The sequence below is a fragment of the Pectinatus sottacetonis genome (assembly GCF_015732155.1).
In the GTDB taxonomy this organism is placed as follows: Bacteria; Bacillota; Negativicutes; order Selenomonadales; family Selenomonadaceae; genus Pectinatus; species Pectinatus sottacetonis.
This window is the reverse complement of record NZ_WIQK01000001.1, coordinates 801,545-916,887: the sequence shown is the minus strand read 5'-3', so window position 1 is coordinate 916,887 and position 115,343 is coordinate 801,545. Positions and strand designations below refer to the sequence as shown.

At 34.8% G+C, this 115,343-nt stretch carries 101 protein-coding genes, 3 tRNA genes, 2 pseudogenes, 3 CRISPR repeat arrays and 3 riboswitches (2 of these 112 running past the window's edge); of the genes and pseudogenes, 81 read left to right on the top strand and 25 right to left on the bottom strand.

Annotation, left to right across the window (positions count from 1 at the left end; genetic code table 11):
• A CRISPR array of direct repeats spans nt 1-694; the repeat unit is 30 nt; unit sequence GTTTTGAATCTAGCAGCATGTAATGTAAAT (it extends 1,254 nt beyond the left edge of the window).
• 1,686 nt (nt 695-2,380) lie between these two features.
• The 10 genes from cas6 (I6760_RS04255) (at nt 2,381) to metF (ending at nt 15,648) form a co-directional block, all read left to right on the top strand.
• Nucleotides 2,381-3,103: a CRISPR-associated endoribonuclease Cas6 gene (gene cas6, locus I6760_RS04255; protein WP_196593241.1), complete on the top strand. Its 723-nt coding sequence runs from the start codon at nt 2,381-2,383 to the stop codon at nt 3,101-3,103.
• Between the two features lie 16 nt (nt 3,104-3,119).
• Entirely contained in the window at nt 3,120-4,823 is a 1,704-nt protein-coding gene (locus tag I6760_RS12685) for a Cas8a1 family CRISPR/Cas system-associated protein (protein ID WP_196593240.1), read from the top strand.
• Between the two features lie 20 nt (nt 4,824-4,843).
• Nucleotides 4,844-5,734: a type I-B CRISPR-associated protein Cas7/Cst2/DevR gene (gene cas7i, locus I6760_RS04245; protein ID WP_196593239.1), complete on the top strand. Its 891-nt coding sequence runs from the start codon at nt 4,844-4,846 to the stop codon at nt 5,732-5,734.
• Nucleotides 5,727-6,449, top strand: coding sequence for a type I-B CRISPR-associated protein Cas5b (gene cas5b, locus I6760_RS04240; protein ID WP_196593238.1), 723 nt, complete (start codon nt 5,727-5,729; stop codon nt 6,447-6,449). The genes cas7i and cas5b overlap by 8 nt, the downstream gene beginning before the upstream one ends.
• 70 nt (nt 6,450-6,519) lie before the next feature.
• Entirely contained in the window at nt 6,520-8,799 is a 2,280-nt protein-coding gene (cas3, locus tag I6760_RS04235; RefSeq protein ID WP_196593237.1) for a CRISPR-associated helicase Cas3', read from the top strand.
• Nucleotides 8,796-9,296, top strand: coding sequence for a CRISPR-associated protein Cas4 (cas4, locus tag I6760_RS04230; RefSeq protein ID WP_196593236.1), 501 nt, complete (start codon nt 8,796-8,798; stop codon nt 9,294-9,296). The genes cas3 and cas4 overlap by 4 nt, the downstream gene beginning before the upstream one ends.
• Before the next feature lie 14 nt (nt 9,297-9,310).
• Complete coding sequence (cas1b, locus tag I6760_RS04225; RefSeq protein WP_196593235.1) at nt 9,311-10,303, top strand: type I-B CRISPR-associated endonuclease Cas1b; 993 nt, start codon at nt 9,311-9,313, stop codon at nt 10,301-10,303.
• Between the two features lie 4 nt (nt 10,304-10,307).
• Nucleotides 10,308-10,586, top strand: a complete 279-nt coding sequence (gene cas2 / locus I6760_RS04220) for a CRISPR-associated endonuclease Cas2 (protein ID WP_196593234.1) — start codon at nt 10,308-10,310, stop codon at nt 10,584-10,586.
• A gap of 358 nt (nt 10,587-10,944) precedes the next feature.
• Nucleotides 10,945-11,837: a CRISPR direct-repeat array (repeat unit 30 nt; unit sequence GTTTTGAATCTAGCAGCATGTAATGTAAAT).
• Between the two features lie 686 nt (nt 11,838-12,523).
• Complete coding sequence (gene metE / locus I6760_RS04215; protein WP_231036086.1) at nt 12,524-14,794, top strand: 5-methyltetrahydropteroyltriglutamate--homocysteine S-methyltransferase; 2,271 nt, start codon at nt 12,524-12,526, stop codon at nt 14,792-14,794.
• Nucleotides 14,794-15,648, top strand: a complete 855-nt coding sequence (gene metF, locus I6760_RS04210; protein ID WP_196593233.1) for a methylenetetrahydrofolate reductase [NAD(P)H] — start codon at nt 14,794-14,796, stop codon at nt 15,646-15,648. Before metE ends, metF begins: the two co-directional genes overlap by 1 nt.
• A 174-nt stretch (nt 15,649-15,822) precedes the next feature.
• Here metF and ribH read toward each other — a convergent pair whose 3' ends face one another.
• From ribH to ribD, 4 genes are all read right to left on the bottom strand, one after another.
• Nucleotides 15,823-16,287, bottom strand: a complete 465-nt coding sequence (ribH, locus tag I6760_RS04205; protein ID WP_196593232.1) for a 6,7-dimethyl-8-ribityllumazine synthase — start codon at nt 16,285-16,287, stop codon at nt 15,823-15,825.
• Nucleotides 16,288-16,392: 105 nt separating this feature from the next.
• Nucleotides 16,393-17,607: a bifunctional 3,4-dihydroxy-2-butanone-4-phosphate synthase/GTP cyclohydrolase II gene (locus I6760_RS04200; RefSeq protein WP_196593231.1), complete on the bottom strand. Its 1,215-nt coding sequence runs from the start codon at nt 17,605-17,607 to the stop codon at nt 16,393-16,395.
• A 114-nt stretch (nt 17,608-17,721) separates the two neighbouring features.
• Nucleotides 17,722-18,372, bottom strand: coding sequence for a riboflavin synthase (locus I6760_RS04195; protein ID WP_196593230.1), 651 nt, complete (start codon nt 18,370-18,372; stop codon nt 17,722-17,724).
• An 18-nt stretch (nt 18,373-18,390) separates the two neighbouring features.
• A complete protein-coding gene (gene ribD / locus I6760_RS04190; protein ID WP_196593229.1) occupies nt 18,391-19,488 on the bottom strand; it encodes a bifunctional diaminohydroxyphosphoribosylaminopyrimidine deaminase/5-amino-6-(5-phosphoribosylamino)uracil reductase RibD in 1,098 nt (365 codons plus the stop codon).
• A 144-nt stretch (nt 19,489-19,632) separates the two neighbouring features.
• Nucleotides 19,633-19,747: riboswitch (FMN riboswitch) on the bottom strand.
• A gap of 270 nt (nt 19,748-20,017) precedes the next feature.
• On the opposite strand from ribD, the gene I6760_RS04185 reads away from it, so the two are divergent.
• The 16 genes from I6760_RS04185 to I6760_RS04110 all read left to right on the top strand — a co-directional run bounded on the left by I6760_RS04185 (nt 20,018) and on the right by I6760_RS04110 (nt 35,822).
• Nucleotides 20,018-21,787: a BglG family transcription antiterminator gene (locus I6760_RS04185; RefSeq protein WP_196593228.1), complete on the top strand. Its 1,770-nt coding sequence runs from the start codon at nt 20,018-20,020 to the stop codon at nt 21,785-21,787.
• A 15-nt stretch (nt 21,788-21,802) separates the two neighbouring features.
• Nucleotides 21,803-22,264 (top strand): PTS sugar transporter subunit IIA, encoded by a 462-nt coding sequence (locus I6760_RS04180; protein ID WP_196593227.1) that lies wholly within the window; start codon nt 21,803-21,805, stop codon nt 22,262-22,264.
• 19 nt (nt 22,265-22,283) lie between these two features.
• On the top strand, nt 22,284-23,153 hold the full coding sequence (locus tag I6760_RS04175) for a ketose-bisphosphate aldolase (protein WP_196593226.1): 870 nt from the start codon (nt 22,284-22,286) through the stop codon (nt 23,151-23,153).
• Nucleotides 23,154-23,232: 79 nt separating this feature from the next.
• Nucleotides 23,233-23,544 carry a PTS fructose transporter subunit IIB gene (locus I6760_RS04170; protein WP_196593225.1) on the top strand — a complete coding sequence of 104 codons (312 nt, stop codon included), beginning with the start codon at nt 23,233-23,235 and terminating at the stop codon, nt 23,542-23,544.
• A 13-nt stretch (nt 23,545-23,557) separates the two neighbouring features.
• The gene (locus I6760_RS04165; RefSeq protein ID WP_196593224.1) at nt 23,558-24,640 is read left to right on the top strand and encodes a PTS fructose transporter subunit IIC; all 1,083 of its coding nucleotides are present in this window, start codon (nt 23,558-23,560) and stop codon (nt 24,638-24,640) included.
• 18 nt (nt 24,641-24,658) lie between these two features.
• Nucleotides 24,659-25,507, top strand: coding sequence for a class II fructose-bisphosphate aldolase (locus tag I6760_RS04160; protein ID WP_196593223.1), 849 nt, complete (start codon nt 24,659-24,661; stop codon nt 25,505-25,507).
• A 382-nt stretch (nt 25,508-25,889) separates the two neighbouring features.
• Nucleotides 25,890-26,609 carry a transaldolase gene (locus tag I6760_RS04155; protein WP_196593222.1) on the top strand — a complete coding sequence of 240 codons (720 nt, stop codon included), beginning with the start codon at nt 25,890-25,892 and terminating at the stop codon, nt 26,607-26,609.
• Nucleotides 26,610-26,638: 29 nt separating this feature from the next.
• Nucleotides 26,639-27,103, top strand: a complete 465-nt coding sequence (locus I6760_RS04150; protein ID WP_196593221.1) for a PTS sugar transporter subunit IIA — start codon at nt 26,639-26,641, stop codon at nt 27,101-27,103.
• The gene (locus I6760_RS04145; RefSeq protein WP_196593220.1) at nt 27,100-27,384 is read left to right on the top strand and encodes a PTS sugar transporter subunit IIB; all 285 of its coding nucleotides are present in this window, start codon (nt 27,100-27,102) and stop codon (nt 27,382-27,384) included. The genes I6760_RS04150 and I6760_RS04145 overlap by 4 nt, the downstream gene beginning before the upstream one ends.
• A gap of 10 nt (nt 27,385-27,394) precedes the next feature.
• Nucleotides 27,395-28,762 (top strand): PTS ascorbate transporter subunit IIC, encoded by a 1,368-nt coding sequence (locus I6760_RS04140; RefSeq protein ID WP_196593219.1) that lies wholly within the window; start codon nt 27,395-27,397, stop codon nt 28,760-28,762.
• 148 nt (nt 28,763-28,910) lie between these two features.
• The gene (locus I6760_RS04135; protein ID WP_196593218.1) at nt 28,911-30,947 is read left to right on the top strand and encodes a BglG family transcription antiterminator; all 2,037 of its coding nucleotides are present in this window, start codon (nt 28,911-28,913) and stop codon (nt 30,945-30,947) included.
• 211 nt (nt 30,948-31,158) lie between these two features.
• Nucleotides 31,159-31,815: a helix-turn-helix transcriptional regulator gene (locus tag I6760_RS04130; RefSeq protein ID WP_196593217.1), complete on the top strand. Its 657-nt coding sequence runs from the start codon at nt 31,159-31,161 to the stop codon at nt 31,813-31,815.
• 228 nt (nt 31,816-32,043) lie between these two features.
• Nucleotides 32,044-33,399: a C4-dicarboxylate transporter DcuC gene (dcuC, locus tag I6760_RS04125; RefSeq protein WP_196593216.1), complete on the top strand. Its 1,356-nt coding sequence runs from the start codon at nt 32,044-32,046 to the stop codon at nt 33,397-33,399.
• Between the two features lie 33 nt (nt 33,400-33,432).
• Entirely contained in the window at nt 33,433-34,623 is a 1,191-nt protein-coding gene (locus I6760_RS04120; protein ID WP_196593215.1) for a MalY/PatB family protein, read from the top strand.
• Nucleotides 34,616-34,999 (top strand): RidA family protein, encoded by a 384-nt coding sequence (locus I6760_RS04115; protein ID WP_196593214.1) that lies wholly within the window; start codon nt 34,616-34,618, stop codon nt 34,997-34,999. Before I6760_RS04120 ends, I6760_RS04115 begins: the two co-directional genes overlap by 8 nt.
• A 217-nt stretch (nt 35,000-35,216) precedes the next feature.
• Nucleotides 35,217-35,822, top strand: a complete 606-nt coding sequence (locus I6760_RS04110) for a DUF1847 domain-containing protein (protein ID WP_196593213.1) — start codon at nt 35,217-35,219, stop codon at nt 35,820-35,822.
• A 342-nt stretch (nt 35,823-36,164) separates the two neighbouring features.
• Here the strand turns inward: I6760_RS04110 and I6760_RS04105 are convergent, their stop codons facing one another.
• Nucleotides 36,165-36,389 (bottom strand): (2Fe-2S)-binding protein, encoded by a 225-nt coding sequence (locus tag I6760_RS04105; RefSeq protein WP_196593212.1) that lies wholly within the window; start codon nt 36,387-36,389, stop codon nt 36,165-36,167.
• 147 nt (nt 36,390-36,536) lie between these two features.
• Here I6760_RS04105 and I6760_RS13040 point away from each other — a divergent pair, with 147 nt between their 5' ends.
• The 18 genes from I6760_RS13040 (at nt 36,537) to I6760_RS04020 (ending at nt 61,203) form a co-directional block, all read left to right on the top strand.
• Entirely contained in the window at nt 36,537-36,656 is a 120-nt protein-coding gene (locus I6760_RS13040; RefSeq protein WP_407947288.1) for a putative holin-like toxin, read from the top strand.
• A gap of 342 nt (nt 36,657-36,998) precedes the next feature.
• Nucleotides 36,999-37,613: a GTP pyrophosphokinase gene (locus I6760_RS04100; protein WP_196594759.1), complete on the top strand. Its 615-nt coding sequence runs from the start codon at nt 36,999-37,001 to the stop codon at nt 37,611-37,613.
• A 16-nt stretch (nt 37,614-37,629) separates the two neighbouring features.
• The gene (locus I6760_RS04095) at nt 37,630-38,298 is read left to right on the top strand and encodes a response regulator transcription factor (RefSeq protein ID WP_196593211.1); all 669 of its coding nucleotides are present in this window, start codon (nt 37,630-37,632) and stop codon (nt 38,296-38,298) included.
• Nucleotides 38,299-38,348: 50 nt separating this feature from the next.
• The gene (locus tag I6760_RS04090) at nt 38,349-39,620 is read left to right on the top strand and encodes a sensor histidine kinase (protein WP_196593210.1); all 1,272 of its coding nucleotides are present in this window, start codon (nt 38,349-38,351) and stop codon (nt 39,618-39,620) included.
• Nucleotides 39,621-39,778: 158 nt separating this feature from the next.
• Nucleotides 39,779-40,711: a GGDEF domain-containing protein gene (locus tag I6760_RS04085; RefSeq protein WP_196593209.1), complete on the top strand. Its 933-nt coding sequence runs from the start codon at nt 39,779-39,781 to the stop codon at nt 40,709-40,711.
• A 908-nt stretch (nt 40,712-41,619) separates the two neighbouring features.
• Entirely contained in the window at nt 41,620-44,256 is a 2,637-nt protein-coding gene (cas10, locus tag I6760_RS04080) for a type III-A CRISPR-associated protein Cas10/Csm1 (protein WP_196593208.1), read from the top strand.
• A complete protein-coding gene (gene csm2, locus I6760_RS04075) occupies nt 44,234-44,653 on the top strand; it encodes a type III-A CRISPR-associated protein Csm2 (RefSeq protein WP_196593207.1) in 420 nt (139 codons plus the stop codon). The genes cas10 and csm2 overlap by 23 nt, the downstream gene beginning before the upstream one ends.
• Entirely contained in the window at nt 44,653-45,354 is a 702-nt protein-coding gene (gene csm3, locus I6760_RS04070; protein WP_196593206.1) for a type III-A CRISPR-associated RAMP protein Csm3, read from the top strand. Before csm2 ends, csm3 begins: the two co-directional genes overlap by 1 nt.
• Nucleotide 45,355: 1 nt before the next feature.
• Entirely contained in the window at nt 45,356-46,354 is a 999-nt protein-coding gene (gene csm4, locus I6760_RS04065) for a type III-A CRISPR-associated RAMP protein Csm4 (protein ID WP_196593205.1), read from the top strand.
• On the top strand, nt 46,351-47,580 hold the full coding sequence (gene csm5, locus I6760_RS04060) for a type III-A CRISPR-associated RAMP protein Csm5 (RefSeq protein ID WP_196593204.1): 1,230 nt from the start codon (nt 46,351-46,353) through the stop codon (nt 47,578-47,580). The genes csm4 and csm5 overlap by 4 nt, the downstream gene beginning before the upstream one ends.
• A gap of 17 nt (nt 47,581-47,597) precedes the next feature.
• A complete protein-coding gene (gene cas6 / locus I6760_RS04055; protein WP_196593203.1) occupies nt 47,598-48,392 on the top strand; it encodes a CRISPR system precrRNA processing endoribonuclease RAMP protein Cas6 in 795 nt (264 codons plus the stop codon).
• Nucleotides 48,393-48,408: 16 nt separating this feature from the next.
• On the top strand, nt 48,409-49,731 hold the full coding sequence (csm6, locus tag I6760_RS04050) for a type III-A CRISPR-associated CARF protein Csm6 (protein WP_196593202.1): 1,323 nt from the start codon (nt 48,409-48,411) through the stop codon (nt 49,729-49,731).
• A gap of 24 nt (nt 49,732-49,755) precedes the next feature.
• Nucleotides 49,756-50,751 (top strand): CRISPR-associated endonuclease Cas1, encoded by a 996-nt coding sequence (gene cas1 / locus I6760_RS04045; RefSeq protein ID WP_196593201.1) that lies wholly within the window; start codon nt 49,756-49,758, stop codon nt 50,749-50,751.
• Between the two features lie 49 nt (nt 50,752-50,800).
• A complete protein-coding gene (cas2, locus tag I6760_RS04040) occupies nt 50,801-51,121 on the top strand; it encodes a CRISPR-associated endonuclease Cas2 (RefSeq protein WP_196593200.1) in 321 nt (106 codons plus the stop codon).
• 204 nt (nt 51,122-51,325) lie between these two features.
• Nucleotides 51,326-54,373: direct repeats of the CRISPR family, unit length 35 nt; unit sequence ATTAAAAAACATAAGCCCCGTAAGGGGACGAAAAC.
• 1,028 nt (nt 54,374-55,401) lie between these two features.
• A riboswitch (cobalamin riboswitch) is annotated at nt 55,402-55,578 on the top strand.
• Between the two features lie 441 nt (nt 55,579-56,019).
• Nucleotides 56,020-56,187 (top strand): hypothetical protein, encoded by a 168-nt coding sequence (locus I6760_RS04035; protein WP_196593199.1) that lies wholly within the window; start codon nt 56,020-56,022, stop codon nt 56,185-56,187.
• A 77-nt stretch (nt 56,188-56,264) separates the two neighbouring features.
• On the top strand, nt 56,265-58,913 hold the full coding sequence (locus I6760_RS04030) for a TonB-dependent receptor (RefSeq protein ID WP_196593198.1): 2,649 nt from the start codon (nt 56,265-56,267) through the stop codon (nt 58,911-58,913).
• A 364-nt stretch (nt 58,914-59,277) separates the two neighbouring features.
• Complete coding sequence (locus tag I6760_RS04025; RefSeq protein WP_196593197.1) at nt 59,278-60,267, top strand: hypothetical protein; 990 nt, start codon at nt 59,278-59,280, stop codon at nt 60,265-60,267.
• A gap of 663 nt (nt 60,268-60,930) precedes the next feature.
• Nucleotides 60,931-61,203 carry a hypothetical protein gene (locus I6760_RS04020; RefSeq protein WP_196593196.1) on the top strand — a complete coding sequence of 91 codons (273 nt, stop codon included), beginning with the start codon at nt 60,931-60,933 and terminating at the stop codon, nt 61,201-61,203.
• Nucleotides 61,204-61,235: 32 nt separating this feature from the next.
• Here I6760_RS04020 and I6760_RS13035 read toward each other — a convergent pair whose 3' ends face one another.
• The gene (locus I6760_RS13035; RefSeq protein WP_196593195.1) at nt 61,236-61,532 is read right to left on the bottom strand and encodes an AzlD domain-containing protein; all 297 of its coding nucleotides are present in this window, start codon (nt 61,530-61,532) and stop codon (nt 61,236-61,238) included.
• Nucleotides 61,529-62,188 carry an AzlC family ABC transporter permease gene (locus tag I6760_RS04010; protein WP_330997981.1) on the bottom strand — a complete coding sequence of 220 codons (660 nt, stop codon included), beginning with the start codon at nt 62,186-62,188 and terminating at the stop codon, nt 61,529-61,531. Before I6760_RS04010 ends, I6760_RS13035 begins: the two co-directional genes overlap by 4 nt.
• A 362-nt stretch (nt 62,189-62,550) precedes the next feature.
• On the opposite strand from I6760_RS04010, the gene tnpA reads away from it, so the two are divergent.
• The 6 genes from tnpA to I6760_RS03980 all read left to right on the top strand — a co-directional run bounded on the left by tnpA (nt 62,551) and on the right by I6760_RS03980 (nt 66,392).
• The gene (gene tnpA / locus I6760_RS04005; protein ID WP_407947294.1) at nt 62,551-62,868 is read left to right on the top strand and encodes an IS66 family insertion sequence element accessory protein TnpA; all 318 of its coding nucleotides are present in this window, start codon (nt 62,551-62,553) and stop codon (nt 62,866-62,868) included.
• Nucleotides 62,858-63,028 carry an IS66 family insertion sequence element accessory protein TnpB gene (gene tnpB, locus I6760_RS04000; protein ID WP_196593193.1) on the top strand — a complete coding sequence of 57 codons (171 nt, stop codon included), beginning with the start codon at nt 62,858-62,860 and terminating at the stop codon, nt 63,026-63,028. The genes tnpA and tnpB overlap by 11 nt, the downstream gene beginning before the upstream one ends.
• On the top strand, nt 62,982-63,239 hold the full coding sequence (locus tag I6760_RS03995; protein WP_231036084.1) for a hypothetical protein: 258 nt from the start codon (nt 62,982-62,984) through the stop codon (nt 63,237-63,239). The genes tnpB and I6760_RS03995 overlap by 47 nt, the downstream gene beginning before the upstream one ends.
• Nucleotides 63,240-63,624: 385 nt before the next feature.
• The gene (gene ltrA / locus I6760_RS03990; RefSeq protein ID WP_231036083.1) at nt 63,625-65,007 is read left to right on the top strand and encodes a group II intron reverse transcriptase/maturase; all 1,383 of its coding nucleotides are present in this window, start codon (nt 63,625-63,627) and stop codon (nt 65,005-65,007) included.
• A 406-nt stretch (nt 65,008-65,413) separates the two neighbouring features.
• Nucleotides 65,414-65,725 (top strand): hypothetical protein, encoded by a 312-nt coding sequence (locus tag I6760_RS03985; protein ID WP_196593192.1) that lies wholly within the window; start codon nt 65,414-65,416, stop codon nt 65,723-65,725.
• Complete coding sequence (locus I6760_RS03980; protein WP_196593191.1) at nt 65,712-66,392, top strand: nucleotidyl transferase AbiEii/AbiGii toxin family protein; 681 nt, start codon at nt 65,712-65,714, stop codon at nt 66,390-66,392. Before I6760_RS03985 ends, I6760_RS03980 begins: the two co-directional genes overlap by 14 nt.
• Nucleotides 66,393-66,515: 123 nt before the next feature.
• Here the strand turns inward: I6760_RS03980 and I6760_RS03975 are convergent, their stop codons facing one another.
• From I6760_RS03975 to I6760_RS03960, 4 genes and pseudogenes are all read right to left on the bottom strand, one after another.
• Nucleotides 66,516-66,668, bottom strand: coding sequence for a transposase domain-containing protein (locus I6760_RS03975; protein WP_330997980.1), 153 nt, complete (start codon nt 66,666-66,668; stop codon nt 66,516-66,518).
• A gap of 33 nt (nt 66,669-66,701) precedes the next feature.
• Nucleotides 66,702-67,436, bottom strand: a pseudogene (gene tnpC / locus I6760_RS03970) (IS66 family transposase); the annotation flags it as partial.
• Nucleotides 67,437-67,497: 61 nt separating this feature from the next.
• Nucleotides 67,498-68,601 carry an ISAs1 family transposase gene (locus tag I6760_RS03965; protein ID WP_196592972.1) on the bottom strand — a complete coding sequence of 368 codons (1,104 nt, stop codon included), beginning with the start codon at nt 68,599-68,601 and terminating at the stop codon, nt 67,498-67,500.
• Nucleotides 68,602-68,654: 53 nt separating this feature from the next.
• Nucleotides 68,655-68,957 (bottom strand): IS66 family transposase zinc-finger binding domain-containing protein, encoded by a 303-nt coding sequence (locus tag I6760_RS03960; RefSeq protein WP_196594755.1) that lies wholly within the window; start codon nt 68,955-68,957, stop codon nt 68,655-68,657.
• Here I6760_RS03960 and I6760_RS12680 point away from each other — a divergent pair.
• On the top strand, nt 68,956-69,162 hold the full coding sequence (locus tag I6760_RS12680; RefSeq protein WP_231036081.1) for a hypothetical protein: 207 nt from the start codon (nt 68,956-68,958) through the stop codon (nt 69,160-69,162). The genes I6760_RS03960 and I6760_RS12680 overlap by 2 nt on opposite strands.
• Here I6760_RS12680 and I6760_RS13030 read toward each other — a convergent pair.
• Nucleotides 69,084-69,245 (bottom strand): annotated as a pseudogene (locus I6760_RS13030) (transposase domain-containing protein); the annotation flags it as partial. The gene I6760_RS12680 and the pseudogene I6760_RS13030 overlap by 79 nt on opposite strands.
• Nucleotides 69,235-70,047, bottom strand: coding sequence for a hypothetical protein (locus I6760_RS03950; RefSeq protein ID WP_196593189.1), 813 nt, complete (start codon nt 70,045-70,047; stop codon nt 69,235-69,237). The gene I6760_RS03950 and the pseudogene I6760_RS13030, both read right to left, overlap by 11 nt.
• Before the next feature lie 814 nt (nt 70,048-70,861).
• Between I6760_RS03950 and I6760_RS03940 the strand changes: the two genes are divergently transcribed.
• The 5 genes from I6760_RS03940 (at nt 70,862) to I6760_RS03920 (ending at nt 76,032) form a co-directional block, all read left to right on the top strand.
• Entirely contained in the window at nt 70,862-71,305 is a 444-nt protein-coding gene (locus I6760_RS03940; protein WP_196593187.1) for a transposase family protein, read from the top strand.
• Nucleotides 71,298-72,107: a transposase gene (locus I6760_RS03935; protein ID WP_330997979.1), complete on the top strand. Its 810-nt coding sequence runs from the start codon at nt 71,298-71,300 to the stop codon at nt 72,105-72,107. The genes I6760_RS03940 and I6760_RS03935 overlap by 8 nt, the downstream gene beginning before the upstream one ends.
• Entirely contained in the window at nt 72,108-72,638 is a 531-nt protein-coding gene (locus I6760_RS03930; RefSeq protein ID WP_330997978.1) for a transposase, read from the top strand.
• Nucleotides 72,616-72,894 (top strand): hypothetical protein, encoded by a 279-nt coding sequence (locus I6760_RS03925; RefSeq protein ID WP_196593184.1) that lies wholly within the window; start codon nt 72,616-72,618, stop codon nt 72,892-72,894. Before I6760_RS03930 ends, I6760_RS03925 begins: the two co-directional genes overlap by 23 nt.
• 72 nt (nt 72,895-72,966) lie before the next feature.
• A complete protein-coding gene (locus I6760_RS03920; protein WP_196593183.1) occupies nt 72,967-76,032 on the top strand; it encodes a metallophosphoesterase in 3,066 nt (1,021 codons plus the stop codon).
• 116 nt (nt 76,033-76,148) lie between these two features.
• On the opposite strand, the gene I6760_RS03915 is transcribed toward I6760_RS03920, so the two are convergent.
• Both I6760_RS03915 and I6760_RS03910 read right to left on the bottom strand, forming a co-directional pair.
• Nucleotides 76,149-76,224: transfer RNA gene (locus tag I6760_RS03915), tRNA-Thr, on the bottom strand.
• Nucleotides 76,225-76,308: 84 nt separating this feature from the next.
• The gene (locus I6760_RS03910) at nt 76,309-76,737 is read right to left on the bottom strand and encodes an OmpH family outer membrane protein (protein ID WP_196593182.1); all 429 of its coding nucleotides are present in this window, start codon (nt 76,735-76,737) and stop codon (nt 76,309-76,311) included.
• 196 nt (nt 76,738-76,933) lie between these two features.
• On the opposite strand from I6760_RS03910, the gene I6760_RS03905 reads away from it, so the two are divergent.
• The 3 genes from I6760_RS03905 to metA all read left to right on the top strand — a co-directional run bounded on the left by I6760_RS03905 (nt 76,934) and on the right by metA (nt 79,675).
• A complete protein-coding gene (locus tag I6760_RS03905) occupies nt 76,934-77,596 on the top strand; it encodes an HAD family hydrolase (RefSeq protein WP_196593181.1) in 663 nt (220 codons plus the stop codon).
• A gap of 148 nt (nt 77,597-77,744) precedes the next feature.
• Nucleotides 77,745-78,641 (top strand): radical SAM protein, encoded by an 897-nt coding sequence (locus I6760_RS03900; RefSeq protein ID WP_196593180.1) that lies wholly within the window; start codon nt 77,745-77,747, stop codon nt 78,639-78,641.
• Between the two features lie 56 nt (nt 78,642-78,697).
• Entirely contained in the window at nt 78,698-79,675 is a 978-nt protein-coding gene (gene metA / locus I6760_RS03895) for a homoserine O-acetyltransferase MetA (RefSeq protein ID WP_196593179.1), read from the top strand.
• A gap of 27 nt (nt 79,676-79,702) precedes the next feature.
• On the opposite strand, the gene polA is transcribed toward metA, so the two are convergent.
• Nucleotides 79,703-82,336: a DNA polymerase I gene (gene polA, locus I6760_RS03890; RefSeq protein ID WP_231036079.1), complete on the bottom strand. Its 2,634-nt coding sequence runs from the start codon at nt 82,334-82,336 to the stop codon at nt 79,703-79,705.
• A 72-nt stretch (nt 82,337-82,408) separates the two neighbouring features.
• Entirely contained in the window at nt 82,409-83,410 is a 1,002-nt protein-coding gene (locus I6760_RS03885) for a L,D-transpeptidase (RefSeq protein WP_196593178.1), read from the bottom strand.
• A 283-nt stretch (nt 83,411-83,693) separates the two neighbouring features.
• Here I6760_RS03885 and I6760_RS03880 point away from each other — a divergent pair, with 283 nt between their 5' ends.
• Complete coding sequence (locus I6760_RS03880; RefSeq protein ID WP_196593177.1) at nt 83,694-84,749, top strand: nicotinate phosphoribosyltransferase; 1,056 nt, start codon at nt 83,694-83,696, stop codon at nt 84,747-84,749.
• Between the two features lie 173 nt (nt 84,750-84,922).
• A riboswitch (ZMP/ZTP riboswitch) is annotated at nt 84,923-85,006 on the top strand.
• A gap of 80 nt (nt 85,007-85,086) precedes the next feature.
• Nucleotides 85,087-86,304 (top strand): L-lactate MFS transporter, encoded by a 1,218-nt coding sequence (locus tag I6760_RS03875; RefSeq protein WP_196593176.1) that lies wholly within the window; start codon nt 85,087-85,089, stop codon nt 86,302-86,304.
• 132 nt (nt 86,305-86,436) lie between these two features.
• On the opposite strand, the gene I6760_RS03870 is transcribed toward I6760_RS03875, so the two are convergent.
• The 6 genes from I6760_RS03870 to I6760_RS03845 form a co-directional block, all read right to left on the bottom strand.
• Complete coding sequence (locus I6760_RS03870) at nt 86,437-87,786, bottom strand: amino acid permease (RefSeq protein ID WP_196593175.1); 1,350 nt, start codon at nt 87,784-87,786, stop codon at nt 86,437-86,439.
• Between the two features lie 233 nt (nt 87,787-88,019).
• Nucleotides 88,020-88,937, bottom strand: a complete 918-nt coding sequence (gene murB, locus I6760_RS03865; protein WP_196593174.1) for a UDP-N-acetylmuramate dehydrogenase — start codon at nt 88,935-88,937, stop codon at nt 88,020-88,022.
• Between the two features lie 25 nt (nt 88,938-88,962).
• Complete coding sequence (trmL, locus tag I6760_RS03860) at nt 88,963-89,448, bottom strand: tRNA (uridine(34)/cytosine(34)/5-carboxymethylaminomethyluridine(34)-2'-O)-methyltransferase TrmL (protein WP_196593173.1); 486 nt, start codon at nt 89,446-89,448, stop codon at nt 88,963-88,965.
• 14 nt (nt 89,449-89,462) lie between these two features.
• Nucleotides 89,463-91,532 carry a polyribonucleotide nucleotidyltransferase gene (locus tag I6760_RS03855; protein ID WP_196593172.1) on the bottom strand — a complete coding sequence of 690 codons (2,070 nt, stop codon included), beginning with the start codon at nt 91,530-91,532 and terminating at the stop codon, nt 89,463-89,465.
• A 253-nt stretch (nt 91,533-91,785) separates the two neighbouring features.
• The gene (rpsO, locus tag I6760_RS03850) at nt 91,786-92,064 is read right to left on the bottom strand and encodes a 30S ribosomal protein S15 (protein ID WP_196593171.1); all 279 of its coding nucleotides are present in this window, start codon (nt 92,062-92,064) and stop codon (nt 91,786-91,788) included.
• A gap of 129 nt (nt 92,065-92,193) precedes the next feature.
• Entirely contained in the window at nt 92,194-92,898 is a 705-nt protein-coding gene (locus I6760_RS03845) for a tetratricopeptide repeat protein (RefSeq protein WP_196593170.1), read from the bottom strand.
• A gap of 220 nt (nt 92,899-93,118) precedes the next feature.
• On the opposite strand from I6760_RS03845, the gene I6760_RS03840 reads away from it, so the two are divergent.
• From I6760_RS03840 to I6760_RS03795, 10 genes are all read left to right on the top strand, one after another.
• Entirely contained in the window at nt 93,119-94,249 is a 1,131-nt protein-coding gene (locus I6760_RS03840; RefSeq protein WP_196593169.1) for a hypothetical protein, read from the top strand.
• A 226-nt stretch (nt 94,250-94,475) separates the two neighbouring features.
• Nucleotides 94,476-95,375 (top strand): PRC-barrel domain-containing protein, encoded by a 900-nt coding sequence (locus tag I6760_RS03835; protein ID WP_196593168.1) that lies wholly within the window; start codon nt 94,476-94,478, stop codon nt 95,373-95,375.
• A 114-nt stretch (nt 95,376-95,489) separates the two neighbouring features.
• A complete protein-coding gene (locus I6760_RS03830) occupies nt 95,490-96,719 on the top strand; it encodes a VanW family protein (RefSeq protein WP_196593167.1) in 1,230 nt (409 codons plus the stop codon).
• A gap of 53 nt (nt 96,720-96,772) precedes the next feature.
• A complete protein-coding gene (locus I6760_RS03825; RefSeq protein ID WP_196593166.1) occupies nt 96,773-97,963 on the top strand; it encodes an MFS transporter in 1,191 nt (396 codons plus the stop codon).
• 175 nt (nt 97,964-98,138) lie between these two features.
• On the top strand, nt 98,139-100,058 hold the full coding sequence (gene gyrB, locus I6760_RS03820) for a DNA topoisomerase (ATP-hydrolyzing) subunit B (protein WP_231036338.1): 1,920 nt from the start codon (nt 98,139-98,141) through the stop codon (nt 100,056-100,058).
• A gap of 206 nt (nt 100,059-100,264) precedes the next feature.
• Nucleotides 100,265-100,897: a precorrin-8X methylmutase gene (locus I6760_RS03815; RefSeq protein ID WP_196593164.1), complete on the top strand. Its 633-nt coding sequence runs from the start codon at nt 100,265-100,267 to the stop codon at nt 100,895-100,897.
• A 4-nt stretch (nt 100,898-100,901) separates the two neighbouring features.
• The gene (locus I6760_RS03810; protein ID WP_196593163.1) at nt 100,902-102,293 is read left to right on the top strand and encodes a cobyrinate a,c-diamide synthase; all 1,392 of its coding nucleotides are present in this window, start codon (nt 100,902-100,904) and stop codon (nt 102,291-102,293) included.
• Between the two features lie 174 nt (nt 102,294-102,467).
• Nucleotides 102,468-103,997 (top strand): cobyric acid synthase, encoded by a 1,530-nt coding sequence (locus I6760_RS03805; RefSeq protein ID WP_196593162.1) that lies wholly within the window; start codon nt 102,468-102,470, stop codon nt 103,995-103,997.
• A gap of 16 nt (nt 103,998-104,013) precedes the next feature.
• Complete coding sequence (locus I6760_RS03800) at nt 104,014-104,778, top strand: HesA/MoeB/ThiF family protein (RefSeq protein WP_231036077.1); 765 nt, start codon at nt 104,014-104,016, stop codon at nt 104,776-104,778.
• A 7-nt stretch (nt 104,779-104,785) separates the two neighbouring features.
• Complete coding sequence (locus tag I6760_RS03795) at nt 104,786-105,367, top strand: hydrolase (RefSeq protein WP_196593161.1); 582 nt, start codon at nt 104,786-104,788, stop codon at nt 105,365-105,367.
• A gap of 18 nt (nt 105,368-105,385) precedes the next feature.
• Here I6760_RS03795 and I6760_RS03790 read toward each other — a convergent pair whose 3' ends face one another.
• A complete protein-coding gene (locus tag I6760_RS03790; protein WP_196593160.1) occupies nt 105,386-106,027 on the bottom strand; it encodes a hypothetical protein in 642 nt (213 codons plus the stop codon).
• A gap of 130 nt (nt 106,028-106,157) precedes the next feature.
• Here I6760_RS03790 and I6760_RS03785 point away from each other — a divergent pair.
• From I6760_RS03785 to I6760_RS03775, 3 genes are all read left to right on the top strand, one after another.
• Nucleotides 106,158-106,233, top strand: a tRNA-Gln gene (locus tag I6760_RS03785).
• 206 nt (nt 106,234-106,439) lie between these two features.
• Complete coding sequence (locus I6760_RS03780; protein WP_196593159.1) at nt 106,440-107,519, top strand: purple acid phosphatase family protein; 1,080 nt, start codon at nt 106,440-106,442, stop codon at nt 107,517-107,519.
• 80 nt (nt 107,520-107,599) lie between these two features.
• A tRNA-Lys gene (locus tag I6760_RS03775) sits at nt 107,600-107,675 on the top strand.
• An 88-nt stretch (nt 107,676-107,763) separates the two neighbouring features.
• Here I6760_RS03775 and I6760_RS03770 read toward each other — a convergent pair.
• Entirely contained in the window at nt 107,764-108,729 is a 966-nt protein-coding gene (locus tag I6760_RS03770; protein WP_196593158.1) for a type I phosphomannose isomerase catalytic subunit, read from the bottom strand.
• Between the two features lie 441 nt (nt 108,730-109,170).
• Between I6760_RS03770 and I6760_RS03765 the strand changes: the two genes are divergently transcribed.
• From I6760_RS03765 to I6760_RS03735, 7 genes are all read left to right on the top strand, one after another.
• Complete coding sequence (locus tag I6760_RS03765) at nt 109,171-110,352, top strand: ABC transporter substrate-binding protein (protein WP_196593157.1); 1,182 nt, start codon at nt 109,171-109,173, stop codon at nt 110,350-110,352.
• Between the two features lie 296 nt (nt 110,353-110,648).
• Nucleotides 110,649-111,536, top strand: a complete 888-nt coding sequence (locus I6760_RS03760; RefSeq protein WP_196593156.1) for a branched-chain amino acid ABC transporter permease — start codon at nt 110,649-110,651, stop codon at nt 111,534-111,536.
• Nucleotides 111,537-111,545: 9 nt separating this feature from the next.
• The gene (locus tag I6760_RS03755) at nt 111,546-112,487 is read left to right on the top strand and encodes a branched-chain amino acid ABC transporter permease (RefSeq protein WP_196593155.1); all 942 of its coding nucleotides are present in this window, start codon (nt 111,546-111,548) and stop codon (nt 112,485-112,487) included.
• A gap of 1 nt (nt 112,488) precedes the next feature.
• The gene (locus I6760_RS03750) at nt 112,489-113,256 is read left to right on the top strand and encodes an ABC transporter ATP-binding protein (protein ID WP_196593154.1); all 768 of its coding nucleotides are present in this window, start codon (nt 112,489-112,491) and stop codon (nt 113,254-113,256) included.
• An 11-nt stretch (nt 113,257-113,267) separates the two neighbouring features.
• Nucleotides 113,268-113,972 carry an ABC transporter ATP-binding protein gene (locus I6760_RS03745; protein WP_196594752.1) on the top strand — a complete coding sequence of 235 codons (705 nt, stop codon included), beginning with the start codon at nt 113,268-113,270 and terminating at the stop codon, nt 113,970-113,972.
• Nucleotides 113,973-114,003: 31 nt separating this feature from the next.
• The gene (locus I6760_RS03740; RefSeq protein ID WP_196593153.1) at nt 114,004-114,660 is read left to right on the top strand and encodes a CBS domain-containing protein; all 657 of its coding nucleotides are present in this window, start codon (nt 114,004-114,006) and stop codon (nt 114,658-114,660) included.
• A 365-nt stretch (nt 114,661-115,025) separates the two neighbouring features.
• Nucleotides 115,026-115,343, top strand: partial view of a cation diffusion facilitator family transporter gene (locus I6760_RS03735; protein ID WP_231036076.1) — the 5' end (the start) only. Its footprint extends 603 nt past the window's final position; only the first 318 of its 921 coding nucleotides appear in the window; it begins with the start codon at nt 115,026-115,028; its stop codon lies beyond the right edge, outside the window.

Genomic DNA, 115,343 nt, shown 5'->3' with positions numbered 1-115,343 from the left:
GGTTTTGAATCTAGCAGCATGTAATGTAAATTAATGTAATCGGCCATATTTTCACGTATCTCGGTAAGTTTTGAATCTAGCAGCATGTAATGTAAATTAATCAGTTGGTTAGCTACTACATTATATATGTTAAAGTTTTGAATCTAGCAGCATGTAATGTAAATTATGTAAAATATAGAAAAGTCTAAATCTAGGAGGAAGTTTTGAATCTAGCAGCATGTAATGTAAATTTTTCTAAATGGAATGAAGCTTCAACCAAATATTCAAGGTTTTGAATCTAGCAGCATGTAATGTAAATAGAGCGTATACCCGATATCCTTCAGGATCAGTTTCGTTTTGAATCTAGCAGCATGTAATGTAAATCCGAATAAGTTTTTCCTTTAAATTCAATTTTCATTCGTTTTGAATCTAGCAGCATGTAATGTAAATCTTTTTATTAGCTTATCAAATTCCTGATTAACCTCGTTTTGAATCTAGCAGCATGTAATGTAAATTTTATCATGGATATTAATTTTTCTATTTAGAAAACCAGTTTTGAATCTAGCAGCATGTAATGTAAATTAAATCCAGAAAAGAAAAATTATCGTCAATGGGCGAGTTTTGAATCTAGCAGCATGTAATGTAAATCCGGATGTTCGGAACGATATTTACTTTTAGCATCAGTGTTTTGAATCTAGCAGCATGTAATGTAAATGGGCCAAAGGAGGTATCAGCTTGCTGATTATTTACTTTTATCTGCGGATTGCCTTTTTCAAGCTTAGCAGCAAGCTTCTCATTCATGCGTTCAACGAAAGATTTATCCTGTTTTTCAATCTCGTCCGGCTGTACAGAATATCTGGTCGGCTGTGCTGATTTTTCCTTGACAAGATCATCTTCTGTCTTTATACTGAAATCAGATAAAGCATTTCTGAGTGCATGATCCCACAGGGGTAGTCTCCCCTGATGGCCTGTACCATGAAATGCTTTTTCTTTGTTTACATAGACTAACTTGCCATCGTCAATCTGTCTGACAAACCATTGTGTGTCTGGCGTTTTGAATCTAGCAGCATGTAATGTAAATGCTTTACCAAGTAGCATTACGTGCCGGCACTACAGCGTTTTGAATCTAGCAGCATGTAATGTAAATCTAATATTCAAATAATAATAAAAACTGTTATAAATTCATAATTATTAAGATAAAATAGGTGTGGTTTTCTGTCCGCCCTTAGAAGGGCGGGGGACCATGCGCAGCATGGTGGTGGGTTGTATAGATAGAACAAACGAAAATCAGTACCTTGTTATATTACGATATTGACAATACTAAAATATTCATGGTTTGGCTATGATGGTGCTATAACAATAGATAATATATAACCTGTGATGTATTAAAAAATAAGGTTGATCTGTTATTTTTCTTAGTGAGAATTAGTAACTATTTCATATATTTATAATTTATATTTCATTGCTTTATCTAAATAAACGATAATAGCTGAAAACCTCGTTGTAAAAATGTGTTCAGTAGCCTGTATTGTACTTATCCTAAAGTTAGAGGGTTGGAATGCAACCCACCACCGCTGAAGCGGTTCCCCGCCCTTTTAAGGGCGGACAAAAGGACCATAGAAAACAAGAATACTGAGAACAATTATATTTTCTGTCGATCGGTAATAATGCAAAAACATGGTGGGTACGACAGAAGGTTAAAGACATGATAATAAAGAATATAATAAAAGTATAGAATAATTTTTTAATAATTTCTTTACAAAATCAGGGGATTGACGAAATAGAGCTTATAAGTATTGAGTATATAAGAAAAATTTTTATTTTGTTTTGAATCTAGCAGCATGTAATGAGGTGCTAACAAAATATCATATTTGTTTTTATTATCTTAATGGTTATAAAATTATAACAGTTCTCTAAAATAAGTATAACTAACTATTAAGTATTTTTTAATTATACCGTTGTTGTGCGATAAATAATATAATTCATTTACAAACTTATAAATAGATTGTATAATAAATATATATATTAATTTTGTAGAATATAATGTAAAAATGATATTATACTTATTAAATATAATAACATATTAAGAATAGTGCAGTATGTAAAGCAGGTTATTCCTGTATAATATTTTACCAATGATATTATAATTATATAATTGATATTAACAAAAACATCAAAGGCGTTATAATTATCTATAAAAGGAGCTGAATAATGTGATAAATTATAATGTTTTTATATTTTTATTCATTATACTGTTAATAATTATTAAAAAATAACTGCTATGGTATCCAGACCATAGCAGTTATGAAAAAGGGCAGCAGCATTTGCTGCTGCTAACTATCTAATATTATTGTATCAATTAAATGTTAAGAAAACAAATTAATATTAAGGAGGTGAAAATATGCGAATACAATTAAAATTTTGTTTAAAAAAGCCACAGCTACCTATAGATTACAGGGCTGCCTGTGTTTCTTTTATGAAAAGTGCATTAGGAAATTATGATAAAAGATTTTTTGATTTATATTATGATAATGGAGCACAAATAAAAAGTTATGCTTTTTCTGTAAGAATACCACGACCTAAATTTGAAACAGATAAGATAATTTTAGCAGGAGATAAGATTGAGCTTAACTGGTCAGCGGCCGATGAACGTGATGCCATAATTTTCTATAATGCTTTTTTAGAACGTAAGAAGAAAATTTTTGAATTAAAAGATGATAATGCTATGACTTTAGAAAAAATAGTTATTTTACCGGAACATAAAATAACTCAACCGCAGCTAATTATAAAAATGCTGTCACCATTTATAGTACGCATCCATAATAAAGAAAATAATACTAATCGTTATGTAAAATATGATGATGATGATTTTATGGAGCAGGCTAGGAAAACAATAACGGCACAGATTGAAATGATGGGATTAAATACATCTTTATTAACTGGTTTTACAATTAAACCAGTACAGGCCAGAAAATGTGTAGTGAAAACTTTTAAACATACTTGTGACGGAACTATTGGAATTCTGCAAATGCAAGGGCAGCCTGAACTATTAAATATACTTTATAGAGCAGGCATGGGAGCGAATCGTTCCATTGGTTTTGGCTTGTTTGAAAAAATTTATTAAGAAAGGGGGGACTTTAGTGGATGAATATATAAGTTTCTATAGTAGTGATTTTTTATACAACGCCGGAATTGTTGGTTTTATTAATTTATTGGAAAATGTTCAGGCGGTTGAAAATGATGATTATATAGTCAAAGGCAATGAATTTAAAGTAAAAAAAGAATTTTTTCTAAATACAGATTTAGCACAAGCTTATATTGATACATGCATAGAAAAATTTGGTGGTTCTAGTGCTTATACAAGGCTATTGGGAAAAAATACCGAAAAAATAAAAATGCTTACTGATAAATATGCTGAAGCTGAAGATAAAAGTATAAAAAAGAAGTTGGATGAGGAATATAAGAAGTTACTTGATGTTGCTGGTTTAACAAGAAGCAGTTATATAACAGCTTGTGACATATTAAAAAATAAACATATTGATTTAGATTTAAAAGCAGAATGCAAAAATATTAAAGCAATTAAAGATTATAATGAAAAATATCAATCTTTATTAAAACTGCAAAAAAAATTGCAAGATAATAATTGCCGTGAAACTTTTCTAATGAAAGATATTATGTATTCACGCATAAATTCTATTTGGTCGGGTAAATCTTTCCTGAACACCAAAAATGCTAAAAAAGATATTAAGAAAATTTATTACAGTGACTTTATTGAACCAGTAATAAAATATTTGCAAAAACCGCCTAAAGAAAGGAAAAGCAGCAGGTACTGTATTGTTTGCGATGCAGTGATGTCTAAACCAATTGATATATCTTTTCTTAATGATTCAGCTGATGATATGAGTAGAAAGAAATCAGCTTTTTGGAATTGTAAACCTGATGCGCAGCTATGCCCATTATGTGCCTTTATTTACAGCATGGCACCTTTAGGATTTGTGCCAATGCAGCGGGATATGCTTTTTGTAAATGATAATGTTAATATTAGAAAAATGCAGAAGATCAATAATGGTATTAAAGCTGAGAATGAAATTCCTGAAGATGAAAATGATAGAAATCTTTGGTATCAGATATGGAATAAGATTATTCAGAACATAATAAAAAATAAATTAAAAGCGCTTAGAAACATTCAAGTAGTAGTACGGAAGAAAGATACAGGAAAATATAATTTTAATATTATTGCAAAAGATATATTGGATTTATTAGAAAGATCATTTAAATATATTGGCTATATTGGAAATAAATTTATAAAAACACCATCAGGAATAAATGTTAATATACAAGAAGAAGTTTTAAAAAATATTTTTCGGCGAACTGATTTATATGCCATGATGAATAAAATATTAAACTATTCTATGAAAGAAAACATACAGGTGAATTTTCTAGATAATGTTTTACAAATACAGCAAATGATAGTGGGAGGGAAAAAAATGGAGCAAGATTGTGTTACACAAGACGATATAGTTAATATAAAAGCAGCAGGTAAACAATTACGCAGTTTCGCAATTGTTGACAAAAATGGAATGAACGCTGATGAAGATGGTAAATTAAGGGGATATGCTTATAAACTATTGGGTGCATTACGCGTAAATGATCAAGCCAAATTTTGGCAAATATTAACTCGTATGTACTTAGGTTATAGTAAAGCAATACCAGAAACTAATGTTTTTTTGAAAGCATTTAAAAATGAAGATAATTTTAAACAATTAGGCTATGCTTATATTTTAGGATTAAAAGATAATCATAAAGTAGAAAAAAATATTAAACAAAAAACTAGTGTTGAATAATGAAAGGTGGATTTACTATAATGAAAAAAAATGGTTTAACGGCAAGTTTTATAATAGAAACAGAAAGTGCTAATTATTCCGAAGGAATGGGGAATATAGCAGTATTAAAAAAAATGAGTAGAGCTGATAGAAAAGAATATACATATATTTCTCGTCAGGCACTGCGCTATAATTTGATGAAAAATGCGGCTTGGGATAATACTCCTGTATTGGCATCAGGCAGTGGTAGTAAAAAAGTAGTTCAGTTTGCACCGGAGGCCACAATTAAAGATTATCCGGAAATTGATTTATTTGGTTATTTGAAAACGATTGCTAAAACAGATACAGAGAAAGGCGGTTCAAATAAACGGGCGGCAGTAGTTCGTTTAAGTAATGCCATTGCCATGGAAGCTTATAATGACGATTTTGACTATATGACTAATATGGGATTAGCTGATCGTATTACAACAGAAAAGAATGTAAATTCAATTGCCCAAAGTGAAATTCATAAATCTTTTTATACTTATACGATAACAATAGATCTTGATAAAGTGGGTATTGATGGTGATATTGAAATAGATAATAAAGAAAAAGCCAATAGAGTAAAGACTTTTATTGATGGTGCGCAGTTTTTATATCGTGATATTAAAGGCCGCCGGGAAAATATGAACCCGATATTTGCCATTGGCGGCGTATATACCCGAAAAAATCCTTATTTTGAAAATCGTTTAAAATTCGATTTTAAAAATCATTTAGCGGTGGATTGTCTGACAGAATTAATGCAGGATGATGATGTGAAAGAAAACACCACGGTAGGCTGTTTAAGTGGTATATTAGTTAATGACAAAGAAATCAAAGAAAAACTCACAGTAAATACTATTAGTGAATTTTTTGCTAAATTGAAAACAGAAGTAGATGCTTATTATGAATAAAGCTATTCGTATAAAATGCAGTCAGCAGTTGGCAAATTATCGCAAGCCTACCAGTTTTCAAATAAAAGAGAGTTATCCCTTGCCACCATATTCAACGGTAATTGGTATGATTCATACTGCCTGTGGTTTTACTGAATATCATCCCATGGATATAAGTATTCAAGGAAAGTATCATAGTGCTGTCAGTGATATGTATACTAAATATGCTTTTGGGATAGCCTATGAAGAGGCCCGTCATCAGGATTGGGTAAAAAATGGTGACAAAAGAGCTGGGATAAATATCGGTATAGGTTATATCGAGCTTTTAACTGACATAGAATTAGTTATTCATATAAAGCCAGAGAATGAAGCTGATATATCAACAATACAGCAGGGCCTCTTATTTCCGCAAAATTATTTATCGTTGGGTCGCCATGAAGATTTACTGCGGATTGATCAAGTCAAAACAGTAGAATTAAAAAAATGGGATGATGATTTACTTTTAGAAAAATATGAGGCATATATTCCTATTAAGTATTTAAATGATATAGATTTAGAAGAAACGGGGACAATTTATAAACTGAATAAAATTTTTTATATTAATAAACAGGGGTTAAGACGATGGGATAAAAAAATATTAGTTTCTCATGCTGCTGTGGCAAAAGATTTAGACTTTGATGAAAATAAAGAAATAGTTTATATTGATGAAAATAAGTTACCGGTATTTTGGGCATAAAAAAGGGCATTAGTATATAGAAAGTGTTATATACTAATGCTTTTATCATATATAGGTATAGGAGAAAAATATGAAATATTGGGCAAAATCTGAACCAAAAATAACAATAGCCAGGCATACTAATGATTTACAAAAGATATGGAATGCATTTATAGTAACTTATGCAGCAATATTTACTGACAATGAGCAACAGTTGATTTCTAAAGCAGTTGAGTATCATGATTTGGGGAAACTAAATCTATTATTTCAAGAAAAAATTAATACTAATAAAAATACTATTGATGGAGAAATACCACATGGTTTTTTAAGCTGTGTTTATTTGTTTAGCAATGATATAAAAAAGAAAATGCAAAAAGATGAAGCGATAAAAAATGATATACGAATATTATTAACAGTAATATATAATCATCATACAAGAAAGGATAACTGCGATTCCATAATATTAAAAGAATATATAAAACAATATCTACCTGAAAAATATACTGACGAAATTACAAATAAGAGCTATACATTAACGGATAATCGAGGGAAATTTTTAAAATATATTATACCAGCATTACGTAATAAAACAGATGATGGATATGTTGAAAAAGATGTTTTATTAAAATATATAGTAATAAAAGGAATGCTTAATCGTGTTGATTATGCAGCCAGTGCGGGTATGACAGAATTAGAAATCATTCCACCCAAAACAAATTTTTTAACTAATAAAATAGTAGCGCAGCTGAAAGAAAAAAAATGGCAGTTACGACCAGTGCAAAAATATATGCAGCAACATAAAAATGACAATTTGGTAGTTATTGCATCAACCGGCTGTGGAAAAACAGAAGCAGCATTATTATGGCTTGACGGGCATAAAGCATTTTATACGTTGCCACTAAAAGTATCTATTAATGCCATACATGACCGTATTTGTAATAACTATGGGTATGATAAAAATAAAATAACTTTATTGCATTCGGGCTTAGTTTCTTATTATTTAGACCAAGAGGATAATAAAGAAAAAATAAAAGTGATAGAGGAAACATTAGAACGACAGAAAAAAGCTAGATTATTATCATATCCTTTAACAATTTGTACAGTAGATCAATTGTTTTACTTTGTCTTTAAAGCAGCAGGTACGGAGATGATTCCGGCAACACTTAAATATTCTCGTATAATAATTGACGAAATACAGATGTATTCACCGGATATTTTAGCGTATATATTATATGGATTAAAAGTAATCACAAAACTTGGCGGTAAGTTTGCCATAATAACAGCTACGTTTCCCCCCATTTTGCGGGAAGTTATGTGTGAGCAAAAAATAGGCTTCGTATCACCAGAGGAAAAATATTTTGTTAAAGAATGTGCTGAACGTCATAAAATAAAGTGCATTGAAGGCGAATTTGATTATGAAAAAATTTTTGCCACGGGACAAAAACAGAAAGTGTTAGTGCTTTGCAATACAGTAAAAAAAGCACAAGATATATATTGTAAATTAAGGGAATGCAATAAAGATGGTGAAGAAAAGACAATAATAAGATTATTACATAGCCGTTTTGTGCGCAAGGATAGAGCAATATTAGAAAAAGCAATAAAAGATGATTCGCTGTTAAATAGGCCAATTATTTGGATAAGTACTCAGATTGTTGAAGCCAGCCTTGATATAAGTTACGATATTTTGTTTACGGAAATGTGTCCAGCAGATAGTTTGCTGCAGCGAATGGGACGTTGCTGTAGAAAAGAAAACTATACTGATAAATATCCAGATGGGCAGATTAATGTATATATTTATAATACAGGTAATGGTATAGGAAAAAAATCAGTGTATAAATTTGATGAAATAAATAATAATTCATGGCAGTTATTACAGCAGTATGATGGAAAAATATTTACCGAAAAAGAAAAATTTAATTATATTGATGCTGTTTATGCAGTAGATTCATTGAAAAACAGCCAATATTATTTACAAGTAAAAAAGAATTTAAAAACATTGGAAGATCTTTTATATAATTCTATAAATCAGGAAATGGCCAGGAAATTATTCAGAAATATTCAAAGTATAACAATTTTACCGGATAGCTTACTAACAGATAATATCGAACTGCGAAATGCAATTGCTGAATTTAAAGAAAATAAAAAAATGTCATTACCAGAAAGAATACTTTTAGAAGAAAAAATACGGCAGTATACTGTTGATATTCCAGCTAGTACACTTTTCAATAAAGGCCATTATATAGATAAAACATTGTATAGTAAAAAATTAAATATACACAGAGCATGGTGTAAATATGATTTTTCTGAACACAATAAAGCTGGAATAGGAATTCAAATTGAAAAAACCGAAGATGAAAATAATATTATATGAGGTTTTATTATGAAAAAAGTAACTGGTGTAATGATTCTTATTATTTTTTATGTAAACGTAAGTTATGGCTTTTTGCTCATGATATAAATATGGAACAGGAAAGTGAAGCTGTTTTTATTGGTAAACTTATTGATGAATCAACCTATAAAAGAGAAAACAAACATATTTTAATTGATGATATAATATGTATCGATTATATTAATAATGGTATTGTGTGTGAAATTAAAAAGAGTAAAAAACAAAAGCAAATGGCAATAAGTCAGATTAAATATTATTTATATGTTTTACAGCAGCATGGTTTGATGCATGTGAAAGGACGATTGGCTATACCAAAAGAACATATTAGTGAAGATGTGGAGTTAAGCGAGCAGGATATTGGTCAAATAGAAGAAAATTTGCAGGCAATAAATGAAATATTAAATTTATTAGTTCCACCATCAATAGATAAAAAAGCAGCATGTAAGTCGTGCGCATATTATGAATTTTGTTATATATGAAGTGGGGGAAAACAATGGAACAATCATATTATGTTTTTAGTAGTGGTAGTTTAAAGCGAAAGGATAATACACTGCAACTTTGTTTAGATAGTGGGCAAAACAAAGATATTCCTATAGAGCGTGTACGCGATATTTATATTTTTTCAGAGATGACCTTCAATACTAAATTAATAAATTTTTTATCGCAAAATGGTGTAATAGTACATTTTTTTAATTATTATGATTTTTATGCAGGTAGTTTTTATCCAAGAGAAAAACTAGTATCAGGAGCTTTACTAGTTAAGCAGGTAGAACATTATGTTGAACTGAACAAAAGATTGGTGTTGGCAAAAGAATTTGTGACAGGTGCATATGAGAATATATATCGTAATCTACGATATTATAATGGACGTGGTAAAGATGTTTCGGAAGTAATGGATGAAATAAAAACACTATATTCGCATATAAAGTATTGCAAAGATGTTTATGAGCTAATGGGTGTAGAAGGAAATATACATAAATGTTATTATACTGCATGGCAGACGATAATTGATGTGGATATCAATTTTGATAAGCGAGAGAAACGACCACCTAAAAATATGATAAATACATTAATATCATTTATAAACTCAATAATCTATACTAAAGTTTTAACTGAAATATATAAAACACAAATAAATCCAACCATTAGTTATTTACATGAGCCTTCAACTAAAAGGTTTTCTTTATCCTTGGATGTAGCAGAAATTTTTAAACCGCTTATAGCAGATAGACTAATATTTTCATTGCTTAATAAAAAAATAATAACAGAAAAAGATTTTGATCAGGAAGTAGACTATATACGTATGAAGGATAGTATTGCGAAAAAAATTCTGGTAGCAGTTGATGAATATTTGAAGAAGACGATAAAACATAAGACTTTGAATCGTGATGTATCATATCAGCATCTAATACGATTAGAAATTTATAAATTAATAAAACATTTAACAGGAATTCAAGAATATAAGGCATTTAGAATATGGTGGTGATACAATGTATATTGTTTTGGTTTACGACATAAAAACCGATGAAGGTGGAGCAAAAATATTACGCAATGTATTTAAAATTTGTAAAAAATATCTGACACATATACAAAATTCAGTATTTGAAGGAGAATTATCAGAAGGACAAATCTTAGAATTAAAAATAGAAATAAAAAAATATTTACGCGAAGGTGTGGATTCATGCATAATATTTAAGGGCCGTAATAATATATGGATGAAAAAAGAATTTGTGTTAGATGAAGATGATAAAACAAGTGTCTTTTTATAGAGGCATATAATTATTTTCTCGTTGTGCCAGTTAAAATTACTGTTTTTCCATAATATTTAATGAAATATATTTTTAGTTGGTTAAATTTATGCTATCTAACGGTTATAATTTTATAACTGTTAGATAAGATAGGTATGGCATTTTGTAGAAGAGAAAATAAAAATGCTAAGAATAGGTATATTTTCTGTCGATCGGTAATAATGCAAAAACATGGTGGGTACGACAGAAGGTTAAAGACATGATAATAAAGAATATAATAAAAGTATAAAATAATTTTTTAATAATTTCTTTGCAAAATCAGGGGATCGACAAAATGGAGCTTATAAGTATTGAGTATATAAGAAAAATTTTTGTTCCTGTTTTGAATCTAGCAGCATGTAATGTAAATTCGTAATTGATGGCTTTTGCTATCGAACTCTATACTTGTTTTGAATCTAGCAGCATGTAATGTAAATTAAGTCTCCACCGGTAAGTGTTATTTTTTGTGTCCAGTTTTGAATCTAGCAGCATGTAATGTAAATGCATAGGGCAAACACCTTCCTTGCTTTTGTTCATCGGGTTTTGAATCTAGCAGCATGTAATGTAAATAAATCCGTGTCAACTTTTATGGCCTTTTCAACTAAGTTTTGAATCTAGCAGCATGTAATGTAAATAAGTTATTTGTAAATCATCTGACTGCCCAGAAAGATGTTTTGAATCTAGCAGCATGTAATGTAAATATAAAAGTAAAAATGCTGGATGGAGGAAAGTTTAGTGTTTTGAATCTAGCAGCATGTAATGTAAATTCTAATCATCTCCGGTTGCATATTCACTATTTTACAGTTTTGAATCTAGCAGCATGTAATGTAAATCAGTCAAGGCCTAATGTTTTTATAAAAGTCCGACACGTTTTGAATCTAGCAGCATGTAATGTAAATTCTACTCTTCTTCCAGAGTAGACCAAATTTAATATCTCGTTTTGAATCTAGCAGCATGTAATGTAAATCAGTATTATACAGAAGATAAAATTTATCGTATCGAAGTTTTGAATCTAGCAGCATGTAATGTAAATAATGACTCCGGTCGGTATTATTGTATTAACACCTTTGCGTTTTGAATCTAGCAGCATGTAATGTAAATCAACAGCAGGTAAAGATTGATATGTTCATGAACGGTGTTTTGAATCTAGCAGCATGTAATGTAAATTGAATACCGCTACCTTGATGCGGTTGACGTTAATTGGTTTTGAATCTAGCAGCATGTAATGCAGATCTAATATTCAAATAATAATAAAAACTGTTATAATTTCATAATTGTTAAGATAAAATAGGTGTGGTTTTCTGTCCGCCCTTAGAAGGGCGGGGGACCATGCGCAGCATGGTGGTGGGTTGCATAGATAGAACAGACGAAAATCAGTACCTTGTTATATTACGATATTGACAATACTAAAATATTCATGGTTTTGCTATGATGGTGCTATAACAATAGATAATATATAACCTGTGATGTATTAAGAAATAAGGTTGATCTATTATTTTTCTTAGTGAGAATTAGTAACTATTTCATATATTTATAATTTATATTTCGTTGCTTTATCTAAATAAACGATAATAGCTGAAAACCTCGTTGTAAAAATGTGTTCAGTAGCCTGTATTGTACTTATCCTAAAGTTAGAGGGCGGAATGCAATCCACCATCGCTGAAGCGGGTCCCCGCCCTTCTAAGGGCTGACAAAAGGACCATAGAAAATAAGAATACTGAGAACAATTATATTTTCAGTCGATCGGTAATAAGGCAAAAACATAGTGGGAAGTTTTGCATCCAAATATATAATTATAAAATAAAAGTTACTTTTTATCTTATACATAGTTAAAAACTATACTTGACTATATGTAAAAACAATTATCTATAACTAACTATTTTTGTTATACTTTTCATAATAAAAGAAAAGAGGAGATTATGATGAAGACGTCAATTATTGGTTTTCCCCGAATTGGTGCACATAGAGAATTAAAATTTGCGGTTGAGAAATATTTGAAAAAACAGTTATCACTTAATGAACTAGTAGAAGAAGGAAAGCAAATACGCAAGAAAAATTGGCTTTTACAGAAAGACAATGATATTGATATAATTCCATCAAATGATTTTTCTTTTTATGATGGAATGCTCGATACAGCGGTCATGCTTAATGTTGTGCCAAAAAGATATAAGATGCTGGGACTCAATGATATAGATGAATATTTTGCAATGGCTCGTGGTTATCAAAACGATGCTGGTGATGTTAAAGCGTTGATGATGAAAAAATGGTTTAATACCAATTATCATTATATGGTGCCGGAATTTAACGATGATACGGAAATAAAACTGGCAGCAGAAAAACCGCTTAATGAATTTCGGGAAGCGCAAGCATTGGGAATAAAAACAAAACCAGTTATTGTAGGTCCTTTTACCTTTTTAAAGTTGGCCAACTTTACCGGACAGAAAAAAATGATTGATTTCGCTGACAGTATAAAAAAAGCGTATATCGATTTATTAGATAAATTCAGTCAACTCGGGCCAGAATGGGTACAGCTTGATGAACCTGTGCTGGTTACTGATCTTACAGTGGAAGAGATTAGTTTATTTGTTGATATATATAGGGATGTTCTAAAAGAAAAACATGGTATAAAAATATTATGTCAGACATATTTTGGTGATATTCGGGATTGCTATGAAACGATAAAGAAGCTTTCTTTTGACGGAGTGGGAATAGATTTTGTAGAAGGTAAAAACAGCCTGTCACTTATTGAAAAAAATGGTTTTGATGCGGATAAAGTACTTTTTGCCGGTATAATAAATGGGAAAAATATTTGGCGTAATCATTATAAGAAAACCATTGGATACATTGATGAATTAAAAAAATATGCAGCTAATATAGTGCTTAATACATCGTGTTCTTTACTCCATGTTCCGGTTACATTGGAAAATGAACATAATATAGACGCATATAAAAAATATTTTTCTTTTGCGGTAGAAAAGCTGCATGAATTGAAGGAACTAAAAATAATATTGCGGGATACAGTGTTTGCAGATACTGAAGAATATAAAAATAATGTAGAACTGTTTAAAACACAAAGATATATTCCCAATAAAGAAGTACAAAGTAAAATAGCCGATTTAAGTGATACTGATTTTGAACGATTACCTGTACGCAGTGAAAGAGAAAAAATCCAAAAAAGAGAATTTAATCTGCCTGTACTGCCGACGACAACAATAGGATCTTTTCCTCAGACTAAAGAAGTCCGTGATAACCGATTCGCTTTTAGAAAAAAGCAAATTAATAAGGAAGCATATATAAAACAAAACAAGAAATTTATTGCTGACTGTATTCAGTTGCAGGAAGAAATAGGACTTGATGTGCTAGTTCACGGCGAATTTGAACGCAATGATATGGTAGAGTACTTTGGAGAAAATCTGGAAGGATATATTTTCACGGAAAATGCATGGGTACAGTCATATGGAACGCGTTGTGTAAAGCCACCGGTCATCTGGGGTGATATATCACGCCGTCAGCCAATTACCGTAGATTATATAACTTATGCTCAGAGCTGTACTAAAAAACTGGTAAAAGGAATGCTGACAGGCCCAATAACCATACTTAACTGGTCATTCCCACGTGAAGATATTTCTTTACAGGAAAGTGCATTCCAGATAGGGCTGGCTATTCGTGACGAAGTACTTGATCTTGAAGCAAATGGCATTAAGATTATTCAGATTGATGAAGCAGCACTGCGGGAAAAGCTGCCCTTACGCAAAGCTGACTGGCATAGTGAATACCTTGATTGGGCTATTCGGGCTTTCAAGCTTGTTCATAGCGGCGTAAGTGCAGAAACACAGATACATACACATATGTGTTATAGTGAATTCAATGATATTATTAAGGATATAGATAATATGGATGCAGATGTTATTACCTTTGAAGCTTCCCGTTCGGATTTTACCGTTGTAGATGCCTTGAATGCTGCAAATTTTGCGACAGAAGTTGGTCCGGGTGTTTATGATATCCATTCACCGCGTGTTCCCAGTGTAGAAGAAATTGAAAATGAAATTATAGGTATGTTGAAAAAAATTCCTATAGATAAGCTTTGGATAAATCCCGACTGCGGATTGAAAACAAGAGGAGTAACTGAAACTAAAGCTAGTTTAAAAAATCTTGTATGTGCGGTAAAAAATGTCAGGGGAAGAATATAATGCATACAAATGAAGTTTTTAAAAATAAGACAGTGTTGTCTTTTGAGGTCTTCCCGCCTAAGGATAGTTTGACAGTAGATGCCATAGATAAAATCATAGTACAATTAAATGAACTTTGTCCTGATTTTATAAGTGTTACCTGCGGTGCAAATGGAAATGGTGGGAAAAATACTGTCCAGATAGCATCATTGATTAAAAATAAATATAAAAGAGAAAGTGTTGCCCATTTACCAGGCATAAATATTACTAAGGATGAAGTAAAGCAGATATTATATGAACTTCAGGCTAACAATATAGAAAATATACTTGCATTGCGTGGTGATCGCGGTGAACAGGCTGCTTATAAAACAGATTTTAAATATGCTAGTGATTTGGTCGCTTTTGTTAAAGAAAATAGTGATTTTAACATAATCGGAGCGTGTTATCCTGAGGGACATATTGAAGCCAAAAGTAAATCCGCTGATATAAAAAATCTTAAATATAAGGTTGATGCAGGAATAAACCAACTTATATCGCAGCTTTTCTTTGACAATAATTATTTTTATTCTTTTATAGAACGAGCAGAAAGCATGAACATTAATGTGCCGATCGAAGCCGGTATTATGCCGGTGACAAGTAAAAAGCAGATCGAGAGGATGGTTACCCTTTGTGGTGCTACGCTACCAAGAAAATTTCAAAGAGTAATAGCAAGATATGAGTCAGATCCTGTTGCCCTGCGTGATGCGGGTATTGCCTATGCTGTTGACCAGATAGTTGATTTATTGGCACATGGAGTAGATGGAATCCACATATATACAATGAATAATCCTTATATTGCAGCGACAATCAGTAATTCCATACGCAGTTTATTATGACTGCCATCAGCAAAAAGAGGCCGCCGCATAATTGCCATTAACCTCATAAAGTACAGTTCATTACCGCTTTGCGGTTCTGATTCTTTTGCGAACGGATTAAAATGAATCAGTGCATGTTTATGGATGAGAATGGCTATGTGCGACAGCCTCTGAATTTTATAAAATTGTCTGATCTTATAACTTTTTGAGCAAATCAGCCATTTCGATGGCACTCATGGCAGCATCAGAACCCTTATTGCCTGCTTTTGTGCCGGCGCGTTCAACGGCTTGCTCAATATTTTCAGTCGTAACTACACCAAATATAGTTGGTACACCAGTGGAAAGGCCGACGGCAGCAACACCTTTGGATACTTCATTGCATACATAATCATAATGGGTTGTTGATCCGCGGATAACGGCTCCCAGGCAGATAACGGCATCATAGTTATTGCTAAGGGCCATTTTTTTTGCAACAATAGGAATTTCAAATGCGCCGGGAACCCACGCCACGGTGATATCGTCCTGGTTTACGTCATGTCTGTTTAAAGTATCTAATGCTCCTGATAATAATTTGTTGGTAATAAATTCATTGAAACGAGCTACTATAATACCAAATTTTAAACCTTTGGCTGTTAAATGACCTTCGATGATTTTTGCCATAATGATAATCCTCCAGATATAATTAAATTTTTGTGAAAAGCAATGTAAATAATTTTATTTTAAATGTGATATAGACGGCTGTTTTTATAATTATTTATTTGCTGATTATTCCGTAGTAATATTTTCCAATAAATGTCCCATTTTTTCTTTTTTTGTTTCAAGATATTTTGCATCAAAATTATTGGCGGGTATTTCTAGAGGTACTCTTTCTACTATTTTCAAGCCATAGCCTTCTAAACCGGCTCTTTTTTCTGGGTTGTTTGTCATTAAGCGGATACTGGTAAGGCCAAGATCAGCAAGTATTTGGGCACCAATGCCATAGTCCCGCATATCAGGAGCAAAACCCAATAAAACATTAGCCTCTACAGTATCTTTGCCTTCATCCTGCAGTGCATAGGCACGAATCTTATTACCAAGACCAATACCGCGTCCCTCCTGGCGCATATATAATACAACGCCCTGGCCTTCTTTTTCTATATATCGCAGTGCTTTTGCCAGTTGGTCGCCGCAATCGCAGCGCAGTGAGCCTAAAACATCTCCAGTTAAACATTCGGAGTGGACACGCACTAATACATTCTTTTTACCGCGTACATCGCCTTTTATTATAGCAATATGGCATTTGTTTTCTAATTCACTTTGATAAGCAGCTATTTTAAATATACCGTATTTGCTGGGGAAATCAGCCTCAGCAATTTTTTTGACAAAACATTCAGTGCGTTTGCGATATTTTATTAAATCAGCAACTGTTATAAAAGTTAAATCATTTTTTTTGGCAAATTCATATAATTCTGGAGTACGGGCCATATGTCCATCTTTACTCATAATTTCACAGCAAAGTCCGGCTGGCTTTAATCCGGCTAACCGCGCCAGGTCGACAGTGGCTTCCGTATGTCCAGTACGGTGCATAACACCGCCTGCAACTGCACGTAATGGAAAAATATGGCCGGGACGGCGCAGGTCAGAAGGTTTTATATCATCCTGCATCATTTTCTGTACAGTTAAGGCACGTTCAAAAGCAGAAATACCAGTTGTTGTATCAACGTGGTCTACAGAAACAGTAAATGCCGTTTCGTGATTATCAGTATTGTTAGCAACCATTTGGTTAAGTTCCATTTTGTCAATTAGAGAAGCCTCCATTGGCATGCAGACTAATCCTCTGGCGTGGATAGCCATAAAATTAATTATTTCTGGTGTTACTTTTTCTGCCGGAGCGATAAGGTCGCCTTCATTTTCTCTGTCCTCATCATCTACAACAAGAACCATTTTTCCTTTTTTAAAATCTTCTATTGCTTTTTCAATAGAATCAAATTTTATATTCATATTAAAGCTCCTCTTATAATAAATTTTGTAAGTCAGCCTACAAAGCTTAGTTTATATATTTTGTTATAATTTATGCGGTATGGTAGATATCCTGCTGAGGCATTATGTTCAGGACTAAAAACCATTTTCATGTAAAAAAGCTGTACTTAACCTTGGCGTAGATTGCTCTTCCTTTTTAGCGGACAAAAGCAATTTTTCTACATATTTGCCTAAAATATCAGTTTCAATATTTACCAGTGAATGTTTATTTTTCTGTCCGATAGTAGTTATTGCTGCTGTATGGGGAATAAGGGAAACAGAAAAAGTTTTATCCGTTACATTGGTGACTGTGAGACTGATGCCATCTATAGTCACAGACCCTTTTTTCACGATATAACGCAGTATATCAGGAGCTGCGGCTATAGTAACAATGACTGCATTATCTTCTGGAGTTTTTTTGGTGATAGTACCAGTTCCGTCAATATGTCCATTTACAATATGACCACCTAAGCGCGATTCTATTTTCAGCGCTCGCTCCAGATTTACCGGACTACCGATTTTTAATTCATTCAGGGCAGTTTTTCGCATAGATTCAGGCATTACATCTGCTGAAAAGCTATTATCAGCATAGCGTGTTACAGTCAGGCAGGTGCCATTTACAGCGATACTATCACCTATATGAACATCTGATAGTATTTTTTTTGCAGCTATAGTCAGTCTGGCAGAAGCACTGCCGAATTCTATTTTCTGTATGCGGCCGATTTCTTCAATTATACCGGTAAACATATTTTCACCTCTAATAAATTAAGTAAGATATCCTTTTATCAGGATATCATTGCCTGGTAAAATTTCTGCAGAAGCTCGTTTTAACTGTACGGCATCAGTTAAATTACCAATACCAGGACCTTCTATAGCTGACTTTGCCGTTTTGCCGCCTATAAGTTTAGGGGCAATGAAAAAATATGCTTTATCAGCTAGTTTTTCTTTTATCAGGCTGCCGGTTAATGTTGCACCACCTTCAACCAGAATACTGCATATGTCTTTTTGGGCCAGTTTAGTTAAAAGTTCCCGTATGCTGACATGGTTGTTTTCATCAGCAGTCGTTTTTATAACATCAATGCCGTTGTTATTTAAAATATTTATTTTTTCTTCAGGAGCGTTTTGGGTAACGGCAACTATTGTCGGGGCTTTATTATCAGTTAGAACAGCAGAAGTAAGGGGAATACGGCCTGTACTGTCGAGAATAATGCGAATGGGATTTTTGCCGCCTTCAATAGAATGGGTAGTTAGCGATGGATCATCAGAAATTATTGTATTTATTCCAACCATTATGGCATCGTTTATGTCTCGGAGTTTATAGCCATACTGGCGTGAAATATCGCTGGTTATCCATTTTGATTGTCCGGTAACTGTGGCTGTTTTTCCATCAAGAGTCATAGCTGTTTTTATAGTAATAAAAGGAAGTTTTTTTTCTATCCATTTGAAAAACACTTCATTTAGTTGTCTGGCTTCATTTTCAAGTACACCTGTTACTACCTCCAGACCAGCTTCACGCATTTTTCGTATGCCCCGTCCAGAAACTTTGGGGTTAGTATCGGTCATGGCAACTACGGCTTTTTTTATACCGGCTTTTATTACTGCATCACAGCAGGGCGGGGTTCTGCCAAAGTGGGAACATGGTTCAAGACTTACATAGATGGTAGCACCTTTTGCCAGATTTCCAGCCGCGTTTAAAGCGTGGATTTCAGCATGCGGGGTGCCGGCCTTTTTATGCCAGCCGCAGCCAACGATGCGCCCGTCTTTTACAATAACAGCACCTACCATAGGATTTGGGCTGGTTCTGCCAAGAGCATTTTGGGCAAGCTGGATAGCTGCCTGCATATATTTTTCATCGCGATTCATATAAAGACCTCCGCAAAAATATTATATAAACAAAAAAGCTGTTAAATACATAATGTATTTAACAGCCAATAGGGCAAAACAAAAACGACTTAAATCGCACGGAACGAGTTTTGTGATAATCTTATTAAAAGTATTATAAAATAACACAATCTTTTTCCATCCAGACTATAACTGTCGGCTTCGGAATTAAACCGAATCTGCCAAAAGGCTCGCGGGCTATACCGCCGGTAGGGATTTACACCCTGCCCCAAAGACTGCTAATCAATTGTCAATATAAAAACAATATATATACTGCTTTTACAGATATAATACTACATATTGATTTTTATTGCAATAAAAGTTTTTTTGTATGGTATGGATCTTTAAAAAGAATAAAATTTAGAATATACAGACATATCAGTTTTTTCTATATCAATTACAGAAAAAATAGTATACTAATTCATGGAGGAGGTTGTAGCAATGTTTTGGTATTTTTATAGTGAATGGAAGATGGTATTATAATCTTGAAGAAAGAACAGGAGGAGGTTAGATGGAAGGAGTAAGCGATAGACAAAAGATATTGTTGAAATATTTATTGTCTGATAATAAATTTAAGCCAGTTAAATTTTTTGCTAAAATGCTGTCATGTTCTGATAAGACAATTCGTAATGATATTAATTGCTGGCAGGAACAGGGTATCATTATAGAAAGAATTTCCGGTAAGGGAATAAGGTTAGCAGAAAATCAAAATGATTCAGTAAATGCCATATTAGACAAGAAAGATAACAATAATGGGTTATCAACAAAAGCACGGCGAATGAAAATTTTATTTGCACTACTGGAAGGCAAAGAAAAAAGATTATCAATACAAAGATTATCGGATGAATATTTTGTTAGTAAGACTTCTATAGTAAATGATTTAGTAATGATAGAAAATGAAATATCCCGATATAATTTAAAATTGCATAAAGATGTTAGAGGTACATGCTTAACTGGAGCAGAAACAGATATACGTCGTGCCTTGGGGGAAACAATCAATCAATTCGTAAAAAACAAAGAAAATAATTTGCAGGAAACATATTCGAGAATCGATTATGATACATTGAAAGAATTAAAACAACATTTTGGGGAAGAAAAAGTAGAAACTGTTAAATTATTAATTGAAAAAATAGAAAATTACCTCAATTATAAAATAACAGAACCTTATTATATAAATTTTGTTACGCATATTTTGATATTGATTAGGCGTATACAGCATGACAAAACAATATATGCTGAGTTTGATTCTTATCGGCCGCCGTACAATGAAAAATTTTATAGAGCGGCAAAATTGATGAAATCCTATATAGAAGAAAAATTTGATGTTGTGTTAAATGAAGCAGAAATTTTTTATATTTATCGTTATTTGACTTCATCAGGTGGAATTACAAGTGTTACAGAAATTAGCAATAATTTTGATAATGATTTTCGAGTGCAGGCAGTCGCTACAGATATTATTGAAATAAGTTTGCAGGTATATCCACTTAGGTTTTCATTTAGCCAAACGTTGTATAAAGCATTATTGTTGCATATTCGCCCTATGCTTAACCGTGTGATATATAAAATTTATATAAAAAACCCAATATTGGAAGAAGTAAACACAGAGTTTCCAGAAGCAATGATCCTGTTAAAGCTGATTATGCTGAAAATACAGATAAAATATGATCTTCCTGTTATAAGAGAAGATGAAATAGCATATCTGGCTGTTTATTTTCAAAATGCTGTTGAAGAAATTATAAATAAGAAAAAAGTAATTATTGTTTGTTCCAGCGGCATAGGGACATCACATTTGCTGGAGAAGCGTATTAAAAAATATTTTCCAGAATGGCAGATAGTAGATGTTACTTCTGCAAAAACTTTTGAAAAAATTATTGATAGTGTACAGATAGATTTAGTCATTGCCACAGTAAAACTGTCAATATCTACAAATATACCTATTGCTTATGTGAGTGCATTATTTAATGAAAAAGATGCGCAAAAATTACGCAGTTCTTTTGTGAAACAATTTCCTGATATGGATAAAAATAATAATAAAAATTCTATGGATATTTGCAATAATGATATAAAAAAAATTAATAAGGGTGTATATCTTGCTGATTGCATAATAAATCCTGAGATATATGTGACTATTTATGAAAATATCCAGCTGGTTAAATCGGAAATATATTTTAGCAGTGGAGATGATGATAAAAAAAATATTGATGTTTTATTGTCAAACAGGAAGAATCTTTCAGCAGATATTATAAAGAAAATATATTGCTGGATATTAGAGAATAAATGAAACAGGAGACTTGGTATGGAGAATATTGAAGAAGTTTTTAACGAGCGTCTGATTGATTTAAATATGAAAGCAGCCAATAAAGAACAGGCTTTAGAAGAACTCGTAGAAAACCTTTATCGTGAGAAATATGTAATAAATAAAAAAGATTTTATAAAAGATGTTTATTCAAGAGAAAATGAAGGACAGACAGGATTGGGAAATCACATTGCTATTCCCCATGGAAAATCAGATGCAGTAAAAGTTACATCAATAGCCTTTGGACGTACTAAAAATGATTTAGAATGGGAATCTCCTGATGGGAAACCGGTTCATGTAGTTATCCTTTTTGCAGTTCGTAACGTTGATAAAACGACAGTCCATTTAAAATTACTTTCCCAGGTGGCCATGGCTTTGGCAGATGATAATACATTAGATGAATTGTTAAAAACTAATGATAAAAGAGAAATCATAAAACTGCTTTCGCAGGAAATGAAATAAATAAAAAAGAGGTTGTATTATGTTAATTACAATGAAAGAAATGTTAGAAACAGCACAAAAAAATAAGTTTGCCGTACCTGCTTTTAATGCTGGTACAGGACAGTTATTAACAGCCATGATGGAAAGTGCTGAAGAAAAACAGGCCCCTGTTATTATGGCAATTCATCCTGATGAATTAAAATTTTTAAGAGATAGTTTTATCAGCAGTGTGATTTATGAAGCTAATCATACTAAAGTACCTATGGTGATACATCTTGATCATGGCGGGACATATGAACAATGTATTCATGCCATTCAATTAGGATTTACATCAGTTATGATTGACGGGTCACAGCTATCTTTTCAGGAAAATGCAGCTTTGACAAAAAAAGTTGTAGATATTGCACATTCTATAGGGGTATCAGTTGAAGGTGAATTAGGGACTATAGGACAGACCGGCAATTCTATAGAAGGGGGAACTACTAAAATAATATACACTGATCCGGCAGATGTAAAAACATTCGTTGAAAAAACAGGTGTTGATGCCTTAGCAATAGCTATAGGTACTGCACATGGAATTTATCCAAAGGGATTTGTGCCAAAACTAAAACTCGATTTATTATCAGAAATTAGAAAAATTACTGATGTTCCATTAGTGTTGCATGGAGGCTCCAGCAATGCAGATAATGAAGTAGCTGAATCGGTAAAAAGAGGTATATGTAAGATAAATATATCTAGTGATATAAAATACAGCTTTATGAAAGGCATAGAAAAGTATTTACAGGAAAAAGGATTTGAACGTGAACCAAATGTTATTTATCCATCATGTATACGGATGTGTCGTGATACTATAGAAGAAAAAATGGCGTTGTTCAATGACATGGATAAAGTAAAATATTTTAAAAACTGAATTTTTTGATAAAATAATATAGTCTTATTACATCAATAGTATAAATTTATATAATAAGACTATATAAGGAGGATTGACCATGAATATTGTTGGAGTGGCTGCCTGTACATCGGGAATTGCTCATACGTATATTGCCAAAGAAAAATTGATAAAAGCAGGAAAAGCATTAGGCCATAATGTCCGTATAGAAACACAAGGAACAATTGGGACAGAGGATAAATTGACCTTAAATGAAATATCTACAGCGGATGTTGTTATAATTGCGGCGGACATAAAAATAAATGGGATGGAGCGATTTAAAAATAAAAAAATTGTAGAAGTACCTACGAGTGTCGTAATAAAATCACCTAAAGGGCTTATTAATAAAATTCAATCAGATTTAGGACAGTGAAAGGGGGATTAGAATGATAAAACAATTACAATTAAGTGAAATAAAGAGACATGCAATGACTGGTGTTTCTTATATGCTTCCGCTAGTAGTAGCTTCTGGATTATTAATTGCTATAGGAAATATTTTAGGGAATAATCCATCACTGATTTCAGACTATAAAAGCCCATATACTATATGGCAGGCAGCAGTGACTCTAGGAGTTTATGGTATGCAGCTTATTCCAGCAATTATGTCTGCTGCTATAGCATATTCTATTGCAGATCGTCCAGGAATAGCTCCTGGACTTTTAATGGGAATGATTGCTAATGCGATAGGTGCAGGATTTTTTGGTGGTATGCTTGGAGGATATTTAGCTGGCTGGTGTATAAATTTTTTGAAAAAAGTTGTTAAAGTTCCTGTTTGGGCACAAGCATTATTACCAATGCTTATATTACCGCTATTATCATCACTTATAGTTGGTTTTGTAATGTTTTTTGTAATTGGAGAACCTATAGCTGCAGTTTCGTTTACTTTAACAGCGATGTTGCAGAGTATGCAGGGAGGTTCAGCTGCATTATTTGGAGCTATTATGGGAGCTATGGCAGCATTTGATTTCGGTGGACCGGTAAATAAAGTAGCATCATTGTTTGCAGATGGACTTTTATTACAAGGGGTATATGGACCGGAAGCGATAAAAATATGTGCATCGATGATTCCACCTTTTGGTGTAACTCTTTCGTGGCTTATGAGGAGACAAAGATATAGCAAAGGCGAAGCCGATAATATAAAAATAGCTTTTCCTCTTGGGATATGTATGATTACAGAAGGTGTTATACCTATTGCTGCGGTAGATCCGTTACGAGTTATTTTTTCTTGCTCAACTGGTGCTGCAGTGGGTGGTGCACTTATTATGTTGATGGGAGTAGAATCGAGGGTACCTTCTGGAGGAATGTTTATAGTTCCGGCTATGAATAATCCTATAGGATTTTTAATTGCGCTTGGTGTTGGAACTGTTGTTACGGCTATTTTACTTACGATGTTAAAAAAAGATGCTGTAGAAGAAAAAATAGTAGACGAGGAAGAAGATATCAATTTGGGTGAAATTAAAATTAAATAATAGAGGAGATATAATACAATGTATGTTTCAATGAAAAACATGCTTGAAAAAGCCAATAAGCAAAATTATGCAGTAATGGCGATTAATTGTTTTAATTTAGAAACAGTGCGAAGTGTAATTTTAGCAGCGGAAGAAGAATATGCACCAATAATTATAAATATATTTCAAGATCATCTTTTACATCATTGTGATAGTGAAATAATAACACCAATAGTAAAAACACTTGCCTATAGAACAAAAATAAATGTAGCATTAAATTTTGATCATGGGCAGGAAATTATTGATTTGAAAAAAGCAATTGATGACGGTTTTTCATCTGTTATGGTAGATGCATCCCGCCATAGTTTTAAAAATAATATTGAAATGACTAAAGAAATTGTCAAATATGCACATCCTAAAGGAGTGAGCGTAGAAGGTGAAATCGGTTGTATCGGAGCGACAGAAGAAAGATACACTAATAAATCTATGTATACTGATGTTGATCAGGTAAAAAAATTTTTGGAAGAAACAAATGTTGATGCGTTGGCTATATCTATAGGATCTTCGCATGGAATATATCCTGATGGAGTAATTCCTGGTTTTGACTTTGAAAGACTAAAGAAAATAAAAAACTTAACAAAAATGCCATTAGTACTCCATGGAGGGTCTGGTTCTGGAGAAAAAAATATTGTAACGTGTGTAAAGTATGGTATTAATAAAATTAATGTTGGTTGTGATTTTATGAATGCAAACGCAAATGCAATAAAAAAATCAATAATTAGAAATCCAACAATAAATTTTTTTGATATGGTAAATGTAGCAGAAAAAGATAGTATAACAGTAGTAAAAGATTATATAAAACTTTCTGGATCATCAGGTAAAAATTAAGTACAGGGTTGTCGCACATGAAGTAATTTTTTACTCCAGCGGCAGCCTTATTAATTATTTCCGTAAAAAGTAAATAAATAATTTGTTAATAACCGTTACACATATATATTATATAATAAGCTTATTTATAGGAATTATTATATTTTTACATATATGGTTTTATTAGAAAGTTAACAGTATAACTAACTTGGGCAGTAAATAAAGTAATATTCAAATTATAATTTATCTCAACAGCACTATATATGAAATAATTTCATATATAGTGCTGTTTTGTTTGTGGTTTTAGAATTACTTTTGCCGAATGATTTTTGAAAGAATTTACTGTTTACACAAAATATTCTTAATTTTATAATGAAATTATAATAAATAAAGGAGGATTACTATGAAAGATTTAAGAGAACTGCCAATAAAAATTTTTGCTGATGGGGCAGATTTAAAGGAAATGTTAGCAATTTACAAGACGGGAGTAGTTAAAGGATTTACGACGAATCCTTCCCTAATGAAAAAAGCGGGAGTTTCTGATTATAAAACTTTCGCCCAGAATGTGTTGAAGCAGATAAAAGATTGTTCTGTATCTTTTGAAGTCTTTGCCGATAAATTTGAAAAAATGGAGAGGGAGGCAGATGTTTTGGCGGGCTTGGCGCCCAACGTATATGTAAAGATACCAGTTACCAATACTAAGGGGGTATCTTCGGTTCCGCTGATAAGAAAATTGTCAGAAAAGGGGTACCACTTAAATATTACAGCCATTTTCACCTTAAAACAGGTTCAGGAAGTGGTTGATGCACTGGATAGTAATACGGAAAATATTGTATCGGTATTTGCAGGAAGAATTGCTGATACAGGGGTCAATGCGGCAGATCTGATGAAAAAGGCCAGTGCCATTTGCAAAAAGAAGCCTAGGATACAGCTGCTTTGGGCAAGCTGCCGTGAATTTTATAATATTCTGGAGGCAGTTGAAACAGGTTGCAGTATAATAACAGTTCCAAATAATATTTTAACCAAAAGAGTTAATTATGGAAAAGATTTAAGTGAATATTCTTTGGAAACTGTATGTGGTTTTTATGAAGATGCCTCTAAACTGGGATTTTCAATTTTATGAGGAAAATATTTCTTTAAGGTGGTCGGGAAATGATTGAAAAATTATTCAATTCAACTACTGTAGCCGTTAATGTGAAAGCTAAAAACTGGGAAGAAGCAGTACGTTATGGTGGAGAAATGTTTGTAAAAGCAGGGAATACGGGCAGAGCATATATTGAAGCTATGATAGAAAATATTCGCAAAATGGGACAATATATTGTGATTGCGCCGGGATTGGCTATGCCACATGCCCGTCCTGAATTTGGCGTAAAAAAGATTGGATTAGGACTAGTGCATTTAAAAGAACCTGTTGCTTTTGGCAATAAGGAATATGATCCAGTTGATATTCTTGTTTTTTTGTGTGCTACAGATAAGAATACACATATTAATGTTTTGTCAGAACTTATGGAACTTATTGAAGATGAATTTTTTTTAAAACAGGTGCGTGGTGGTATGGAAAAAAATGCTATCATAAACTATATTCATCAGAAAGCCTGTAAAGGAGAAAACAAATGAAGATATTAACCGTATGCGGCAATGGCATTGGAAGTAGTCTTATGCTGGCTATGAAAATAGAAGAAATTTGTAAAGAAGAAAATATTGATGCACAAGTAGAATCAAGCGACTTCAATTCAGCACAAGGCAAAAATCCCGATCTTATAGTAACAATAAAAGAATTGGCACAACAGTTTGAAAATAAGCGTGTTGTGGCAATTAGAAGTTATGTTAATAAAAAGAAGATAAGAGAAGATGTTCTTGATATTATAAAAGCAATACAAATTAAACAACAAAGATAGGAGAATTCATATGATAGAAATTCTGGAATTTTTGCGCGATGTATTACAGCAGCCGGCATTATTATTAGGAATTGTGTCCTGTGTTGGATTAATTGCATTGCGAAAACCATTTTATAAGATAATGACAGGAACGTTAAAACCTATTTTAGGATATTTAATGCTTGGCGCTGGAGCTAATTTTATTGTAAGTAATTTAGATCCTTTAGGGAAAATGATCCAAAAGGGATTTCATATTACCGGTGTCGTGCCCAATAACGAAGCAATAGTATCTGTGGCACAAAAACTTTTGGGCGTTGAAACAATGTCGATTCTTGTTGTAGGACTTATAGTAAATCTGCTGATTGCCAGATTTACTAAATACAAATATGTATTTTTGACGGGGCATCACAGTTTCTTTATGGCATGTTTACTGTCTGCTGTTTTGGGAACAGCGGGAATGAAAGGGACAGAGCTTATTCTTTGCGGTGGTTTTTTGTTGGGAGCATGGAGTTCTATTTCTCCAGCTATTGGGCAGAAATATACAAATAAAGTAACTGATCATGATGGCATCGCCATGGGACATTTTGGTAGTTTGGCATATTATATTTCAGCATGGGTCGGTTCTAAAGTCGGATCACCGGAAGATAGTACAGAAAAAATAGAAATACCAGAAAAATGGGGATTTTTACGTGATACAACAGTTTCCACAGGATTGACAATGATGGTTTTCTACTTGATTTCAGCAATTGCAGCAGGACCAGCTTATGTATCAACTATATCAGATGGCATGTCGCCCATATTATTTGCAATAATATCAGGACTTAAATTTGCTGTCGGTGTAACAATTGTTTATTCAGGTGTTCGGATGATTTTAGGAGACCTTATTCCGGCATTTGAAGGCATAGCAACTAAAGTTATTCCTTCAGCAGTTCCGGCAGTTGACTGCGCAGTGTTTTTTACGTATGCACCTACTGCTGTTGTCCTTGGCTTTGTTGCTTCATTTGTAGGCGGTGTGCTGGGCATGTTGATACTTGGCGGGATAGGAGGAGTATTAATTATTCCCGGACTGGTGCCGCATTTCTTCTGTGGTGCTACTGCGGGTATTTTTGGCAATGCAACTGGTGGTAAAAGAGGGGCTGTTCTGGGTGCATTTACTAATGGTCTTTTGATAACATTTGCTCCGGCACTTTTACTTCCTGTATTGGGAGCGTTAGGATTTCAAAATACTACATTTGGAGATTTTGACTTTGGTGTTTTAGGTATAGTAATTGGAGAACTTTCTGTACATTTTGGTCAAGCAGGTGTTTTTGCAATTATTGGTATTTTTGTACTGGCACTTTTACTGCCGAATTTCATAAGGACAAAGAATAGAGTAATTAACAATCCAGACGAAGAGTGAATAAAAGATGCTGTTAAATATAAAAAATTATTTATAAATAAGCAATGCTGTTTCCTCCTGTTTTTAGAAAGACAGGAGGAACTGCATATTTGTGAAGTCGAAATTATAATGTGACAGTATCCTTATTTTAAGAAATGGTGGTTTTATTATGCTGAACAAACGGTGTATGCAAATTTTTCATAGAATTTTACACAGTTGCCAGCCTATAAAAATTGCAACCTTAAAAGATGCTTTTGGTGTTAGTGACAGGACTATACGGTATGATTTAGATAATATTGATGAATACTTGAGAGATAATAAATATCCAGCTTTGATAAGAAAGCAGAGTGAAGGAATATCTTTTGCGGTAGAAAAAGATATTCGGAGAAAATTACGTGAAACAGTCAAAGAGATAGATACATATACTTATGTGTTTTCACAGGAAGAACGGCTAGTATATATTTTTTGCAAACTTTTAGGCGAAAAAAATTATATTACAATACAGTATCTATCAGAGTATTTGAATGTCAGTAAAACTACATTGCAGAACGATATCCATGAACTTAAATGTCGGATCAATACACAGACAGAGTATGTTGAAACAATAAAAAGCAAGGGAATACGTCTTGCAGGCAAAGAGCAAAAACTGCGGAAAATTGCCTCAAAAACACTTTTTGCTTATTTGGGAATGAATAATCAGGAATTTCTAAAATTATTTAATGACGTTTCTATTCTTCAGATACAAAATTTTGTCAGGGAAGCAGAAAAACAGCTCCAGAATACACTTTCCGATGATGCTTTTAATAATTTAGTAATTCATTTGGCGATTGCGATAAAGAGAATACGCATGGGAAAAGATATAGTGATGGAAACTGCTGAGCTGAGAAATTTGTTGAATACACCTGAATTTGCTATTGCAGCAGGGATTGCAAAGCACTTGGAGGAATCATTTAATGTAAAAATTCCCCGGAGTGAAATAGGTTATATTACAATACATTTGCTGGGAAGCAATCTTTTTTGGGAAAAAGATGAAAATGATTTTTATCAACAAATGATTGTATTGACTCTGATAGGAAAAGTGGCAAATGACTATGGCACCGCTTTTGAAAAAGATGAAGCTTTATATGAAAACCTGCTTCAGCATATTCATTCATCAATCTACAGGACCCGCCGTAACATTAAAATTAATAATCCTATATTGCAGCAGATTAAGCAAACTTATCCACGGCTGTTTAATTGTGTGCAAAATGCTGTGGTTTTTTTAGAAAAAGACTGGCATATAGTATTCAGTGAAGAAGAATGCGGCTATATTTGTATTCATTTTATGACAGCCAAAGAACGTATGCAGAATAAAAAGGAAAGAAAAGCAAAAGTCCTTTTGGTCTGTGCTACAGGAATAGGAACATCAAAATATGTGCTTATGAAGCTGCAAAGTATTTTTGACTTTACTACTGTGGCAACAGTATCCCTGCATAATGCATATGAGGTGATTGCAAATAATGATGTAGATTTGGTAATTACTACAGTACCGCTGAAGTCAATTAATATAAAATGTATCCTCGTACAACCATTTTTGACCGAAAAAAATATTAGTGAACTTAGTATTTTCTTTTCCCAATATGTCAGGGAAGAACAAAAATCGCTATATATTCCTAAACTGGATGAAGTATTGGCAGTAGCTAGAAAATATTGTCCAACAGTTGATGAAAAACTCCTGCAAAAAGATATGGCGCATCTTTTTATGGGAAAAGAAAAAAGCTATCCTTCTTTTATAGAGCTTTTAGATAAAAACTGTGCAATACTGGGCTATCAAGGGACAAACTGGCGGGAAACAGTTGAACTTGGAAGTAAATTGCTGTTTAGCGCGGGCTGTATTGCCAAGAACTATATTAAAGCTGTACTTAATAATGTAGAAAAAATGGGCAGCTATATGATGCTGTATCCAGGGGTCATTATGCCCCATGCGAAACCGGAAGATGGTGTGATAAAGACATCGTTTAGTCTTATAACTTTAAAAAGTCCACTGGTTTTTACCGGTAATAAATCAATTAAAGTTATTATCACACTTGCAGGGGCAGATGCTGTTTATCATTCTCAGGCATTAAAAGAACTTATGCGTTTTTTTGAAAACGAAAACAACATTAAAAAGCTGTTAAAAGTAAAATCATATGACGAAATTTCCCAGTGCTTTGAAATAAAACAATAGTAAAAAATATTAAATATTATTAAGCTTGTACTTTAATACCACTGTTCATTCACTGAACAGTGGTATTTTTGGCATCTAGGCAAGAATTGACTTATATGGCAATGTTATATAAAATTATATTTATTATTTAGAAGTTTTGCTTTATCAGGAAAATACACAAGGAAAAAAATAACTCATAGAAGATAAATTAACTATAAAAGAGGTTATGTGCGTGGAGGATTTAAAACAGTATATTACGTTAGTCGATTTTTTGGGTAAATCGCTAGGAAACAGATATGAAGTGGTGCTTCATGATTTAACGGTCCCGGAGAAATCCATTATAGCAATAGCTAATGGGGATATAAGCGGGCGTAAAATCGGGGGGCCTATTACGGATCTATTGCTTAAGATTTTAAAAAAAGGCAAAAAAGAACATATAACTTTTATAACTAATTATAAGGGGAAAACGGGTAATAAAACATGTCGGTCATCAAGTTATTTTATTTATGATAAGACAAAAAAAATAATTGGTGTACTTTGCATCAATGTTGATATTACACCATTGATAGATTTTAAAAAAATTATAGATAATGAAATTTCCTTTGTGAATTATGAAGACAAAAAAACATTAAAAGATGACATAATGGAAAATCTGGAAGGTTCAGTTGATGATTTGATAAAGAATATGATAACGTCACGATTTGAACAATATACCAACATGGGAAGTCAGATGTCAGTTGATGATCGCTTGAATCTGGTCAGAGATCTATATAATGACGGATTTTTCTTATTACGCGGCAGTGTTAGTGTATTAGCAGAAAAGCTAAGCATATCTGAACCGACACTTTATAGATATTTGAACCGTATAAAACGCCACATAGAAAAATGAAGTATAAAATTTGCCAAAATAAAATATTAATCTTGACAAATAAAATATTATTGCGTAATATATAGGCATACAAAGATACAGCAAGGGCGCTGATGGATTGATATCAGTGTCTTTTTTTGTTGCTTTTTTGTGTTTTAAGGATAGTTTTGCTTGCTTGTGATAATAATTTATTATATGAATAATGATAAATTATTATCTATATAATATAATTGTAAAAGAGGGGATTATATGAGTTCACTGGTGTCAATTCTCGTTATTATGTGGGTAATCTATATGATTGTAAAAAAGCATTATCCTCAAGCGGTGCTTTTATTAGCCGGTATTATTTTATTAATATGTGCTGTATTTGTTAATGGAACTATGATTTTATCAGCTAAGGTATCGTCAGGATCTGCCATTTTGGATATTTTTACGATGATTCAGGTTTTAATGAGTAAGCGGGTTGCAGGGCTGGGTTTAACAATCATGTCGATTGCCGGATTTGCCAAGTATATGGATTATGTTGGCGCCGGTAAATCTTTATTTGCTGTAGTGGCCGCACCTATAAAAAAAATAAAGTCACCATATATTCTTTTGGTCATGGGTTTTTTTATAAGTCAGTTTTTGGTAATATTTATACCAAGTCATGCCGGTTTGGGGTTGCTTCTTATGGTAACTATGTATCCTATTTTTATCAGGGCAGGCATTAGCAAATTATCTGCATTAGGAGTAATAGGCTGCGCGCAGTACATGGATGTTGGGCCGGGGAGCGGTAATGCTATATTGGCTGCTAATATTACAGGTTTGAATCCGGCAGTATATTTTGTCAAATGGCAGTTCCCTATTTTCATAACAACAACACTGATTTTAGGAATAGTACATTTTTTTGTACAGCGGTGGTGGGATAAAAAAGAAGGTTATGTCCCTGATATAGAAGTAATGAGCGTAAAAGAAAACACCGAAAGACCACCTCTGATTTATGCTGTTTTACCAATTATCCCGATGATCTTTATTTTGGGATTTAGTCCGCTGTTCAAGAGTCCCATAAAAATTAATGTAGTCACAGCTATGTTTTTGAGTACATTTATTGCCATGATTTTTGAGCTAGCTAGAACGAAAAGTTTGCATTTTACATTATGTGGATTAAAACATATGTTTGATGGTATGGGAAAAAGTTTCGCAATTGTAATATCCCTGATTGTATCAGGCGAAGTTTTTGCTAATGGCTTAGTAAAAATTGGGGCAGTAAATGCTCTTACAGGTAGTTTACAGCATTTGGGATTAAATATTTATGTTTTAATAATTTTCTTCTGTATAGCTATTGCTATATGTGCCTTTTTAATGGGGAGCGGTAATGCAGCGTTCTTTTCTTTTGCGGCTTTGGCGCCTAAAATTGCAGAATCAGTAGGGATTTCCAGTTTGAATCTTATTTTACCTATGCAGATAATGACGAGTTTTGGTCGTGTTTGTTCACCTATAACAGCAGCAATTGTTGCTATTTCTGGTGTAGCTGATGTAAATCCTATACAAGTTGTAAAACGCACCTGCATACCTATGGCTGTAGCGGCCATTATCAATATAATATTCCTGTTCATAAATTTTTGAGAATATATGTAAGTATATAAAGGAGAAAAAGTTATGTTATATCACAATTTTGACGCAGTTATAGATAGAAAGCATACACAATGTAAAAAATGGGATACATATGGAGAAGATGTCATTCCTATGTGGATAGCAGATACTGATTTTAAATGTCCGGAACCAATTATCAAAGCTGTAAAAAAGCGGGCAGAACACGAAATTTATGGCTATCCCTGCATTGACAGAAGCTATGAAAAAGCAGTCTGCCATTGGCAGAAATGCCGCTTTGGCTGGGATGTACAGCAAGGCTGGGTAGAATATACACCAGCTGTAGTTCCGGCAATTGTTTACGCTATGAAAGCTTTTACAAATCCCGGGGATAATATACTGGTGCAAATGCCAGCCTATCATCCGTTTCATCAAGTTATTCCCCATAATGGAAGATATATTATGCCAAACCTTTTAATTGAAAATACAGATGGTTCTTGGTCAATAAATTGGAAAGATTTAGCAGAAAAATTAGCAAAACCGCGTACTACAATGTTTCTTTTATGCAATCCACATAATCCAACAGGCCGATGTTTTACAAGAAAAGAATTGGAAAAAATAAACGACCTGTGTATAAAAAATCATGTATTTGTCGTATCTGATGAAATTCATTCTGATATTATTTATAAAGGGTTTACGCATATTCCATTTGGCAGTATTTCCCAATCAGCAGCAGATAATAGTATAGTGTGCATAAATCCCAGCAAAACTTTTAACATAGCGGGATTTCGTACGGGAGCTGTTATTATCCCAAACCGTAATAACCATGATAGATTTTACAGTGAATTAGAAAATTTGAAAGCATTTGGACGTAATATTTTTGGAACACTGGCTGTTCAAACTGCTTATACTGAATGTGGATATTATGCAGACCAATTAATGGAATATCTCCAAAACAATTTAGAGTATACACAGGTCTTTTTAAAAGAAAATATACCACAGATAAAATTAGGACAGGTACAGGCAACATATTTACTTTGGCTGGATTGCAGAGATTTGCATATGGAACATGATAAATTAATGGAGTTTTTCTTGAAAAAAGCAAAAGTTGCCTTGAATGATGGGAACACATTCGGTCCAGGGGGAGATAAATTTATGCGTTTTAATATCGCCTGCCCCAAAAGTCAGTTGCAGGAAGCTCTAAAGCGAATGGCAGATGCAGTACAAAATTTAACAAAAGAAGGTATGGATAATGCATAAGACAATATTATCAACAAATAAAGCCCCGGGGGCTATAGGCCCTTATTCTCAGGGAACAAAAGCAAATGGATTTATCTTCATTTCAGGACAATTGCCAATAGATCCTGCTACAGGAAAATTTGCCGGAGATACTATAGAAAAGCAGACCAAACAATCTTTATTGAACATAAAATATATTTTAGAGTCTGAAGGAATATCTTTGGCTGATGTAGTAAAAACAACAGTACTATTGAAAAATATAGCTGATTTTACTGCAATGAATGAAGTTTATGCAGAATTTTTTTCCCAAGAATGTCCGGCTCGTTCCGCTTTTCAGGCAGCAGCACTACCAAAGGATGCTTTAGTAGAAATAGAAGTTATTGCTGCTGAAAAATAATAAATTAAAATACCAATGAGGTTTTCTGGTAAAGCTTTTCATTTATAACATAAAATATGTTATTTCCTCCGTCTATTTTTATAAGGACAACCTCGTTCGTGTTGTAATCCCGAGATTATTATTTTATATAATATTTTGTAAAATCTTTTTGGAATTGAAAAGATAAAATAGTTATTGCGATTTGTATTCATTAGTACAATGTGAAAGGAGAACAAAAATGAAATGCAATTGTGCAGAATGTGCTACACATGCCTGTTATACTAAAGGGGTAAATTGTACTCAAACTGATTTAGAAACTGTCCGCAAAGCATACGATGAGGAAGAATTAAAAATTATGCAGGCAGCAGCCTATGTAGAAGGAACCTTTTACAGTAACATTACCCGTTTACAGGAAACAGCTGAGTTTGCCAAAGCCATGAATTATAAAAAACTTGGAATGGCTTTTTGTATTGGTTTGAATAAAGAAGCACATTATATAGCTAAATATTTTAACAACCAGGGATTTGAATTTTTTAGTGTGTGTTGCAAAAATTGTAGTTTCCCTAAAAAAGAATTAGGATTGAAACAGGTAAAGCCGGAACTAGAACATGAAGCTATGTGCAATCCCAAATTTCAGGCCCGTTTTTTAGAAGAAAACAGTGTTGAACTTTATATTTCCTGTGGGCTATGTGTAGGGCATGATGCTTTATTCAACAAAAGCTGTCCGGGACTTGTTACAACTCTCGTCGTAAAAGACAGACTATTAGCGCATAATCCCCTGGGAGCAGTGTATTCGCGTTATTGGAAAAGAAAGCTTGGCATTATGGACGATGATGAAGTATAAGTAAAATTTTTTACTAAAACTGTTAATAAATTATTATGGTAAACATTATTAAGATAATTAGCAGAAAATTTGTTGTTAAAAAATGCATTTATCCGCCAATATAGTAAAAATGCACCAGAATAGTGGGCTGGAATACAGCCTGCTACTGCTGGAAACGATTTTTTTCTAAGTGCTGACAGAAGCCTGCTTTAAATTTAAAAATAGTATAGTAATAAGATATAAAATTTGAAACAGATTAATACATAAATAAAGACCTCGAATTTCCCAGTTGTGTGAAACAGTCAGGAAACTCGAGGTTTTTGTTTATTGCACTTTTATTTTACTGATATTTATTGTTTAGTATTATTCTGATTGCTGTTTAGCAGCTAATAAAAGTTCCTCTATCTTTGGCGTACAGCGGCGGCCATGACAAGGGCCTGAACCCGCACCCGTTGCCCGCTTAACTTTTTCAACAGTATCTGCTCCGGCTGCGATAGCTTTTTTCATTGCAGCACGATTAATCACTTTACAAAGACAAACTCTTGTCATTTTATCTAAAACCTTTTGTCTTAATGCATCATCATCCATAAAGAACCCCCCTTAGAATTTATATATTTATCCATAATAATCGTTAACTTGGTAAAAAATTTCCTTAAACTATTTTTCTTCTTATGCCTGCTGGCACAATAGATTTAATATTTTGCATATGTTATAATAATCCGCATGGGATAGTTGATGTTTCGGTTTTTCCTCTTTGGAGGAGGTGGTGCTGTGAGTACATTTCAAGTCTTATCCTTAATGATAAGTTTTGGTTTACTTATAGTAGCCATTATTTCATGTACTAAAATGAAATAAACCGACTCACGTTAGCAAGCCGGCTTTCTTTCAAACATGTCATTCGAGGAAAGCCGAGCCGCAACGCATCAACTATCCTTTTCTACATTTAATTATAACATAGATTATTTAAAAATCAATTAGTCCTAGTGTTATATTAATGAAAATAAAATACTCCAATTATAAATAGAAAAATTTTTTATTTTCATTGTTTTATTTTGCGGACACTGTAAATGTACTGAGATCATATATAAAGCAGAAGTATAAAAATTTTGCTGAAAAATATGGTAAAATATAAAAATATAGTAAAAAAACTATAATAAATAATCACTTAGTATGAATATGATCAGAGGTGCAGCAAATATGGATGACAATATATATGGCAAATATGAACCTGTATTAAAAGCAGTTTTGGATAATATAATAAAAAAAATTCAATCTTATAATGAACAAGAAGAAGCAAAAACCGGTGAAATGGCTTATGAACATCTAATATACCGGGTAAAATCATCAGAAAGCATGAAAGAAAAATGCTGTCGCAAAGGACTGGCACCGACGGCTAAGGCCGCTCTTTTTTCTATACATGATGCCATAGGTATTCGCATTGTGTGTCGGTTTATCAAAGACATTTACTTGAACATTGCCTATATAAAGTCTATAAAAGGCTGCCGTGTTATTAAAGAAAAAGATTATATTAAGAACGTCAAAGCAAATGGCTATCGCAGTTATCATATGATTGTTGAACTGACAGAACCGTACGAAGATGTAAAGAAAATAAAACCAGGACATTTTTTTGCGGAGATACAGATACGTACTATTGCCATGGATTCATGGGCCAGCTTGGAACATCAAATGAAATATAAACACGACATAAAAGAACCAAAGATGATAGAAAAAGAATTAAAACGTTGTGCTGATGAGCTGGCAGCATGTGATGTATCCATGCAGACAATTAGAGATTTAATTAATGCAGAATAATAAAGGAGCATGGGAAATGAAAATATTATTAGCAGAAGATGAACATGATATGTCAGCTGCACTAGTGGCGATACTGGCTCACTCCGGTTACGATGTCGATGCAGTATATGATGGAAAAGCCGCACTGGAAAAAGCTGCTGAAAATATGTATGATTGCTTTATTTTCGATGTTATGATGCCGAAAATGGATGGCATTGAGGCTTTAAAAAAATTGCGCAGTATGGGAAATTTGACACCGGCAATTATGTTGACGGCTAAAGCAGAAGTAAATGATAAAGTTACCGGACTTGATGCCGGTGCGGATGATTACCTTACTAAGCCCTTTGCCATGGGAGAACTATTAGCCCGTATCCGTTCCATGACCAGAAGAAACGATTCCTATGCACCGGCAAAACTTTCCATTGGGGCAGTAGACTTGGATATAGAAGAGCAGGAACTATCATGCAGAAATACGATCCGTTTATCAAGTAAAGAAACAAAACTTATGAAATTTTTTATGCTTAATGCCGGAAAAATACTGACTACAGAAGATATTTTTGCCCATGTTTGGAAAGGTGATATAGATGTGGATAAATCTATAGTTTGGGTATATATATCATATTTGCGGGAAAAAATGCATTCCATAGGGGCAAATATTCAAATTACAGGATGTAAAGACCATGAATTTTCCCTGATAGAAAAGTAAAAACTAAGAATTAATATGATAGGTTTTTATATAGTGGGGGATGATAATGGATGAATATGATAAAAAGTCTGCGCTGGAAATTTGTTCTAATTGCTACGGCAGCCGTTATTGCAATTATTGCTGGTGTATTGGGGTTGATCAATACTATTACCTATATACATATGACTGATCAGGTGAATTCGGTTCTTTCCTATATTTCACAAAATAGTGGAAGAATACCAAGAAAAGTGCCTGTTGATGATAGCAGCTGGTTCAATAATACAAATTGGTCGGATGATACGCCGGAATTTTCCTATCAGATACGCTTTTTTAGTGTTATTGTTAATCCTGCTGGTTATGTAAGAGAAATTAATATTAAAAATATTGCAGCTTTTACGGAACATGAAGCAATTGAATATGCCCAGACTACAGTGCAGAAGGGAAAAAACACCGGCTTTTTTAAAAAAGACAGAGCTAGTTATGCCTATATGATTACAAAAAGGAACGATGGAGATTTTTTAATTGTTATTATGGACTGTACACATGATGTAGATGCAGTAAAAGCATTTATGCGGTATTCTCTTCTGGTAGGGATTGCTTGTGTATTATTGTATATTGTCATATTGACAGCATTATCAAAATTGCCACTGAAGCCGTTTATCCGCAACATGGAAAATCAAAAAAGATTTATTACTAATGCCGGGCATGAACTTAAGACACCTATTGCCATAATTTCAACTAATGCAGAAGCAATAGCATTAATTAATGGGAAAAATCAATGGACAGAGAGTATTTTAAAACAAGTTAAGCGGCTGTCTAATCTAATAAACGATTTAGTGATGCTGTCCAAAATGGGAGAACGTTCATATGCAGACCTGAATATTACCAAATTTGACTTGTCAGAAACTATAACAACAATTGTCACATCATTTCAGCAGATGGCAAAAGATCAGGATAAAAAACTTTTTTCAAATATTAAAGCACCGATTTATATCCAGTCAGATGCCAAATGTATATATGAACTTGTTAACATACTTGTAGATAATGCAGTAAAATATTGTGATGATAAAGGGACCATTGACATAATACTCCGACAGAATAAGAAAAAAACAGCAATAATATCTGTTATAAACGATTATGCTGCTGGTGCAAATATTGACTATTCGCGATTTTTCGAACGCTTTTATCGCGGGGATGAATCGCATAACAGCCAAAAAAAAGGTTATGGAATAGGTTTATCCATAGCAGAAGAATTGACAGAACTTATTAACGGAAAAATCAATGTATCATATACGAAAGGGAAAATTATTTTTACGGTAAAAATTAACAATAGTGTATTGTAGACAAAACAAAGGATAATTAACTTATTGATATAAGTTTTTTATAAAATAATGTATTAATTTTGCCAATTTTAAGGATATATGTGGTAGTATACTATAAGAATAATTTTATATAGATTATTCTAAAAGAAAACGAGGATACAGGAGATGCATCATTTTTTATGGTAAGCAGTCATGATGATATGCAAAATATGGTTACGGGGCCTTTTTTAAGTACACTATATACGGGCGTTAGAATAGTACAACCTTTTTCTAGAAAAGTGATTATTGATTATAGTAGGCATAATGTACATCCGTTTAATTGGTGTGGTATTTGTTCTAAGAATAAAGAAAGTCCATGCAAACAAAATTGTTGTATAGCAGAAAAATCGTATATAGAAAAAAGAGTATTACATAAGCTAATAAGACACCGCGACAAATTATGGCTGGCTATTGCTATTCCACTGTTATATAAATCTACTCCTAGTGTATTAGAATTAGTAAAAGATGTAACGGATAGGCTGACTATTCAGGATGATGAGTGTATGGAAAATGAACATAAGAAAATTACCTTATTTCAAGAATTTTTTATGCAAATGAATGATATGATGGTTAAGGATAAATTAACTGGGCTGTATAATAAAAAATATTTGTATAATCGTCTGCCTAGGGATATTAGTGAAGCCATATCAACCAAAAAAACAATGTCAATTTTATTTGTTGATTTGGATAAATTTAAGCTAATAAATGATGATTGTGGGCATATTGAGGGAGATCAACTACTCACTGATGTAGCAAGAATACTTTCTGGGACAATCCGAATAAAAGAAGATTGGGCATGTCGGTTTGGGGGAGATGAATTTATTATTTGTTTAAATAACGTGGGTGAAATAGCAGCATGCCAAATTGCTGAACGTATTCGGCACAGGATATTTCAATTACGCGAAAATGTAAAACCAGGTATTTCAGCATCTATCGGTGTTTATACTATAGATATAAAAAATATAACTAAAAATGTATCAATAGAAGAAATAATAGGCTTGGCAGATAAACAGATGTATATTGCTAAAAATAATGGCGGTAATTGTGTTGCTGTGACTGGTATTGTTGAGTAGTATGTTTTATAGTTATTGCATCAACTTAGGGGGAGATGGGTTTTTATATATAGTATAATTCATATTATACTGGTTAAAATAACTGCCTTTTCATAATGCTTAATGAAATATATTTTTAATAGATGAAACTATATTTTACAGAACTGTTATAATATCGTAATTCAAGATAAACAGGCATGGTTTTCTGTCCGCCCTTCTAAGGGCGGACGAAAGGATCATTTGCATAAATAAATAAGCGATTGACTAAATAGTGTGCAGAAAAAAATATCGCTAATCCTGTATTGTAATTACAGTGATTAGCGATACTTTATATGGATTTATAATTATTAATCGGCAAAATAAGTTTTTCCCGCTACAGTTTTATAATAGATTAGTGGTATTTTACATGGATTTATAATTATTGGCTACAGTTGTTTTATATTTTGTTACGCCAAGACAGATGATTTTCTATCAGCCCGGGATTATGAATAATTGGCTGGTCGGCGAAGTTTTAAATATATACAAGAAACAGGCATGGTTTTCTGTCCGCCCTTAGAAGGGCGGGGGACCATGCACAGCATGGTGGTGGGGTTGCATAGATAGAACACTGGAAATCAGCACGTTGCTGTATTACGGCATTGACAACGGCAAAATAGGTATGATCTTGTTAGGGCTAATGTATTTATTTCTGCTGTACTGTAATTAATATAATATCATAACACTTTCATGCAAAACTATAGAGCCGAAAAAATAGTAAAAAACTTCATAATACAGGTATTATGATACGGAAATGCATGGCTGGCAGGTAAATAAATTTTCTAATTAAAGGATTTTGTATTAAAAAGTGGGAATAATATATAGTGAATAGTTTATATTTTCTTAAAAAAATACATTACTTATAGATTAAATAGTATATAGAAAGGATATATATGGAGAAAATACATAAAATATCATTGGCGGCACTTTTGCATGATTGTGGGAAAATAGTTTATCGCAGCAATGATATAAAACGGGATCATTCGTCATTAGGTACAGAATTATTATCGAAATACTGTAGTGATAAAGAAATATTGCAAGCTGTGAAATACCATCATGGCAGAGCATTGGCACAGGCAAAATTAACTGATGATAATATAGCTTATATTATTTATGAAGCTGATAATATAGCATCTGGATTTGATAGGCGTGACGAAGAAGGTACAGATAAAGCCGGATTTAAAAAATATATTGCTTTAGAAAGTATTTTTGATCATTTGAATGGAGCATGTGCAGATAAAGATAAATCATATCACTATTTGCGGGGGCTTGTACAAAATGAAAAAATTAATTATGGCGTACCAGTAAATGATAATGAAATACAGGCAAGTCGTGATAATTATGCAAAATTATTGAATTGCTTTGAAGAAAATTTACAGTCATTGATGATAAAAGATGGCAATATAACAAAAGATAATTTTATAAACACAACACCGGAACAGTTATTAAAAATAATTGAGGCTATTTGCTCATATATGCCATCAAGCACTATGCAAAAACAAGCCACTGATATTTCTTTATATGACCATGTAAAATTAACAGCGGCAGTTGCCAATGCTATGTATTTATATTTTACAGAAAATAATATTACTGATTATAAGGCAGCTTGTTTTAAAAATAATAAAAACTATCGGCAGAAAAATATGTTTTTGCTGGTGTCTGGGGATATGTCAGGTATACAGGACTTTATTTATACGATAGCTGCTACCGGAGCATTAAAATCATTACGTGGTCGTTCATTTTATCTTGATATGGTATTGGAATATCTTGCCGATGAAATACTGGAAGAATTAGGATTAAATCGCTGTAATCTTATATACACCGGTGGCGGTCATTTCTATTTATTGGCAGCTGATACACAGAAAGTTAAAGAAAAAATGGCTAAGCTGAAAAATAAATGTAATGAATGGTTCTTGCAGAAAACCGGGACAACACTATACTTGGAATTGGGCTGGCAGGAATGCAGTGCTGTTAATTTTATGGTTCCAGATGCATCTGCTATAGATACAGAAGAATATGAACAGATTGGCGAATTGTTTCGTAAGTTAAGCAGTAAATTAAGTAAGCAGAAATTATGCCGCTATGGTAAACAGCAGCTTATACAGATGTTTGATCCGCAAAGTGTGATTAATAAAACGCGTGACGGCAGCAGGGAATGTGGTATATGTCATACTTCATCAACTGACTTAGAGAATTTTCACGGAAGTAATGATAGTAATACTAAGGTTTGTTCATTGTGCAATAAGTTATATGATTTTGGCAAAGAAATTATTTCCGAAGACAAGAACGTGTTTGTTGTTGTGAATGATGATAAAGGATTGCCATTACCATCATGGAATGACATATATAGTCTTCATATAATGGGAAAAAATCGTTTAGCAAGCTATGATCAGGCAAAAATTAAACGCCTATATACGAAAAATGTATTAGAAACAGGTAATCTTTTAGCAACAAATTTATGGGTAGGCGATTATATTGTCCAGTTACAACAGAACAATAGTAAATATCCACAAACAGCTGATTTTGAGTATTTGGCGGAGCAAAGTCAGGGGATTAAACGACTGGGCATATTGCGTGCTGATGTTGACCGACTGGGACAAACGTTTGCTACAGCTTTTCGTGATGAAAAAGGAACGCATTATCTGACATTATCGCGTATGGCAACATTGTCCCGTCAGTTATCACTATTTTTTAAAAAATATATAAATTGTATCTGCAAGGGTAATATTGCTGGGGAAAATGAGCAGGATCAGCCATTGTTTTCATTATGGAATAGGAAAAAAGGTGGCCGGCAGCTGGCTATTGTTTATTCAGGCGGTGATGATGTTTTTGTCGTTGGTGCATGGGATGAAGTATTGGAATTTGCTGTTGACCTGTATCAGGCCTTAAACCGATTTAGTGGTGGGAAAATAACTATATCAGCTGGGATGGCGATGCTGGAACATAATTATCCCATTAGTCAGATGGCTAATATTGCCGGACAATTAGAATCCCTGGCTAAAGACAGTGGGCGTAATCGTATTGCATTGTTAGACAATTTAGAACAAATGGGGATAGAGGATAAGAATAAACAGGCAGTGCATTGTTATGAATGGCCGGTATTTATTGATGAAGTAGTTGGTGAAAAAATATCATTTTTAACGAAATACTTTAAATTTAATACTGAGATTGAAGCGGCTGTATTGGGACAAGGCCATTTGCCAGTGGGCAAGGGACAGCTCTATCGTTTGCTAGAATTTTTACGGGAAAAAATTAATGGCAGTGAGCAAAATCAGGATAAGCCGCAACGCATGAATATAGTTCGTTTTATTTATTGGCTGGCTCGTCTGCAGCCTGATAAAAAAGATGCTGAGGCCGATGCTGATTACCAAAAAGTCCGGGAAAAATTATATGATTGGCTTACGGAAAAAGATTGGCAAAACAGCAGGCAGCTGCTTACAGCATTATTGCTTATAATATATGGATTGCGTGATAAAAATAAAGAAATGGATAATGGGGGCAGAGAAAATGGCACAAAGCATATTAGATGAAGCTAAGCAATTTTTTGACAAGGCAATGGAGATGAGAAAGGATCGACCAATTCCAGCATTAAATACATCAAAATTGCGTAACTTTTTAAATGAGGTTGTAACTATTAGTAACCGTGTAGAAATTTTAAAAGCTAAACGAATACAAAATAATGACAATAGCAATGATTTACCGCAGAATTTGCAAAATTTAGTGGATTTTTTAGATGTTAAATTGATGTATCAAGTAGGTCGTGAAGATAATAAAGGGCCACGGCCGCTAAAAAAATTTTACGAAGCTGGTAATATGGCTAAAAGAATAAATTCTGCCAAGCAGGGAATAACGGAATATAAAAGATTTGCCGATTTAATGGAAGCTGTTGTAGCATTACATAAATATCATGGAGGAAGCGATAAATAATGGAACAAAATAATATAAGGACTTTACAGGCGAAAGTATGTATCAGCGGTGATTTAAAAATATTAACAGGCATGCATATTGGCGGTGGCGGCAATACCTCGGCTATTGGTGCGGTGGATAGTCCTATTATCAGGGATTCTTTAACAAAATGTCCTGTTATTCCAGGCAGTTCCATAAAGGGTAAAATGAGAACATTATTGGCTAAGCTTTATGATAAAAGAGGCATCGGTGTATTGGGGGAACCTGATAAAGATGATGAAGTAGTAAAGCGGCTTTTTGGTTCGAGTGAGCCAATACAGCCAGCCCGTTTACAATTTTTTGATTTATCTATGCAAGAGGAAAGCAAAGAAAGTATTGAAAAAATGGATACTGATCTTTACCTTACGGAAGTTAAATTTGAAAATACAATAAATCGTTTAACAGCACAGGCAAATCCACGCCAGATTGAACGGGTTCCCGCTGGCGCAGTATTTTCCTTTAAACTTATCTATAATTTAGAAAGTATGGCTGAATATGAAGAAGATATAAAAGGATTACAGCAAGCCATTTTATTGTTAGAAGATGACTATATTGGCAGTCATGGTTCGCGTGGATATGGCAGAATAGAAATAGATAACTTACAGGTGGATATACCAATAAAACGCGATGATGTAAGTATTGATAAGGAGAAAATAGCGGCAATTTTAAAAGGTGGTAGATAATATGGACTATCATATATATAAATTGTCATTTACTACTCCCTGCCGTTTTGGATCAACGGCAGGACTTGATAAAAGTGATGTTATTTGTCAGGCGGACACTTTCTTTTCAGCACTAGCCAATGAATGTATAGCTTTCTATGGCACTGATAAATTGCAAATACTAAAGCAAAGTGTAGACAAGGGGCAGTTCTTAATTAGTGATTTACTGCCATATGATGAAGCTTGTTTATTTTTGCCTAAGCCGTTATGGACAGTAGATAAAAAAAATAAGCGGGAAAGTCTTACAGTCATAAAAACGCGTATGGGTGGAGCAAAAAAATTAAAAAAACTGCAGTATATACCTATATATGATTTTGAAAACTATCTTGAGTGCATGAAAACGGGTAAAATTTACATTGAAGAGGAGGATGATAAATATATAACTGCTGATGACATATATCAAAAGCAGTTAATAGAAAAAGTAAACTGCCGTGGTGAGGAAAGTCTGCCCTATTTTATGGAACAAGTGCATATTAAAGCAAACTGCGGCCTTTATTTTATAGCGGCAACAGCAGGCAGTGACGATATAAAATTATTGGATAAATTGCTGCAGTTATTAGTATATACGGGCATTGGTGGTAAGCGCAGCAGTGGTTATGGTAAATTTACTTATACCAAAGAAGTATTAAAAGATAATAATGATGGAGAAGATACAAGCAATTTATATCATTTATTGGCAAAATCACAAGGGCAGGTATATATGAGTCTATCAAATATGATACCGGCACAGACAGAAATTGATCAATTACAGGAAGGTTCTTATCGGTTGTTGCCGCGCGGTGGCTTTATAACAGATGAAAATTATAGTACAGTTCCGCTTAAACGCAATCGATATTTTGCGGTTATGCATGGCAGCTGTTTTAAACAGCCTTTGGCAGGGACAGTCATCGATGTTAATGATAATGGCAGTCATCCTGTATATAGATATGGTAAAGGAATATATGTGAGGTTAGAGCTATGAATGAGTTCTTGCAAACAAAAAAAATGCAGCTGAAATGTTTGGCGCCCATCCATATTGGCAGTGGCAATAAGCTAAGTAAAAATGAATATATTTTTGCTAAAAGTAAGGGTATTATTTATTTATTACAGCAAAATAAATGGCTGCAGTTCTTACAAAATTTTAATCCAGCAAATGGGAAAAAGGGGGCTTTATCTGAGTCAAAGGCTCAGATAAAGGATTTTGCCGCATTGGCACAGGCACTGGGGCATAAAAGCAAAGACTATTTACAGGAATACAAAAAATATATCATTCGCAACGCCGGCAATGGAAAACCATTGCCATTATATCAATGGTGTATAGATAATGACATAAAAATGACAGATGCAGCCTCATGTGCTTTAGCGCAAACATATATAAAAAGTGATAAAAATGACTTGAATGATATGATGCCCTTTATGCGCCAGGCTGACGGCAGTATCTATATTCCCGGCAGCAGCATAAAAGGGGCAATAAGGACAGCATTATTATATAAGCAGGTAAAAACAGCGCCGCAATATAAATCGTGGCAAAGAAGTTTGCAGCAGATAAGGCCGTCGGCAAAAAAAGACTTTGACAACTTAGCCAAAGAAATAGAACGGGCAGTTTTTTATAAATATAGAGGTTTTACTGATAAAGGACGGTGTGTAACTGATGCCAGGGCAGATATAATGCGCGGATTGCGCATTGGCGATGCCTGCGTAAATGGTGCTGTTAAAACACAGGTTTATCGTAAATGTGATATCAGCCTGTATAAAGATAAACAGGGAGAAGCTGTAAAAAAACTGCCATTATATCGTGAATGTGTGCCTATTGATACGAGCTTTTCTTTTGCTATGACTGTGGAAAAACAATTTATGCAGGCCTGTGGGGTTAACTCGATTGAAGATGTTTTGCAGATAATGGCAGATTATACAGCAGAAATAGTAAGTCTGGAAAAAGAAGTTTTTAATGCCTATGGACAGTACTGGAATGGCAGAGAAAATATGGCTAATATTATTATTGGCGGCGGCAGTGGATTTCTTACCAAGACAATTATTTACTCCTTGCTGCCACGAATGGAAGCAGTTAATGTAGTAAAAAATTATTTGGATTATAAATTTAAAAAACATAAGCATAATATTTTAGATCGACAGGTCTCGCCTCGAACATTAAAAGTAGCAGGTGATATAAATAATATGTATCATATAGGCTTAGGTCTTATAGAATAAATAAAAAAGAGATAGTTATGATAAAACAATATATATTTAAAATAACACCGCAGGATAAAAATGAACGAATTAACTTTAATATGGGCTCCATCATGCATGGCTGCATGATAGAGTTTCTGCCCGAGCAAATAGCACAGCAACTGCATAATGCATCTGCTCGTCCATATAGCCAAGCCGTTTATGTAAAAAAAAATATTGGTTATTGGCAGATAAATGCCTTAACGGCGGAAATGAATAATTACTTAGAACAGCTGGCAAAGCTATGGAATGATAATATAATCTATCTGCGTCAGCGCGATAAAAAATATCATATACAGCTTCATAATATATCAACGGGTTATTCATATAAGGATTTTAGCAGATGTTTTTTTACCATAGCACAACCGCAGCGCAATTTGCATATAAAATTTATTACGCCGACATCATTTAAAAGCAATGGTGAGTATCAACTGTTTCCCAATATAAAGCTAATTTTGGCCAGCCTGTATCGAAGATGGAATGATTTAGCAGACAGTATAATTTTTGAAGACGAAGAAGCTTATAAAGATATATGCAAGAGTACATTTATTCGTGGATATAATTTATCATCGAGGCGATTTGGTTTGGAAAAAGTAAGAATAACCGGATTTAGCGGCGATATTGATATTTTTATAAAAGGGCCGGAGATGACAGTGCGCTGGCTGAATATGCTGTTTGCCTATGGACAGTTTTGCGGTATTGGTATAAAAACAGCATTAGGTATGGGGAACGTGGAAGTATGGGCAAAAAATCGTGAAGATAATAATACCAGTGTAACAGCACTGATTAAATAAAGAGAGGAAAACAATTATGGAAGAATGTGTTCTTTTTTCACCAGTAGGCAGCACCGATCCGATACGCGGTGATTTTGACGGGCCAATGCTGCATATTGTCCGTTATTATAAGCCAAAGAAAGTATATTTGTTTTTAACAGCAGAAATGGCTAAACGTGACCGGGAGAAAGATATATATGTATGGACGTTAAAACAGCTTGATCCTGCTATAGAAATTGTAAAATTATATCATGAAGATATAGATAAGCCGCAGATAATGGATAAGTTTGATAAATATTATCCAGAGGATCTAAGAAAAATATATGAAGAAAATCCTGATTGCACAGTGTTGGCTAATGTTACATCGGGAACAGCACAGATGATGACATCATTACGATTTTTTGCAGCAACGGCAGATTTCCCCATAAAATTAAAACTTATTGCTGTGGATACACCGGCAAAAAAATCTAATCACAGCGTAGCTGTAAATGATGAGTATAATAAAGAAGAAAGCTGGGCCAATAATCTTGATAATATTACAGACAGCAGCGAGATTGAAGTACGCTGCAAAGAAATAAAGCATGATAATATAAAAAAAGCTTTGGTAAAAAATATTATTGTCAAATATTTGGAAACATATGATTATAAAGGGGCCTTGACTGTTTTACAGACAGCTGAATATTTTTTTGCAGCTGATTTAAGACTGATGTTAAAGGCGGCTGATTACAGGCTGCATTTAGAGCATAATAAGGCAAAAAAATGTTTTGACAGCAGCAGTTTAAAATATAAAGAAGTATATCCAGTACAATCAAGTGACTGCCGGGATATATTTGAATATATTATGCATTTAAAAAAATTAGGAACGCGTAATAATTTATTAGAATTTGCCCAAGGTGTATCACCGGTATTATATAGATTAAGCTACATGATATTAAAGAAATCATTAAATATTCCTATGGATGATTATACATTTCAAGATGGCGGCGTAAGAAAATATAAAGAAAGTAAACTACCTGATAGCTATAAGAAAGAACTGGAAAAAGAATTTAGAAAGATGAATTATAATATGCCGGTTAATACATCTAATCTTTTACCGCTTATTAAATATGAAGCAGAAAAACAAAAAAAAATGCTATATTATGATTTAATGAATAAGTTACGGGATTTTGAAAAAAATGTACGTAATATAGCAGTCCATGAAATTATTGCTATATCAAAGGATACATTTAAAAAAAATGCGAAAACTACGTGGGAAAAAATCATTAATGATATTGAAAAATTATATCAAATAATATTTGCTGGCAATGCTGACTGGAACAGCTATGATCATATGAATGAAAAAATAAGGCAATATTTATAATGAAAATACTTTGGGGTGGGAATAATGAGCTTTGCCTATATTACTGAAGAAGGTGCTAGGATTCAAAAAAAAGGCGATAAATTTATTGTGGGACGTAATCTGGAAACTATCATGGAAATACCGGCAGAAATACTGGAAGGCTTGGTACTAATAGAAAGTGTGCAGGTATCTTCACAGGCAATGGTTGCGCTATTACAGCAAGGGATTCCTGTTACTTGGATATCGTCAATGGGGAAATTTTTTGGACGATTAGAATCTACACAGCATGTAAATGTGACAAAGCACAAACAGCAGATGCTGGTGCAGGATACCCCGTTTGCTATAGAACTAAGCAAAAAAATAATAGCGGCAAAAGTACATAACCAAATTGTGATACTGCGTCGCTATAACCGCCATAAACAATCAAATGAAATAAGTACAATAATAAGCAACATTTTGGCAACAAGAAAAAATATAAATAGTGCAACTAGTAAAGAACAGATTATGGGATATGAAGGGATTATTGCCCGCTTATATTTTGAGGCCTTAGGTAAAATAGTATCAGATCCATTTACATTTAAAAAACGCAGTAAGCAGCCGCCGCGTGATGCTGTTAATTCTATGCTCAGTTTTGGCTATACACTGGTCATGTATGAATTATATACAGCTATTGAAAATAATGGTCTGCACCCATATTTTGGATTTATGCATGCATTAAAAAACCACCATCCGGCGTTGGCTTCTGATTTATTGGAAGAATGGCGTGCTGTTATTGTTGATTCGATGGTATTGGCACTAATACAGCATAATGAGATAAAACTAGAACATTTTCAAAAATCTGAAACTAATGGAGGTGTATATTTGACAAGAGACGGGCGCAGTATATTTTTACGTGCTTATGAAAAAAAGATGCGTACTGTTAATAAATATGAAGAAAGTAAAAAATCTTACCGTTATGCCTTAAATAAACATGTTAATTTATTTTCACAGGCATTGACAACTCTTGATACAGGTGCATATTTACCAATATTCATTCGTTAAAATATATAGTTATGTAAATAAGAATTATTGAACAAAGAGGTATTATATTATGAGTGATGTTTTTACTGATGAAAATGAATTTGTGGCTGTTGATGATAAAAGATACATAGTTCTTATTATCTATGACATTGTTGATAATAAATGCCGTAATAAAATGGTTAAATGTTTAGAAGGATTTGGTACACGGGTGCAAAAGTCAGCGTTCGAGGCTTATCTCGATAAAAAACGTTATGAAAAGCTGGTAAATAAAGCTAGCCGCATAGTAAATACACAGGAGGATTCGTTGCGTATTTACTTATTAGCAGATCATACTTCAGTGCGTTCATGGGGAAAAGGCCATACTCATGTAGAAGACGTTATTATTTTCTGAATCCTTCTGGTACTATACATTTTAACAGTAATATGCTATAGTAAAAAAGTATTATAAATAAGAAAGTGAATTCGCGCCGTTGCTATAATGGTGGGACTTAGAGTGTTATTATGCGAAAAAATATTAGTCAAAGTCATCAAAAAACTAATCTGCGCCGCAAATTGTTGAATAAGCTCAATAGCAATAGAGTTCACAGCAGACAGGATTAAAAAACATAAGCCCCGTAAGGGGACGAAAACTTATTGAAAATGCTAGTAATATAAAAATTATTAGCATAATTAAAAAACATAAGCCCCGTAAGGGGACGAAAACTGCCAATTTCCATCACAGTGTTTTGAAAGCACTGAATTAAAAAACATAAGCCCCGTAAGGGGACGAAAACCTTCACACTTACAATGTTTTCGCCTATTTTTACTACATTATTAAAAAACATAAGCCCCGTAAGGGGACGAAAACTTTTATCCCTCCTTTTACGATAATTGCGGTGTAATCAGCTTATTAAAAAACATAAGCCCCGTAAGGGGACGAAAACAAGTTTTTTGATATAGTGTATCACGAAACAAAAGCAGATTAAAAAACATAAGCCCCGTAAGGGGACGAAAACTATAATATGAATACCTTCAATTGTTTTACCTTTAATAATTATTAAAAAACATAAGCCCCGTAAGGGGACGAAAACTATGATTTATTATACCAATACTGTTAAATTCTTCAATATCATTAAAAAACATAAGCCCCGTAAGGGGACGAAAACTATTTACCTTCATATAAACGACTTAATTGATAAACAAAATTATTAAAAAACATAAGCCCCGTAAGGGGACGAAAACTTTTTTAAAATTAAATATTAAACTTATTATTACTATCAAATTAAAAAACATAAGCCCCGTAAGGGGACGAAAACTGTTCTGAATAATCAAATATAACATGAATCCCTTCTATAGCAATTAAAAAACATAAGCCCCGTAAGGGGACGAAAACTTAATACCTTTATATCTTGTATAGATACAAACAATATCACAAATTAAAAAACATAAGCCCCGTAAGGGGACGAAAACAATAACTCCTATATATTGCACCGATTTACCTGCAATATTTATTAAAAAACATAAGCCCCGTAAGGGGACGAAAACTACGATATCATTATCTGATACTAATTTATAACCATTTTTCACAGATTAAAAAACATAAGCCCCGTAAGGGGACGAAAACACATTCTTTATTTGTTTTTCTATTATTTATAACAGCTTTAAATTAAAAAACATAAGCCCCGTAAGGGGACGAAAACTCTATGACTTTGTGTGAATATACCTTGTTTTGAGCAGAAGAAATTAAAAAACATAAGCCCCGTAAGGGGACGAAAACCACATATATTATAATAGTGCAATACCTTTTATAAAATAAATTATTAAAAAACATAAGCCCCGTAAGGGGACGAAAACATTGCTTTCTATGATCCCCGTTTAGAATATAAAACAATGTTTATTAAAAAACATAAGCCCCGTAAGGGGACGAAAACGGTTTTACAAATGGATATAAGAGAAGAAATATTAAGCTTATTAAAAAACATAAGCCCCGTAAGGGGACGAAAACACATTTCTTTTAAATTCAGCAATACTTATTTTTTTCATATTAAAAAACATAAGCCCCGTAAGGGGACGAAAACCAGAATTTCATAGTATCTCTATCGAACCAATGGCTCCCTTTATTAAAAAACATAAGCCCCGTAAGGGGACGAAAACTGTTTGATAAAAGTTATCTTCAGAAGTTACAAAACAATTATATTAAAAAACATAAGCCCCGTAAGGGGACGAAAACTTGATCTGTATAGTCTATCCATTATGTTTTTAATATTGTTTTATTAAAAAACATAAGCCCCGTAAGGGGACGAAAACAGTATTTGTTAAGTATAACAATAGATCAGTACTATATGTTAATTAAAAAACATAAGCCCCGTAAGGGGACGAAAACTTAATGACAAATCTTTTATTTATGACAACGGAATTGTTTTTATTAAAAAACATAAGCCCCGTAAGGGGACGAAAACATGATAATATTTTTGTTCATTTGTACATTTAAATTTTGAAATTAAAAAACATAAGCCCCGTAAGGGGACGAAAACGATTAAAATGAAAAAAATAGAAATGATGAGTAAAGTAATGAAAATTAAAAAACATAAGCCCCGTAAGGGGACGAAAACTTCTATAATATCTTTAAATGTTTCAATTTCTTTTTTATTCATTAAAAAACATAAGCCCCGTAAGGGGACGAAAACTTTGGAAATTATACAATGCAAATGATATGCATGCAGGTACACCATTAAAAAACATAAGCCCCGTAAGGGGACGAAAACTTTAATTGTTCTCTACAGTATTCGTATTGATCACACTTGTATTAAAAAACATAAGCCCCGTAAGGGGACGAAAACTACTGCGCAATCAAGCGGCTTACGTTTTTTTCTTACTCTTTAATTAAAAAACATAAGCCCCGTAAGGGGACGAAAACGTTTTTATTAAACTAGCCAATAATGGTGTTAATCCTGTAAATTAAAAAACATAAGCCCCGTAAGGGGACGAAAACTTCACAACAACAATATAGTCATACCTACATTCTCTTTTGCAATTAAAAAACATAAGCCCCGTAAGGGGACGAAAACAAGCCTTTAAAGCAATAACTTGCTTTAATTAGACTAGTCAATTAAAAAACATAAGCCCCGTAAGGGGACGAAAACGGTGACATTTCCCCTATCACTTTTAAGATTGGTAACAGAATAGGCAATTAAAAAACATAAGCCCCGTAAGGGGACGAAAACGCGGAAAAAGATATAACTAATGCAAACTTAAGAATATTAAAAAACATAAGCCCCGTAAGGGGACGAAAACTACTTTAAGCAGTATAATGTTATTGTACGAAGTAATGCTGAAATTAAAAAACATAAGCCCCGTAAGGGGACGAAAACGTGTCCTTCTAAGCGGTTCTTAAGGTTTATAAGTTTTCTTATTAAAAAACATAAGCCCCGTAAGGGGACGAAAACCTTCATGCTATCACCTCTTATAATATTTGGCTTACATAATTAAAAAACATAAGCCCCGTAAGGGGACGAAAACTCAATTAACGTGCTGATAGTGCGCATTTTTTTAGGATATTAAAAAACATAAGCCCCGTAAGGGGACGAAAACTTTGTTTACATCATAAGACTTTAGAAAATCTGCACCTAATTAAAAAACATAAGCCCCGTAAGGGGACGAAAATCATGTATAATGTTAGTAACTAACATTGTAAAAAATGTATTCAGCAGTCTATACTATTATGGTTATCCTTAACATAGAGGGAAGAATGCAACCCACCACCGCTAAAGCGGTCCCCCGCCCTTCTAAGGGCGGACAAAAGGATCATTTGCATAAATGAATAAGCGATTGACTAAATAGTGTGCAGAAAAAAATATCGCTAATCCTGTATTGTAATTACAGTGATTAGCGATATTTTATATGGATTTATAATTATTAATCGGCTAAATAAGTTTTCCCGCTACAGTTTTATGAAGTGGTATTTTACATGGATTTATAATTATTGGCTACAGTTGTTTTATATTTTGTTACGCCAGGACAGATGATTTCCTATCAGCCCGGGATTATGAACAATCGGCTGGTCGGCGAAGTTTTAAATATATACAAGAAACAGGCATGGTTTTCTGTCCGCCCTTAGAAGGGCGGGGGACCATGCACAGCATGGTGGTGGGTTGCATAGATAGAACACTGGAAATCAGCACGTTGCTGTATTACGGCATTGACAACGGCAAAATAGGTATGGCCTTGTTAAAACGATATTATAATAATAGATAATGTATACCCAATAATTCATCATTAAATTAAATTTTTAATATATTGGCGAAGTTTTAAATATATACAAGAAACAGGCATGATTTTCTGTCCGCCCTTAGTGTCGCTTCCCAAAAGTATTTATTTGTTTCGGTACTTTTATTCATAAAATGAGAAGCAAATATATACAATATTAATTAATTATTCCAATGATAAAATATAAATAAATTATTAATAAAACTTCAATTTATAATCTGTATAATGAATCTAAGAGAAGAAAATTCACTAGTTTAAAGGACAATAATAAAAAATAAATTAAAATTTTTTAATAAACTAATAATTGTTATTGCATTTTGTATTATGCAATGGTATACTACAGATAAAGAAATAAATTAATACTATTCAATATTAATTCATAGTTCGTGTAATTATATATGGTTATAATTACATAGATTATGATAATTTCATATGAATGAAATAGGTGTCCGTAAGGACTTAATAGAAAATCCGGTATAAAGCCGGAGCGGTCCCGCCGCTGTGAGGATGAGCAAAACGCAAAACACCATTGGGATTTATCCTGAGAAGGTGCGGCAAGCAATGAATCCGAGCCAGAAGAACTGCCTGTTTAACGATCACCGTTAGCATTATTTGTGATGCTTGTACCTACGAGCGATAGGGAGGAGATTTCGCAGCGGCAGTATTTTCTGTCGCAAACGAAATATGCTGTTACAGCCTTCATCTGTTCGCGGATGGAGGCTTTTTATTTACACACCGTCATACAAAATAATATAAATCAACGAAAACAGATACTTATACTGAATTTACAAAAAATTCAGTATAAGTATAAAGCACCAGCTGTTTTCATCATCCACATAAACCTGCGAAAGACGGATAGACACAGCAAGCCTGCTTTGTCACGGAGAGTGCCTAAGGAAGGTCATTTTGTGCTGCCCTAAGAGAGTGGCATGTATCTATCGGTCAGAGAATCACTGTGTAAGCAATGATTTCGCAGGGATTTTTTGTATATAAATTCATATTGTGCCGGTTAAAACAACGTAATGTTTATGAAAAGCTGCATAAATGGCAAAACTTCATAAACAGATAATTTACGTTATTCCTGATAATTTCAAACATAACAGCGTAATAACATATATAAGAACCGTAGTGATTACGGGAATAGCCTGTGGAGATAATGTAAGACGTGCCTTTTGCGCAACTGTCTGTGAAACAGGAATTCAGCGGCTTTAGTTATGGAGGTTCAGGGCGAAATAAACAACGGATAGCCGGTACAATAGAAAAATAAATAAAAAAGGATGAAGTGATTGATGCAGAGAAGAGCCGGAAAAAGGAATTATATCAAAGAGGCAGCAGCATGTATAATGGCATTAAGCATCATAATACCATCAACTGCATGGGCAGATAAGGCACCGGATAAGGTAAAGAAGGATGACAGCGGTGACGAGGCCGCTTATGATCTGGGGAAGCAGACCGTAGAAGCCAAGCGCCCCGACTGGGAAGCAAAGCTTTCCCCGGGAACAGTTACCATTATCCGTCCCGATGATTATATGGGCGAGCAGAAAACTCTGCCGGAACTCTTAAAACAAGTGCCGGGCGTACATGTCCGCGAAGTAAACGGTAAAGGGCAGTATACTACTGTCAGCGTACGTGGGTCTACTACAGCCCAGGTCGGTGTATTTGTTGATGGAGTGCTGTTTAATCTGGGCGGTGATGCTGCGGCAGATATATCGACTATCCCTGTAGACAACGTTGAGCGCATCGAAGTATACCGCGGCTATATACCGGCACGGTTTGGCGGTACATACATAGGCGGTGTAATAAATATCGTGACGAAAAGACCTACTAAAGCCAAAGCTGTGGCGTCAGTAGGCAAAAGTTCCTTTGGCGGCTGGAAAGGTAATGTGGAAATAGATGCCCCGCTGGGCGATGGCAGTGTACTGGTAGGCTTAAACCGTGATCAGAGCCACGGCGATTTCAAATATAGAAATTTCGCTGTAACAGATGAAATCAAAAAATGGGCTGCTGAAACATATGAAGGGGTAATTAATCCTAAGGATGGTACTTATAATATATCTGCAAAAAGAGTTTATGATATCTTAAAGACGCAAAATTTAACGGGCATGTTAAATAGTAATTATAGGGATATGTTGAGTAATTTTTCATCAACAGAAGCAAGTAAAGAGCAAACAATACAATTGCAAAATTTATGGATAGGTGATACGCAGTTTAATGAACAGATGCAGGCAGCGATTAATGCGGTTGACCAAAGTCAGCTTACTAGGAGGCAAAAGAGATATTTGAATAGTGGTTATTATAAAGCCATGGATGGTTTTATTGAGAACTACAATTATGCAAAAGGTGTACTTGATGCAACAAAAAGTGCTGACCATTGGCGTAAGTCTAACGATTATAAAAATACGGATGCAATTGTGAAATGGCAGGATAATCACTGGCTGACCAAAGTAACCTGGAAACAAATCAAGCGCCACCTGCCGTTTCCTCTTGATGGTAATTACGCACCATATTGGTCTATAGATACGGAATGGGCTTATAACTATCCACGTGATTGGTATTATCACCGTAATCAGGAGCTGACGGATAAGGAAGCGTTAGTAGGACGCAGAGATAGCGTAGGTAATTTGGAATGGGGCTGGAGCGTTGACTATCTGAAACAGAATAAGAAGTATTATGTTGATGATTGGCAGACTTTTGTAAAAGAAAATGGGGTTACAGTGCAAACCTATTCACCTAATACATTCTGGAGTCAATATGGCAGCAATAAATGGACCGGCCAGATTGACGGGAGCTACAAAGCCGGCAATAATAACTTGATCGAATTCTTGATTAATGGGTCCAAGGAAAAAATGAATATAAATGGCTGGCGCATGTTTGATTATGACTTCCATTCGGCAGATATTCGCAAAAGGTGGCGCAACTATTACGAGCAAAAGTTATTCAATGTTCAATTGCAGGACACGGTCACGCTGAATAAGGCAGCGGACTTTTGGCTGACGCCAAGCATCAGGTATAATAGGTCGACAATTCTGGGACGCAGTGAATGGTATGACGAAAAGCATGATCCGCAGAATGTTAAGTGGCTCAGGCGGACTGATGAACAGACAGACGATAAAGTGACATGGCAGCTGGCGCTCAAGAAACAAATGAATAAGAACTTCACGCTAAGGGCGACCGGCGGCAGTTATTTCCGCCTGCTGAACATGTATGAAATTGCCGGTGATGGTGCGGGTATCTGGCCGATGCCGAATGTCGGCGGTACGGAGAGCGTGTTCCCGCGGCCGGAAGAGGGCAAGCAGTGGGATCTAAGCGCTATCTGGGATGGCAAGGTGCTGGGGGCAAAGCAGGCCCATTTGCAGCTGACCTATTTCGGACGTGATTCCAAGCGTATCCTGGAGCTTGATTCCTGGAACCATTTTTTCTTTGTTTATAATAATGCCATCAGCGGCAAGATTAATGGTGCTGAAATGCAGGCAGACATGTCGTGGCAGAAGTGGGATCTAAACCTGCAGGGAACTTATATGCAGCCGAGAGATTTAGTTTATAACGATAGTTTTTTGCCGCAAGCTGGCTATTGGCAAAATAACGGCGTGTTTAAAGGAGTGATGACATATCAGCCTAGATGGGAAGGGACGACAAGAGTTACTTACCGTCCAGATAGAAACTGGAGCTTATTCACGCAGTTACGCTATGTAAGCGATATGTACATCAACGAACTACCTCTTACAACGGGAGAATATGAAAATCAATCTTCTTTGACTACTTGGGACTTGGGCGTGAAGTATAAGTTTAATAAAGTTTTTCAGGTAGCATTGGGGGTTAACGATATGTTTAACAAAGCAATTGATATGTATAATAAGTATTATTTCAATGATGTAGAGAATATCAAGTATCCGATTGCAGGCAGGAGCTATTATCTGACATTACAATATAATTACTAAAAATACCAGACTATTCAAGGGGGTGGTTCCGATGCCTTAATCAGAGAATGTTTAATAATTCTTGGGTAAAATAATAATAATAACTTAAGGGAAGGTGCTAAAAATGGTTCAAAATTTACTAGCTTTTACCGCAACAGATAAAAACTATTCTAAAGGGTCTGCTGGAGCGATAACGGGTGAACGCAATGCACTGGCAAGTGCGCTGGGCGCGGTAAAGAATAAGATAAGCAATCTTAAGGGTGATCCTGCTTTCTTTAATTTTTTTGATAGATCTAAAAGCCGCCTGGTTTTGCGCCAGTATAACTATACTTCTGTTTCGGAACCGAATCAGATTATTGACCCGCAGGCAGCGAACTGGACTTCATTGATAACGCCGCTAGTCTGGCCGGCTATTGCCAATCTGCATGGTGTAGCGACTAAAGGGAAATGGTTTTATGGTACAGGTTATGATTTGTCGAAAATTGCGGTAATTGACATGGATAATGAATATAAACAAAAAATTGAATATACATTTCCAGCAGATTTTAACAACTTCAATAATCCATATAGTGATGGGGTCTACCACGGTGAGGCGTTGACTGTAGCTGGCGATTATCTGTATGCATTATTCTATGTCAATAAAGGCAAGGGCTACCTCAATTATTACGACAGCATTGTTGCCAAATTCGAAATAGACACTGCTACAGGAGAACTCTATTTTGAAAGTTATGTGACCGTGGGCAAGAATACATTCACGCTTGATCTCTATGAGAATAAACTCTACGCTTGTTCTCTTGGCGGCATGCAGCAGGTCGGCACCGGTAATGCGGATACGAATATCTGCATCATTGACTTGGATAATTTCACGCAAAATGGTGTGGTTACGGTAAATATTGCTAACCCGCTTACCGATGGTGATATCCGTGATATTTCAATCGTAAATGACGATAATGTATATGTTTTTGCCGGACATTATGGCGGTAATTATACTAATTTTATTGGCAAAGTATATCATACCAGTCTGGCTAATCTTACGAACCCGACGCTTTGGACACCGATAATAACGGTCGATGATCATGGTTACTTATGGGGCATTTATGCCGATGGTTACAGACTCTGGTTTGTTAAAGGGACACCGATTGCTGTTTATAACGGTACGCCAAGTACTGCGGTCAGTGCCGATAGAACCTTCAGCATTACTGATATGAGCGATTATGTAGGCGGCAACCTCAATTCCGCATGCTTTATTGCACCGGATAAAGTTGTTACCCGCGGTGTGGCTGCTCCAGCTGTTGCTAAGTCTATGGCATCGCAGATACGTCTGGCTCGCGAAGCCCGTGAACTGGCAAAGAAATTGCAAGAAAAAGACAAATAAATAAATTGTCCGTAAGAGAAATACAACAAGCACCCCGGAGCAGTCAGCAGCTCCGGGGTGCTTGTCGTTTATAAAGCGAAATCTTGCTTATGACATGGATGGTCATAAAGATGTATTAGGTCTTTGGATTAATGAAATTGAAATTGGTTCTTTTTGGGAGGGGGAAAAGGATAGCGACTAAAATAAAATATTTAAGTTTTATACTGGAGCAATTAACAGGATTCTTCATAAAGAAAAAATATACAAGAATCAGCCTGAATCAATGCTATTTATACAATATAACTGTGATAAGTACCGTCTTTTATATAGTAAATATATTAATAATGTATTTCTTACATATAGTATTTGTATTTACCATATACTTTAATTGTGCTTTTTTGAAAATAAAAAGGAGGAATAGCATATGGCGGTAGTTGTAAAAAAGAAGTCGGTTACAATGACGTATAATAAATTAGATATCTAACTTTTTTATTAAAAATCGACATTAATCGTCGAAGTTTTGCAAAATAAGTCTTACATTTTCTTGCAGCATGTTAATTGTTTTTTCACTTCGATTTTGGAGCAAGCGTATTATCACAGTGGACTGTATACGAGCTATTATCATCAAATTTATTTTATGATTATTTAAAAACTCTACGAGTAGAACTGAAAATACGTAGAGATATGTGTATAAAAATATTATGTCAAATTTTTAAGGATATAGCTACGTGGAATATACCAACTGGTGGGTTTTATATATGGATTTGTTTAAACAAGCCTATTTCATTGGAAAAGCTTTTTTTTGCAGCGTATAATAAAGGTATTTTAATAAACCCAGGAAATTTATATGATATTTCTGATCAACAGCATATAAGAATTTCCTATTCATATGCTAACGAATCAAAAATGATACAGGGATTAGAAGAACTTGCTAAAATAATAAAAGTAATATGGTAGAAAAATAAATTATATATATATACCTATCTTGGTTAAAATAAATGAAGTAGAATTACGCATAATGTACTACAGAGAATAATGATAATTAAATCCATATTTAATAATGATAATAGTATCGAAGTACATCCACCAATTATTGCATAGTAAAGTCCTCCAGAAGAATTTAGTATTGCTGGAAAGATCATACATGAAAGAGCGGCATATGGTATATAGTATAGAAATGATCTTATAAAATTAGAATTGCTGATGTCTTTCGATAACATTATAGGTGTTATTTTAGGTATCCAAGTGGCTATAGCCATTAAGAATATTATCACTACATCTCTCATTGTTTAATATTCCTTTCTATGGGAAAGAATATGGCTCCCATAATAGCAGATACGGTAGTTGCAATTATAATACTCCAACCAGCTGGTAATTTACTAAATGTTGGTATCCAATTGATGAAAGAACTTAGTGCAATTGAGATTAGGGTAATTGAAAATGCTGCTTTTGATTTTTTTACAGAGGGAATAAGCAAACCTATGAACATGGCATAAAGCGCAATATCCATACTGTTTTTTATTATGGGAGGAAGAGTATTTGCCATGGATATTCCGATTATTGTTCCTAAGAACCATGATAAATAAGGTGTTAAACATAAACCAGAAAAATAGTTTAAATCAATTTGTTCTTTGTTTTTTAATGATGAAATGGTGAAGATTTCATCTGTAAGAAAAAATCCTAAAAAAAATCTTATTAGTTTTGGTAATGTTTTTGGGAATTTTTGCATTATAGAAAAAGCCATTAAAAAATATCTGGAATTAATTAAAAAAGTAGTAAAAGTTATTTCCCAGATGGGTATTCCTGTAGATATTAATTTTATCCCGATAAACTGACTTGCTGCTGCAAAATGTAATAAAGACATTGTAATAGCAGCAAAGGGAGATATACCTAATGATTTCGAGAGTAATCCAAATGTAATGGCAATAGGAATATATCCAATAGCTATAGAAAGACCATCTTTTACACCACGCTTGAAGTGATAAATTTTTGAGAAGAAAGTATTTTATTAATCTGTGTATATTTAAGACTATCTTTTCTCATGCTAACTCCTCCATAAAGTAATTAATATATTTTTTTGTGATACTTAATAGTACATTATAGTTTATGGGAGATTTTTGTATACAGCCAATTAATTTTAATATTACCAACTACTTATGTAACCGCAAAATAAAACAGTGGCTATAAAACATACCTCAAACATGAGATAATTTCTTTAGAGTTTTCAGAGCAGGTCGAAAAACTCGAAAAAGTCTAAAGGGGGATTTTCTCATAAGTACTAAAGAATTAACAAGACAATATCGTTTGCAGCAATGGCGGAAGTATTTGAAAGAGCGAGCGGGCAGCAATCTTACAGTAAAATCTTTTTGTGAAAAGTATGGTTTAAACGTAAAAAGTTATTATTATTGGCAGAAATTAATCCGTAATGAAGCAGGTAAGTCTTTAGCAGGTGCTATTGTTCCTATTAATATTTCCGCCTCATTAAAATCAGCAGCTGTTCCAACAAAAATCACCATTCGTTATGGTAATTTTTGCTTGGAAACACAGGATAATATACATCCTCAATATCTAGAAGAAACGCTGATGTTATTTATAAAAATGGAACAGAAGTATGCTCGGTGACATATCTTCAGTAGAACATATTTATATAGCCTGTGGTCATACGGATATGCGAAAGTCAATAGATGGCCTTTGCTGTTTAGTACAGCAAAAATATGACACAGCTGGAAGCTTCAATGAAAAAACGCATAACAACATTAGAAGAAGAAAACCTGCGTCTTAAAGAACAGGTTGCTTATCTACGCAAACTTATCTGTTTAAGCATTTACCGACATTGCCGCTCATACGTGATCTGGAACTTATTAATAGATATCTTCCATGGAGCACAGATATTCAAAATAACTGCAAATAAAACTTTGGCAGCTATTACCGTATTTCTAGTATATGGTAATAGCTGCCTTTTTTCTAGTGTGCCCGGCATGGGCGCAGTCTAACGGGTGAAAGTCCCGAGTGCAGGTTAATAGTGCCAAGCACATAGCTTAAGGCAAGGGTGTCCATCGCGAGGTGGAATCTAAAGGAAGCCAGCGGCAAATCTCTGGTCTGACGAACAGAAATCACATATAAGGCAGGAGTAACCGGGTAAGGTTGCTAGACAAACCAAAGCCCAAAACTATTCGAGGCCAATCCTGTAAATGTGGCAGATGGATGGAGAGAAAGACTGCGTTCTTACCCGGGGAGGTCTCGCGGACATGCAGAAATAAAATTGAAACATGGTTGAAATAAGATTTATCGTGAGAAGTCAGCTGAGGTCATAGTACTGGAAGAAATCCAGGAAGGACCGAACAATAATAGCGTTCTTGGGCAGAGGGAGGAGAAGTCATGCAAAGAAAGCAGAAAACCAATAAAATGGACTGCCCTTGTAAGGGTATGTTGGAAACAGATAGTAGCAAGGGAGCGCAGAGCATGACATCGCTGGGAACTGCAACAAAGAACCGTGTGAACCTGTTAGAAATAATCCTAAGTCCGGCAAATCTCAATGAAGCCTATCTCAGGGTAAAGCGAAAGAAAGGCGCAGCCGGAGTAGATGGCATGAAAGTTGACGAAATGTACGGATGGTTAAAAGAACATAAGGAAGAATTCCTTGAATCGCTAAAGAACGGGAAATATAAACCACAGCCGGTACGGCGGGTAGAAATACCTAAGCTAGACGGAGGGAAAAGAAAGCTTGGCATACCAACAGTACTGGACAGAGTAATACAACAAGCAATAATGCAGGTACTACAGCCAATTTTCGAACAGACATTCTCAGACAACAGTTATGGATTCAGACCGGGAAAGAGTGCGCACCTGGCCATAAAACAGGCGGAAGCCTATTATAAAGAAGGATACACTAAAATAGTGGACCTTGACCTTGCACAGTACTTTGACACGGTAAATCATGACATGCTCATAAACATGCTCCGAGAAGAAATACAGGATGAGCGCGCAATAGCACTCATCCGAAAATATTTAAAGAGCGGAGTAATGGAAGGCGGAATAATAAGCCCGACAATGGCAGGAACGCCGCAGGGAGGAAACCTGTCACCATTACTGTCTAACATCTATCTTACAAAATTTGACAAACTGCTAGAAAGCAGGGGACATAAATTTGTAAGATACGCCGATGACTGTAACATCTATGTAAAAACGCCAAGAGCGGCAAAACGTGTAATGGAGAGCTGTATAAACTATCTTGAAGGAAAACTGAAACTAAAAGTCAACCGGAAGAAAAGTAAAATAGGCAGCCCATTGCGGGAAAAGTTTTTAGGATTTTCTCTGCACAAAGTAGTAGGGAAAATAGGAATCAGGCCACACCAAAATGTAATCTGGAAATTCAAGCAAAAGGTGAAAGAAATAACCGGCCGCAGTCGCGGCCGGTCAATAGAAAGCATCTTGCTTGAATTAAAAAATTATACAATAGGCTGGCTTAATTACTTTTCCATAAGCGATATGCGCAGCAGAATACAAGATTTAAACCAGTGGATTAGGCGTAGATTGAGAATGTATCTGTGGAAACAGTGGAAGAAAATTTCCGCGAGATTTAAAAATCTGAATCGATTAGGATTGTACAAAGGCAAGGCGTGGGAGTATGCCAATACAAGACTGGGGTACTGGCGCATCGCAAACAGTCCAATATTAGGCAAAACACTAACAGATAAATATCTTGAGTCGCTTGGTTATATGAATATAGCCAAGAAATATGAGATGTTTCATTCACGTTAAATTATTGAACCGCCGTATACTGAACAGTAAGTACGGTGGTGTGAGAGGTCGGTCATTCAATTAATGAGTGACCTCCTACTCGATTCCATTGTTTTATTAAGCGCTTACATATCAAATAAGGCTAGAATTCTTGCAGGATATTGCTGGGATTGGCCTAAAGAAAGTAACCGCAAAATAAAGCAATTGTAACAGTTATCATTATACTGACAAACAAGCAGAAGAAATTTTTACTGCTATAGCTTCTGTGGTCGTAAATTTGAAAGAAAAATTTGAGACACCTGTCAAAGATGGGAAAAAAGTATTTAAATTTGAAATGTAGAGAAAAATAGTGCAAAGATAACAGAAAAAGATATTTGCTATCTAATTTTGATATGTTATGATAGAAATAAGAAAAGTTGAAAGGAGGATGCACATTATGCTAAATACTATAAAGAACAAGGCTTCACTGGCTTGTCAGGTACGTATGAACATTCGTTGCAAAAAGGATATGTCTTATCAGACATTGGCCAAAATCTTGCGCAATGAACTACCATATTGCAAAGAGGAGCACCAACGGTATCTGCTAGGCTTTTTTGAAGAATGCTATCCGTCTTTGATGAAAAAATTTATGAAAGAGCAATCTATTTCACGTGCATCAATCATCACTCTTTTTAACCTCCTGCCAAATCAAGGTGAAAAACATAACTTTGAAAGGGCACTTAAAAATGGAGAATTCTAAGAAACTATTAAACTATGCAATTAATATACTGGAAGAAGGATCTGTTTCTTCAAATAATTGGTCAATAGGTGGAGGTACAATTTTAGCTAACACCTATAATCACCGTATGAGTAAGGATATTGATGTTTTCTTGGATGATGTGCAGCAACTATCAAGCTTATCACCGCGATTCAATAATAAAAGTGAAGATGCTTTGGATTATGACGAAATGAGTCAATATATTTCTTTGACTTTTCCAGAGGGCAAGGTTGATTTTATTGCTGGACCACAAATAACAGACTTCCCGGCTCAAAAGCAACAGTTTTTAGGTCGAGAAGTTCGCTTAGATGATCCGGTTGAGATTGTCAGTAAAAAAATATATTTCCGTGGAAATCAAGTTCTACCACGTGATGTATTTGATCTTGCTGTAGTATATAACAGTGACCGTAGGCAGGATTTAATTAAAGTCGCTTTTGCCATGCCAGATAAGATGAATACTTTTATCGATGCATTTACCAGGCAAATGCAAAATTCAGATTTTGAGCCATACAGTATAACTAATCATGACATGCTGCTTCCTGGTGGCAAATCGTTGCAAGGTAGGGAATTCAGTATCTGTCAGCAATTCATTCAGAAGATACAAGTTAAACTGAACAGGCCTCAGAATCTGAAAAAAAGTGTAAAATAAAGTACGTAAGTCGTTATCGATAACTTATACGCTGTAAGCGATCAATCAAATAGTGTATAGAAAAAATGCCGCTAATCCTGTATTCTACATACAAGGACTAGCGGCATTTTTATAACTTTATAATTATTGACTACAGTTATTTTTTATTTCGTCACTCCATGGCAGATAATTTTCTATCAGCTCAGGATTCTGAATAATTGGCTGGTTAGGTATGTTTTTAAATATATATTCAAGATATTTATAAGCATCTATTTTATTTGCCTTACAAGTTTCTATTATGCTGTATACCGCAGCACTTGCTTTGGCTCCTTTGGGCGAACCGGAAAACAGCCAGTTTTTTCGGCCTATGGTAAATGGCCGTATGCTGTTTTCTGCCAGGTTATTAGATATGTCACAATAGCCATCTTCTAAGTAGGTCTGCAATTTTTGTTGGTTGTTCAGGGCATAGTTTATTGCTTTTCCTAGTTTTGATTTTGGCAGTATTTTATTTTTGTTTATTTTAAGGTATGACTAATAGGCCTCCAGCAGCGGTTTTTCTTGCTGGAGACGTTCTTTTTGCCTGTTTTGTATGGGGCCTTTTATTAATAGTTTTTCTATGGCAAACAGTTTATTTATTTGTTTTATGCTTTCTTGTGCTATTGTCCCGGAAAGTTCATCAGTGTCAGAAGGTATTGCTTCAACGAAGTATCTTCTGGCATGGGCCCAGCACAGACAATGTTTTATGTTTTCTACTTTTTCATAGCCAATATAGGCATCGGTGTGCAAATACCCGTTATATCCTTGGAGAAAGTTTTGGGCATAATCGCCTTTTCTTCCTGGCTGGTATTCGAATATCCGGATGTTATGTATTGGGTCATATTTACCGCTGCTATACAGCCACATATAGGATTTTGCTGTGTTTTTACGGTTTTTTTCGCCCATTACCTGTACTGGTGTTTCGTCTGCATGAATAACTTTTTCTTGTAAAAGATATTCATGCATTTTTTTTATTATGGGCAGCAGCCACTCTTGTGCTGCTAAAACTATCCAATTAGCAAGTGTTGCTCTGTTTAGTTCACGTTCGTTTCATAAACAAGATAATTGTTCTTAAATAAGAAATGTTAGTTTATAAGTCAGCGACCTCACATAACAGTTGGCTATTCATAAGACATTTTAACAGATTAGCTTTAATGCTACATTTTTTAAGCTGCTTAGCTAAATATCTTTTATGTAGCAGTAATGCCAATTTTCTAAGGCTGTTTAAAGTTTTTTGCCCATTTTCAGATATAATAGAGCACTCATCTTCCGAAAAGGTTACATCTAACAGCCAATGCATGCTTTCAATTTTCCAATGTTCACGGCAAATATGTAAAAGCTCTTTGGCATCTGTATCCTTACTTGTTATATAATAACCAGTTTCATTACTGGTTCCACGGTTCGTTGTTGTAATACGCTTAACTGCAAATATTGAACTCAGTCCTGCCCATTCTTTATATCCATTCAGCCATTTAATATCTGAACATTTTTTGCAGATGCGTTTCTCAATTCTTCCTCCATTTTTTTCAACTGTCGTATAAGAATCTAATGTTTTGCTATCGAATTCTTCATCAAAGAAAAATTTAACATCATCGTGCAATGTCTTTTGGTTTTCCTTAAGCCCAAAAACGTAATTGCCATGCTTGGCTATAATTTTCTTGCAGGTTTCTTTTTGACAATGCATCGCATCAGCCGTTACTGTCTTGTCCTTAATGTTTAGATTATCCAATAGCTGCTGGAATACAGGAATCTCGTTCGTCTTTTCATGTATAGATTTTTGCCCTAAAACGATGCCGCTTTGTGTTAAATATACAGTTAATATTTGCAGTGCTGAATGCGGTGTACCTTTTTTAGAGGTACTACGGATTGCCTTCCCGTCTACAGCAATAACATCGCCCAAGTCACAGTATGCTGCATCATGCATTATTTCAATAATTACACTGGCTACTTTATCTGCGTCCATCATATTTAATATACGGCTGAAAGTAGCTTTAGAAGGGATTTTAGTGATATTAAATTTCTTTTTTAAAAATTTTGCATTGCTTTGTGCATAAGTTGTTATATCTGCCAGTTCATCTAATCCACACAATACGGCACACATTATTATAATAAGTATATCTGTTAAACTATGTTCTACATAGCTTGAATGTCTGTTATCTTCTATTATTGCAAATTTTTCTTTGATATAATCCATTTTTTCACCTATACTTTTTTACTTTGGATTATATCATTTATTTCCTTTTTTTGTTAATATTTATTTTCCGGTTTATGAAACGAACGTGTGTTTAGTTTTATGCCTAATTGCTGCCATTGTTTTTCCTGACGGTAAAGTGGTACTGCATATTCATATTTTTGCTGCATGGTATGAGCTATTGCTGACGGTGTGGCTATACTATGTGGTATTACGGATGCTGGTATTTGTGGTTTTTCTATACTGAAGTGTTCATTTTTTCGGCAAGTGCGGCATTCAAATGTCTCCCGGTAAAGGTCTATTACTTTTACTTTAGCTGGGATATATTCTAATTCGCTGCGGATAAATTCTTCACCCATGGAGACAAGGTTACTTTGGCAGCGATTACAAATTCTTTTATCTTCGGGTAGTGTTATAATTTTCTTTTCATGTGGCAGGTTTTCCAGCAGTTCTTTTTTCTGCCCGGAATATTTTTTGCGTTTATGTTCTTTTATTATCTGTATTTCTGGTTCGGGGGCAGTTTTCTTTGTTTGCTGTTCTGCTTCGTCAAACAGGCTTAATTGATCTTCACAAATAACAGCTGTTTTTTCTGTTTTACGGCCAAATACATGTTTGCGTAGATAAGCAACCTGTTCTTTAAGACGCAGGTTTTCTTCTTCTAATGTTGTTATGCGTTTTTTCAGTGATATTAACGTTTACATTATTATTTGATTCTGTAGTTTTCCCATCTGTATCATTTTCTATACTACTACTTGCTGAATCACTATTAGTAATAATACTATTATTTAAATCTATTGCCATAGACTGTGCAGTTTGTAAAGATTGATCTATTTTTTCTATATTTGATTCTCTGCTATTAATTACATCTTTATTTGTTAATCTTAATTGCTCATCTGGATTATTAAGATCAGCATCTAATTCACTTTCAGCTAAATTTTTCGCATTAGAAACCTTTTCTATTGTGCTACTAGTATTACTTATCTGATCCAACTGTGTTCCTAGTCTTGTTAAAGATGATATATTATCTTTTTCCTGTTGCTCATTATCTTTTGCCGTATTATTTAATACGCTTGTCGATCCATCATTTTCTTGCGATTTCTGTTTATCTTTATTTAAAGATATTTTATTGTTTTTATTTTCATTTAAGCTTTTCTGCAAATCTTCAATTTGAGAATTAAGTGATTTTATTAAATCATCTTTTGTTTTTGAATCCATATTATCATTTGTTTTTATAGACTTTATTTGATCTTGTAGTTGAAGAATATTTTTTTGTACAGAATTTAAATTTTTCCCCGCATAATCCTTTGATGTTGATTGTGTATATGTTGCTGCCGGTGTATTGTTATCATTACTATTATTTCCAACATTTAAAGCATTCGCACTTTGAAGTTTTTCAAAAATTGTTTTCTGACCAATACTATTTACTGTCCCTAGTTTGCTTATAAGCATTATAAATCACTCCTTTATAATCACATATCTTACCTATAAGTATATACCCATAATATATTTTTTCAATTATTGTATTTATGCAAAAAATTAAAGTATTTTTATGTATTTTAATATAAATCTCTCCAAAACATCATATTTACGAATAATATCTCGTATATATCTATAATTTCAGCTTAATATAATTTTTAGTTTTTATTTTCGTTTAATTTTAATTTTATTAATTCAAGGTATATTGAATAAATTTCGTCTTTATACAAATCTATTAAAAGCTCTACTAAAAAGAGCCCCATAAAACACCAAACAAAAATAAATACTCTAGTATTTCCTTGAATTATATTATAAAATATACTATTTTTTAAATAAAAATAATCTACTAATGTCAATATCAAAATTTCAAAAGATACTATTGCACTATATAAATTATTATAATATCGCTTATTTTCTTCTTTATATAATTTCATTATAAAATCATTTTCTTCTTTAATGGCTATTTTAGCTAATGCTTTATATATTCTCCTTTTTTTGATTCTATTACCTGCTAAATAAAGATTTATTTAAAAAAATTTTACTTATTAATTTTTCCTTCAATAAATTTTTTTGCATGGCTTTCACTTCCAAACCAGTCCATGAAATTGTTGCAGATATTAAAGCCTTGGAAAAAGAAACAGATGGTCTTGGATAGGTTACAATTAACTAGACAACTTTTTTAAGGTCATGTAAAATAACATCAATAATAAAGGGGTTCTTTCCATAGTTAGTTGAAAATGTGCTCATTTCTGATAAAATAAAAGAAAAACAGGAACGAGATTAAAGCATGGATGAATTTATAAAATTACTGGATAAAAACTTAGATTATGTAAGTCATGAAATCGTAGGCGATACCATTTTTATACGTGTTATTTCGAATCGTCAAAAAGTCATCTGCCCTTATTGTGGAAGACTTTCTGTAAAAACTCACTCACATTATGAAAGAAGTTTTCAGGATTTGCCGATGCAAGGAAAGAAAGTCCAAATTATTTTGCAAAATAGAAAGATGTTTTGTGAGAATCCAGAATGCAATTATGCTACATTTGCTGAAAAATTTGACTTTCTTCCGGCGAATGCTAAGAAAACTCAAAGATTAAAAGACGAAATTATCAATATTTCTATAAATGTCAGTTCATTAACTGCGATGAACTTGTTACGAAACAATATTGCTGATGTGGGTAAAAGTACAATTTGCAATCTCTTAAAAAAAAGGGAATCCAGTTATCAATAATGAAAAAATCGTTAGAATTTGTATTGATGATTTCGCTTTTAAAAAACGCGAATCGTATGGAACACTTATGATTAATATCGATAATCATCAAATCGTTGATATACTTGATTCACGTGAACTTGAAAATGTTACTGAATGGCTAGAAAAGTATCCCAATATTCAGGTCGTATCCAGAGATGGATCGCTTACCTATAATAACGCAATTGCCAAAACCCATCCCGAAGCAGTTCAGGTAAGCGATAGATTTCATCTTTTAAAAAATTTAACGGATTATTGTAAAGATTTCTTAATGAAATATTTTAGCTCAAAAATAATTATTGAAACAAATTCAGTAAAGAAGGTCGCTTTTAAAGAAAAAGGGTTGCAGCTACCAAACTGTTTATTAACGCTAGAAGCCAAGATGGAAAAAGCCAATAAATTATTGCAAGATGGTCTTAATAAACATCAAATATGTCAACAATTGAGTCTTGAGTTTCCGTTATTGAATAAATTACGGAAAATGACTGAGTATGAACGGGTAATGTATTTTAAAAATTCGCGCCAAATAAAGCACGAGGAAAAAACCGCCCATAAACGTTTATTAATTGATGAAGTGATAAAATTACATAATATGGGACATTCAATGTGTAAAATTGCAAAGGACTTAGATATATCGAGACATACCGTAGCAAAGTATTTAGAAAACGATGTAGATGCAGCTCGTGGCACTTATGGTACTAAAAGAAAAAGTATTTTAGATCCATATTTAGATAAAATTAATGCATTGCTATATCGAGGATATACCTGCAATAAGATTGAATAAATAATTCGTCAGAAAGGATATAAAGGGTCCAGTACACTTATTCGATATTATCGGTCTAAATTTAAAAAAGCTTTATATGAGAATCAGCAAAACAGTCCTGAAGAAGCTCAAAATACAGAAATCCTTAATCGTAGTTTATTGCTCAAAGTTTTATATAAACCTATATCCAAAATTAAGAATCTGTCATCAAAACAATTAGAGAAAGTTTACGATAAATACCCTATGTTCAAAAAGATTATTAGTCTAGTCAATAGTTTTAAAACAGTATTGAAAAGTAAACATATAGAAAATCTAGATAAATGGATTGAGAATGCAACTGCTCTAGAAAACAGAGAAATTTCTTCATTTATTAATGGTATAACCAGAGATATCAATGCAATAAAAAATGCAATTCAGTATGATTATAATAATGGCTTAGCAGAAGGAAGTGTCAATAAATTGAAAGTTGTTAAACGAATTATGTATGGACGTTGTAGTTTTGAGATGTTGCGCAAGAAAATTCTACGACGTGAGAAATGCATTTTCAACTAACTGTGGAAAGAACCAGTTTACTGTTGACAATCCAAACCGAAATAAATACTATGTGGACATAAGTAGAGCTAAAAATCAATTAAGTATGTATGTTGATTCAAAAGAAAAAATATTACAACAAATTAGTATATATAAAAATAAAATAAGTGTGTATAATTTACAAAAAAATGAAAGTTTAAAAAAACAAAATAAAGTTTTTGTAAACTTTTATAAGGAAAAAATCAGTAGAGAAAAATATTTAATAAAAATAAAATAATAAAAAAGTATAAATTATAAAAATCATGTATAATATAAGTGTTTTTAAAAAGACATATAGGAGAATAATTTTATGAAAATTTTAATATTACATTTAAGTGATTTGCACATACGAGATAAATATACAATATCTACTGAAAAGATTAATAAATTAGGAGAAGCTGTTTCTCAATTTAGAGATAAAATAGATGAATGTATAATTGTTTTATCTGGAGATATAGTTTTTAGTGGAAAATGTTCTCAATACGGAGTTGCAAAATATTTATTAGGTAAATTTATTTCAATTGTTAGTGATAAATTAAATATTGATACATTTATTCAGATATTAGTTGTGCCAGGAAATCATGATATGAATTATGATAATGTAAAAATAAAATCACAAGATATAGAAGATTGGTTTTCAGTAAACTCAAAAGAGTTATTATATAATGATTCATCTAAAGGATTAGATGAATTTTATTTATTTGCTAGTAGAAAGCATTGTTTTACAGATTGTAATATTTTTTTGCATAAAAAAATATTACAATTTGGAACACTGAAAATGCGAGTTAACTTGATTAATTCAGCAATTTTTTCTACTTTAGATAATGATAAAGGGCTGCATTATATTCCTGAAAATAGTATTGAAGAATTGTATTTAACTGAAAATGAGGATAACGATAAATGCAATATAGTATTAACTATTATGCACCATAATTATGAATGGTTTGCAGAATGCATAAAAGGTAAATTGGAAGAAGCATTGTATGCAGGAACATCAATATTATTAGTGGGGCATGAGCATAATCCAAGATGCTTTAATAATAAGTACACAGATGTAAATTCTAATTTGTGTATAATTGATGGTGGCGTATTAGATGATGTCAATAAGAGTAGTTTTAATATTGCGGTTATTGATACAGATATAAATAAGATACAAGTAAAAAAATATGCATGGAAAAGTAAAGAGGTTTTGTATGGGTTTTATAAAGAAGAAAATAATTCAGAATATGTTTTAAGTAGAAAAAAATGTAGAAAAGATTGGATTTATCCAAAACCAGAAACTATTAAGGCGATGCAAGAAGATAAAAAATATAAAATTACAAAAAACATTTTAGATTACTATATTTTTCCTAGATTAGAAAAAGACGACGATACAAAAAAAGATATGGAAATTTGCGATTTAGATAGTTTTATTAAAACATTAGAAAAAGAAAACTATTTATTAATCAAAGGATATTCTGATTCTGGAAAGTCAATCTTTGCACAATATATATTTTTAAATTTTTCTAAAAATGGGAAAATACCTATTATATTCTATGGAGATGATTTTTCTAAACGTAAATTAAATACAATAATAAAAACAACATTTATAGAACAATATGGTGATAATAATTATGAATATGATAGATTTTTGCAGGTAGCAAAAGAAAAAAGGATAGCAGTAATTGATGATTTTGATAAAATTAATTCTGACTTAGTAGAAGACGTAATAGCTAATATTTTTGAAGAATTTGGTAAGGTTATTATTTTATCTCAAGAGCTATATGAAACAGATATAGTAAAGAAGGCACAAGAAAAATATATATTAGATTCGCGATTTAATGTATATACTCTGACAGAATTTTATTCTGATAAGAGATTAGAGTTAATAAAAAAAATAATTTCAGTAAAAATTTCTAAAGAACTAGAAAATAAAGATAACAAAGAAGATATAGCAAAAGATATTGAAAATTTTATTAGTAATCAAATAAGATTATTTAATCGTAATCCAGATTTTATAATTCAGTATGTATTATATTTTATAAAAGAAGCAGGAGAATGCAAAAATAATAATTATGATATATTTAATATGGTTTTTGAACATAATATTATGACAGCAATTCAAAATGAAGATAAATCTATGTCAGTGAATACATACTTTTATGTATTGGATGAACTTGCGTATGTCATACATTTTGAAAAAAAATATCCATTAAAACAAGAAACGTTTAACAGCATAATCGAGCAGTATAATATAGACTATGATCAAAATATTAATTCAAAAACATTTTTTGAAGTTTTAAAAAAATCTAAAATTCTAGAGGAAGGTAATGGATGGAATATAGTCTTTTCAAATAATAATTATTTGGCATTTTTTGTTGCAAGAAAACTTAGTAGGTTATATACATCAGATGTTGAGAAAGCAAAAAAAGCAATTGAAGATGTCATAGAAAACATTTGTTTTGGTATTAATGGAAATATCTTGTTATTTCTATCATATATTAAACAACATACTGGTATATTAGATTATGTTTATAATGCTGCGTTTAAATATATTGATAATTGGGATGAATTTAATTTTGAAGATGATAATTATAACATATCATATATAGAAGATTTTAGAATAAATAAAGAAGTGAAAGCTCCTGATGATGATGAAAGAAAGCAAATAAAAAGAAGTAAAATAAAAGCAGAAAGTCAAATTAGCGTAGTACAAGAAAGTAAAGATGTTGATATTTATAAATATGATGATGAATCGAAAAAAAATAATAGTTACCAATTATCAAAAGCAATGCAATTATTAAGATTAATTGCGGCTACATTACCCAATTTTTCATATATGTTATTAGCTACAAAAAAAGAAAATATTGTTCATATGATTTATAGCTATACTAATAAAATTATATATAGGTGGTTTAATGAAGTTGATAAAAATTTTGATAATTTAATAGAATATATATGGAAATCAATAAAAGAAATAAAAATAGATGAAAATGAAAATATGCCTTCTAAAAATGATTTGAAAATTTTTTTTCAAGATTATACTATTGCTAGTATATTAGCTCTTTATAAAGATATTGCTAGCGTCTCAGTAAATAAGGATACTATTAATTTATTTGATAAATACAAAAATGATAATAATAATACTTATAATATACAAAATTTGATAATGGAAGAACAAGTAGGAAGAATTGAATCATTTTTAAAAAAAGTAGATAATTTGCATCAGCATGAAAAACCATTATTAAAAACTATGGTATTACGTATTATTAGATCATATTTACTATTACATGAAGATTTAGATAAAGAACGGGAACGTTATCTAAAACAAAAATATTTAACTGATGAGGTACGAAAAGATATATTATTGACTAAAGTAAAAAGAATTAATGGATAAGAAATTTAGGTGTTTAGTTTTTAATAGTTTTGTGAATAAAAGGGGACTAAAAAGGGGATTTCTACTTAAATACAACAAAAAGACTTCCGATAACCTTGGAAGCCTTGATATACATATGGAGCTGGCAATAGGAATTGAACCTACGACCTGATCATTACGAATGACCTGCTCTACCAACTGAGCTATGCCAGCAAATAACGTATCTATTATAATTTAAAGATAAGCAGTTGTCAAGAAATTACTAAAAAAGGCAGTCCGTTTGGACTGTCTTTTTGATTACATCGTTTTTAATTTTTCTATTACGTCTTTAGTGATATCCTGACCGCCATAAATAATAACGGAAGCATCAACTATAGTGTCAAGACCCTTTTCTTTGGCTACAGCTTCAACTGCTTTTTTGATTTTTTCTCTTATTGGTTTCAAAAGTTCTTCCTGACGAGTTTCAACCTGAGCGTTGATTTTTTCAAAAAGTTCTTTTTTGCCTTTTTCATCAAGTGATGCAGCCTTTTTATTGAATTCAGTCTGGGCTTTTTGACGTTCGAGATCAATGGCAGCGTTTGTAGTTTGTACGTCAGGATAGGAAGCTAATACTTCTCTGATATTTAATGATCCTAAGCTGGCTGCTGATGCTTGTGCTGGTGAAAAGAATCCCAAAACGCATATAGCAAAAACAGCTGTAAAAACAACGCTGAAAACTTTTTTCATTATATATATCCTCCATTTTTATAAAAAAATAATAATGAAACTATAACTAAGTTTACGTTATTGCAGCGTATTTAGCAAGTTATTTTTTTATAACTTTTTGTAATAATATTAAGGGATTTTGGGAATATATGTGATGAATGACATGCTAAATAAAAGATGTTATAATTACAATATAATTTTTTTAAAGGATGGTAAAATGAAAGCAGTAATATTTGATATGGACGGGGTTATTATTGACAGTGAGATTCTCCATACAAAAACAAAGATTGAAACTCTGGCAGAATATGGGATAGAATGTTCGCGGGAGCAGTGCCTGCCTTATTTTGGCCGTTCGGCTAATGATTTTTTTGGAGATTTTATCAGAAGATCGGGAAAGGATATTTCCCTGGAGAAAATTGTAGCAAGAAAACATGAGTTGTTTTTAAATTGTGCGGCGGAAAGCGATAATGTGCCGGCAATAGATGGTGTGGTGGAGTTAATTACTAAGCTGCATGAAAATGGGGTTCCGCTTGCTTTGGCATCATCTTCAGCACGACGCAATATAGAAACGTTTTTAAAGAAATTGAATATATTTTCTTATTTTAATGTTATTTTAAGTGGAGCGGAGCTGCCGGAAAGTAAACCAAATCCGGCTATATATTTATTGGCAGCTGATAAGCTGGGCATGGCTCCCTGTGATTGTGTCGTTTTTGAGGATGCAGCGGCAGGCGTAATTGCGGCTAAAAAGGCTGGATGTTATTGTATAGCTTATTGTAATCCTGATTATAAGATGTGCCAGCAGGATGTGTCAGCTGCGGATATGAAGATAGATTCTTTCCGCAAAATTTCTGTTGGATATCTGGCAGGGCTGCGGGCGTAAAATAATGTTGTAATAATAAATTTAAAAATGTCTGTGTGGAATTATAACCTGCGGTTTTGGCAGGTTATAATTATCCTGTGGCAGATAAGGTATGGATTAAGGATAGATTTGAGTATTTAATGGTATTGTCTGGGAGAGAGTTTTACATATGAAAAGGTGTTCATTGTGTCCACGACAGTGCAGGGTGAGCCGTAATGATGGCGATTTAGGCTTTTGCGGTGCTGCGATTGAACCGGAAGTGGCACTGGTCAGTGTGCATAAATGGGAAGAACCATGTATTTCGGGAAAAAAAGGAGCGGGTACGGTCTTTTTTTCTCATTGTAATATGCGGTGTGTATTTTGTCAGAATTATGAAATAAGTGCCAATGGATATGGAATAAGGGTAAGCGAAGAACGCCTGGCAGAAATATTTTTGGAACAGCAGCAAAGAAATGTGGAGTGTATAGAGCTTGTCACTCCTATGCATTATGCGGAAACAGTGGTAAAAGCATTGGCTAAGGCACGCAAGAAGGGACTTTGTATCCCGGTAGTATATAATTCAAATGGCTATGAATCAGCAGATACGATTGAGTTGTTTGCTGATTATGTGGATGTTTTTCTGCCGGATTTGAAGTATTTTTCGGATGTGCCGGCGGTAAAGTATTCTAATGCCCCGGATTATTTTAAAACGGCAAGTGCAGCTATTAAAAAAATGTTTTCAATAACAGGGCCTTTTGTCATGGAAGATAAAATGATGAAGAAGGGTGTTTTAGTGCGCCATTTAATTTTACCGTGGCTGTATAAGGATAGTATAAGAATTGTTAAATGGCTGTGGGAAAATTTCGGGGATAATATTTATATAAGTTTAATGAACCAGTATGTACCAATGTACAGGGCGAAGGAATTTTCAAAAATCAATCGGAAAATTACAACGTATGAATATCAAAAGGTTATTGATGCGGCTCTTGAGCTGGGAATAAAAAATTGTTTTGTACAGGAGCGGGGTACTTCTTCTAAAAAGTTTGTTCCTGATTTTAATGGACAGGGAGTAAAAAGGACAGTTTGACGTAAAAGCTGTCTTATGCTAAAATTAGCACAATTTTATCATTAGGAAGTGAAGCTATGCCGATAAAAATACCAAATAATCTGCCAGCTACCCAGATTTTAGAGAGTGAAAATATCTTTGTAATGGATGCTGAACGGGCTTATAAGCAGGACATCAGGCCGCTGCGGATACTCATACTTAATTTAATGCCATTGAAGACGGTCACTGAAACGCAGCTTTTACGATTGCTGGGCAATACTTCACTGCAGGTGGAAGTTGATTTTATATATACAAAGTCTTATATGCCGGCACATACATCAGAAGATTATTTGACGGAATTTTATGGAACGTTTGAAGATGTCAAGGATAATATTTATGATGGTTTTATAATGACAGGAGCACCTGTAGAACAGATGGAATATGAAGATGTGGCGTATTGGGAAGAAGTGTGCCAGATTATGAAGTGGAGTGAAACGCACGCGTTTTCTTCTTTTCATATTTGCTGGGGGGCACAAGCTGGATTATATTATCATTATAATATTCCTAAGTATTCAATAGCACCAAAAATCTTTGGTGTGTACAAACATCACTTGCTGGTTGAGCATGAAAAATTATTTCGTGGCTTTGATGATGAATTTTATGTGCCACATTCACGCCATACTGAGGTAAGGCGCAGCGATATTGAAAAGGTACCGGAGCTTACTATACTGGCAGAGTCAGACAGCCGCTGCGGGGTTTATGCTGTGGCAAATTTAACAAAACGACAGTTTTTTATAACAGGTCATGCTGAATATGATCCTTTGACGCTTAAATGGGAATATGAACGTGATATAAAAGCAGGAATAAAAGTGCAGATTCCCTGTAATTATTATCCTGATGATGATCCTGCGCGGGAGCCGGTTGTTAAATGGCGTAGTGTTGCAAATTTATTGTTTGCTAATTGGCTCAATTATTATGTATATCAGGAAACACCTTATGATTTGTCAAAACTTAATATGGTCCCAGGTCATTGGACTAATGGTATCAGGGAAATCAAAATAAAAGAATCTCATTGAAAAATTCAATGAGATTCTTTTAGAGCCTTATTTTGTATCAGCCCAATTGCTGCCAGTATTTATATCTATTGTCAGGGGGACAGATAGTTTTACTATATTCTGCATGGTTTCATGCAGAATATTTTTTAGTAAGGGGATTTCTTCTTTTATGGTTTCTATTACAAGTTCATCATGTACCTGTAATAGAATACGGCTGTGCAGTTTCTGCTTGTTTATTTTATTCCATGTGGCAATCATTGCCATTTTGATAATGTCAGCTGCAGTTCCCTGAATAGGTGTATTCATAGCCATGCGTTCATTTTGGGTACGGATGTTGTAGTTTTTGCTTTTGATTCCCGGAAGGTAACGGCGCCGCCCGAATAAAGTGGTTGTGTAGCCTTTTTCATGGGCATCTTCGATAATGGTATCAAGATATTTTTTTACACCGGCATATTTGGCAAAATAATTTTCGATATATTCAGCAGCTTCCTGACGCGGAATATGTAATTCCTGAGCTAAGCCATAATCACTTTTACCATATACAAGCCCGAAATTTATGGCTTTGGCGCGGCGGCGCAGGTCAGGTGTTACATCAGTAAGCGGAATATTAAAAATTTCTGAAGCTGTGCGTGAATGGATATCCTGGTTCAGGTTAAACGCTTCAATGAAATTTTTATCGCCGGACATGTGAGCAAGGATTCGTAGTTCTATCTGGGAATAATCAGCTGATAGAAATAGATCAAAGCCTTTTTCTGGTTCGAACAGGCTCCTGATTTTTTTGCCGGCTTCTGTTCTTACGGGGATATTCTGTAGATTGGGGTCAGAGCTGCTGAGACGCCCGGTTGCTGTTACAGTCTGGTTGAAAGTTGTGTGGATACGCTGGGTCGTTTCATCTATAAGGGTGTATAATCCGTCAAGATAAGTGCTTTTTAGTTTGTTCCACATTCGGTAGTCGAGGAGCTTTTCAATTATAGGATGGTAAGGACGCAGTGTTTCCAATACTTCAGCATTGGTGGAATAACCCGTTTTGGTCTTTTTTTGTACAGGTAATTTTAAGTGTTCAAAAAGAACGACGCCAAGTTGCTTGGGGGAATTGACATTAAATTCATTTTCTGCGAGTTTATATATACTGCCAAGCAGATTATCTATTATAGTCCCGATTTCAAGTGACATAGACTGGAGTTTTTTCTTGTTAATGTAAACGCCGTAATGCTCCATTGATGTTAATACCTGTTCTAAAGGCAGCTCAGTCTGCTCATAGAGGGCATACAGTTCTTTTCCTTTTAGTTCATCGACCATAGTGTCAGAGAGTTCTTTTAATGAGCTTGTATACAATGTATATGCTGTCTGGGACTGTAGTAATTTGTCTCCTTCATAGGCAGGAATGTCTTTTCCCAGATATTTTTCAGCTAGTTTATCCAGTGCATAGTCAGTATCTGCGGGGGCAAGCATATAGGCAGCCAGCATAATATCTATGACTTTGCCGGAAGGGTTCAAGCCGCAGTGAAGACTTTTTTTCAAATCATAGGTTATTTTAGTAATGTCTTTATGGGAAAAGAGAGATTGTACTGAGTCGGTTAGCAATTCTTCCTGTGGTACAAATATGTTGGTTAACTTGTTTTTGTACTGGCATAAGATCATTATGCCATAGCATTTTATATGGGGAACCCGGCCGGAGAATACCGGCAGATAAATTATGTAACCATCTTTTTTTATTTGCGTGGTTAATGATTTTAATATGGTTTTATCAGCGGGAATATATTCGGCGGCATTATGGTCATAGTGGGATTGGTTTTCGAGATTAATAATGGAAAGTTTGTTTAAGGAAGTCCAGATGCTTTTTAGTTCATAATCATCACAGAATGTTTTTAAAGCAGGGATATCAGGCTTCATAGTATATTCTTCAAGCTCAAACGCTAATGGCATATCGCAGTTAATAGTTGCAAGCTGGTATGATAAATAGGCATTTTCTTTATCAGAAATAAGTTTTTCCTTTAATTTTTTGCCGGAAATATCAGTTATATTTTGGTAGATACCATCAAGCGTATCATATTTTATTAGTAATTTTAAGGCTGTTTTTTCACCTATGCCGTATACACCGGGAATGTTGTCAGACTTATCGCCCATTAACGCTTTTAAGTCGATCAATTTTTGGGGTACTATGCCGTATTTTTCTTTAAAGGCTGTTTCATTAAAAATTTCTGTTTCACTTATTCCTTTTTTGGTCATAAGTATTTTTAGATTAGGCTGGATGAGCTGCAGGGCATCGCGGTCACCGGTAACAACTATTGTTTCCAAACCGCGTTTGGCTGCTTTAGTTGCTAAGGTGCCGATTATGTCATCAGCTTCATAATTGTCAACTTCAATAAATTTTATGCCAAGTGCCTTAGTATAGTCGTGCAGCAAGGGAATCTGGTCAGATAATTCAGAAGGGGTTTTTTCTCGTGTTCCCTTGTAATCTTTGAAGATATCAGTTCTAAAAGTATGTCTGCTTTTGTCAAAAGCTACGACGATGTATTCGGGTTTTAGTTCGTCAAGTAATTTTACAGTCATTTTAGAAAAACCTAAAATAGCATTGGTATATTTTCCTGCGTTTGTATTGAGCAGGGGAATGGCAAAAAATGCCCGGTACATTAAGCTGCTGCCGTCAATTATGATAAAACGATTTTTTATATTTTTCATAAAATGCTCCTATATGAATGATTGTTTTTGCCAATTGGAAATAATTGGCTGTAAGATAGCTGCTATATGCTGTCATAAAGCAGGCAGCCCTGCTGCTGCAAAGGCTGCGGGAGAACTGCCTTTCATAACACGCAGTACTAGCAGATTTGGCTGCTGCCAGTCACGCTGGAGATTGAATAATTTTTCTATGTTAAGGACATTTATGTACAAATGGCTGCCTTTTATGATGCCGGGAACCTGTCCGTAGGTAGTGCTTACAAGGCCTGCCTTGGCATCCCAGTGGAAAGAAAGATTGATGAATTTGCTTAAGGCTCTAACAGGAATATAAATAATATTATCGGCTTTTACTGCTTCTAATGGGAGAGTAATATTTTCCAGCTTTACTTTTATCGGAAAAGCGACATAGTTAGGTAGTCCATTAGCCATATTTATCTGTTCAGCAATGGAATTTTCGTCGGCGAAGTCTGTGACATGAAATTTTTGTAAGCTGTTATCAACATCTTGTACGGTCAGTGGCTGTCTGTCATAACCATCAGGATAAATATAATAAGCTATATTGCCATTTGCTGCTTTTTCCACTATAAGACGATTATATATTATTTTTACGGGGGTGCCTATAGAAACCTTTCTGTAAATCATTTCTATGTATTTTTCATTAACGCGGATACAGCCGTTTGAAGCATATTTTCCTATGGAGTCCGGACGGTTGGTACCATGAATACCATAATTGCCGCCAATACCGATCCAGCGGTATCCAATAGGGTTTTCTGGCCCGGAAGGAATCTGAATATCGGTGTCATCAGGATCTATCCATGTGGGATTTTTTTCTTTGTAAATTATTTTGAAATCTCCTACAGGGGTGGGCGTATCCGGTTTACCAACGGCAACAGGATAAGCGGCAGTACAGGTATTATTATCGTAAATCCTTATCCAATGTGCGGGAATATTTACCAGTAGGTGAATAGAAGGCTTAGCCGGAGCTGGTTCAGGCAGCTTTTTTTCCGCGTTGGTGTAGGAATAATTGGTAAAAAACATTATAACAGTAGAAAAAATAATCAGTACATAACGCATCATAACATCTACTCTTTTCTTTTATTTGTTATAGACTTAATATAAAATATACCATATTTATCTTTTTATTCCAATTCCCTGCCGCTTGATGAGGGAAAGTTTATTTTCTGTTGAATTATTATTTATTGGGGATGATAGGACAGGCTGAATACAGGTTTAGCAATATATTAAAGTAGACAAGGACAGTTAAAAATATTATAATAAATGCAAGTTTTATGGTATAATATCCAATTAGAATACTTATATTACAGAGGTTTTACAATGCCGTAATTTAGGAGGCTGCTTGATGAAAAAAAGAGTAGATCCGGAGTTGTTTGATTTTCCGGTCGATAAAATTAAAAAGGGATTTTATAGTGATATTTATTTTTTGCGTACCCAGGAGATATTGGAACAGTCCAATATAAAGCCGCATGTTACAGTGCAGGTATTTCAACGTGATTATGCGATGCTTTGCGGAATAGACGAAGTTATTGCCTTGATAAGAAAATGTTCGCGCAATCCGCAGGGGTTAAAAATAAAGGCACTGCATGATGGGGATAAAATAGCTCCATGGGAAACGGTAATGACTATAGAAGGAAATCTGGCTGATTTTATTCATTTGGAGACAGTATATTTGGGAATTTTAGCAAGACGTACTAAAATAGCGACAAACTGTAGTCGGGCAGTAGAAGCAGCCAATGGTAAACCGGTATTATTTTTCCCATCACGTTTTGATGAATATACGGTGCAGGAAGGCGACGGATATGCTGCTAAAGTCGGTGGAATGAGTAATGTGTCTACGCCGGCGAATGCAATGTGCTGGGGCATAGAAGCTGCCGGAACTATTCCGCATGCGTTAATTGCAGCAATGGGCGGTGATTCACTAGCAGCAACGAGGGCTTTTGATAAATATATGGACCCTAAAATAAGCCGGATTGCATTAGTCGATTTTAATAATGATTGTGTTAATACTAGTCTGGCTATTGCCCGTGAACTTGGAGACCGGCTGGAAGGAGTACGTCTTGATACATCGGATAAGATGGTCGATGTTTCTCTTATCGGACAGATGGGGCATTTTAAGCCGACCGGGGTAAATGAGCAATTGGTAAGAAATGTCAGGACTGCGCTCGATAAAGAGGGTTTTAATCATGTGAAAATAATTGTATCAGGCGGGTTCAATCCTGAACGTATTCATTTGTTTGAAGAAAATAAAGTTCCGGTTGATGTTTATGCAGTCGGCAGCAATATTTTTGCTACTAATGTAGATTTTACTTCTGATGTTGTACTGCTTGATGGAAAACCATGTGCAAAAACAGGACGTCATTATATACCTAATGACCGACTTGAGGATGTAGAAATGTAGGCGTTAATTATGGTTGGGTTTGGAGATTTTATTATTCTTTGTCTTATTTGTGCGATGATAGCGTATACTTTTTGGGATGATCTTTTTACACAGCAATAGAATATGTAATGGTAAAGTGTTTGTTGACAAGATAGAAGTTGGTTGTTATAATAAACTCATATTAAAAAAGTGCAGATATAGTACAGGCCTGACGGATAATGTGGAATTGACCACATGGACTGTATTATAGTGATAAGCCGACCGTCTGGGCAGAGATATTGAGCCTGGACGGTCTTTTTGTTTTCCGGCAGACTTTTATCTCTTGAGTTTATTTTCTTATTTTAAAGGAGAGTGCAAAGTGAGAAATCGTTGGCTTATTGCCCTATCAGCAATTGGAATCCATATTTGTATTGGCAGTGTGTATGCGTGGAGTGTATTGACCAGACCGATCATGCAGCAAATGGGTTTTTCTCTTAAACAGACTACATGGACATTTTCTCTGGCAATTTTATTTTTAGGGTTGTCAGCGGGGTTTTTAGGTAGTTTTGTCGAAAAACTTGGACCGAAAAAAAGCGGTTTGGTTTCAATGGTATTTTTTGTACTGGGAATGTTTGGAACAGCACTGGCGCTGAAAATGCACAGCTTGTGGGCATTATATATGTTTTATGGTGTCATTGGCGGTGTAGGATTAGGAGTAGGATATATAACACCTGTTTCTACTTTGGTAAAATATTTTCCTGATAAACGTGGATTTGCCACGGGACTTGCTATTATGGGGTTTGGGTTTGCCAGTCTTATTGCTGGTCCACTTATGCAGTATTTGACGACATCATATGGACTTGTTGGCAATTTTTTGATTTTGGGCTGTGCATATATGGTTGTGATGACCGCATCAGCATTATATCTGAAACCACCCGTCAGCATTTCGGTGTCAGATGATAAGAATATTACGAGAATGAATAGGGGAATGACAGCACATGATGCTTTTAAGACATGGCAGTTTGCTGCATTGTGGTGGATATTTTTTGTAAATATAACTTGTGGTATAGGATTACTGGCAGTGGCGTCACCAATGGCACAGGATGTGGTCAAAATGACGCCGGCAGCGGCAGCTTCAATGGTTGGGATAATTGGGCTTTTAAATGGGTTTGGCCGGATTTTTTGGTCGACTATTTCTGATTATATAGGGCGTGGTTATACGTATGCTTTATTTTTCCTGATTGAAATAGGAGCTTTTTGGCAGCTGGCACAGGTAGACAGTGCAGCTGTTTTCCAGGGACTGATATTTCTGATAATAAGTTGTTATGGCGGGGGATTTTCCTGTATGCCGGCATATTTGAGTGATATATTTGGGACAAGGCAGCTTAGTGCTATTCATGGCAGGATATTGACGGCCTGGGGAATAGCTGGAGTTGTAGGGCCGGTGCTTGTTTCCTGGCTGCGTGAAACAACAAATAGTTATACACTGACATTATATTTCTTTTCGGGTTGTTTTGTTGTGAATTTTATTATCGCGCTGGTGTTGAAGCATCGAGGGAAAATAGCAGCAAAAACAGCGTCAATAAAAACAATATAATATATCGGCAGCATAATATAAAAATAAGTACTGTACCAGAAATAAATGGTATAGTACTTATTTTTTGTTTTGTTCACAGAAGTATTAAAAGAAAAAGTCACACCAGTAAATTTTTATTTCTGCCGGCAATGATTAGTAACCAAGACGTTTTTTTATTATATAGCCGATCGTGAGTATTAAAAGCCATACGGGAAGGATAATTACAGCTAAATGCATGCTGGGGATCTGCGTCATCATCACGATTATAAAAATGAAAAAGGCAATGCATAAATAATTATCATAAGGGTAGAAAAATGTTTTAAAAGAAGTTTTTTTATGCAGTAGGTTTTTTTTACGGCGAAAGTTTAAATGGACGATTACTATAGTAAACCAGCTTATGACAATGGCAATTATTACTACTGCCATCAGATAGATAAATACTTTTTGTGGAAATAGATATGTAAGGATTACGGCAATCAGGGTTATGAAAGAGGAAACTAATGTGGGGAGGGCGGGAACGCCTGAACGAGTGAGATTGCCAAAAATTTTAGGGGCATTATGCTGCTGGGAAAGGCTGTACAACATGCGTGAAGTACTGTACATAGCACTGTTGTATACAGAAACAGCAGCAGTCAGCACTACGATATTGAGCAAATTAGCTGCTGCCGGAATTCCCATTTTAGAAAAGATTTCTACGAAAGGGCTGCCAGAAAGACCGACCTGGTCCCAGGGATATATTACCATGAGAATAAACCATGCTCCAATGTAGAAAAGTAATATACGCCAGATTACGTCATTGATAGCTTTAGGAATTGTAACAGATGGATTTTCGGCTTCGCCAGCTGTTATTCCCACTAATTCGATACCACCGAACGAAAACATGACTATTACCAGCGAGACAGACAATCCCCATAATCCATGTGGCATATAACCACCGTGGGCCCATAAGTTACTGAAGTTTTGGGGAAAAGGGCCAAGCTGGGTGGCAATAATGATACCGCCGAATACCATCATAGCGATTATAGCTGTTATTTTTATAATTGTCATGCCAAATTCAACTTCACCATAGGAACGTACGTTAGTAAGATTTACGATTGTTATAACAATTATACAGATAAGTGCTGAGATCCATTGGGGAAAATGAGGAAACCAGAAGTTAACATATATACCAACTGCGGCAAGTTCGGACATACTGACTAGAATATAACAGAACCAATAATTCCAGCCCGAGATGAATCCCCAGAATTCACCACAATATTTATTGGCAAAATAGCTGAAAGAACCAGCAATCGGTTCATCGACTACCATTTCTCCTAACATACGCATTACACAGAAAATTATGATACCGCCTAAAACATAAGCTAGTGATAATGAAGGACCGGCAGCCTGTAGTGCAGGGGCTGAGCCGTAGAAGAGACCTGTACCGATAGAACCGCCAAGGGCAATCATCTGCAAATGACGATTTTTTAAGCCGCGTGTCATGTGTGAGTCATTTTTATTCATTTTGTGTCTCCTTCTTTATACGCAATAGTAAAAACCCGCATTTATTTTTGAAGTTTATATTTTCCAATGCTTAATATGCATTTTTATACTTTTGTTTTGCAAAAGTAATTGTTTAAAATGATTAAGTCAGGGAATAATAAAATTAAAAATTCAGATAGAGAATTTATTCCATCAGATTTTTAAAACTTTTATGATAAATGCGGGTTTGCTATTAATAAGGTTACTAGGAATTTTTATTCTTCACCGATAAGGCGTACTTCAGGATAAAGCTTTACACCATGTTTTTCATAAACTCTTTTTTGTATTTCAACAATAAGAGCCAGAACATCTTTGGCTGTGGCGTTTCCGGTATTGACAACAAAACCGGCATGCTTAGTTGATACTTGGGCACCGCCTACATGCAGACCCTTTAACCCTGTTTGATCGATGAGAGTACCGGCATAATATCCAGGCGGTCTTTTGAAAGTAGAACCGGCGCTAGGAAATTCCAAGGGTTGTTTGGTTTTCCTTTTTTTTATCAATTCACTCATTAAGGCATTTATTTCTGCAAAAAGTCCTTTCTTTAAGGCAAACTCTATTTCACAGATAATATTATTATTTATTTGAAAAATGCTTTTTCGATAATCAAACTGTAGTTTATCAGCAGGATATTTTACAATTTTTCCATCTGGTGTCACAGCAGTTACTGATTTTACTACATTTTTTATTTCACCACCATAAGCACCAGCATTCATGTAAACAGCACCACCGATACTGCCGGGAATGCCAACAGCAAATTCCAGTCCTGTTAATGAGTTTGCTGCGGCAAACCGAGCAATATTGTTCAATAAGGTACCACAGCCAGTTGTGATAATTCCGGCATTTTCATGGATATAGGACATGCTTTTGCCGAATTTGATTACAATGCCACGAATCCCCTTATCAAGAACTAATATATTAGATCCGTTGCCGATTATTGTGCAGGGAACATGGTAGGATTTTATTATAGTGATTATTTTTTTTATTTCTTTCGTTGAATCGGGAAATAAAAGGCAGTCGGCAGGTCCGCCAATTTTAAAAGTAGTTTGTTCTGACATGGGAGCATCAATTAATAATCTGTCAGCGGGCAGGATATTTTTTAATTTTCTTATACAATTATCAAGATTCGACAATTAACTCATTCCTTACATTTACAGGTCATACATTACTGAGGTAGGTACTATTTTTTTTTAGGCCGATAAATGACTGTTGTCTTAGTGCTTCATAAACAACGATAGATACTGAATTAGATAAATTAAGTGAACGGGCCTCACTTATCATGGGAATACGGACACAATCGGATAAGTTTTCCTTTAATATAGATTCAGGAATACCAGCATCCTCTCTGCCAAAAACAAGCATGTCGTCATTACCATATTCAACATCGGTGTAAGTATTAGGCGCCTTAGTAGAAAGGTAATGATATGCAGTGTGAGGATACTTATCAAGAACATCAGCAAAATTTTTATGATAATGTATTTTTAATAAATGCCAGTAATCAAGACCAGCTCTTTTTAGATGCTTATCATCAGTGGAAAATCCCAATGGTTCTACTAAATGCAGTTCACAGCCTGTGGCTGCGCACAGCCGGGCAATATTGCCTGTATTGGGTGGTATTTGTGGTTCTATAAGTACAATGTGCAATATTATTACCTGCCTTATAATAATACTTTATGGGAGAGATTAATGCGTCCCTGTTTATCTATTTCAGTGACTTTAACTTCGAGTTCATCGCCGATATTTACAACATCTTCGACTTTGGCAACGCGGCTTTTATCAAGTTGTGAAATATGGCATAGACCTTCTTTGCCGGGTAATATTTCGACAAATGCACCAAAGTTCATAATGCGGGTTACTTTTCCTTTGTAAACAGTACCAACTTCTACATCACGGGTAAGATCTTTGATTATAGCAACCGCTTTTTCGGCACTTTCTTGGCCGACAGCGGTGATGCGTACGGTGCCGTCATCTTCAATGTCGATCTGGACGCCTGTTTCATCAATGATTTTTTTTATTATTTTGCCGCCAGGTCCGATTACATCGCGGATTTTGTTAACCGGAATGTTTATTGTAGTGACTGATGGAGCGTATGGGGATAATTTTTCAGCCGGTTTATCTATTACTTCAAGCATTTTACTTAGGATATGGGCACGACCACGTTTGGCTTGTTCGAGGGCGGAAGCTAAAATTTCTCTGGTGATGCCGGTTAGTTTTATATCCATTTGGATAGCAGTTATACCGTCTTTGGTCCCGGTAACTTTAAAATCCATATCGCCCAGTGCATCTTCCATTCCCTGAATATCAGTCAGGATGGTATAAGCATCGCCATCTTTTACTAGTCCCATAGCAACTCCGGAAACAGGTTTCTTTATAGGAACACCGGCATTCATAAGGGAAAGTGTACTGCCGCATACACTGGCCATGGAACTTGAACCGTTTGATTCTAATATTTCAGATACGAGACGGATGGTATAGGGGAAATCATTTTCTGATGGAATGACAGGGACAAGAGCGCGTTCAGCCAAGGCACCATGTCCTATTTCTCTGCGGCCGGGGCTTCTCATGGGACGGGCTTCGCCAACACTATAGCCGGGAAAATTATAATGATGAATATACCGCTTATAAGTCTGTGTGCCAAGACCGTCGAGGATCTGTTCATCACCCAGTGGACCTAATGTAGTAACAGTAAGCGCTTGGGTTTGTCCGCGGGTGAACAGGGCAGAGCCGTGTGCACGCGGCAGTAATCCTACTTCACAGCTTACAGGACGTACTTCATCAACTTCACGTCCATCTGGACGAATTTTTTCATGTGTTATCATCTGGCGGACAATTTCTTTTACTAATTTGTGCAAAATACTATTTAGTTCCATTACTGAATCAGGATATTTTTCAAGAAAGTATTCGAGAGTTTCAGTTTTTACTTTGGCTATATGTTCATCCCGGCGGAGTTTGTCACTGTCGCGTACAGCTGTGTTGAGTTTATCATAAGCATATTCACGGACTTCATTTACTAACTCTTCGTCAGGTTGGAATAATTTTACTTCACGTTTTTCCTTGCCGCATTCAGCAACTATTTTTTGTTGGAACTCAACGATTTTTTTTATTTCCTGATGTCCGAACATGATAGCGTCCAGAATAATATCTTCTGGTAATTCGTTGGCACCGGCTTCAACCATCATTACGGCATCATGGGAGCCGGCTATAGTCAGGTTTAAGTCAGATGATTCTTTTTGTTCAGTTGTAGGATTTACAATGAATTCACTATCAATACGGCCGATAGTTACACCGGCGATAGGTCCTTTAAAGGGAATGTCAGAAATGCTGAGTGCTGCAGATGCACCGATCATTCCGGCAATTTCAGGTGGATTATCATGGTCTACCGATAATACGGTTGCTACTATCTGGACATCATTTCTAAATCCTTCTGGAAAGAGTGGTCGTATAGGTCTATCGATAAGACGGCTGAATAGAATACCTGATTCAGCGGGACGTCCTTCACGTTTTATAAAACCGCCAGGTATTTTACCGACAGCGTACATTTTTTCTTCATAATCTACAGTTAGTGGGAAAAAATCAACACCCTCACGCGGTTCAGCTGAAGCTGTAGCTGTGACCAAAACAACAGTATCACCATAGCGTACAAGAGCAGCACCATTGGCTTGTTTAGCCATTTTTCCAGTCTCAATGACAAATTTACGTCCACCGAGAGTCGTTTCAAAACTGTGCATAAGTTGCCTCCTAAAATTTTTGCAGCAAATGTGCACAGTAAACAGTGAAATACCTGTTTAATAAAAATATCAAACAAACATTTCACCATCCACTGAACACGCTGCGGTTAATTATTGTAAAATTAAAATACAAAAAGCGAGACGTGCCCATTATACAATAGACAACAGCCCCGCCTTTTCGATAATTGCTAATGTCGGCTCGTATAATTAAAACCTATTTTGCAAAACGAAAGAAAAACTAAGTTTTAATGAATTATCTTTTATTAGCTTTACCAATATTTAATTTCTTCAAGATAGCACGATAACGTTCAATATCTTTATCGTGTAGATAAGCTAAAAGTCTGCGGCGATGCCCAACCATTTTTAATAAGCCGCGGCGGGAATGAAAGTCTTTTTTGTTTGCCTTTAAATGTTCAGTAAGATAAATAATACGCGATGTTAAAAGCGCAATCTGAACTTCTGGTGATCCAGTGTCACCTTCATGAGTGGCGTTGTCTTGAATAACTTGCAATTTTTGTTCTTGTGTAAGCATAAGAATCCTCCTAAATTTGTTTTACCTATTGACCAGGCAGCCGTTGGAGTTTCGGAAACCGCGTCAAAGGATATAAAATATTTCTTAAAAAATATATCACAAAATAAAGCAACTGTAAATAAAAATATCTTAAATATCCCATTTTATTGATGCAGGAAGAGGAGTTGCTTTATCTATTTCTTGTAGTATCCACGAGGCATTATCATGGGTGGCACTCATGGCTTTCTCTAAAGCTTTTTTATTTTGTTCAGGGACAGCCATATAGGAAAGAGCCTTTTTCATCATTTCTATGGCATCGGCTGTATGGAAGTTGGCAGCGGCAAGCTGAGCTAAAAAACGATATCCATAGTAAAGATAACTTATGTTTTTTATCGGCAGATGACTATAGGCTGTTATTTTATCTTCTACTTCGTCTACGGCTAGGTCAGTTTTATGCTGACGGATGAGAATGTTCCACCTATCAGCCCATATTTCACCGCGTAATATATATTTATATAGGAAGTCATATTCTTCCACTAGTTCTATAGACAGATTTATATAGTGGAGTGCATCATCCAGTAGTTTGTCATCCCTTAATATCAGACTTAAGTGCTGCAAGGCATAAATCTTTTCTTCAATATCTTCTGAAGAGTTTGGATTTACTTCAGCTTCAACTACTGAACGGAATAGTTCAATTGACTCCTGTTTTTTATTAAATTGGGGCATTATAAGAAAATGTGCCAGTCGAGCCCTTACATGCCAATCATCAAAACCTTTTGCAAATAAAGAAAGGGGCGGTTTTATCTGCGAATCGATAACAAGGTGAGTTAGTGCGTGAAAATCCCTGTTGTTCATAAAAATCTCCTTTGATTTGTATTTAAGATGCTATAATATATAAAATATTATAGCATATACACACTGATTATACTGAATTGACATAAAAGAAATGCTCAGAATATGATTATTTTATAAAAAATATTAAAAGCATTTATAATATGTATGTTGGTAATTGCAAAATAAATGTATACGTTGTAAAATAAAATAGTTAATTTATATTTCAATGAGGTTGTTAATAATGCTGGCAGTATTTTTGGGGATATCTGCAGTTATAATTTTTATAAGTGTTTTTTTTATACATAAAGTTGTTGCTTTTTTTAAGCTTGAGTTAGAAATTAAAGCTATTTTTTTGGCAGCACTATTATCTTTCGGGATGTGTATTATCATCTGGCCGCTGGAAAGATATTTTATAATTCCTTATAATGTGATTATTGCCGGGATAGTGTCCACTGGGGCAATAATCGCTACAATTTATAATAAAAAGCTTTTATTACATAAGATGAGGAAGCATGAATTATGCAAAACTGCTGATAATGAGGCAGCTACCGCTTGTGAGAGCCTGTCGACAGAGCAGGATAATCCAGAAAAAATGTTTATAGATGATGTGAATTATAAAGAAAAAAGGGAAATTGCTGTTTGTCTGCCTGCACTTGTTAGTGATGTGTCAATATTACATGAATGCAGCAGGTCTCTGGAAGAAAGAAATGTCAAGATAAAAAATAGTGGAGATAAACTTGAGCAGCTGCGTATAGAGAAAAGAAAGGCTGACTGTGAAACTATTAAGCGGCTTGTAGCCAGAAAGAATAAAGAGTTTGTTCCTGTCCTACCGGTAAAACCCCCAAAAAGATTAACTGAAAGCCAGCAGAAAAAAATATTATCTCATTACAATACAGCGGCAAAACACAAAAAATATAATTTACCTGTACCAATAAGACAAGCTCGTGTTAACAACTCAAATTTAAAGTTATCACATGAGAAAAAAGAACAGCTGACTGTATTTATAGATAAACTGGTTTCAATTGATGATATAATTGGATTTATTTATGATAAAAATAAGGAAAATGATTTTTCTGGAGCTTTATATTCGTTAGAAAAAGCACTGGAAAGATATTATAAAAGTGAATATGCACCGTTTATTTGTATTGAAATGAATAATATTTATAAAAAATTTGGAGCATATGATGAGGCTGTGAATATGCTGAAAAAGGCATATTATCTACCAGTGGTAAAAAATAATGTCCAGTTGCAGCAAAATTTCAAAGCTCAGATTCATTATTTACGACGATTACAATGTATTCTTGCTGAGCATAATATGGCAACAATACCATTTGATAATATACCGGAAAGTTTTTTGCAACAGGCACAATAGAGATGCTCTAATAATTAGTGAATAGACACCTCATACACAAGAGTTAATTATGAATAAGGTGGGAGAATTACAGCGCAAGTAAATATATATGAAAACTATGGAGTCGGGCTGTAAAGATGACGAAGATTTTATGGTTTGATTATCTATGAGGCAGAAGCTTTGCAGTTTTATTCGTAGGAGATTTAGGTGAATTTATAAATATAATAATACAGGAGGATTTATTTGTATGAAAAAGAGTGAAGAATTTTTAGGGTTGCCTATTATCAGTATTACTGAAGGACGAGAATTAGGCGTAAGTAAGTCATTATTGATTGATGCAGAAAACGGCAGGGTGGCAGCTATAATTATAGAAGACGAAGATTGGTACCGTGGAGTCAAAATCCTGCAGTATGAATCAGTTGTGGCAATTGGACATGATGCGATAACTATTACCAGCAGCGAGGACATTTTGACATTGGATGATGCAGCTGATTATGAACCATTCCTTGATCAGAATATCCGTATTGTGGGTACTAAGGCTATAACTAAAGGCGGGACTATTAAAGGTGTTGTATCTGATATTTTTATTGAAGATGACGGCAGTATTGCAAAAGTAATTGTAGATACAAAGGATGGTAGTGACAAGAAAGAAATTACTGCTGATGAAATTTCTATTTTTGGTAAAGAAGTTACTATTATCGAAAGTGAAGTGCCTGATAAAAGTAAGTCATTACCGCAAAAAAATGCGTCAGCTGATGATAAAACACCAGCAGAAACAATGGATAAAGAAGAAAAATCAGTGTCAAAAACTGTTAAACCTGAGAAAAAATTTCCGATAAAAAATGAAGAAGAAAAAAAGGTAGAAGAAAAGAAAACAGAAGAAAAACAGGAACCTGTTAAGCATAAATCCGATGCAATAAAACCAAATCAGTCTATTGCCGGAGAAGAAAAAAATGAAGCTTCGGTTACTGCTAGTTCAGCAGAAGATCGCCATCGCCGGTTCCTTTTAGGTAAAAAGTCTACTCGCCGAATAACAACAGATAACGGAATTGTTATCGTTGATGAAGGGGCAGAGATAACAGAAGAAGTTTTACAGAAAGCTAAATTAGCGAATAAATTTATTGAACTGTCAATGAATGTGAAATAAATTCTAAATGATGATTATAAAAGCTCCTGCGAAAACAGGAGCTTTTATAATCTATAAAATTACTAAGCTTTGACTTTAGCTGAAAATAAATTTATTTTCAGCGGGGGGAATTTTTTGAAGAAAATTTACAGGAACTTATTAAAAATCATAACAATTCTTATATTAATACTTGTAGTTGTAGGGAGTTCGTCTGTATTAGCTATTAAAAATGCACCGGGAATAGCTAATGGTGTTCATTCGGGAAAGATAGATTTGTCGGGACTGGATAAAAAAACAGCTAAGGAACGGCTGGACAAATTTTTTCAGGAACATATTGCTGGAGGAGTTATTATTCTTCGATATAAAAATACAGTAAGAAAAATAATGGCAGCAGATATAGATTTGTCATATGATAGCAGGAAAACAGCTGATGAAGCGGCTATGATTGGGACGAGCGGTAACTTTTTTAAGGATGCCATTGATAAGTTTATTTGCAGTTATTATGGGAAAAATGTTCCGTTGGTGATAAAATACAATAAAAATAAGTTAAATGCTATATTAAAGCAGATTGACAATAAGTTATATGTTGCACCTACTGATGCATATTGCTATGTGGAAAATAATACAATAAAAATAAAGGCCGAAAAAATAGGGAGAAAAGTAGCTGATAAAAAATTGACAGCAGCTGTAACGGCAAAGTTAAAGGAAGAAAATTATCCGCAGATAATTGATATACCGGTTGAAGATATTCCTCCTAAAATATCGCAGAAAAAACTTCAGCAGATGAATACTATTCTGGCATCATATACTACAAGTTTTAGTGCTTATGCAACTAACCGAAATAAAAATATTTTAGTAGCGGCACGCAATCTTTCGGGAACATTGGTTGAGCCAGAAACAGTTTTTTCCTTTAATAATACAGTAGGTCCCAGGCTGATAGCCGAGGGGTATAAAGAAGCACCGGTAATAATAAATGGGAAAGTTGTTCCGGGAATTGGCGGTGGAGTCTGTCAGGTCAGTTCGACACTTTATGATGCAATTTTATTAGCGGGATTGACTTCGGTATCAAGGACAGCACATTATTTTCCAGCGGAATATGTACCTATAGCCTTAGACGCAACAGTAGCTTATGGTGTTATTGATTTCAAATTCAGGAATAATCTGCATGATGCGATATATATATACTCGCATGTTAATAAGTCTTCCATTACTATATTTATTCTGGGCAGCAGCCGTGATGTAAATAAATATCATATAATTTTGAGAAGTTTTCGTAATGGCAATGGTTCTGCCTCAGCCTATCGCTTATATTTAGAAAATGGAACAGTTAAAAAAAGAGAATTTTTACATACAGACAGTTATTGAAGTTTCGTGAAATAGGTGTTTTTATGTTTATATATTTTGGAGGGGTATACTTTATGAGAACGGGGCGAAGCTGGAAAGTCGTCTTGGCCGTTTTGACATGCAGTGTGGTGTTAATGTCAGCTAGTTATACAATGCTTATTCCTTTTCTGCCGCTTTATCTTATGCAGGAATTAGGGGTAAGTAAAGCTGATGTGAATATGTGGAATGGAGCAATTTTTTCTATTGCATTTCTCATAGGTGCGATTATGGCACCTATTTGGGGGAAAATTGCGGATAGAAAAGGACGAAAAATGATGGCTGTACGTGCCAGTACAGGTCTTGCTGTTACTTATTTTCTGGGAGGGATAGTTACTTCACCAGAACAATTATTCATGGTTAGGGTACTACAGGGATTTGCTGCTGGATTATGGGCAGCTGAGTTGGCCATTGTTTCAGCTACAGTACCAGCAGAAAAGCTAGGTTTCAGTCTGGGCGTTATGCAGGCAGCGCTTACCAGCGGAGGTGTTATAGGGCCATTGCTAGGAGGAATTCTGGCAGAGGTATTTGGGATGAGAGCGTCTTTTATGATTGCAGGGGTGGCATTGTTTACTATATCTTTGATAATAATATTTTTTGTTCCTGAACCACCGCGGGAGCCAGGTGATATTCCGAATAGACGCCAGACACGACAAATGGATTTATTAAAGGAACCAGTTATCCGACAAATGCTTATTTTGGCCGTATTAGTACAAATGGTTATTTTAATCTTGCAGCCGATAATAACTCTTTATGTGGCACAGCTTCGTGGCAGCATGGATAATATAATATTAATTGCTGGAGCTGTTTTTTCTTTGGGGGGTATTGCTGCGTCTATTGCCGCGCCGGTTTGGGGTAGAATGGGGCAAAAAAAATCTTTTGGCAAGACAATGTACTTGGCTATGGGAGGAGCGGGTATCTGTATGCTGATACAGTCTATTCCCAACAGTCTGGTATTATTTGCAATTATGCAGTTTGCCAATGGCCTGTTTTTTGCGGGGATTAATCCTTCTATAAGTGCCGTTCTGGCTAATAATACAAAGAGTTCTGTGCGAGGGAGTATTTTTGGCATGTTTTTTTCGGCGCAGCAGCTTGGTTCAATGGCCGGGCCTCTCCTGGGAGGAACAGTTGGAACATATTGGGGGCTAAAAGACGTTTTTATCGTTGCAGGGATAATTATGATTATAACAAGTGCTTTTGTCCGCTTTACACGGCGTGAGGCTTATTAAAGCTGCTGCAGAAAATGTAGGAAAAGGCATTGATTGATAAAATTACTAAAAAATGATAAAATATATTAAGATAGCTATTTAATTTTAGAAGGATGATGTTATGAATTTCGATGAGAATAAAAATGACTCAAATGATCCAATTGATTTATTAGATATTAAAATAAATCATGAAGAAATGACCAATGAAGTAACGGCAGTAAAAAATAAATATGATGCTAAACAGATTCAGGTATTGGAAGGTCTTGAAGCGGTAAGAAAAAGACCTGGCATGTATATCGGGGATCAGTCTTCTCATGGATTACATCATCTTGTTTCTGAGGTTGTTGATAATAGTATAGATGAAGCCTTAGCTGGCTATTGTACTCATATAGAAGTAACAATTAATGAAGATGAAAGTATAACTGTATCCGATAATGGTCGTGGAATTCCGGTTGATATGCATCAGAGTGGCAAACCGGCAGTTGAAGTAGTGCTGACAGTGCTGCATGCCGGAGGAAAGTTTGGTGGTAATGGTTATAAGGTATCAGGCGGTCTGCATGGTGTAGGTGTGTCAGTTGTAAATGCATTGAGCAGCGAAATGGATGTCGAGGTAAAACGTAATGGCCGGGTATATCGAATATCTTTTGCTTATGGTGTCACAAAAGAACAGTTGCATGAAGTGGGAACCACAGACACTACAGGCACAACAGTGCATTTTAAACCGGATGGGTCTATCTTTACCCATACCATATATGATTTTGATATATTGAAACAGAGGCTCCGTGAACTGGCTTTTTTAAATCGTGGTATACATATTACACTGACAGACAAGCGTCGAGAAAAGGAACATCAGGAAGTTTTTTATGATGAGGGCGGGATAGCTTCTTTTGTAAAATATCTGGATCGTAATAAGGATGTTTTGAGTGATGAACCAGTGTATTTCAACGGACAAAAGGATACGACTATAGTTGAAATAGCATTACAGTATACGACGAATTATGCTGAAAATATATATGGTTATGTAAATAATATTCATACAGAAGAAGGCGGGACGCATCTGGCAGGTTTTAAAAGTGCTCTTACCCGTACGGCTAATGATTTTGCGCGTAAACAGGGGATACTAAAAGCTAATGACCCTGCTTTAAGTGGTGAAGATGTGCGTGAAGGAATAACCTGTATTATCAATTTAAAGGTAAAGGATCCACAGTTTGAAGGGCAGACAAAGACGAAATTGGGTAATTCCGATGTGCGTGGAATTGTAGATTCTGTAGTTACAGAAGGTTTAAGTGAATATTTTGAAGAAAATCCTGCTGTGACAAAGAAAATTATTGAAAAGTCAATTATGGCATCGAGAGCGCGTGAGGCAGCCAGAAAAGCACGTGATTTGACACGGCGCAAAAATGCTTTGGAAGTAAGTTCCTTGCCGGGAAAATTGGCAGACTGCTCAATAAAAGATCCTATGCAGGCAGAAATTTATCTGGTCGAAGGTGATAGTGCCGGTGGTTCCGCAAAGCAGGGACGAGACAGACGTTTCCAGGCTATTCTTCCGCTGCGCGGTAAAATTTTAAATGTGGAAAAAGCTCGCCTAGATAAGATCCTTAATAATGAAGAAATACGAACCATGATAACTGCGTTTGGCAGCGGTATTGGTGAGGATTTTGATATAACCAAAAGTCGGTATGGTAAAATAATTATTATGACAGATGCTGATGTTGATGGGGCACATATACGTACATTATTATTGACTTTCTTCTATAGATATATGCAGCCATTGATTAAAGAAGGACGTGTATTTATTGCTCAGCCGCCATTGTATCAGATAAGAAAAGGCCGTCAGCATTGGTATACATACAGTGATGATGAATTGGCACAGAAACTTAATGAAGTGGGACGCGATGGTATTGCTGTCCAGAGATATAAAGGGTTGGGTGAAATGAACCCAGAACAGCTCTGGGAAACAACTATGGACCCTGAAGGAAGGACCGTGCTTCGTGTTGATTTGACTCAGGCAGAAGAAGCAGACAGTATTTTTTCTGTATTGATGGGTGACAAGGTTGAACCACGTCGCAGGTTTATTGAAGAACATGCTGATTTGGTACGGAACTTAGATATATAAAAGAAAAGGGCTGTTACATATAAACATTTTGTTTATAAATATGCACCATTCTATTCCCTCTACTCTTATTTAAAAGATGGAGAAGGAATGGAGCCGCGCGCACCTTTATGAAGCCGATGTTATAATGTGACAGTCCCCTTTTTATTAATATAGGTAGGTAAATATTATTATACTATTAAAATAAATAGTACAGGGAGGATTTTTAGATGGATTTTATAAAAGAACCAATGGCAATTGAAAACCGCAGTATGGAAATAATTGCTCCTTATCTGACTTTATTGAAATTAACGGATGATGAAGTTAAATTATATTCACGGATGATACATGCATCCGGTGATGTGGATTATGCCAATGTTATAAAGATAGATAATAATGCCATTAATTCCATGAAAAGGGCATTAAACAGCGGTTGCAATATATTTACAGATGTGGAAATGGTAAGGACTGGGATTAATAAGAGAAAACTGAATTCATTTGGGGGAGAAGTTTTTTGTAAGGTGGCTGATCCGGAAATTGCACAATTAGCTAAAAAGGAAAAAATAACCCGCTCAATGGCTGCTATGCGCAATTTTGGCAAAAAGCTGAATGATTCTATAGTTGCCATAGGCAATGCACCTACGGCCTTATTTGAAGTATTACGAATGATGGATGAGGAAGAAATTCGGCCGGCAGCAATAGTGGGAACACCTGTGGGATTTGTCGGAGCAGCTGAATCAAAGAAAGAACTTGTGGAACGTTCTAAAGTTCCTTATATAACGGTAGAGGGAACCAAAGGCGGCAGCCCAATAGCAGCATCGTGCGTAAATGCTGTGATGTATTTGATTAATGACAGCAGGTAAGGGTATGGCAGAGTATAAAATTCCCCGCATTGTTTTAGCTGCACCGCAGAGCAGCTCAGGGAAAACAACAGTAGTTACAGGCATAATGGCGGCACTGAATAATAAAAGTCTGCAGGTACAGCCATTTAAAATAGGACCAGATTATATAGATCCATCTTATCATACACTAGCGGCAGGAAGACCGGGACATAATCTTGATACATGGCTGGTCAGCAATGAAAAAATAAGCGACCTCTTTATTGCTGCCGGTCGGGATGCTGACATTGCTGTTATTGAGGGAGTAATGGGGCTGTATGATGGGGGCAGAAATGGAGTCAGCTCAACAGCAGAATTGGCAAAAAGTTTAAAAGCTCCGGTAGTAATGGTGATAAACTGTCGGGCTATGGGAGAAAGCGCAGCGGCGTTGGCACTTGGTTTTAAAATGTATGACAGGGATGTAAATTTTGCTGGGACAATTTTAAATTGTCTGGGTTCAAGTACCCATGAAGCAATGATTCGTGAAGCGATGATGAAGCTTGGTATTCCGGTATTGGGTGCTGTAAGACGCGATGAAAAAATGCAGATGCCGGAACGTCATCTGGGACTGACTCCCGCTGGAGAAAAAGATACAGCAGGAAAAATAACCTATATTGCTGAAAAGATATCTACCCAGATAGATTTGCCGGCGCTATTGGAAATAGCCCGGAGCGCACCTCCTTTGACAGCAGAACAAAATGATATTTTTCCATGTAGGAGTGAAGTACCTAAAGTAAAGATTGCTGTAGCACGTGACAAGGCATTTTCTTTTTATTATGCGGCCGGGCTTGATGTATTAAGACGGCTGGGAGCGGAAATAGAGTTTTTCAGCCCGCTGGCCGACAGGAAAATACCTGATTGTGATGCACTCATTTTAGGGGGCGGGTTTCCCGAACTGTTTGTGAAAGAACTTTCTGCTAATTTGTCCATGCTGAAATCGTTACGACAGGCAGCCGATAATGATATGCCTGTTTATGCTGAATGTGGCGGCTATATGTATTTGATGAATAATATCGTTGATTTTGCTGGTAAGATATGGAAGATGGCGGGAGTAATTCCTGCTGAGGCTGTTATGCAGCGCAAGCTTCAGACGGTAGGATATGTAACAGCACAGGCTTTGTCTGATAATAGTCTGGTTCGCAGGGGCGAAACTATACGGGGACATGAATTCCATTTTTCCGTGCAGAAGACTCCTGCTGATACAGCTGCTTTTCCCTGGGCTTTTATTTTTACTAAAAACAGGACTAACAGTAGATACAAGGCAGGATATTCCAAGAAAAATATCATAGCATCATATTTGCATTTACATTTTTTGGGTACTATGGAAGCAGCAAAAAGATTCGTGCAAAAGGCATATGAATATAAGGTAAAAAATAAATGATCTTATAAAATATATTTATTATGATGATTATCATAGGTGAAACTCTATGGCAGTTTTTACTGTACCATAGAGTTTTATTTTTATATTTATTTTAGTTTGTACAAGGTTGTGATTTAAAATTTACTGTGGTAAGCTTGAATTTATAATTAAAAAATTATTGGGGGGAATTTTGGCATGGCAAAATATATTATGCTGCAGGGTACGTCGTCCCATGTTGGCAAAAGTATCTTAACTACGGCACTTTGCCGTATATTTTTTCAGGATGGGATAAATATTGCTCCATTTAAAGCGCAAAATATGGCGCTTAATTCTTATGTGACAGAAGATGGGCGGGAAATGGGACGGGCGCAGATTGCCCAGGCAGAGGCAGCTGGATTGAAACCACAGGTAGAAATGAACCCGGTCCTTTTAAAGCCTACAGGCAATTCCTGTTCCCAAGTCATATTGATGGGAAAGCCGGTAGGGAATATGTCGGCTAAGGAATATCACCAAGGGTATTCCCTGAAAGCCTTTTCTACGGTAAAAAAAGCGTTAGCTATATTGCAGGACAGATTTGAAATGCTTGCGATTGAAGGGGCGGGTAGTCCGGCAGAAATAAATCTAAAAGCTAATGATATAGTAAATATGCGCATAGCAAAATATTTGAAAGCACCGGTACTTCTTATTGCTGATATAGACAGGGGCGGTGCGCTGGCTTCTCTGGTAGGCACTCTGGAACTGCTGGATGATGAGGAAAGAAAATTAGTAAAAGGGCTGATTATAAACAAGTTCCGTGGGGATATAAAGTTGCTGGAACCAGCCATTGATTTTCTTGAAAAAAAGACGGGAAAGCCGGTTTTAGGTGTGATCCCATATTTGGAAAATCTAGGGATTGACGATGAAGATTCAGTTTCTCTTGATGATAAAAAAATAATGGTAAATGATGCAGCCCCTTTGAAGGTTGCAGTTGTCCGAACACCGAAAATTTCTAATTTTACTGATTTTGATGCTTTGTCGCAGGAGGAAGATGTTAATCTTTATTATGCTGCGGATAGTGAGGAAATAGGACAGCCGGATCTGATAATTTTACCGGGAAGCAAAAATACTACGGAAGATTTGTTGTATTTGCGCAAAAATAACCTGGAAAAGAAATTACAGGAAGCACGGGCAAAAAGAATACCTATAATTGGAATTTGTGGTGGTTATCAAATGCTGGGTAAAAAGATTTGCGATCCGTACCATGTTGAATCTGATAATGATGAAATAGCAGGATTGGATTTTCTGCCGATGATTACGACTTTTGCGGAAAAAAAGGTAACGTCACAAGTGACAGCAAAATCAATGGACTGGGAATTTATGGGACAAAGAAAGAAGTTTTATGATTTACATGGCTATGAAATACATATGGGCGTTACTGAATTTACGGAAAAAGTACAGCATCCTTTTATCATAGATACCAGCAGTGGCAGGAAAGCTTATAAAATTGACGGTGCAGTTTCAGCAGATGGACTTGTTTTGGGATCATACATACATGGAATTTTCGATAATGATGAATACAGAAGAAGTTTACTGAATATATTAAGAGCAAAAAAAGGTTTGCAGCCACTTGCTGCCAAACAAAATTATGCAGCACAAAAGCAGGCGGCATTTAACCGTCTGGCACAGACAGTGCGCAGTGCACTCAATATGAGCAGGCTTACTCGGATAATAAAGGAACAGGGATAAAACTGCTGATGAAAGGATGATGAAAATGTTAACTGCCAAGGAAAAAGAACGCTATGAAAGGCAGATTTTACTGGATGATATGGGTGCTGCAGGACAGGAAAAACTTTTATCCAGCAGAGTTTTGATAATCGGAGCAGGGGGATTAGGTTCGCCAAGCAGTTTATACTTGGCTGCGTTGGGAGTTGGTACGATAGGATTAGCTGATGGGGATAAGGTGGAGCTGTCAAACCTGCCGCGACAGATTATACATATGGAGAAAAATATCGGTAAAGCTAAGGTACTGTCGGCAAAGGAACTGCTGCAGGAACAAAATCCAGATGTAGAGATAAAAATTTACAATGAGTTCATAAATAAAAACAATCTGGCTGATATTATTGAAGATTATGATTTTGTAATCGATGCTGTTGATAATTTTACCGCAAAATTTTTAATAAATGATATTTGTGTGCAAAAAAAGAAGGCTTATGTGCATGCAGGAGTTTTAGCTTATAAGGGACAGCTTATGACATATGTCCCCGGGAGAGGCCCCTGTTATCGCTGCTTATTTGGGGATGTTCCCCCGGATACGGTACCGACATGCAAAACAGCGGGAATTTTATCACCTGTAGCAGGGATAATCGGGACACTTGAGGCAGTGGAGGCTGTGAAGTATATAACTGGTATAGGCAGCCTGCTTACAGGCAGGCTGCTGACCTATAATGCTGCGACGGCAAAGTTTAGGACAATAAATGTACCACGTGATGAAAAATGTATGTCATGTGGGCTGAATAAGGGAGAATAATTAATTTATGCAGACAAAAATTACTAAACAACAAGCGTGGGAACATTTGAAAAAATATAATAAAGAAGAATTCCATCAGTTGCATGGTTTGACTGTTGCAGCTGTTATGCGCTGGTATGCTGATAAACTTGGCTATGGAGCTGAAGCTGATTTTTGGGAAATTGTCGGCCTTTTGCATGATATTGATTTTGAGAAATATCCAGAGGAACACTGTAAAAAAGCACCGGAACTGTTGGCAGAAATAGGCGCCGAAGACGAATTAATCCATGCTGTTTGCTCACATGGTTATGGTATATGTGTTGATATAAAGCCGGAACATCAGATGGAGAAAGTTTTGTTTGCCAGCGATGAATTGACAGGGCTTATCGGAGCGGCTGCTCTTATGCGTCCATCAAAGAGTGTACAGGATATGCCACTAAAGAGCTTGAAGAAGAAATTCAAGGATAAGAAATTTGCGGCAGGATGTTCACGTGATATTATAAATCAAGGAGCAGAAATGCTGAGATGGCCGATAGAAGAACTGCTGGATAAAACATTGGATGCGATGAAAGCAGAAGAAGAAAAAATTCACATGGAAATTAATAAATAAGTCATATTGCGGTTCACTTTAATTATCAGGTATGATTTCTCGTACGGGAGTGTTAAGCGGATAGTTGTCCATTTTAAACCAGATGGCTTCAGGATCCCATGACAAAACAAGATTTTCTGTTAATACCAGGCTGTTGCCATTGTCAGAGTATCCCTGCAAAACCGGCCATCCTCCCTTGGTTATAAGCTGTCTGACTTTCATATTTACACTGGACCAGCCCATACCGACGAGATTATCCATTGTTACATACTTGGTATAGCTCCCTTTATAAGGACCTATTAAATAAAAATCGTACGTAAGTCCCTTGTTATCAGAGGAGTTATCTTTGATTATCCAAAAGATCATATTAGGGTTTATAGTTTTAAATTCAAATATTTTTATTATTCCTCCAGGCAAGAAACTAAAGTTTATATTGCTGGCTTGACCGTCAATTAATAAATTACCTTGGATTTTTCCTGTATAGTCATCGGGCATGTATAAACGAAAACGTACATATTTGCCCCATTGACCTGTAGTACGTACACCTCTTACTTCTCCCCAGAGATCATTTGTATTAAACTGGGCCAGTTGATGTGATTCGATGACTTGCATGGCATAGCAGGGTACATTAAGGGCAATAATAAATAAAGATACTATAATTAGTAAAATTGGTTTTTTCATGTGATTCCTCCTCAAAATAAATGAGATTATATAAAACATTAGCATATTGAAGAAATAATAGTCAAGAGAAGAATATTTTACTTGACTTTTTTTTCAAGTATGTATATAATATTTAAGTCAGCAAAAGTATTGGGGTATCGCCAAGTTGGTAAGGCACGGGATTCTGAATCCCGCATGCGTTGGTTCGAGTCCAGCTACCCCAGCCATTTGAATATATGCACCGCAGTTGCGGTGCTTTTTTTGTATTATATAAATTGTATTTGTGTATATTGGTTTATAATTCTTCAAAAGAAGGGACTTTTGTAAGATGGCAAAGAAATTTGTGGCATTATCTTTATTTACGATAATTTTTTTTATAGTGATACTATACTGCTTTTTTCCGGTAACAGCAAAAAATTTAGAAGTAAAATATATGAATTTTTTTGAACAAGTTACAGGAAGACCTATTTATATGTGGCAGGTTATTGCCCCTGATCCCCCGCATGAAAGAACAATTTCATGGCTGGGGAAAAAAGATAAAGCTGTGCTGCAGCTTTCCTATAATGATCACTGCAATATAGTTTATAATGCTACAAATACACGGGTGCCGTCTGCTGATAATTTATATGTATATACGGTTAAACTGCGCTCACTGGAGCCTGATACAATTTACCGTTATAGAGTTGCCTGCGGTGATAGATACTTACCATGGCGTTCTTTTATTACACCTAATGAAAATAAAAAGAAATGTACGGCAATAGTTTTTAATATGTCAAATATAAAAAATGAGCATTTTTTTAATAAAACAGCGAGTATTGCATATAAAAATAATAAGGATGCGGATTTTTTTGTCAGTATGGGAGAACCGGTTCGAAATTTTACCAATATAAGTGAATGGAAGAATTGGTTTATGGCAATAAAATGTTTTTCGGAAACAAGACCACTGGTTCCTGTAGCTGAAGGAAATCATATTTATGCAGAAAATAATATAGATCCGTTAAAAGTATTCTTTAACGTTCCTGAAAATGGAGAATATTCAGTTAGGAGAGATGCATATTCATTTGATTATGGATCGGTACATTTTGCTGTTCTAGATACATATTCGAGGGGAAAACGGATTTTGTTGAATGATGAAAGGCAATGGCTGGATAATGATTTGTCAGTTTCAAAGCTGCCATGGAAAGTTGTTCTCATGTATGATTCACCGTGGCAAGATTTTTTGCATAATCAGCCAAATGAACTTGGATATATTTTTCTACCCGTACTGCAAAAACACCATGTTGACCTTGTACTGACTAAAAATGCATATGTATATATGCAGCATACCGACATAGGAAAAAACATAATTAATACAAACAAAAACAGAAACGTGCCAGGAGAAATATTTGATGAATATTTTATGGATAATACACCGACGTATTATCGTATAGATGCAGGGCAGGATTATTTTGATATCCAAGGATATAAAACCGATGGAAAAGCTATAAATGCATATCATTTTATTAAAAAATAATATAAATTAAAAAAAGTATTGACATGTCTGTGTATTTTTAGTATACTATCTTAGTCAGCTCAATGAGCTGCATAACAAAAGGTTCACTAGCTCAGTTGGCAGAGCACCTGACTTTTAATCAGGGTGTCCCGAGTTCGAATCTCGGGTGAGCCACCATGAATATAGACCTTCTTCCCCATAGAAGAAGGTTTTTTGTTTATAAAAAAATAAAAAAAAGAGAGGAATTCCTCTCTTTTTTTATTTTTTAAAGGGTAGTTAAAATGAATTCACCCATGCCGTTGACACGATAATCACCCATGCCGGCAGGAATAAATAAACTATCGCCCTTTTTCAATGTCATACTTTCTGTTGGTGATTCAAAGCAGACTTCACCATCTAATATCATCAAAGAATGGAATGATTCTTCATCTGCCCGTAAAGAACAATTGCCTGACAGGTCAAAATGATATACAGAAAATAAATTACACTGAGATAAAATCTTAATTTTATAATCGGAAAAAGCTTTTATTGAAGCTAAAGCACCTGTTTTGTGAGTAGGAGGTGTAAGGTTGGTTACGGCCAAAGCCTTGGCGATGTGAAGATCTCTTGGTTTACCATCCTTGCCTATACGTCCATAGTCATAAACACGATAAGTAGTATTGGAATTTTGCTGAATTTCAGCAATGAGGATACCTTTGCCGATAGCATGCAGTGTTCCTGAGTTAATGAAAAATACATCACCTTTTTTTACGGGAACTTGGTTGCATACATCAAGTAGCGTATTATCATTTATGCGCTTTTCAAATTCATCATGGCTTATATTATGTGTGAAACCATAAATGAGTTTAGCACCTGGCTCAGCATCAACAACGTACCACATTTCTGTTTTTCCTGGTTCGCCTTCTACAGCCTGGGCATAATCATCATTGGGATGAACCTGTACTGATAAGTTGTCGTGGGCATCAATTAATTTAATGAGTAAGGGGAAATAATTAATATCCTTTGCTTTGGTACCAATTACTTTTTTACCGTACTTATCTAAATAGGCAGAAAATAATTGATCTTTGAACTCACCATTTTCGATTATATTGGTGCCGGCCTTGTGACATGATAATTCCCAGCTTTCTGCAACTATTTTCATATCGGTTTTTTTATTGAATTCGTCTTTTAAACGAGTTCCTCCCCAGATATAGTCTTTAAGGGGAGCAGTTAATTTTAATGGATATAGCATACAGTCACCTCGTTAAATTTATTATACATATATCATACGTCAAATAGGAACAATAGTCCATATGATATAATCATTAAATAAAAAAATATTCACAAAAAGTATTTGCTATTATATAAATAATGTGGTTGTTGGAAAACTTATTATACAATAGTTCTATATTTGAGCTATTAATAGTTACATAATTTGTTTATAATATGATAATTAGTAATAATATATGAAAAAATGTAAATTGACGTATTGATATTAAAGTACATTGCATGTTGAAAATATATTATAAAATATGGATAAAAAATTAATTTTACCTAAAAAAATAAATAAATATTCTTTTTTACATAATAATGCATAACAATAATATATTAATTACTCTTGACTAGTGTATACTTGCAAACTATAATATATCTATCTGCAATAATAGAATATTATAAACAGGGAGGGGCTTTTATGAATTTAAAAGCAAAGCATTTTAAAATTGCTGGCGTGCTTTTAGGTGCGACGATGCTGGCTACAGTTTTTTCCGGCTGTGGCGGACAAAAAAGTGCATCAGATGCTAATACTATTAAAATTGGAGCAAATTTTGAGCTTACAGGAAATGCGGCAAATTATGGCACATCTGCTTTAAAAGGGTTAAGACTGGCAGTAAAGGAAGTCAATGATGCCGGTGGTATCAATGGGAAAAAAATAAAACTGGAAGAAGTTGACTGTAAGTCAGAAGCTTCAGAATCAGCTAATGCTACAACAAAACTCATAACGGATCATGTGTCGGCAGTTGTGGGACCGGCAACTACAGGAGATGTTTTAGCAGCATCGCCAATTGTGGCAGGCAGTAAAATTCCGCTTATTGCACCAGCGGCAACAAGCCCGAAAGTTACAGTAGGGGCTGATGGTAAGGTCAAACCGTATATTTTCCGCAGCTGTTTCATAGATCCGCAGCAAGGTGAAGTTATGGCAAAGTTTGCTATTGATACGCTGCATGCAAAGACAGCAGTTATATATGTTGATTCCAGCACGGATTATTCTAAAAGTCTGGGAAAAGTTTTTAAGGAAAAGTTTGAAGCTGCTGGCGGGAAAGTAATTGATCAGGAAGCTTTTATACAAAAAGACCAGGATTTCCAGACAACTTTGACAAAGATAAAAGCCGTAAATCCAGATATTATATTTATTCCTGCTTATTACGAAGAAGTTGGCAAGATCGTTAAACAGGCACGTGAAATGGGAATTAAATGTCCATTACTTGGAACTGATGGCTGGGATGATAATAAAGTTATAGCGATAGCAGGTAAGCAGGCTCTTAACAACACGTATTTCAGTACACATTATTCTAACAAGGATAAAGATGTACAAGGTTTTATTAAAATGTTTAAAAAAGAAAATAATGGGGAAGCACCTAATGTATTTGCTGCATTAGGCTATGATGCAGGTAAGATGCTGATTGCTGCCATTAAAGATGCTAAGAGTTCTGATCCACAGAAAATACGTGATGCACTGGAGCATTTGAAAAATGTAAAAGTGGGAACAGGAATTATTAGTATGAACAAAGACCATAATCCGATAAAACCAGCGGTTATTATTGAAATGAAAGATGGCAATAAATTATTGAAAGAAAAAATTGCCCCTAAGGATTAAAATTAAATTCTTATAAACTTTGATTTTCTGTTGTAAAAATTGAAGTGCTCTGAGTAGCATTATTATGATGCTTGAATAAATAAAAATTTTGGTAGCTGGTAAAATTTTCACGTATTTATAACATTGTAATGTCAGCAGTTGTATTGTTATAGATTATGCATTCTGTGCTCAATGGCGAGCGGTGTCTTGCTAAAATGGGCCGGTTGAGATGAAACCTTCGGCTGTTTGGCTGGGGGTTTCATTTTTATTTATCACTATAAATATGAATTAAAATAATTACGAATGGGGGATTTTATATGAGTATCATGGATCAGTTTTTTCAACAGCTGATTAATGGAATATCGCTGGGAAGCATATATGCTCTTATTGCGCTGGGATATACTATGGTTTATGGGATTATGAAATTAATTAACTTTGCGCACGGTGATATTTATATGGTTGGTGCCTATATTGGATTCTTTTGTATAACTATAATGCATTGGTCGGTACTGCCAGCATTACTGGTGTCAATGGTATTGACGGGGATTTTGGGAGTTTTGATAGAACGCTTGGCATATAGGCCGCTGCGCTCGGCTCCGCGTCTGTCTGTATTGATAACAGCAATTGGGGTATCATTCTTTTTGGAATATACAATGATGTATTTTGTTACACCACAGCCCCGGACTTTTCCAAAAGTTTTAAGTGATGCCGCATATCATATAGGACCATTTGTGGTTAATAATCAACAGATAATGATTTTTGCGATTACAATAATACTCATGGCGTTACTTACTTATATAGTACAATATACAAAAGTCGGAAAAGCTATGCGGGCAGTTTCTTTTGATACAGAAACAGCGCAGTTGATGGGAATTAATGCAAATAGGATTATTTCTTTTACTTTTGGAATAGGATCGGCACTGGCAGCAGCCGCCGGTGTACTGGTAGGCATATATTATAATTCTATAGATCCTTTGATGGGCATTATGCCGGGTCTGAAAGCATTTGTTGCTGCTGTACTTGGTGGAATTGGTATTTTACCAGGAGCTGCCGCAGGCGGAATTATCTTAGGAATAGTTGAAGCATTGGTAAGTGGGTTTATTTCATCTACATTCCGTGATGCTGCTGCTTTTGCTATTTTAATACTGGTGCTACTGTTTAAGCCATCGGGATTACTTGGTAAAAATACAAATGAGAAAGTGTAGGTGTGATAAATGAAATCATTGCGTAAACTTGATTTAAAAGTAATAGTTATCAGCCTAATTATTTTTGCGATACTACAGGGATTATTGTCGTCAGATACATTAGATGCATTTTGGGAATTAAATATGATCGTAATATGCATCAATATAATTTTGTCGGTAAGTCTTAATCTTATAAATGGATATACTGGCCAGTTTTCTCTGGGACATGCTGGATTTATGGCTATTGGGGCATATACCGGGGCTGTGCTGACAGTCAATTTTCATATGCCGTTTCTTATCAGTTTAATTGCCTCATTTATTACAGCAGCGATAATTGGGGGGCTTATCGGATTGCCAACTATGCGGCTGAGTGGAGATTATCTGGCTATAGCAACATTAGGACTGGGAGAAATTATTCGTATAGTTATAATGAATGTTAATTATGTAGGTGGGGCAGCTGGTTTTATGGGTATTCCCCGATATACAACATTTGCCTGGGCATTTTTTGTAATGTTGTTCGTAGTGTTTTTTATAAAAAATTATGTGAATTCGTCTTTTGGGCGCGCTTGTATAGCTATCCGAGAAAATGAAATTGCCGCAGAAACAATGGGAATAAATACAACGGTATATAAGGTGCTGGCGTTCACTATCGGGGCAGGGTTTGCAGGAGTTGCAGGATGCCTGTTTGCTCATGTCATTTGTATAGCCCATCCGTCATCATTTACATTTTTGGCGTCGTTTAATTATCTCATAATGATTGTTTTAGGCGGATTGGGATCTATTACAGGATCTATTGCCGGTGCTTTTGTATTAACGTCGCTTTCGGCGCTTTTATCAGCTTGGCCGGAACTGCGCATGAGCATATATGCGGTTATTCTTATTTTATTAATGTTTTATCGACCTCAGGGATTGTTTGGAAATATAGAACTTACCAGTTTGCCTATTTTCAAGCGATTTAAAGGGGGAAAATAAAATGAGTATTTTACTGGAAGCTAAGGATGTATCAAAAATGTTTGGCGGGTTGAAAGCTGTCAGTAATTTTAATATGGTGATAAATGAAGGAGAGCTGGTCGGGCTTATAGGACCAAATGGAGCGGGTAAAACAACGGCTTTTAATTTATTTACAGGTGTTTATCAACCTACTACCGGAGTTATTAATTTTGCCGGGAAAAGTCTTGCTGGGATGAAACCTTCGCAGATAACCCAAAGAGGAATTGCCCGTACATTCCAAAATATACGCCTTTTTTCTGAATTAAGTGTGTTGGATAATGTCAAGATTGCGTATCATACGCATTTGCATTACACTTTAGTAGAAGCAGTTTTGCGTATTGGACGGTATGGAAAAGAAGAAGAAAGAATAGAAAAAGCAGGTAGGGAATTATTAAAGATATTTAATCTTGCTGATAAAGCAGATGAAATTGCTAAAAATTTACCTTATGGGGCGCAGCGCCGCTTGGAAATAGCACGTGCATTAGCGACCAGACCAAAACTTTTATTATTGGATGAGCCTGCTGCAGGAATGAATCCACAGGAAACCAAGGAGCTTATGGACATGATTAGATGGATAAGAAAAGAATTTGCCTTGTCTATACTGCTCATAGAACATGATATGAGTCTTGTAATGGGAATTTGCGAGCGAATATATGTTTTAGAATATGGTTCGATTATTGCGCAGGGCATTCCTGAAGAAATTAAGAAAGATCCGGAAGTTATTCGGGCTTATCTTGGCGGGGAGGCTTAATGATGGCGGCAATGCTAAAAGTAGATAATATAAATGTATTTTATGGAGCAATTCATGCTATCAAGGGAATTAGTATGGAAGTAAACCAGGGAGAAATTGTTACACTCATCGGAGCTAATGGTGCTGGTAAATCGACAACTCTTCGGACTGTTTCCGGACTGCTTAAGCCGAAGGATGGTATTATTTCCTTTGAAGATAAAATTATAAGTGGCGTGGCAGCTCATAAAATTGTGGAATATGGCATATCCCAGGTTCCAGAAGGCCGGCGTATTTTTGCTAATATGACCGTAATGGAAAATCTTGAACTTGGTGCATATATACGAAAAGATAAAAGTAAGATACGGACAGATTTAGATCGGGTATTCACGCATTTTCCGCGTTTAGCAGAACGGAAAAAACAAGAAGCTGGGACTTTATCAGGCGGGGAACAGCAGATGCTGGCAATGGGACGTGCCCTTATGAGCAGTCCACGGTTGCTATTGCTTGATGAACCATCAATGGGGTTGGCACCTCTTCTCATAAAAGAAATATTTGCTATAATAAAAAATATTAATGAAGCAGGAACAACTGTACTTCTTGTAGAACAAAATGCTAATATGGCTTTATCAATTGCTAATCGTGCCTATGTTTTGGAAACAGGTAAAATAACATTGAGTGGTGATGCGAAAAAGCTTGCTGCCAGTGAAGAGGTCCGTAAAGCATATCTCGGTGGATAATATCAATTGTTAGTGAAGGGAGATAAAAATATTGTTTGTATCAAATTATATGACTAAAAATCCGGTTACAGTATCTGCTGATACCTCTATTGATGAAGCAGCCGGACTTATGAAAATGAACCATTTTCGTCGTCTTCCCATAGTTGAAAACGGAAAGGTGCTGGGGATTATAAGCGATCGTGATATTTCCCGCATTGCCCCTTCTCCGGCTACTACTTTGGCAAAGTATGAAATAAATTCTCTTTTGTCTAAAATGACTGTTAAGGACATAATGTCAACGCCGATTGTTTCTGTTTCTGAAGATGCTACTGTTGAAGAAGCAGCGCTTATTATGTGTAATAATAAAATAGGCGGATTGCCTGTCATTAGTAGCGTAGGGATTTTAGTAGGTATTATTACTGAGACTGATATTTTTCGGGTATTTGTTAAAGTTATGGGGCTTGCGAGTGGTAAGACAAGAGTTACACTAGATTTTCAGGATAAAATTGGGGCAACAAAAGAAATTTCTGATGTATTTGCCAGTCATCAGTTAAATATTGATAGTTTTGTTTCTTTTAATACACCTAACGGAGATTCGGAAGCAATAATCCGCGGTGATTTTCCTGATTTAACGGCTATAGTTGCCGATTTAGAAAAACTGGGATATACAGTATCTCATATTACTAAAATTGGAAATTCTCACAACTAATTTATTTAGTATATTGAAGTATCCTTTTGTTATATTTGAGCATGAATTAATGGGGCTGCTACATAATAACATTGATATCATAAATATGTACTCTGCTTACTGCGGTGTTTTTAAAGATGGGCAGAAGGATAGAAAACGGCATGTTTATGAAGTAAAATGTTTGTGTGTAGCAGTTTTATTAATTTTTTTATAAAGGTAGTATAATCAATATTTGGGAATAAAAAGCAAATACGCTTGTTTACTAGACGATAAAACATAAGATAGATAAATTATTATGTAAAAGGACTTGAGTAATAGATTGTATGCTGATATAATCTAATTTAGACTATTTATTAGATCAGGTCTTTTACAAGGGGAGTAAGTTTATGAATATTGTTGAAAGTGATGTTTTAAAACGTCGTACAGCATATTTGTCAGTGATATCTAATACGGTGCTTGTTATATTGAAATTATGCGTGGGTTTGTATGTTGGTGCAGTAAGCCTTGTGTCAGAAGCGATGCATTCAGGAGTTGATTTAATAGCGGCCTTAATTGCTTTTTGGGCAGTAAGAAAGGCTATGATACCCCCAGATCAAAAATATGATTACGGATATGGTAAATATGAAAATTTATCCTCGGCAGTGGAAGCAATACTTATAGTTGCAGCAGCAGTAATGATTATCTATGAAGCTGTGGACAAGTTT

Excerpts from the sequence above, each read along its gene's own strand:
- cas2 (WP_196593200.1), top strand. The coding sequence starts at position 50,801 with ATGAGTGATGTTTTTACTGATGAAAATGAATTTGTGGCTGTTGATGAT.
- I6760_RS03815 (WP_196593164.1), top strand. The coding sequence starts at position 100,265 with ATGGATTTTATAAAAGAACCAATGGCAATTGAAAACCGCAGTATGGAA.
- metA (WP_196593179.1), top strand. The coding sequence starts at position 78,698 with ATGCCGATAAAAATACCAAATAATCTGCCAGCTACCCAGATTTTAGAG.
- I6760_RS03870 (WP_196593175.1), bottom strand. The coding sequence starts at position 87,786 with ATGAATAAAAATGACTCACACATGACACGCGGCTTAAAAAATCGTCAT.
- I6760_RS04180 (WP_196593227.1), top strand. The coding sequence starts at position 21,803 with ATGGAGAATATTGAAGAAGTTTTTAACGAGCGTCTGATTGATTTAAAT.
- I6760_RS03770 (WP_196593158.1), bottom strand. The coding sequence starts at position 108,729 with ATGCTATATCCATTAAAATTAACTGCTCCCCTTAAAGACTATATCTGG.
- rpsO (WP_196593171.1), bottom strand. The coding sequence starts at position 92,064 with ATGCTTACACAAGAACAAAAATTGCAAGTTATTCAAGACAACGCCACT.
- I6760_RS03835 (WP_196593168.1), top strand. The coding sequence starts at position 94,476 with ATGAAAAAGAGTGAAGAATTTTTAGGGTTGCCTATTATCAGTATTACT.
- cas5b (WP_196593238.1), top strand. The coding sequence starts at position 5,727 with ATGAATAAAGCTATTCGTATAAAATGCAGTCAGCAGTTGGCAAATTAT.
- I6760_RS03805 (WP_196593162.1), top strand. The coding sequence starts at position 102,468 with ATGGCAAAATATATTATGCTGCAGGGTACGTCGTCCCATGTTGGCAAA.
- cas4 (WP_196593236.1), top strand. The coding sequence starts at position 8,796 with ATGAGGTTTTATTATGAAAAAAGTAACTGGTGTAATGATTCTTATTAT.
- I6760_RS13035 (WP_196593195.1), bottom strand. The coding sequence starts at position 61,532 with ATGAGAGATGTAGTGATAATATTCTTAATGGCTATAGCCACTTGGATA.
- I6760_RS03965 (WP_196592972.1), bottom strand. The coding sequence starts at position 68,601 with ATGGATTATATCAAAGAAAAATTTGCAATAATAGAAGATAACAGACAT.
- I6760_RS04150 (WP_196593221.1), top strand. The coding sequence starts at position 26,639 with ATGATTGAAAAATTATTCAATTCAACTACTGTAGCCGTTAATGTGAAA.
- I6760_RS03910 (WP_196593182.1), bottom strand. The coding sequence starts at position 76,737 with ATGAAAAAAGTTTTCAGCGTTGTTTTTACAGCTGTTTTTGCTATATGC.
- I6760_RS03980 (WP_196593191.1), top strand. The coding sequence starts at position 65,712 with ATGGAGAATTCTAAGAAACTATTAAACTATGCAATTAATATACTGGAA.
- I6760_RS03885 (WP_196593178.1), bottom strand. The coding sequence starts at position 83,410 with ATGATGCGTTATGTACTGATTATTTTTTCTACTGTTATAATGTTTTTT.
- metF (WP_196593233.1), top strand. The coding sequence starts at position 14,794 with ATGCATACAAATGAAGTTTTTAAAAATAAGACAGTGTTGTCTTTTGAG.
- I6760_RS03755 (WP_196593155.1), top strand. The coding sequence starts at position 111,546 with ATGAAATCATTGCGTAAACTTGATTTAAAAGTAATAGTTATCAGCCTA.
- gyrB (WP_231036338.1), top strand. The coding sequence starts at position 98,139 with ATGACCAATGAAGTAACGGCAGTAAAAAATAAATATGATGCTAAACAG.
- cas7i (WP_196593239.1), top strand. The coding sequence starts at position 4,844 with ATGAAAAAAAATGGTTTAACGGCAAGTTTTATAATAGAAACAGAAAGT.
- I6760_RS04035 (WP_196593199.1), top strand. The coding sequence starts at position 56,020 with ATGGCAAAACTTCATAAACAGATAATTTACGTTATTCCTGATAATTTC.
- I6760_RS03960 (WP_196594755.1), bottom strand. The coding sequence starts at position 68,957 with ATGGGTGAAGAATTTATCCGCAGCGAATTAGAATATATCCCAGCTAAA.
- I6760_RS04195 (WP_196593230.1), bottom strand. The coding sequence starts at position 18,372 with ATGTTTACCGGTATAATTGAAGAAATCGGCCGCATACAGAAAATAGAA.
- I6760_RS03810 (WP_196593163.1), top strand. The coding sequence starts at position 100,902 with ATGGCAGAGTATAAAATTCCCCGCATTGTTTTAGCTGCACCGCAGAGC.
- csm5 (WP_196593204.1), top strand. The coding sequence starts at position 46,351 with ATGAATGAGTTCTTGCAAACAAAAAAAATGCAGCTGAAATGTTTGGCG.
- metE (WP_231036086.1), top strand. The coding sequence starts at position 12,524 with ATGATGAAGACGTCAATTATTGGTTTTCCCCGAATTGGTGCACATAGA.
- I6760_RS13040 (WP_407947288.1), top strand. The coding sequence starts at position 36,537 with ATGTTTCGGTTTTTCCTCTTTGGAGGAGGTGGTGCTGTGAGTACATTT.
- I6760_RS12680 (WP_231036081.1), top strand. The coding sequence starts at position 68,956 with ATGGAGACAAGGTTACTTTGGCAGCGATTACAAATTCTTTTATCTTCG.
- I6760_RS03800 (WP_231036077.1), top strand. The coding sequence starts at position 104,014 with ATGATGAAAATGTTAACTGCCAAGGAAAAAGAACGCTATGAAAGGCAG.
- I6760_RS04120 (WP_196593215.1), top strand. The coding sequence starts at position 33,433 with ATGTTATATCACAATTTTGACGCAGTTATAGATAGAAAGCATACACAA.
- cas2 (WP_196593234.1), top strand. The coding sequence starts at position 10,308 with ATGTATATTGTTTTGGTTTACGACATAAAAACCGATGAAGGTGGAGCA.
- I6760_RS04030 (WP_196593198.1), top strand. The coding sequence starts at position 56,265 with ATGCAGAGAAGAGCCGGAAAAAGGAATTATATCAAAGAGGCAGCAGCA.
- polA (WP_231036079.1), bottom strand. The coding sequence starts at position 82,336 with ATGAAAAATATAAAAAATCGTTTTATCATAATTGACGGCAGCAGCTTA.
- ribH (WP_196593232.1), bottom strand. The coding sequence starts at position 16,287 with ATGGCAAAAATCATCGAAGGTCATTTAACAGCCAAAGGTTTAAAATTT.
- I6760_RS03745 (WP_196594752.1), top strand. The coding sequence starts at position 113,268 with ATGCTAAAAGTAGATAATATAAATGTATTTTATGGAGCAATTCATGCT.
- I6760_RS04160 (WP_196593223.1), top strand. The coding sequence starts at position 24,659 with ATGTATGTTTCAATGAAAAACATGCTTGAAAAAGCCAATAAGCAAAAT.
- I6760_RS04100 (WP_196594759.1), top strand. The coding sequence starts at position 36,999 with ATGGATGACAATATATATGGCAAATATGAACCTGTATTAAAAGCAGTT.
- I6760_RS03880 (WP_196593177.1), top strand. The coding sequence starts at position 83,694 with ATGAAAAAAAGAGTAGATCCGGAGTTGTTTGATTTTCCGGTCGATAAA.
- I6760_RS04110 (WP_196593213.1), top strand. The coding sequence starts at position 35,217 with ATGAAATGCAATTGTGCAGAATGTGCTACACATGCCTGTTATACTAAA.
- I6760_RS04090 (WP_196593210.1), top strand. The coding sequence starts at position 38,349 with ATGAATATGATAAAAAGTCTGCGCTGGAAATTTGTTCTAATTGCTACG.
- I6760_RS04135 (WP_196593218.1), top strand. The coding sequence starts at position 28,911 with ATGCTGAACAAACGGTGTATGCAAATTTTTCATAGAATTTTACACAGT.
- I6760_RS03750 (WP_196593154.1), top strand. The coding sequence starts at position 112,489 with ATGAGTATTTTACTGGAAGCTAAGGATGTATCAAAAATGTTTGGCGGG.
- I6760_RS03845 (WP_196593170.1), bottom strand. The coding sequence starts at position 92,898 with ATGAACAACAGGGATTTTCACGCACTAACTCACCTTGTTATCGATTCG.
- ltrA (WP_231036083.1), top strand. The coding sequence starts at position 63,625 with ATGCAAAGAAAGCAGAAAACCAATAAAATGGACTGCCCTTGTAAGGGT.
- I6760_RS03900 (WP_196593180.1), top strand. The coding sequence starts at position 77,745 with ATGAAAAGGTGTTCATTGTGTCCACGACAGTGCAGGGTGAGCCGTAAT.
- I6760_RS04200 (WP_196593231.1), bottom strand. The coding sequence starts at position 17,607 with ATGAATATAAAATTTGATTCTATTGAAAAAGCAATAGAAGATTTTAAA.
- I6760_RS04140 (WP_196593219.1), top strand. The coding sequence starts at position 27,395 with ATGATAGAAATTCTGGAATTTTTGCGCGATGTATTACAGCAGCCGGCA.
- csm4 (WP_196593205.1), top strand. The coding sequence starts at position 45,356 with ATGGACTATCATATATATAAATTGTCATTTACTACTCCCTGCCGTTTT.
- I6760_RS03780 (WP_196593159.1), top strand. The coding sequence starts at position 106,440 with ATGAATTTTTTTGAACAAGTTACAGGAAGACCTATTTATATGTGGCAG.
- dcuC (WP_196593216.1), top strand. The coding sequence starts at position 32,044 with ATGAGTTCACTGGTGTCAATTCTCGTTATTATGTGGGTAATCTATATG.
- I6760_RS03760 (WP_196593156.1), top strand. The coding sequence starts at position 110,649 with ATGAGTATCATGGATCAGTTTTTTCAACAGCTGATTAATGGAATATCG.
- I6760_RS03855 (WP_196593172.1), bottom strand. The coding sequence starts at position 91,532 with ATGCACAGTTTTGAAACGACTCTCGGTGGACGTAAATTTGTCATTGAG.
- cas1 (WP_196593201.1), top strand. The coding sequence starts at position 49,756 with ATGAGCTTTGCCTATATTACTGAAGAAGGTGCTAGGATTCAAAAAAAA.
- I6760_RS03825 (WP_196593166.1), top strand. The coding sequence starts at position 96,773 with ATGAGAACGGGGCGAAGCTGGAAAGTCGTCTTGGCCGTTTTGACATGC.
- I6760_RS03795 (WP_196593161.1), top strand. The coding sequence starts at position 104,786 with ATGCAGACAAAAATTACTAAACAACAAGCGTGGGAACATTTGAAAAAA.
- cas6 (WP_196593203.1), top strand. The coding sequence starts at position 47,598 with ATGATAAAACAATATATATTTAAAATAACACCGCAGGATAAAAATGAA.
- csm6 (WP_196593202.1), top strand. The coding sequence starts at position 48,409 with ATGGAAGAATGTGTTCTTTTTTCACCAGTAGGCAGCACCGATCCGATA.
- I6760_RS04115 (WP_196593214.1), top strand. The coding sequence starts at position 34,616 with ATGCATAAGACAATATTATCAACAAATAAAGCCCCGGGGGCTATAGGC.
- ribD (WP_196593229.1), bottom strand. The coding sequence starts at position 19,488 with ATGAATCGCGATGAAAAATATATGCAGGCAGCTATCCAGCTTGCCCAA.
- I6760_RS04095 (WP_196593211.1), top strand. The coding sequence starts at position 37,630 with ATGAAAATATTATTAGCAGAAGATGAACATGATATGTCAGCTGCACTA.
- I6760_RS03790 (WP_196593160.1), bottom strand. The coding sequence starts at position 106,027 with ATGAAAAAACCAATTTTACTAATTATAGTATCTTTATTTATTATTGCC.
- I6760_RS03905 (WP_196593181.1), top strand. The coding sequence starts at position 76,934 with ATGAAAGCAGTAATATTTGATATGGACGGGGTTATTATTGACAGTGAG.
- I6760_RS03765 (WP_196593157.1), top strand. The coding sequence starts at position 109,171 with ATGAATTTAAAAGCAAAGCATTTTAAAATTGCTGGCGTGCTTTTAGGT.
- csm2 (WP_196593207.1), top strand. The coding sequence starts at position 44,234 with ATGGCACAAAGCATATTAGATGAAGCTAAGCAATTTTTTGACAAGGCA.
- cas1b (WP_196593235.1), top strand. The coding sequence starts at position 9,311 with ATGGAACAATCATATTATGTTTTTAGTAGTGGTAGTTTAAAGCGAAAG.
- I6760_RS04175 (WP_196593226.1), top strand. The coding sequence starts at position 22,284 with ATGTTAATTACAATGAAAGAAATGTTAGAAACAGCACAAAAAAATAAG.
- I6760_RS03920 (WP_196593183.1), top strand. The coding sequence starts at position 72,967 with ATGAAAATTTTAATATTACATTTAAGTGATTTGCACATACGAGATAAA.
- I6760_RS04020 (WP_196593196.1), top strand. The coding sequence starts at position 60,931 with ATGTGTATAAAAATATTATGTCAAATTTTTAAGGATATAGCTACGTGG.
- tnpB (WP_196593193.1), top strand. The coding sequence starts at position 62,858 with ATGCTCGGTGACATATCTTCAGTAGAACATATTTATATAGCCTGTGGT.
- cas10 (WP_196593208.1), top strand. The coding sequence starts at position 41,620 with ATGGAGAAAATACATAAAATATCATTGGCGGCACTTTTGCATGATTGT.
- cas6 (WP_196593241.1), top strand. The coding sequence starts at position 2,381 with ATGCGAATACAATTAAAATTTTGTTTAAAAAAGCCACAGCTACCTATA.
- I6760_RS04145 (WP_196593220.1), top strand. The coding sequence starts at position 27,100 with ATGAAGATATTAACCGTATGCGGCAATGGCATTGGAAGTAGTCTTATG.
- csm3 (WP_196593206.1), top strand. The coding sequence starts at position 44,653 with ATGGAACAAAATAATATAAGGACTTTACAGGCGAAAGTATGTATCAGC.
- I6760_RS04085 (WP_196593209.1), top strand. The coding sequence starts at position 39,779 with ATGGTAAGCAGTCATGATGATATGCAAAATATGGTTACGGGGCCTTTT.
- I6760_RS04165 (WP_196593224.1), top strand. The coding sequence starts at position 23,558 with ATGATAAAACAATTACAATTAAGTGAAATAAAGAGACATGCAATGACT.
- I6760_RS03985 (WP_196593192.1), top strand. The coding sequence starts at position 65,414 with ATGCACATTATGCTAAATACTATAAAGAACAAGGCTTCACTGGCTTGT.
- I6760_RS04185 (WP_196593228.1), top strand. The coding sequence starts at position 20,018 with ATGGAAGGAGTAAGCGATAGACAAAAGATATTGTTGAAATATTTATTG.
- I6760_RS03950 (WP_196593189.1), bottom strand. The coding sequence starts at position 70,047 with ATGCTTATAAGCAAACTAGGGACAGTAAATAGTATTGGTCAGAAAACA.
- I6760_RS04170 (WP_196593225.1), top strand. The coding sequence starts at position 23,233 with ATGAATATTGTTGGAGTGGCTGCCTGTACATCGGGAATTGCTCATACG.
- I6760_RS03940 (WP_196593187.1), top strand. The coding sequence starts at position 70,862 with ATGGATGAATTTATAAAATTACTGGATAAAAACTTAGATTATGTAAGT.
- I6760_RS04105 (WP_196593212.1), bottom strand. The coding sequence starts at position 36,389 with ATGGATGATGATGCATTAAGACAAAAGGTTTTAGATAAAATGACAAGA.
- I6760_RS03840 (WP_196593169.1), top strand. The coding sequence starts at position 93,119 with ATGCTGGCAGTATTTTTGGGGATATCTGCAGTTATAATTTTTATAAGT.
- I6760_RS04155 (WP_196593222.1), top strand. The coding sequence starts at position 25,890 with ATGAAAGATTTAAGAGAACTGCCAATAAAAATTTTTGCTGATGGGGCA.
- I6760_RS03995 (WP_231036084.1), top strand. The coding sequence starts at position 62,982 with ATGAAAAAACGCATAACAACATTAGAAGAAGAAAACCTGCGTCTTAAA.
- cas3 (WP_196593237.1), top strand. The coding sequence starts at position 6,520 with ATGAAATATTGGGCAAAATCTGAACCAAAAATAACAATAGCCAGGCAT.